Raw genomic sequence first — 108,219 nt, 5'->3', positions numbered from 1 at the left:
ATGCAATTTGAGTGATAGAGATAAGCTATCGAATAGGGGGATGATGATGAACAAAACAAAGAGTCTTTATGGTATGGAAAACCTCAAGCACTCAATAAAAATTTGGTTCATATATTCAGAGTGTTAAAAACTAAAGTAGTTCCCTGCTATTTCAAAAATATTTCCATAAACAAGTGTGTTAGCGTTAAATTTAACCTTGTTGACTATAAAAAATACTGCAGAAATACTAAAATAGATAAATAAAACATATAAATAGATTTTTAGGCCTTACCAATGACTACCGCATCAGCTTCTTTCGACAATGACCATGACTATCACTCTAGTGCGAATACAACCGAGTTTGTCGTTACACATTTTGAACTCAGTCTTAATGTCGACTTTGGCAGCCAAGTTTTGCAGGGTAGCGTGACACTTCATTTTAAGTGCTTACAGCAAGAAATAGCCTCTGAGCGACTTATCTTAGATTGTCGAGATTTAGCAATAAGCGCTATAAAAAACAGCAAAGGTGAAGTTTTAGACTTTAGCATTGAAGAGGTCAATGATGTATTGGGTCAAAAACTTATTGTTAACCTAAATGGTGAACATAGTTTAATTATTATTGACTACCAAACCTCTCCCACCGCTCAGGGGCTACAGTGGTTAACCCCGCAACAAACTTTAGGTAAAAAACAGCCTTGTTTATTTAGTCAGTCTCAGCCTATTAATGCTCGTAGCTGGATTCCTCTGCAAGATAGCCCCAAAGCGCGGGTGACTTTTGATGCTGAAATCAAAGTCACTAATGGTCTACGGGCGGTTATGAGCGCCTTAAATGACGCTAAAATGCCACAGGATGGAATATTTCATTTTGTTATGGATAAGCCTATCCCAACACATTTATTAGCATTGGCGGTGGGGGATTTAGCATTTGCCGCGACAGGCCCCAGAAGCGGCATTTATACTGAACCTGGATTGTTAGACCAAGCGGTAAAGGAGTTTGAAGATACCGAGCAGATGATACAAGTTGCTGAGTCATTATTAGGTGAATATGCTTGGGGGCGATATGACATGATAGTTTTGCCACCCAGTTTCCCTTTTGGGGGGATGGAAAATCCGCTGTTGGCTTTCATGACCCCAACGTTGATCACTGGCGATAAAAGTTTAGTTTCAACAGTGGCTCATGAGTTGGCTCATTCGTGGACAGGAAATTTAGTGAGCAATGCGACTTGGCGTGACTTATGGCTGAATGAAGGTTTTACCACCTATTTTACCAATAGGATTGTTGAGGCAGTTTATTCAAAAGAGCAAGCCGATTTAGAATGGGTCAATGAATACACACGTTTAAAAGAAGAGATGCAATCATTTGATTTATCTGATCAAACATTACCTGCAAATGTACAAACCCGTGATCCTAATTTAGCCTTTAACCGCTTCACTTATGACAAAGCCTCTATGTTTGTTCATGAATTAGAGCAACGTTTGGGGCGGCAAGATTTTGATAAGTTTCTTTTTGATTACATTCAACACTATGCATTTCAGGCAATTACCACTGAAACATTTATAGGTTATATGCAGCAATATGTGTTGCCGGTGTATGCTGACAAGCTGTCTGAAGATGAATTACTTGAATGGGTTTATGGTCAAGGGTTACCAGAATGGTTTTCCCCTCCAACGACCCATAGTTTAGATAAAGTACGTTATGCATTATTCGACTTTGAACACGGTCATTCGGCTACCACACTTAATGTTGAAAACTGGCAGGTGCATCATTGGCAATATTTTCTAAATCATTTACCACAAGTTATCTCTCAAGAGCAGTTAATGGATTTAGATGAGGTGTTTGGTTTTACCCAAAGTCAAAATGCTGAAATTGCTTGTGACTGGTTCAGAGTTGCGATTAGAAATCACTATGATCCCGTGCTCGATACAATGAGTCAGTTTTTAAACACCGTTGGCCGAGCGAAATTTGTTAAACCTTTATATATTGAATTGCTGGTGGCAGGGTATCAACAAGAGGCACTGCAAATTTATTCACAAGCTAAACTCAGTTACCATCCGTCATTGCAAGTTCAACTCGACAAAATACTGAGTTAAAGCTAGCTTCACACTTAACCGTACCACTACAACACCTCAACGTTTAATATCCTACAGAGGAGAAGTCGCCGTTGAGGTTAATGTTTTCAAAAGCGGCTATATCCAATAAATCTAAGTAAATTGATTTATAAGCCGTTATTGGTATAAGGAGTTAATGTATTCTTCTGTGGGGTCTTTTAATAAATCTTGCGGATGATCGCCTCCTAATGTCATCCATTTACTCTTGCCTGAAAAACGTGCATCTTTGATGATCTGATGTGTTTTGGCATCGTAAGTAATTATCTGAATTTCTACTTTATCTGACTTACCAGACCATTCAGTGTTTCTGTCTTCCCAATGTAATATCACCGGTTCGATGTAATAACCATATTGTTGGTTATCTATTGATTGTAGGCATTGCTTCCCTTTACAGTCTTGGGTGATATCAACATTTTTTGAATATTTTAAAAATTCACTTTTGATTGTTTGCACCGTAGCTTTTGCAGAGTTAGGGTATTTTTTTTGTCCATAAAAACCGTCATCTGGAGTGGATATCAATACGCCTAATTCAGGGTTTAATTTAGCATTTTGTTGCATACCTTCATGCTCAAATTGATAAGAAGAACTGCAACCGGTTAATGCAAAAGCAGCCGTGGCAAAAATAACAATTCTAGCTCGCATCGTGACCTCTATGACGTTAAACGTTTTTTTAAAATAGCGCCTAGATATTCAATAGGCAATACGATAATAGATTATTATTTATTCATCTTTGAAAAGATAAAAAAAAGCCTCAAGTTTAACTTGAGGCTTATTATCAGTATTAATAACGTTTAGCGTTTAATCGCTTCATGTTCAGCGGTTACTGCAATTTCTTCAGTTAATGCTGCTTCTTCGTCATCATGCTTACTTTCAGCACCGTGCATCCAGTCAACAAGCTTGTCTGACATGAAGTATAAAATAATGCCTGAAACAGCAGCGGTAATCGCAATACCTGCGAAAATAGACATCGCATTGGCTAATTGCTCAGAGGCGTCGCCACCATGACCGATGAGTGAGCCGACTAAGCCGCCTACTTTGTTTGCGATAGCAACAAATAAGAACCATGCACCCATCATTAATGATGCAATACGTAGTGGAGCAAGCTTAGTTACCATTGATAGACCAATAGGAGATAAACATAATTCGCCCATGGTGTGGAAGAAGTATGCACCGACCAACCACCACATGCTTGATTTAGCTGAAGCGTCACCGCCCATTTCTAAAACAGCACCAATCATGAATAAGAAACCAATGCCTAATAACACTAAACCTAATGCAAATTTAACCGGAGAGTTAGGCTCATTTTTACCAAGACGTACCCAAATAGAGGCAATGACCGGAGCAAAAATAACAATAAACATGGCATTTAATGATTGGAACCATGTCGTTGGTACTTCCCATCCACCAATCATGCGGTCTGTAAAGTCGTTAGTGAATAGGTTCATTAAACCGCCAGCTTGTTCAAAGCCAGCCCAGAAAATGATGGTAAATAAACCCATTACCATGATGACTTTAATACGGTCACGTTCAACTTTAGTTAATGGTTCTTTACGGACTTCACCTTTACCAGCATTTCTGTCTCTTTCAAGCTTTGCAGCAGGAACAGTACCAATATCACCCAGTAATTTCTGTGCGAATAAGAATTGGATGATTAACGAGAAAACCATACCGATACCTGCACAAATAAAGCCTGCTTGGTAGCTACCATCGTAAGCGGCTACAACTGAACCCACTACGATACCAGACAAGAATGCACCTACGTTAATCCCCATATAGAAGATGGTGAATGCACCGTCACGACGATGATCGCCTTCTTCATATAAGTCACCAACCATGGTTGAAATGTTAGGTTTGAATAAACCATTACCTAAAATTAAGGTACCTAAACCAAGGTAAAACATTTCAGTTTCCATACCAGGGATCCATGCATGAGGCGTACCTAGCATGAATTGGCCTGCTGCCATTAAGGCACCACCAATATAGATTGCTTTACGTTGACCTAAGTAGGCATCAGCTAACCAACCACCGATAAGTGGTGTTAAATAGACTAAACCGGTAAATGTTCCGTATAAAGATAAAGCGTCAGCTTGGCTCCAGCCTAAACCGTGCCCCCCTTGTGATGAAACTTGGTCTACCAAATATAAAACAAGGATGGCGCGCATTGCGTAGTAACTGAACCGTTCCCACAATTCTGTTGTAAACAGTAGGAACAATCCTTTTGGATGCCCAAGCATCGTTCCTGGTGCTTTTACTTCACTCATTAAGTTTTCCACCTTAAAGCTTGTGATTGCTGTAGTGCATGAAACACCACAGAAAAGTTTGTTTGCAAATTGAGGCTTTGTGTTGCGCATTAAGTTTTTCTTGGGACAAAAAAAACTAAAATCAATGCAATCAAGACCTACTTATTGTTTATTTTTTATAATGTATATTATCGATTCAATGCTAAATTCGTTTAAAACATCAAAAAGTCCACCTTATATACCTCCTATCGACCAGAAAAGTCAACGGTTGTGCGGGTGGTAGGCTAATTTTAACACTAATGAAAATGTAATATTTAGCCGTTATTATTTACATTTCACCACATCCGTTAAAAAATTATGCTTTAAAAGGCCTCGCCGATTTTGTTCCAATTGACAGCGGCAAACTTTGACAGACTTTTCTATACTGAAAGCGAACCTTGCCAACCCGTCTGAAAATAAACTGAAATTAAGCTTAATAAATTTAGGTGCTAAGGCTCACTTAGCATCGATAGATTATTTTAGAGTCACTTTTTCAACGCGGGTATGTTGAAGGTTTGGCAGATTTTATGGTCAATACAAAGAAGTCGTTGCTGTTTTTAGTCGTGCAGTTCTTGGCGCATTATCAAGCTAAATGTGTTGGTGCTGTTGCTTATTTGTTTTGCCTGATTGCAAAAGTGTAACTAAAGGTTAAAATGCGATTAGTTGGTGTGGTGTGAGAAAATTTTCAATTGGACTAAATTGCTCAATTGTTGGTTTAGGTAACCCATTCAGTATTTTTAAGGCTTTTATGCGTAAATCGTTAGTGATGTTTCTTTTAGCTATGATGCCTAGCATTCACATTAATGCATGGGTTGATACTGATTTGGACGGCGTTCCGGATAAAAAGGATGCCTGCAATGATACACCAAAACAAAGCGTGGTGATGGCGAATGGCTGCACAGACCCTGACACGATTAAGCCGCTCAGTAATAATGAAAAAAATATTGGCGTCAGCAATTCTGTCATTAATGATGGAATAGCAAGTGCTGAACTTGAGTCAATGTGTCGTGACGCTAGTGAAATATTAGAAAACGATCAACTTGCCTCAGCGTGTATCTTGCAAAGATTACAGCCGATATATTTTGAATTTGCTAAGGCAGATATTGTGTTATCTCAGTTACCTATGCTCGATGTCATTAATGAAATTAAGCAAACTGATCCAAATGTTTATGTGTCCTTAATCGGTCATGCAGATATTATCGGCAGTGATGATATTAATCAGGCGTTATCTTTAGCGCGGGCCGAAGAGGTTAAGTCACTGCTGATTAAGCGATTTAATTTTAAACCTGAAAACATTTCTGTAAAAGGAATGAGTAACGCACAACCTGCTGCAGATAACTCCACAATAGAAGGGCGTCAGCGGAATAGGCGGGTAGAATTTATCATTTCGGCAGAATAATCTGTCATTTAAGGGAGTAAAACAATGGAAAACCTCGAAGGTTTAGAAGGGCTGATGCAACAAGCCCCTGAGTTTTTAATGGCATATGGTCTTAAAGCATTAGCGGCTTTAGTCATATTTATCATTGGTAAATATTTTGCTGGCGTATCAAAACGCTTAACATCTAAAGTATTAACCAATCGTAACGTTGACCAAACCGTGGTGTCTTTTGTTGCCAATATGGCATGGGCAATTGTGTTTGTGTTCACTGTGATTGCAACATTAGGGCAAGTAGGTGTCCAAACCGCTTCATTAGTGGCTGTTATTGGTGCTGCTGGTTTAGCTGTTGGTTTAGCACTTCAAGGTTCATTATCTAATTTCGCGTCAGGGGTGCTAATGGTATTGTTCCGCCCTTGTCGTGTTGGTGACTTTGTTGAAGCTGCTGGTGTTGCAGGAGTTGTTGATGAAATTACTATTTTCTCAACTAAACTGCGTACCGGCGATAACAAATTAATTGTTGCCCCTAACTCAGCCATCATGAACGGCACAATTACTAACTATTCTGCGTTAGCCAAACGTCGTATCGATTTAGTGATCGGTGTGGGATATACCTCTGACATTGCAAAAACTAAAGCGGTATTAGCTGAGGTACTCGAAAATAACGGCTATGTATTAAAAGACCCCGCTTATACCATTGGTTTAGCGGAGCTTGCAGATTCATCAATTAACTTTGTGGTTCGTCCTTGGGTGAACACTAGTGATTACTGGCCTGCACGTTTTGAGATTATTGAGCAAATCAAAAATGCATTAGATGCAGCTGAAATTGAAATCCCATTCCCACAAATGGATTTACATGTCAAAGAGCTTGCAGCTAGCTAGGTTTGTTAGCTAACTCACAAAAAAGCCAGCATAATTGCTGGTTTTTTTTGTGAGCACAAAAAAATTCACACTCGCTTGAAGTGAATCCGTTACACTACGGAAAATTCAACTGATTGACTTGAAACTATGATTGATTTTAGAAGTGATACTGTGACTCAGCCTACCATGGCGATGAGAAAGGCAATGGCCGAAGCTGAAGTGGGTGATGATGTATATGGTGACGATCCAACGGTAAATAGCTTGCAAGATATGGCTGCAGAAATGTATGGTTTTGACGCCGCGTTGTTTGTTAGTTCAGGGACTCAAGCTAATTTACTCGCTTTGATGGCGCATTGTGACAGAGGGGATGAATACCTATGCGGTCAACAAGCGCATAACTATAAGTTCGAGGGTGGCGGCGCAGCGGTGTTAGGCAGTATTCAGCCTCAACCTCTTGCTAACCAAGCCGATGGTTCAATTTTGTTAGCTGATATTAAGCAAGCCATTAAGCCCGATGATATTCATTTTGCTCGAACTCGTTTACTTAGTTTAGAAAACACCATCGGTGGTAAAGTATTGCCGCAAGACTATTTGGCTCAAGCTCAGTCATTAGCGTTTAACAAAGGGCTAAAAATACATTTAGACGGTGCAAGAGTGGCCAATGCTGCAGTTGCCCAAAATGTTGCAATTGGTGATGTTACTCAATATTTTGATTCTGTGTCAGTGTGTTTATCTAAAGGGTTATGTGCTCCTGTTGGGTCCATTTTGTTAGGAGATGAGCGCTTAATTCATAAAGCTATTCGTTGGCGTAAAATGCTGGGTGGTGGAATGCGTCAAGCAGGGATACTTGCAGCTGCGGCAAAATTGGCTTTACTTGACCAAGTTGAACGGTTAGCTGAAGACCACTTTCATGCTCAATTATTAGCAGAAAAACTGCAACAAATAGATGAAATTGAAGTGGATGTAAGTGAGGTACAGACAAACATGGTGTTTGCTCAGTTAGCTGACCAAGTTGACCCTAACAAGCTGGTGCATTCTTTATTACATAAAGGTATTAAGGTGAGCCCATCAAAGCAACTTCGATTAGTGACCCATGCCGATATATCGCGCGCTGATATCGATATTTTTATTGAGCAACTGAAAATATCATTAGCACGTTAGTGGTTCATCGCATTCATGCAAGTTCCCTAATATGGTTAATTTGCGCGTTTTTAGTGCAAACATTTGAGCATATTAGGGTGCTTATGAGTGAATAATTTAACAAAACCCGCTAAATTGACAGAAAAATAGTTGGCCTAATGATTGCTACCTCTTTTGAGGTATTTATTGGTAGTCACCCATTGAGGTCAGTATGAAATATTATAGCCGTCATTTAATTCTTCCCGTTCATTTAAATAATAGCCAAACCTTGTGCTGTGGCCAATTGATGACTTGGTTAAATGAACAAGCGACCATTTACGCTAGTTGCCAGATGAAAAGCCAATGCCATGTTGCAAAGTTAATTTCTGAAATTAGTTTTATGACTCCTGCTGTGGTGGGGGATATTGTTGAGTTTGGCTTTGAGTGTGTCAGTTTAGGGCAAAGCTCGGTCACTATTCGATGTAAAATACGTAATAAAATCAATCATGCACCTATTGCGAGTATTGATAAAATGGTATTTGTAAATATCAATGCTAATGGCTTGCCTATTCCCCACGGTATGAAGGTTGATGCTGCGTAATGTGTCTCAGATTCAAAGGTATTTTGTTGATGGTTAATTTCATAACCCTGGGGCTAATATTGCTTGTAGTCTAAGGTTAAATAACCTGTTGGATGATAATTTTTACCAAATGAATTTTGTTACTAAAAACGGCACAATAATTTGGCCGTTTTTATCTGCTTTTTAATTCTTATTAAGCTGTTGTTAATTAATAGCTTATTTGTTCTTGTTACCCGCGTGAAATTTTCCATATATCGACGGTTATCGTTAAAGTATCTTTTACGATTAAAAGCATATATTTTATTAAAAATGCAGTGTATATTGCGCCAAATTTTGTTGATGCCAACTATGCTTTAGTTGGCAAAAATTTTTATGGTTACCGAGAAAACTTTTCTCGCAAAATGTAAGGGAAGACCATGACTGAACAAACTCTCGATATTGTAGGTTGGAGAGAATGGGGTACGTTACCTGAAATTGGCAATGAAAAGATTAAAATTAAAGTTGATACCGGCGCGAAAACTTCGTGCTTACATGCATTCAAAATAAAGCCATTTCAAAAAGAAAAACAGAAATGGATTCGAGTTTGGTTGCATCCAGAACAAGAGTCAGATCGTGAAGTGGTTGCAGAGTTTGCCGTGTTCGATAGAAGACAAGTACGTGATTCTGGTGGTCATGTCACTCAGCGATATGTAATAAAAACCCCAATTATTATTGGTGGAAAACAATTTGATATTGAATTGACGCTTACTAACAGAGATAACATGAAATTTCGTATGCTGTTAGGTCGTCGAGCCCTTGAAGGGCGGTTTCTAGTGGACTCTGCCGCATCCTATTTAGCAGGAGAATAAAATGCACATTGCAATTATGTCGCGTAATAAAAATCTATACTCAACCAGTAGATTAAAAGAAGCGGCAGAACTAAGAGGTCATAGCGTTAAGGTTATTGACCCGTTGAAGTGTTACATGAACATTAATATGAATGCACCCAGCATTCATGCCCGTGGTGAAGAGTTACCTAAGTTTGATGCAGTTATTCCGCGTATTGGTGCATCGGTAACCTTTTATGGCACAGCAGTTTTACGCCAATTTGAAATGATGGGTACCCATCCTCTAAACGAATCTGTCGCCATTACACGCTCACGTGATAAATTGCGTTCATTACAGCTATTATCACGTAAAAACATTGGCTTACCTGTAACAGGCTTTGCGAACAAACCCGCTGACGTGCCTGATTTATTAGACATGGTAGGTGGTGCACCCTGTGTGATCAAATTATTGGAAGGTACGCAAGGGATTGGGGTGGTTTTAGCTGAAACCCGTAAAGCCGCTGAATCAGTTATTGAAGCCTTTATGGGCTTAAAAGCTAACATCATGGTACAAGAGTATATTGCTGAAGCTGGTGGTGCGGATATTCGTTGTTTTGTGATTGGCGATAAAGTCATTGCTGCGATGAAACGTCAAGCGCTTGCGGGTGAGTTTCGTTCTAACTTACATCGTGGTGGCAGTGCCACAGTGGTTAAACTAACCCCAGAAGAACGGTCTACCGCAGTGCGTGCTGCCAAAACCATGGGGCTTAATGTTGCTGGTGTTGATATTTTACGTTCTAAACATGGCCCATTAGTGATGGAAGTAAACTCTTCTCCAGGTTTAGAAGGCATTGAAAAAGCCACCGGAATTGATGTTGCTGATAAAATTATCCAATTTATTGAAAAAAACAGCAAAAAAATTACCAGTAAAACCAAAGGAGTAGGTTAAATGGCAAAAAAGCGCGAAGCTTTCACCTTAGGTGAAGTGAGCGTTAAAGCCGGCACGCAGGAAAGCGTTAAGCTTCCTGCTGCAAGACTTTATAACGACACGCCAATGGAGTTGCATGTTGAAGTGTTTCACGGCAATAAGCCTGGCCCTATATTACTCGTTTGTGCCGCTATTCATGGCGACGAATTAAATGGCATTGAAATATGTCGCCGGTTACTCGGTAAACTGAATGCGAAAACCTTAGTGGGTACGGTTTTAATTGTGCCGATTATTAACGTGTTTGGTTTTATTCAACAATCACGTTATTTGCCTGATCGTCGAGATTTAAATCGTTGTTTTCCGGGGTCTGCAAAAGGCGCGTTAGCCAGCCGATTAGCTCATTTGGTATCACATCAATTAGTTGACTGTGCCACACATATTATTGACCTACACACCGGAGCTATTCATCGTGAAAATTTGCCGCAAATTCGTTGTGACACCGATGACGAAGTGATGTTAGCAATGGCGAATGCTTTTGGTGCCCCAGTGATCATGACCTCAAAAACACGTGATGGCTCTATGCGTGGTTATGCAAATAGTAAAGGCATTCCTTGTATTTTATACGAAGCGGGCGAAGCCTTACGATTTAGCGAAATGTCGATTAAATCGGGTTTAACTGGTGTGCTAAATGTTATGCGACATCTTGAAATGATTAAAGGTCGTATTCGATTAAAAGGCAGCAGTGTTAATGCCAGTCGTAGCTATTGGGTTAGAAGCGAGGCTGATGGCTTAATTAACATTAAGTTAAAACTGGGCGAGCGAGTTAATAAAGGCAATATTTTAGCCTACATTGTTAATCCACATGGTGGGGAGTCTATTCCATTAAGAGCCCCGACAGACGGGATTATTATTGGTAATAGTAATATTCCTGTTACCAATGAAGGCGAAGCGTTATTCCATATTGCTCAGTTTGCGGGTGATGAAATTGAAGTGGTTAATGACAGCTTAGATGACTTTATGGCTGAATACGCTTAATTGGTTTTGCTTTTATAATAAATAACTACACATAAAAAAGCCGCGTTGATAGCTTCTATTTTTGAATGCTAACAACGCGGCTTTGTTTATCTCAATCTAAGAACTAAAAGTCATTACTATCAAAACTGATAATATGCTCGCTACTTGCTTCAATTTGCTTGCGCAGGCTGCGAGTTTGCGTGACCCAATAACTCATATAAAACTGTGCGGTTTTTAATTTAGTTTGATAAAAATCAGCTTCTTCAGAGGGCTGTTCTAATGCTGCTAATGAAGTTGCCGCCATTCGTGCCCACATCCAAGCCAATGCACTGATTCCAAATAGCTGCATATAAGCAAAAGAGGCCGCGCCAATAATATCAGGGTTAGTGGCTGCATTTTTAGCAATAAATTGGGTGGCGCGCTCTAAGTCGCCAGCCGCTTCCATTAGGCCATTAATATAAGGCGTCATTTGTGAGTTGTTATGATGTTGAGCAATAAAACCTTTCACCATATCTGACCATGCCGTTAATGTTTCGCCTTTATCGCCAAGCAGTTTTCTGCCGACTAAATCAAGAGCTTGTACGCCATTAGTGCCTTCATAAATCATTGATATTCTAATGTCGCGAACATATTGCTCCATGCCCCATTCATTAATATATCCATGTCCGCCAAGAACCTGTTGTGCATCAACACAGGCTTTAAAACCTTGGTCAGTAACAAAGCCTTTAACAATAGGTGTAAACAGTGCGGCTAACGCCTTAGCTTGTTTAGCTTTGGTTGGGTCAGATTCTCGCTCAGCTTGATCTAACCATAATGCTTGCTGCGCCATTAATGCTCGAGTGCCTTCATTGAAAGACTTTTGCGACAGTAACATACGGCGAATATCGCCATGAACCCAAATTGAGTCGGCGGCTTTATCGGGTTCTTTTGCACCACTTAATGCTCGACCTTGAATGCGTTCTTTGGCGTATTCAAGGGCATTTTGATATGCAATTTCTGATACGGCTAACCCTTGAATACCTACACCTAGTCGTGCTTGATTCATCATTGTAAACATGGCTCTTAAGCCTTGGTGTGGCTCACCAATTAATTCACCTACAGCGTTGTCAAAAAGCATGACACAGGTTGAGTTACCATGAATCCCCATTTTGTGTTCTAAGCTGGTGGCTTGAAGTGTATTGGCTTCGCCAAGGCTTCCATCGTTATTCACTAAAAATTTTGGCACTGCAAACAATGAGATACCTTTAACGCCAGCCGGAGCATCCGGTAAGCGAGCAAGCACTAAATGAACAATGTTGTCTGCTAAATCATGATCACCTGATGAGATAAAAATTTTCTCACCGCTAATGGCAAAAGTATCATTATCTAGCGGTTGGGCTTTAGTGCGTAATAGGGCTAAGTCAGTACCAGCATGGGATTCAGTCAGGTTCATGGTGCCAGTCCATTCACCACTGACCAGTTTTTCAAGATATTTTTGTTTTAAGGCGTCACTACCGTGAGCATGAATTGCCGAATACGCGCCATGAGTTAATCCGGGGTACATGGCAAATGCCATATTGGTAGCGGCTTTCATCTCTGTGGCAAAGGTGCCAATCACTTCAGGTAAGCCTTGACCACCGTATTGTGGGTCACAGGTTAACGTCGCCCAGCCGTTGTCTACATACTGAGCGTAAGCCTGCTTAAATCCCTCAGGAGTAATGACTTTATTATCAACAATCTTACAGCCTTGTGTGTCCCCAATGGTATTTAGTGGCAACATAATATCGGTAGTGAAATCAGCTACACCTTGCAAAATGGCATCCACTAACTCAGGGTCAAATTCATCAAAACCGCTTAAGTCTTGTTGCTGATAAATATTGAGTAGTTCTGACAAAATAAACTGAAAGTCACGAATAGGAGCTTGATAAGTTGGCATAGTTTCGGTCCTTGTTATGCTAATAGCTCTGCATGCTCAAGTCGGTTTATTAAGCAGCAGAGCAGAGTTGTATTTATTATTTTTAACTACATTACCCGAGAACGAATAAAACCGCAGTATGTTTTTTATCCAAGAAGAACATATTCTTATTGCTTAAATATCAACTGTTTAAATGTGTGTCTTTACACCAGCTATATCTGCTTCTCGATACACTATGCTGTTTGAATGCTCTGTTGCTGTAAGGGTAAGTCTCTTGCTTGCTCTCTTAAGTAGTCCATTCCTGATAAGAAGCCTGAAAACATTTTTAAAGCAATAAATTGACCTGCAGTGGTGGTGTGGTAGTTATTGCCGTCCTTAGTTAATGCACCTACTGATAGTAAAAAGCTTAACTCAATAGGGAAGGCTTGCCATAAAGACTGGCCTGTATGTGTTTTGAATAGATCATTATCTAATATCCCATGACCCATCATCATCATTAAGTGATGCTGGATAAGAGACTTGCTGGTCAATTCTTTGGTATAACAAGTGCCAGATAACCCTGCTTGAATTCGTTTAATGTAGTGGTCAATGTCAAAGCTAGATACATTGAATTGATCGGCAAAGCGGCCAAATGCCCCAGAACCAACGCCAAAACAATCTTCATCATCTAATACATACTTGTTTTCGACTTTGTCGCCAAAACTACGGCTAAAGGTCCATGGAAACTCCATATTATAACTTTCAGCCATGGTGTTTTTAACGGCAAGATATTGTGGCCACAAGGCATTTGGGTTTCCGGCTAACTGTCCGGCTTTCTTTTTGTTTTTACCCATTCCTACTGTTAATGGGTATGTGGTTATTTGATCTGGTGTTAAACGAATCGCGTGTTGAAGATCTTGGGAAACAGATTCTGGAGTTTGAATGTCAAAACCGTACATCATATCAACATTGACAGTGGGAATAATTTCAATGGCTTGGTTTAAGTATTCTGCTTGCTGTAAACCACTGCCAAACTTTTCAAATCGTCCACTGGCTTTTAAAATTTTGTCATCGAAGCTTTGAACCCCAATAGACATGCGATCAACCAAACCTTTTAATAACTGCGGATTACCTTCTTTAAAATAAATCGGATCGCTTTCACAGGATATTTCGCGGATTGGGGTGATGGATTTAATTAACTCAATGGTTTTAATTAATTCATCTTCCAAAATAGTGGTGGTACCGCCGCCAATATACACTCGGTTGAATTGATAACCCTGAGCAATAACCGTGCGAATTTCTTGTCTAAGGGCGACAAAGTATTCTCTGGCGACTTGTTCATTAAATTTGATTTTGTGGAATGAGCAAAATCGACACAAAGTGTGACAGAAAGGAATATGAATATATAAGGTTTCAATAGGTTTTGACGATAGTGCAGGAGCTAATGATACTTTGTTAGCGGTTACCTTGTTTAAACTCAGGGATTGTTTTATAGAATGGCCCATTACCTAGTCAAGACTGTTGGTTGCTAAATTTAATCTAGTGCTATTGCTGACAGTATTCATATTGCCCCTTAATCTATTATTTTCGGCATTTCATGAAGAAATAAATGAGATTAATGGAATTTCTAGACTGAAAACGTTGCTAAAGGCCTAAATATACAAATATGTACAATTATTTAAGGGTTAGTATGCACTTTTTGATGCTTTCCTAAATTCAAATGATAACTATGTAATAAATGTCTCATCAGTTCAGGTAGTTATTGTGTATTCATCCTTGAATTTTGGTTCTAATCAGCAGAACTCTAATATCGTTTGTGGTAAACGACATAAAAAAGATAAGTTATTGAAATAAAAAGCCGAACCTGTATCAGGCTCGGCTTCATTAATCATTATGAGTTAATTAGAATCTAACATTAACTCCGCCAAATACTCGGCGACCAATCAAATCATATTGTGCATCAACGGTGTACCCAGGAGGAAGTGCGTCAAACATATTTCGAACCCCTGCATATACTTGTAATGAATCGTTGATTAGATAATTAAACGATAAATCATGTGTCGTAACTGACGGGACGTAACCTGGAGAAAGGTCTTCAGGTGAACCACCTCCCGGAGAAACATCATATGTTACAACGCGATCAATATATCTAAATCCATAACTAATGCTTAAATCATCGATGGTGTAAGTTGTAGCAAACCTTAACTGCCACTCTGGATCGCCTACCTCTCCAGTTTCGACATTGATTTCATCTGGTCTATCTTGGAATTCAAAGCGTTCTAATTCAAGTAATTTATTCACAAATACCATGAATTTAAAATCACCAGCAAGATCAAAGTCAGCAAGATCTAAATTGTATCTTACTTCTGCTTCTATACCTGAAGTATTAAGAGCGGCGGCATTTAGGAAGCCTGATCTAACTAAGTCAATATCAAATGTAGTTGGATCTCTATCAATAGCCCCACAATAAAGAGCATCTGGACCTCCAGTTGCATCAACACAGTTATCAGCGATATCTTGAGAAGAAACTTCAATGATGGCATCTGTGATTTCAATGTCATAATAATCAACAGTGATAGAGAAATCATCGATGAAGTTTGGACTCCAAACAATACCTGCTGTCGTCGATGTAGACTTTTCTGGTTCTAGCTCGTCATTGCCGCCCGAAAGAGTATCAATACTAACATTATCATTTGCTTCCCAACCTGCTGGAATGCCAAGTGCGGCACAGTTTGCAGCGCGATCTGGATCGTCAGAGATATTATCGGCATCACATGGATCCGATACTCTTGCAAAACCTGGAGATAATGGGCTGAATGCTTCATTTAGGTTTGGTGCTCTAACTGCCGAACCGTGTGTTGCACGAATTCTTACAGAATCAATTGGAGCGTACATTAAACCCACTTTCCATGCATCGACAGCATCATCTACATGTGAATAGTTAGCATAACGATACGCACCATCTAGAGTTAACTCTTCAGCAAAAGCAATTCCAGATAAAAGCGGTAAGCTGATCTCGGCATAAACCTCACTAACATCATACTCTGCATCTTCATCAGGTGTTGCTGCACCAGCAAGCGCACCTGATTTAGTTAATTCGTCAGTAATTGATTTTGATGACTCTTCACGATATTCAAAACCAGTCGCAAAGGCTATTGGTCCACCTTGTAGGTTTGCAAATTCAGCGGTATCAAACGTTAAGTTACCACCGATCACTTGCTGTGTAATAGTATCTTGACGGGTAGTATCTGCAGATACCCAATCTTTAGCTTCTTCAGAAGCCTGATTGAACCCAAATGGGTTATATGGTACACAACCTGCGGCATCAACTGAACCCGCGGTATAGTCACTACAAACAATTTCTCCAGTGTTAGGGTCAACTACAGCATCAATAGCTGCTGAAAGATTGTCTACAATAAGGTCATTTTCAGTTACGCGAACATTATTTGTTTCACCATACACATAATAAAGTTCATAATCTAAATCTGTCTCGCTTGCAGTCACAATACCATTGAAACCACCTACAAAGCGGAAAAGTTCACGTCTGTTGTTTGCTGAACGATTACCTAGTTCATCGAAAAACTTCGCCATAGATGCAGTACCTGTACCGCCTAAAGCAACTCGAGCCTCATCAGAAAGGAATGCGTTGTTTTCTACATCGATGCCTATATTACCAAAACGAAAACCTGGCTGAAATTGTTGTTTAATTTCAGATTTTGTATATTTTACATCACCAAATGCAGTAACGTTTTCACTTAAATCATAGTTAAAAGTACTACCAATATTGACACGATTAACTTCTGGGTAAATATTTTCATAGTCTTCAGTATAAAATGCAGTGTCACAACCATCTGCAAATTGACCGAAGGCAAAACTGTTGGTGCCATCCCTTACACATTGCTCTTTCATATTTCCTTTGTCATCAAAGGTGAATCTTGATCCAGCAAAAGGATTCATTACCCCCCATTTGTTGATCATTTCTGAACCAACATTGGGTACACGTAATCTATCTGGAATACCATCATCTTCACCAGTATCATCTGGATTGCTAATCGTTCCCCAGTTTTGAAGTTGTTGTAAATCACGCGACATTGTTTGCTTTGTTTTTTCAACACCCGCATATAAGGTCACATTACCATTGTCGTTGGAGGTACCTGTTACAATGTTAAAGCTGTGTGTACCAGATTCAACACCTTCAGTAGAAGTGTTTCCTGAAGCATTAAACTCGAAGCCTTCAAAGTTTTTCTTCATGATGACGTTAATTACACCAGAAACAGCGTCAGAACCATAAATTGCTGATGCCCCGCCTGTGATAATTTCAATACGCTCAATTAATGCTGATGGAATAGTAGAAAGATCCACTTGTGAAGAACCTGGAGAACCAGCAACATGTCGTTTCCCGTCAACAAGTACTAGAGTTCTTTTTGCCCCTAAGCGACGTAAATCAGCAGAGCTAATACCTGCGCTAGCATTACTATTGTTGTTGCCGACAATAGTGTTTGTTGAACCAATCGCAGGTAACTCAGCTAACATTGAACCTAAATCAGGTGTACCAAATTTTTGTATGTCACTTTGGTCTAAAACCATTATAGGTGTTGGATTTGATAGTTCTGTTCTCGCGATTCGAGAACCCGTTGTTACAATTCTTTCAATTTCACCATCAGTTTCGCTAACATCTTCTTCAGCTAAAGCGATAGCGGGTAAAGCTGTTACAGACACAGCACTATACACACAAGCTAACCTAACGGCTTTAGCTATTTTTGTTGTAATCATACAAACTCCCTGTTTGCTAAATATTTGTTTAATTGTTTTTTTAGTAATGTCGTTTGCTTATAAAGCAAATCTCATCGGTAAAATAACCTTATCAACCCCGAGTTGCAACATTGAGGTAACAAAACTTGCATTTTGTTGCGGCTCTTCACATTAAACTACGCGAAACCTCCTTTTTTTTGTCAATATATTGACATTTGGATGGTTAAGATTTTTAGAGAGATATAACTCAATATTTGGAGTAATAACGCATACATTGTGTTATTATAAAAACTCAGTTTTCTGTATTGCGAATTTTAACGGTTTAAATAAGCATTTAAAGTAGGCTTAGCTTTGGAGGTTACTATGGAACATCGTTGGCAAATTGCTTTTTCAGCAGGGTTATTAGCTGCAATTTGGGCTGGTGTAGCTGATGTTTATAATTTAGTAACTTGGGTTGGTTTTCTGGGCTGCAGTACTTTTTTTGCCCAAACACAAGCCGGCTTTAAAGGCATGATAATGGCCATGAGCACCAATATGTCGGGTGTATTTTGGGGCTGGTTAATTATTGCAGGTAGTGGTTTTTTGGGTTCTGCCATAGTGAGCTATGCTCTAACCGGAATTATTACTGCAGTGATGTGTTTACAGGCCAGTTATAAAGGCTTGGCCTTTATTCCTGGAACATTCATAGGTTGCTGTATTACTTTTGCATTGAATGCAGACATCGGTACCATCATTCCGCCTTTATTATTAGGGGCTGGACTCGGTTACACTATGAGCCTGTTAACTGGACAGTTGATTGCTATTAGCCAAAAATGGCAATCAAATTGTCAGTCAAATCAAAATATTGAGCCGGCAGAATAAGGTTAACCCTGACACGCAAGCTAACAATGTGATAACTAGCTGGCTTCATCTTGTTTACGTGTAGCGCGCCACTGACTAACATTGGAGGTTTGCGTTAACCTGTTGATTACATAGTGTATTTAAACTTGAGGTTTTGACGCGACACTGTATAAAATCCCTTTAACTTCCAAGAAAAGGAAGTACTTATACATAATAAAGGGGTTTACATGAAAGTGTTAAAAACAGCAGCAGCAATGGCTGTAAGTGTAGTGTTATTAGCGGGCTGTAACGACGAAACCAATAATTATTATCCTATTGATCCTGAACCAAGTACTACAGATGTGAGAATTGGGGTATATAACCTTTCTTTTGACAGATTCAACTATGAAGATCTAGTGGCTGAATTGAAGTTAACACCAGCAGAACAACAAGTGTTAATGGATAAATGGTTTGATGAAAGTTTAACCGAAGAAGAAAAATCGGTAGCTGAAAAAATTATTCAGATTAAGAACGTTGCAGCTATTATTCAAACTGAGCGCCCAGCAGTTTTGATGATGGCGGAATTTAATAATGATGGTACTGGTGAAGACTTAGCCGGTATTCAAGCCTTCCGTTTAAACTATCTTACTGTACCTCAAAATGCACTAGGTGCCACCTCTGATGAAGTGAAGCTACTTGAGCCGATTCAATTCGCTTACGTAGAAAACTTCTCAACTAACACTGGCTTATTAAGCGATCATGACTTAAATCGTGATGGTAAAATTGCCTTACCAGATGATGCATGGGGTTTTGGTTTTTACCATGGCCAATATGCTTTCAGCTTAATTTCTCAATACCCAATTGATACGGCAAATATTCGTACTTTCCAAAACTTCAAATGGAAAGATATGCCTGGTGAAACTAACCCGGTCATTACCAACTGTGATGATGATAAAAATCCTATACCTGAAGGAATGGCATGCGGTGATGAGTGGTATACAGAAGAAGCATGGGCTGAAAAACCGATGTCATCTAAAAACCACGTAGATGCACCTATTATTATCCCTACAGAAGGCGGGGATAAAGTGATCCACCTATTGCTGTCACATCCAACACCACCTATTTTCGACACATTGACAGAGAATAATAAGCTGTTAAACCGTGCTGAAATTAAATTCTGGGATGACTATATTTCAGGTAACGGTAGCTATATTTATGATGATGCTGGTAATAAAGGCGGCATTAAAGACGATGCTTCATTTGTCATTTTAGGTGATTTAAATGCTGATCCTGAAAGTGGTGACGGCTATTTAGATACCATTAAAGATTTAATGCACAGCACTCATGTAAACCAATTAGCGACTCATGGTGTTTATGCCCCAATGAGTTTAGGTGGCCCTGAGTGTCTATCTAATGGTGAGTGTCGTGAACAAAATTGGGGAACGAAATATCCTGATGTTATCACTAGCACTTCTGGTTTACGTTTAGATCATGTGATCCCATCAAGTGATTTGAATGTGACTGATTCTGGTGTATTTTGGCCTGCAAGCTTTGAGGACGGTCGTTTATTAATGAATGACGAGCGTGTTGGTCAATACGGTGGCGGTGGTAAGTCAGTATCGTCTGATCACCGTTTAGTTTGGATTAACGTCGAACTTTAATGATTCAATTTTATTATTGATTAATATTAATAAAGCCCATATTTTGATGTGGGCTTTATTGTTAACTATACAAGTTTTGCTAAATTAGTTGGATGTTTGTTATTTGCTTGCTGGCTGTTGCTGTTGTGTTTCCTGCATGTGGTAAAGCTTTCTAAAGTAGGCTGTAATGTTCAATCCAACCTTCAACACGTTTACAAACTATTCGCAAATCACTAGGATAACGCTTTTTAAAATTTAGAAAGGTTATTGATGAAAACCACGACTCTTATTACATCTTCAATTCTTTTCACTGCAGTTACCGTAAGCACAGCAGTAAAAGCCGCCCCTGAAGTTGGTGTTATGGTGGGTAGCGATTCAGGTTTAAACGTTAAAATTCACGATTATAAAATCGGTGTTGGTTTTGATGACTTATCATTCACTTTAGATAAAATGTTTAACTTTGAAGGTCATCCTCATTTTTATTGGGGTATTGGTGGCAAGATTGCCGATACCAAGCATGATGATACAAAACTTGGTGCACGTGCTGTGTTTGGCGCGCATACAAAAGTAGAGCGTTTTACTTTCTTTATTGAAGCTCAACCGACGTTGTATTTAATTGATGATGTCAAAGTAAAATTAGAAGCTATTGGCGGTGTGAGATATCACTTCTAAAAAGTAGTTCAAGACAGGGTTATATGACCTAAAAAGTACAAGGCACACCATAATTGAGTTAATGGTGTGCCTTAATTTCTTATCGCCAGTTCGATTTAAAACTTCATTTCTTCAACATGCTCTGGCACAACTAATTTACCCGCAGTTTTAGCAATAATTTCTTCAACACTGACACCCGGCGCGCGTTCTAATAAATGGAAAGCACCGTCTTTAATTTCTAAAAAGGCTAGGTCGGTTATTACCCGTTTTATGCAACCATAACCTGTTAAGGGCAGCTCACAAACCGGTAATAGCTTTGAATTACCGTGTTTATCAGCGTGCATCATGGTAACAATTATGTTGTCTGCGCCAGCCACTAAGTCCATGGCGCCTCCCATTCCTTTAATGAGTTTTCCTGGGATCATCCACGATGCAATTGAGCCATTCACATCCACTTCAAATGCCCCAAGCACGGTTAAATCAACATGACCTCCACGGATCATGGCAAAGCTTTCTGCCGATGAAAAAAACGATGCGCCATCAACCGCTGTGACGGTTTGTTTGCCCGCATTAATTAAGTCAGCGTCTAGGGTTTCTTCAGTTGGAAACTCGCCCATACCTAATAAACCGTTTTCAGACTGCAACATCACTTGCATGCCCTGTGGAATATAGTTGGCCACTAAGGTAGGAATACCAATACCTAGGTTGACGTAAAAGCCGTCTTGCAGCTCTTTTGCCACACGTTGAGCAAGTTGTTCTCTTGATAATGCCATGTCCTTGCTCTCCTTATTTGGCTGACTTAACAGTACGTTGTTCGATGCGTTTTTCAAATGTTGCTTGAATGACGCGATCAACATAAATGCCGGGGGTATGAATATGATTCGGGTCAAGCTCGCCGGGTTGAACTATTTCTTCGACTTCAACAACGGTTATCTTGCCTGCGGTGGCCATCATAGGGTTAAAGTTGGCCGCCGTTTTACGAAACACTAAATTTCCCATAGTGTCGGCTTTCCATGCTCTAATTAATGCAAAATCAGCGGTTAAAGACTCTTCTAACACATAGTGTCGGCCTTTAATTTCGCGGGTTTCTTTTCCTTCTGCTATAGGGGTGCCATAACCTGTTGCGGTGAAAAATGCAGGAATACCCGCTCCACCGGCACGTATTTTTTCTGCAAGTGTGCCTTGAGGCGTAAGAATAACATTTAATTCACCTGATAACATTTGCTGTTCAAAGGTGGCATTTTCACCCACATAAGAGGCAATCATGGTGGAAATTTGGCGCTGTTTTAGTAATAAGCCTAATCCGAAGTCATCCACCCCGGCATTGTTTGAAATTGCCGTTAGACCTGTGACGCCCAAAGTCACCATATGATTGATAAGGCCTTCTGGTATACCGCATAAACCAAAACCGCCAACCATAAGGGTCATATTGTCTGTGAGTCCGGCTAGGGCTTGGTCATAGCTTTGGACTACTTTGTTAAATCCTGCCATTGTGCTGTCCTTTTGTGATTATTATTTCTCAGGTGTTAGGCTGACGAATGCAGCAATGTAACCCAACACATCAACTCAATGCATTGGCAACTTTTGAGTTATTTTGTCTACCAATAATCTGGCTTATTTGGTTGCCAGCAGCAATAAGCTTGGTAAGGTCGATGCCTGTATCAATGCCCATGCCGTGTAACATATAAACTAAATCTTCAGTGGCTAGGTTGCCTGATGCCCCTTTTGCATAGGGGCAACCGCCCAGGCCTGCAACCGATGAGTCAAATGTATTCACCCCCAGTGCTAAACAAGCTTGAATGTTTGCAAGTGCTTGGCCGTAGGTGTCATGAAAATGCAGTGCTATCTGATCAATAGGGACAACATTTGCCACTTGTTCAACCATTTTACGAGCATCTAAAGGCGTGCCAACACCTATGGTGTCGCCAAGCGAGATTTGGTAGCAGCCCATTTTGTAAAGAATTTCAGACACTCTAGCTACTTCACTGGCATTTATGTGGCCTTCATAAGGACAACCCAGCACACATGAAACATAGCCTCTAACTGGAATGTTTTGTTGTTTTGCCTTTTGCATCAATGGGGTAAAGCGCTCTATAGACTCTTCAATTGAACAGTTAATATTTTTTTGGCTAAAGCTTTCAGAAGCGGAGCCAAATATTGCCACCTCATCAACGCCAACGGACTGAGCAATTTCAAACCCTTTTAAATTAGGGGTTAAAGCACTGTAAGTGACCCCTTGTTGGCGGGGTAATTGGCGAAATAGCTCAGCAGAATCGGCCATTTGAGGCACCCATTTAGGTGACACAAAACTGCCTGCTTCAATCTTTTTAATTCCAGCTTCTGCCAAGTTTGCAATGAGGGTTAATTTAGCATCAGTAGTGACGGCTACTTCATTTTGTAAGCCGTCTCTAGCCCCCATTTCAACAATGTTAGCTTGTGATGGCATCATGATGCTTCATCCTCGGTTAACGGCTCGACTTGTAATAGTTGTACGCCATCACTTACAAGCTCGCCACTTTGGAAATAAAACTCGCTGACAATACCGTCAAATGGGGCTTCTATGGTGTATTCCATTTTCATCGCTTCCATTACTAATAGGCCTTGTCCTGCTGTGACTTTATCGCCTACTTCCACAAGGTGAGTCACGACTGTGCCATTCATTGGTGCTTTAAGTTTGTCAGCACTGTCGACGGTGTCTTCTGCTATTTGTGCCGCTATTGCTTTAAATGGATAACTGCCGCTAGGTAAAAATAACGTAAAATCATCTTCGTTTCGGCTTACTGGCACCTTGCTTTTATGGCCATTAATTTCTGCAAAAATCACATCATCTTTAATGTGGCCGGCTAATTTAAGTGCTTGACCATTTAAGCCGAGGTGAAATGCATTACCTAAATCTGTTAACAATAAATTTTGCAGTTCAGATTTATCATCAATTAATGCCACATGATGAATACTGGCGCTGTTTAATCTAAAGCCGCTAACTTGTCCCCAAGGGGAATAAGGGTCATGGCTGTTAGTTGCGTTCACTTTAGCTTGTTGTTGACGCAGCAATACTTGATACAAGCTGGCCAGTGCTAAAGCAGTATCTGATTCACTGCTTGCATCACCAATTAAGCTGTTGCCATAACGTTCAATGAAGTCGGTACAAAAATCGGCTTTGGCAAACATTGGATGCTCTGCAATATTGGCTAAAAACTCAATATTGTGTTTTAAACCACTGATTTGATATGACTCTAAAGCATGAACTAAACGTTGTAATGCTCTGGGGCGAGTTTCGTCCCAAACGATAAGCTTAGCGATCATTGGGTCGTAAAAGTTACTAATTACGTCATTTTCACGAATACCTGAATCAATGCGCACATGGCGATTTTGCTCTGGCTCACGTAAAAAGTTTAGTTTACCGCTAGCGGGTAAAAACTCATTTTGAGGATCTTCAGCGTAAATTCTCACTTCAAAAGCATGGCCATAAATACGCACTTCATCTTGTTGGAGAGGTAACTCGCCGCCACTGGCAACAATTAACTGCCATTTAACTAAGTCTTGGCCGGTGACCATTTCAGTTACAGGGTGCTCAACCTGTAGACGGGTGTTCATTTCCATGAAATAAAAGCTGTTGTCGGTATCAAGTAAAAACTCAACCGTACCAGCACCAACGTAATCAATCGCTTTAGCGGCAGCTACCGCAGCTTTACCCATTTGGGCACGTAAATCATCACTTAAACCTGGGGCAGGGGCTTCTTCAACCACTTTTTGATGACGTCGTTGAATGGAGCAGTCACGGTCAGATAAATAGATGGTATTGCCTTGGCTATCTGCAAAAACCTGTACCTCTACGTGTCTAGGTTGGCGAAGGTAGCGCTCCATTAACAGTTTATCGTTACCAAAAGATGAAGTGGCTTCACGACGGGCAGAGCGAATCGCTTCAAGCGTCTCAGCGGCACTTTCAACAATGCGCATACCTTTACCGCCGCCACCATAGGCGGCTTTTATTAATAGCGGAAAACCGATTTGTTTAGCTTGTTCAACAAGAAAGTCATCATCTTGCTCATCACCATGGTAGCCCGGCACTAAAGGCACATTGGCTTTAGCCATAATGGCTTTGGCGGCACTTTTACTGCCCATTGCATCAATGGCTTCGCTGCCCGGGCCCACAAAGGCAATACCGTTTAATTCACATTGACGTGAAAACTCGGCATTTTCAGATAAAAAGCCGTATCCAGGGTGGATAGCTTCGGCACCAGCACGTTTGGCTATATCAATAATTAATTCGGTTTTTAAATAAGAATCCGCAGGGGCGCTGCCGCCTAAATGAAATGATTCATCTGCCATAGCAACATGCATGGCGTCTTTGTCTGCGTCTGAATAAAGTGCAACCGTGCGCACTCCCATGGCTTTTGCTGTTTTAATAATTCTGCAGGCAATTTCACCACGGTTGGCAATGAGTAGTTTAGTTATCATTTTTGGCTCCTTGAGCAACGGTGGCATTATGCCAAGCCGGAGAGCGTTTTTCGAAAAAGGCATTTAAGCCTTCTTGTCCTTCACTGGTTACACGAATTTGAGCAATTTGTTCGCTGGTATAGGCGAGTGTTTGTTCGTCAATCACGCCGCTTTCTAAATGGCTGACCAGTGTTTTTACCCAAGATAAAGCTTGAGGACTATTAGCGATAAAGGCGTCAATAAATGGTTGTGCTGCGGCCTCTAAATCATCAGCAATTTGATGAATAACTTGCTGTTGCAACGCCACATCTGCGCTAAATTTTTCTGCCGTTAGCATGTAGCGACGTGCTTGGCGATTTCCCATGGCTCGTACAACATAGGGGCTGATTACCGCAGGAATTAACCCTAGTTTCACTTCACTTAAACAGAAACTCGCTTTAGGATTGGCGATGGCAATGTCACAGCAGCAAATTAATCCTAACGCCCCGCCAAATGCTGCACCATTTACTAGCGCAATAGTAGGTTTGGGGAAGGTGTCTAATACCTGCATTAGTTTAGCTAGCTCGTGGGCATCCGCTAAATTTTGTGCAAAGTCCATTTTGGCCTGTTTGCGCATCCAGTTAAGGTCAGCCCCTGCACTAAAATGTTTGCCGTTAGCTCGCAAAATAAGCATTTTACAAGCGCTAGACTTCGCCATAGTTTCGATGGCTGTGATCATTTCAAAAATCATCACTTCATCAAAGGCGTTGTGTTTATCTACACGATTAAGAATTAACTCACCAACCCCATTGGGGTTAATCTGGCATTGAATATATTGATAATGGTTGTTCATTGTTGTTATCACTCCTATTGGTTTGCCAAATTTACATGCGGAACACACCAAATTTGGTGTCTTCAATAGGGGCATTTAATGCCGCTGATAACGCTAAGCCAACAACATCGCGGGTTTGAGCAGGGTCAATAATACCGTCATCCCACAAACGTGCGCTGGCATGGTATGGGTGTCCTTCTTTATCGTACTGCTCAACAATTGGCTTTTTGAATGCTTGCTCATCTTCGGTTGACCATTGTTGGCCTTTACGCGCAAGCCCATCACGGCGCACTGTTGCTAATACACCTGCAGCTTGTTCGCCGCCCATTACTGAAATACGCGCGTTTGGCCACATCCACATCATAGTGGGCTCAAAGGCTCGGCCACACATGCCGTAGTTGCCTGCGCCATAACTCCCACCAATAATAACGGTGAATTTAGGTACTGTGGCACAAGATACGGCAGTAACCATTTTGGCACCGTGTTTAGCGATACCTTCATGTTCATATTTTTTACCCACCATAAAGCCGGTAATATTTTGTAAGAACAGCAGTGGAATTTTTCGTTGGCAACATAGCTCAATAAAGTGAGCGCCTTTTTGGGCTGATTCTGAGAATAAAATGCCATTATTGGCTACAATTCCCACAGGGTAACCATGAATACGTGCGAATCCACATACTAAGGTTGCACCATAATTAGCTTTAAACTCGTCAAAGTCAGAATCATCAACAATACGTGCAATAACCTCTTTAACATCAAAAGGCTTTTTCAAATCAGTACCTACAATGCCGTACAGTTCATGAATGTCATACTTAGGCGGCTTCACCGCTTGTAACACACTGGTAATATGCTTTTGGTGATTGAGGCGCAATACAGCACGTTTTGCCAGCTCCAATGCGTGTTCATCATTTTGAGCTAAGTGGTCAGCCACACCGGATATTTTAGTGTGCACCTCTGCGCCGCCTAGTTCTTCAGCCGAAACTTCTTCACCGGTTGCGGCTTTAACTAATGGTGGCCCAGCAAGAAAAATAGTGCCTTGTTCTTTAACGATAATAGATTCATCAGCCATAGCCGGAACATAAGCACCGCCAGCGGTACATAAACCCATAACTACTGCAATTTGCGGAATACCTAATGCAGACATTTGGGCTTGGTTGTAAAAAATACGTCCAAAATGATCGCGGTCTGGAAATACTTCATCTTGGCGGGGTAAGTTAGCGCCGCCTGAATCCACTAGGTAGATACAAGGTAAGTGGCAACGTTTAGCAATATCTTGTGCGCGTATATGTTTTTTTACCGTCAGTGGATAATATGTGCCGCCTTTTACCGTGGCATCATTGGCAATAATCATGCACTCGACACCACTCACGCGGCCAATACCGGCAATCACGCCCGCAGCAGGTACGTCTTCGTCATAGACTTTAAATGCGGCAAATTGGGAAATTTCTAAAAATGGCGAACCGGGATCTAGAAGTTTTTCAACCCGTTGACGGGGAAGCAACTTACCTCTTGATAAGTGACGTTCGCAGGCTACAGCACCACCGCCTTGTTCAATTTTAGCTAATTGGGTTTGTAGGTCATTGACCAAAGCAGCCATGTCTTGATATTTGGCTTTAAACTCATCACTTCGGGCATTTATCTTGCTGCTCAGTTGTGTCATATCGATATCCTTGATTGAGCAAAAATAGATTCAGTTTTACGGTGATAGGGTGATTATATTTATCAGTTTTGTACCACCACACTCAGCGTTAAGGACACAGTTATCACTTAACGCTGCAGTAACCACTTACTTAGACTCATTAAATAATTCGCGACCGATTAGCATGCGGCGAATTTCTGACGTGCCTGCGCCAATTTCATAAAGTTTGGCATCGCGTAATAAACGGCCTGTCGCGTATTCGTTGACATAGCCATTACCACCAAGAAGTTGAATGGCATCTAACGCCATTTTGGTCGCTAACTCTGCACTATAAAGAATGGCACCGGCAGCATCTTTACGGGTTGTTTCTCCACGGTCACACGAGCGGGCAACATTGTAGACATAAGATTTTGCCGCATTCATACCCGTGTACATGTCGGCAATTTTGCCTTGAACTAGTTGAAACTCACCAATCGATTTACCAAACTGCACTCGCTCATGGACGTAAGGAACAACGATGTCCATACAGGCTTGCATAATGCCCAGAGGGCCACCTGACAATACGACTCGTTCATAATCTAGGCCACTCATTAACACTTTTACGCCGTTGTTCAGGCCGCCAAGAATGTTTTCTTCTGGCACTTCACAGTCTTCAAACACTAATTCACAAGTGTTAGAGCCACGCATACCTAACTTGTCGAGCTTTTGAGCTTGGGTAAAACCTTTAAATCCACGTTCTACAATAAAGGCGGTAATGCCGTGAGGGCCTTTGTCTAAATCTGTTTTGGCATAAATGACGTAAGTGTGGGCATCTGGACCATTGGTGATCCACATTTTATTGCCATTTAGGATATATCTGTCGCCTTGCTTTTTAGCATGAAGCTTCATTGAAACTACGTCAGAGCCTGCATTTGGCTCACTCATTGCTAATGCACCGATGTGCTCACCACTAACCAGTTTTGGAAGGTACTTGGCTTTTTGCTGCGCATTTCCATTGCGATTAATTTGATTTACACACAAGTTGGAGTGAGCGCCATAACTTAGGCCAATAGAGGCCGATGCACGAGAAACTTCTTCCATGGCAATAACGTGAGCCAGATATCCCATGTTCGCACCGCCAAACTCTTCTGGCACAGTGACACCTAATAACCCCATTTCGCCCAGCTGTGGCCACATATGATTTGGAAACTCATTGTCATGGTCTACTTGGGCGGCTATGGGGGCAATTTCGTTGCTGGCAAAGCTACGAACTGCGTCGCGTAACATATCGATGTCTTCACCTAAGCCGAAGTTAAGGCTGCTATATAGATCGCTCATGGTTTGTGTCCTGTTGAATTGTTGTTTTAAACTCCACGCTATTTTGCGTTTTGGAGCCATTGGCATGTCTTTAAAATAGTTTTAATTATTATTGTGTTAACGTTTTTATTAGCGGCTAAGGCTAGTTAACTTTATTATTTTTTGTATTGTTATTATCAGGCTTAAGATTGAGCTTAAGCCCTATTGTTTAAACAGGTTATTTATCTAATTCTAATGCGGCCTTACATTGCTGTTCGGCAGAGTTAAGCTCCATTAATACAACTTTTATGTCGTCCATTTGTTGTTGCAAAGCGGCTTTTTTGTCGCTGACTAATTGCAACATAGTGTTGAGCTGAGAAGTGCTTGATTTGTCTGCATCGTATAATTCGAATAAACGACGCGTTTCGGCTAATGAAAACCCTAGGCGTTTACCGCGAAGAATCAGCTTTAATCTGACACGGTCTTTAATACTGTATATACGCGTTTGACCACGACGTTTTGGCTTAATTAGCCCTTGATCTTCATAGAAGCGAATACTGCGAGTTGTAATATCAAATTCTTTTGATAAATCGCTGATTGAATATGTATTTTGAGTGCTGACAGTCGTGTTCATCATCTCACCGTTGTAGTTTCTTTTGGTGAAAGATATATGAAGTTTACGTAAAGGTAAAGTTTGAGGTGAATAAACTATTTCTCAACTGTTAATCTGTATTGCCACCTTTGTTAACTTTGTTGGTTATATTGATGAATTTTAAAGTTTATTTTTTATAGGATATCCTGAGGAATTCAAAGAAAGAATTTTTAAAACCCAGTCTATTATAAGGACTTAGCCCTTGGTCTAATAGTTGATTTGCTTGAATTCTGTTCATAATCAGACTGAGAAAGCAAAAGGAGAACCATTATGACTGATGTAGGAAAGTCATTGCATGAACAGTCGATTGCCGATCCACGTTCATTTTGGCAACAAGCTGCAAGATTGATTTCGTGGGACACTGAACCGAACTGCATTTTAGATGAATCTAAGCCACCTTTTTATCGTTGGTTCGTCGATGGCAAAATGAATACCTGTTTTAATGCGGTAGACCGACATGTTCACGCTGGGCGAGGGGAACAGGTTGCTATCAATTACATCAGTCCTGTCACTCAAAACCAGTACACTATTACTTATAATGAATTGTTAGCTCAGGTCAGTCGTTTGGCAGGCTACATGCTAAGTAAGGGGATTCAAAAAGGCGACAGGGTGGTGATATATATGCCGATGATCCCTGAGACGGCTTTCGCTATGTTAGCTTGTGCGCGAATTGGGGCTATTCATTCTGTGGTGTTTGGTGGGTTTGCCGCCAATGAGCTTGCCACGCGGATTAATGATGCTAAGCCAAAATTGGTCTTGTCAGCATCTTGCGGTATCGAGCCCTCTGGTGTTGTTCCGTATAAACCCTTATTGGATGAAGCCCTTGAACAGGCTACTCATCAGGTTGAGCATTGTTTGATTTTAGGGCGACCACAATATCAAGCAACATTGCACTCACCTCGAGATGCTGATTGGCAGTTTAGTTTGAAAGATGCCGCTAATGCTGACTGCCTACCACTTAATGCCACAGATCCTTTGTATGTACTTTATACCTCTGGTACAACTGGCCAACCTAAAGGGGTGGTGCGAGATAATGGCGGTCATGCCGTGGCACTTTGTTGGTCAATGAAAAATATTTACGATGTTGGCGAAGGCGAAGTATTTTGGGCAGCTTCTGATGTGGGCTGGGTTGTGGGTCACTCTTATATAGTTTATGGCCCCTTATTAGTGGGGGCGACAACCATTATGTATGAAGGCAAGCCCATTGGTACACCTGATGCAGGTGCGTTTTGGCGTATCATTCAACAACAAAGTGTAAAAAGTTTTTTTACTGCACCTACTGCGATTAGAGCTATTAAACGTGAAGACCCCGAAGGGGCACTATTGAAATCATTCGATTTATCTTGTTTAAAGCAAATGTTTTTAGCCGGAGAAAGGTGTGACCCTGACACCTTGAACTGGAGTCAGTCAATGTTAGGTAAGCCGGTAATTGATCATTGGTGGCAAACCGAGACGGGGTGGCCAGTTGCCGCTAATTTAATGGGAGTTGACCCTATTGAGGTGAAACCTGGATCACCGGCTCGTGCAGTACCGGGTTATCAAGTGGAAGTACTTGATGCTATGGGAGAGAAAGTCGGCGCCAACGAAAGTGGTAACGTGGTGATCAAACAACCATTGCCGCCAGGAACATTAACCACGCTTTGGCAAAATGATCAGCGTTATGTTGATAGTTATTTATCCATGTATCCAGGCTACTATCTCACTGGAGATGCAGGCTATTTAGACGAAGATGGTTACCTTTATATTATGAGCCGCATTGACGATATTATTAATGTGGCCGGTCATCGATTATCTACAGGGCGATTTGAAGAAGTGTTATGTCAACACTCCGCTGTGGCTGAAGCCGCGGTTATTGGAGTGCAAGATAAACTAAAAGGGCAGGTGCCACTGGGTATGGTGGTGTTGAAAAACGGGGTGAATTTATCTGACGATGAGTTACACAATCAGTTACTCTCCTTAGTTAGACAAGAAATTGGCCCCGTAGCCTCATTTAGATTAGTGAGTGCAGTACCTAAGTTACCTAAAACTCGCTCAGGTAAAATATTACGGGCAACCATGCGTAAAATTGCTGATAATCAAGAGTTTACTGTTCCTGCTACTATCGAAGATCCTCAGACCCTGGATATTGTAAGAAATACCTTAACTCGAATGGGTTATGCAGATTCGTTAGCTAAACAAATTAGTGATTAATTAAATCGTCGGGTTATTAATTGAGCAAGCTGCTTGTAGATAGCAGCTTTTTATTACCTCTAAAACAGTAAATTAGGCTTTTAAATTCATCATTAGGTTATGTATATAGCAATGAATTAACAATGTGACTGGTAATTTAGTTACAAAAATCGCTATAATATCTGTCCATATGGGTTCGCGAAACGCGATAAATCTCTGTGACCTTGTGGAAAATAAATCTAATGACTCACCACACTAAATTGTCTGACGTCGGCGTTATCGGTCTTGGCGTTATGGGCAAAAATCTAGCTTTAAACATTGCCGATAATGGCTATCATGTCGCCGCATTTGATGTCGACACTGCAAAAATCAATGCGGCTCTTGAGCAAGAACATCATGAAAGAAAAGAAGGCTTAGCTCCCCGAATGGTAGCCTGTAATAATCTTTCAGAAATGCTTGATAAGTTGGTTTCGCCAAAAGTGATTGTGCTTTCAGTTCCTGCTGGCAAAATTGTTGACGGGATTTGCAATACCTTAATTGAAAGTGGCATTTCTAGCGAAGATATTGTGATTGATACCGGCAACAGTTTATGGACTGATACGGTTAAACGCGAAGCGCATTATAAAGGTAAATTCAAATTCTTTAGCTCAGCTGTTTCTGGTGGTGAAGTGGGGGCCCGTTTTGGCCCTTCATTAATGCCAAGTGGTGATGAATCTGCGTGGAAATATGTTGCGCCAATTTGGAAAGCTATTGCAGCTAAAGTTGATAGCGCAACAGGATTACCCATTGAGCGTTTTGAACCGGGTAACCCTGTCACCGAAGGTGAACCTTGTACGACTTATATTGGCCCTGCGGGCTCAGGCCATTATGTAAAAATGGTGCATAACGGCATTGAATATGCTGATATGCAGTTAATTTGTGAAGCTTATCAATTGCTTCATGAAGGTTTAGGCTTATCTACATATGATATCGGCGAAATATTTAAGCGTTGGAATCAAGGCAGCTTAAACAGTTACTTAATGGGCATTAGTGCTGAAGTTTTACAGCAACAAGACCCTGAAACAGGCAAGCCATTAGTTGAACTTATTCTTGATAAAGCAGGCCAAAAAGGTACTGGTTTATGGACAGCGGTGAGTAGTTTGCAAATTGGTTGTCCAGCCCCGACCATTGCTGAAGCGGTTTATGCTCGTGCCATTAGCACCCAAAAGCCATTACGTGTGACACTCAGTAAAACCTTAGTGGGGCCAGAAAAACAGTGTTTGAGCCAAACAGAACAAAATGAGTTTATTGACGCATTAGAAGATGCCTTATATTGCGCCAAAGTATGTTGTTATGCCCAAGGTTTCCAATTAATGGCGATGGAAGCTAAAGAGCAAAACTGGTCATTAAACTTTGCTGAAATTGCAAAAATTTGGCGTGCAGGCTGTATTATTCGTGCGACGTTCTTGCAATCAATTACTCAGGCCTATGAGCAAAATGCTAGTCTTGAAAATTTACTATTAGCTGAGAGTTTTAGTGAGTCTTTGGCGGCGAAGCAACAAAACTGGCGTAAAACAGTGGCGGCCTCAGTTATGCAAGGCATTCCTGCACCTTGTATTGGTTCAGCTATTGCTTATTACGACAGCTATCGTTGTGAAACCCTACCGGCTAATTTATTACAAGGTCAACGAGACTTTTTTGGTGCACATACTTTTGAACGTACCGATAAGCCAGCAGGTGAGAAGTATCATTTAGATTGGAGCGCTAAGCAGCGTACTTTGATTAAAATGTAACCTGTTGCTTGCATGCTTTAATGAAGCACTAAGTCATAGAACACTAAAAGTATTGATATGAAATCGGCCTGAATTATCAGGCCGATTTTTTATGTGGTCATTTTTTATAGCAGTCTTTTTATAAAGGACTTTTTATAATGGGCTTTTAAAAAAGACTTGAGCCAATTAATAACATTAGATTGCTTTACCTTTTAAGAGTTTGCGCATCCACATTCTATTAGGGCTCAATAATGTTTGGGTGAGTAAGCTTATGGGTAATATTTCACCGCACATTTGCGCTGCTAAGCTTTCGGCCACTATTGGCGCTGAACTTAGCCCGCGGGAACCAAACCCCCCTAATACAAATAACCCTTGGTGAATGGGTGCAGGAGTCTGTTGCCAGTAGCTTTGCCATAAACTAGGTTTGTCTTTACTTTCAAGCTGTTGCTGGTAGCGATGATTTATTTCTGCCATATCTGGGCAAATGCCCATAACAGGAAAATGATCTCGACTGACCATTCTAATACCGACTCTTGCCTCGTTATGACTGGTGTCGATATCGTCTGGCCATTGACTATTAGGGAAGCTTTGGCGCATTTTTAGACTGTTTTGATGTTGTTCTTCAAGGCTAAAATCGAGGTTTTGCGGATTTTTAATATAACTTGCCCCAACACAATGTTGTCCATTATTAGCAGGGGTTAAGTAACCATTAGCACAAATTACCGTTTTTAATTGGCTGAGTTCACCTTGAGAGGGTACATGACTCACTTGACCTCTAAAACCACTGAGTGGAATGCTGGTGGTTTGTTCGAATTCCGTTAGCTGGGCTCCGTTTGCGACGACTAATTTTGCATGTTGGCCAACTAATTTAGCTTGATTATCGTTAGATAAACTCGCTGAATATAGCTGCCACTGGTCGGCGTTAGATTGAATAGCATCAATTTTACAATTCATTCTAATTTCAATGTTACCCGATGCTTTTGCCTGTGCTAAGCAAGCATTGGCAAACTCATAAGGGCAAATCCAACCTCCTGCAGGATAGTAAAAAGCAGCAGTATTAATCTCAACTCCAGCAAGTTTACTTGCCGCTTTTGCATCAACAGCATAAGCAATATTTCTAGGCCACTGTTGGCCATTAATAATTTTATTAAGCCTAGTAGTGGTTTTGTCATCAAAGCCTGTTTGGAGTACGCCACAAAAATCATGGCTAATATTATGTCCGAGGTTAATTAAATGATTAACACGTTGACGACTATATAAAAAAGCATGTTGAAAAAACTGGCTTAACGGGCCATTTTCAGGAGTGAGTAAAGGATATATAGCCCCTTGTTTGTTTCCCGATGCACCGTCAGCAATTGCATTGTCTTTACAATACAAAACAACATGTTGACCACGCTCAATTAACGATAACGCCAAACAAGCGCTAGCGATACCTCCACCAATAATGCCAATTGATTTAGGGTGCTGAGCTTGTTGTTTAACATCGATGCTTAACGGACCTTGGTAGGCGAATTCGTGTTGTAATTGCTGCCTTAAGGCATTGCGTTCATCTAAGGCAATGGCGTCATTTAAAGATTCACTGCAAAAATCTGCAACCAAAAAACCGGTATATTCAAGCTGCTTTATAGCCTTGGTCAGCTGGTTATTTTTGGTATCTAAAGGCTTATCGTAAAAACTGAATTGAGCATTATTGCTGCTTAGTCGGCCGAGTTGCCAAAGTAAATCCTGCTGATAAATGTGATCTGATTGGCTTGGCGTTAACGTATTTGAGCATGCAAACCAATGTCGAATCATTTGGCTTATATTGCTAGCACTTTTTAATAGCGAGTGCATATTACCCAAATAAAAGTCGATAACAATGTCCTGTTGAATATGAACCCGTTGGCAGCCGATTATAGGTGCGATAATAATCTCGTTGTTAAACTGACTTAAGATTTTTATCAACGCAGAAGCGTAGTCTTCTAACTCAACGGCTGTGGTTGTTGGATTGAATAAGCTGAGATGTAACCGCAATGATTCTGATTTATCTGAAAGTTGTTTTGCTTGAGTAAAAGCGTCAACGACCACTAGAACATCATTCACAGAAGTTAAGCCAATTTGACCTATGTGGATGACGATTTCGGTTAGTGACGTTGTTTCAGTTAAGGTCACTAAATGTTGTTTATAGTGATTTAAGCTAAATAAATTGGTGCTTTTACTCAAAATATTTTACTCATACAGGAATAATTGGCATTATTTTACCTGTGTTTATGGAAAGCTGACCACTTAAAAGCGCTAAAACAGATATTATTGGCCGCAATTAAGTGCCGACATCTACCAAATGGATATCAATATAATGAAAAGAGTCGTGATCACCGGTCTAGGTGTAGTTTCAAGTATCGGTAATAACAAGCAAGAAGTAACTGATTCTCTAAAAGCGGGTCGTAGTGGTATTACCCATTCAGATCAGTTTGAAGAAATGCAACTGCGCAGTCATGTTTGGGGGGATATTAAAATTAACCCAGCTGACCACATTGATCGTAAAGCATTACGTTTTATGGGCGATGCAGCCGCTTATGCTTATATAGCAATGAACGAAGCTATTGCTGATGCAAATTTAACAGAAGAGCAGTATTCAGATCACCGTGTGGGTATTGTTGTTGGCACTGGTGGTGCATCGTCATCAAACCAAGTTCAAGCCGCTGATACATTACGTGCAAAAGGCGTGAAACGTGTTGGTCCTTATATTGTCCCTCGTATTATGTCTAGTACAGCTAGTGCTTGTTTAGCAACGCCGTTCAAAATCAAAGGTGTTAACTATTCAATCAGCTCAGCTTGTGCAACCTCGGCTCATTGTATTGGCCATGCTGTTGAGCTTATTCAAATGGGTAAGCAAGATATGGTATTTGCTGGTGGTTCAGAAGAGGTTGATTGGACACTTACCATGGGCTTTGATGCGATGGGTGCGTTATCTACTAAATATAATGATAACCCAACTAAAGCGTCACGTACTTATGATGCAGACCGTGATGGTTTTGTGATTTCAGGCGGCGGCGGTATCGTTGTTGTTGAAGAGCTAGAGCATGCTTTGGCTCGTGGCGCTAAAATTTATGCAGAAGTGATAGGCTACGGTGCTTCATCTGACGGGTATGATATGGTTGCGCCATCTGGTGAAGGTGCTGTGCGTTGTATGCAAATGGCACTTGCCGATGTTGATACTCCAATTGATTATGTTAACTCACACGGTACATCTACTCCGGTTGGTGATGTGCGTGAACTTGAAGCATTACGCACCGTGTTTACTGATAATATTCCACCTGTTGCGTCAACTAAGTCATTAACGGGTCATGCTTTAGGTGCTGCAGGTGTTCATGAAGCGATTTATAGCTTGTTAATGATGGAAAACAGCTTTATTGCACCAAGCATCAACATTGAAAATATTGATGAGCAAGCTAAAGATATTCCGGTTGTACGCGAGCTTCGTGAAACCGAACTGAATACCATTATGAGTAACAGTTTTGGGTTTGGTGGTACTAACGCAACTTTAGTAATGCGTAAGTATAAGTAACCCTATAGACTTAATATGAACCTAAAAAAACCAGTCGTGAGACTGGTTTTTTAATGGGAATTTGATGACTCAATTTGCCGTTATTGCATCGTTACTGCATCATAGGACCAAAGCCTAAACTCCATAAAATGACACTTGATGCCATAAGGGCGACTAATAAAACTAACCCTGCGGTGACCACTGAGCTAGCATAAATAAAGCCTTTTTCTTCAGGAATGTTCATAATAATTGGTACACCCGCATAGAGCAGATATACAGAGTAGGCTAAACCAACCAAGCCGACCATCATAATAAACCACAAAACCGGATAAAGAGCCGCAAAACCTACCATAAATAAAGGTGTTGCAGTATATGCAGCAAGTTCAAGTGCTTGAGTGTAAGTTGGGTTCGCATCGAAAGTCTTACCCATCCAAAATGCGAGATATGCTAAGGCAAGTACACCACCAATTAAACCAAAATACATGCCAATAGACATAAACATAGCACTTTGACTTGTTAGGAATAGAGGCTCACCAGCACCGGGATTCCATCCAATGTGTGCGGTGGCGAAATAGGAGCAAATTGCCGGAATTAAGGCGATTAGTAACACATGACTTAAACTGCTTTTTAGCGCTTCGTGATTTTTTTCAATTGTTTCCCACTCTTGTTTTGGGTGAGTGTATAGACCCATTAAGTGATTTAGAATCATTATTGTTATCCTTGTTTAGCACATAACTACAAGCTCGCCAAACTACAGACGAACTGACTTCAGCTCTTTTCAATCGCCTTAATCAGCCCAACACATACTTAGCACTATCAAAATTGACTAGTAAATTGCTAAGTAATGACTTCATTCCCAATTTGAAGTCTATCCACTTAAGGTGATTGCTTTAGCGCAAAAATTAAACCGCGCTTAGTCTATTTATTAAACATAAAATGCGTTTCGTCAAGTTGTAATACGCAATTGGCTTCAGAAAAGGTTGCTTGAAAGGTATCATAGCGATATTGAATTCGGATGAATGAGTAATTAATGCAACAACTTTTAGCCCCAATTTATGACTTTTTAGGATGTGAAACACCCGATGCTTGGATTGAACGAGCTAAAAAGCCAGAGCAATTAACTGAATTATTAATTGATCATTGTAACTGTGAGCTAAAAGCTGCTCAAACGGCAATGTTTATGATTCGCAAGTATGCGATTGATAAGCAAAGTTCACATATCTTGTTAGCTTGGGCAAAGCCCTATGAGGATTTTGTTTATAACAAAGATCGTAATATTAACCAGTTTTTACAGCGTGATGTTAAGAAAAATGACATTACCGCGGACCTTGTACCAAGCGAAAAGCTAGCCATTAGTGAAGACTTAATGATTAAAATGGTGCGCTTAATTAAAGAAGAGTTTCATCATTTTGAGCAAGTACTGCAAATTATGTCTGCTAGAAATATCGAATATCGCAATATGCGTGCAGGACGATATGCCAAGGGGTTAATGAGCCATGTAAGAACCTTTGAACCCGCCACTATGGTAGACAAATTGATTATTGGCGCATTTATTGAGGCGCGTTCCTGTGAGCGCTTTGCCAAGTTAGCGCCCCATTTAGATGATGAATTAAATCGATTTTATGTTTCGTTGCTTCGTTCTGAGGCTAGGCATTATCAAGATTATTTATCATTGGCACGAGATGTTGCTGGTGAAGATATTAGCGAACGCATTGCCTATTTTAAAGTGCAAGAAGCTGAGTTGATTTTATCGGATGATGAAGCTTTTTGTTTTCACAGTGGTTCGCCAGTGGCTTGATCCTTTATTTAAACCGTGGCTTTTAAAGAGTGGTTTGATTAACTACAGGTTCCGGCTCACAAGCATTGCCGGAATGACGTGTTATATAGGCATTATTGGAACAACTTAAATATGTGTCTCATCAGAACAACGTAGTTATGGAGATTCTTGGAGTGAGTTTTTAAAGCTCATGCCTATGGGGAATGGATTGAACTTAAATGCGTCATCCCCGAGTTCTTTTATCGGGGATCTGTTTGTTGATCTTTAAAAGGCAGTTGAATCAGTTCACAACCCTGACTATTTACATATAGCACACTGCCATGAGTATACCAGTCACCAACTACAACACGCTGTTTATTATTGCTTAACTCATGAATAGCAGGTCGATGAGTGTGACCGTGAATCATACGCTGGCAGCCTGTTTGTTGTAACAGCTTGTCTACTGCGCTAAGTTCGACGTCCATGATTTGATAGTGCTTTTGTTGATTACTTTGCTGGCTTTTCTTACGAATTTTAGCTGCAATATTTAACCGTGTTTGTCGAGGTAAGTGCGCATATATCCATCGTACTATGCCAATGCTTCTAAAGCGTCTGAATCGTTGGTAGCTAACGTCTAAAGTACACAGGCTGTCACCATGTAAAATAACGGTTTGAGTACCATATAAATTGGATTGATAGGTATCAGGAAGCAAGACCATTCCAGCTTGCTGACAATAGGCTTTACCTACTAAAAAATCTCGATTACCTTGGATAAAATAAACAGGAATGGTTAATGATACTTGCTTAATGGCAGAGGCAATTTCTTTTGAGAAAGGTTCGGCAATATCATCACCCATCCACACCTCAAACAAATCTCCAATAATGTATAGGCACTCAACATTATCTAATCCGTGCTTGAGAAAGTGTAAAAATGCTTGGGTGATATCGGGGCGATCTGCACTTAAGTGCAAATCCCCCACAAAGGCGGTACGCATTAATTATTTAACTGTAACGCTTTGAATAACGACTGCTTCTAAAGGTACGTCTTGATGCATACCATGGTTACCAGTAGCGACGCCTTTAATTTTTTCAACGATATCCATGCCTTCAACAACTTCACCGAATACACAGTAACCCCAGCCTTGGCTTGTTTCTGACTTAAAGTCTAAGAAGGTGTTGTCATTAATATTGATAAAGAACTGAGCTGTTGCTGAATGTGGGTCAGATGTGCGCGCCATAGCGATAGTGCCTTTACGGTTTGATAATCCGTTGCTGGCTTCATTTTGAATCGCGGCGTTACCACGTTTTTGATCCATGCTTTCAGTAAAACCACCACCTTGGATCATGAATCCATCAATAACACGGTGAAAAATGGTACCGTCGTAGAATCCTTCTTCAACATACTTCATAAAGTTTGCTGCAGTAATAGGTGCTTTTTCTGCATCGAGTTGCAAAGAAATATCGCCAAAATTGGTATGTAAAGTAATCATAAGATCTCACTTATATGAAATTAGTGGCGCGATTCTAACTTATCTTGCATGACTCATAAAGTGCGGTGTTCAAAACTATGTACATCATGGTAGACTCAGCAGCAATATTATTTCTACTAAACGTGTATACAAGAGAACCTCGATGTTAAAGATCTACAACAGTATTAGCCGTGAAAAACAAGAATTTAAACCCATCAATCCAGGTAAAATTGGAATGTATGTTTGTGGCGTTACTATTTATGACTTATGTCACATCGGTCATGGTCGTACTTTTGTTTCTTTTGACATGATAGTCCGCTATTTACGTTACATCGGTTATGACGTTAATTTTCAACGTAATATTACCGATGTTGACGATAAAATTATCAAACGCGCTAATGAAAATAATGAGTCGTGTGAAGCATTAACAGAGCGTTTAACGGCTGAAATGCATAAAGACTTTGACGCGCTAAATATGGTTCGTCCTGACTTTGAGCCTAAAGCAACGTTACATATGCCAGAAATCATTGATATGGTGCAACGTTTATTAGACCGTGGTCATGCTTATGTTGCCCCTGACGGTGATGTATTGTTTAGTGTGGCTTCTTACAAAGAGTATGGGCGTTTATCTGGACAAAATTTAGATCAACTACAGGCGGGTGCCCGTGTTGAAGTTGACCATAACAAGCAAAACCCAATGGATTTTGTGTTATGGAAAATGTCTAAACCAGGTGAGCCTACGTGGGAATCTCCTTGGGGGCCAGGTCGCCCAGGATGGCATATTGAATGCTCTGCAATGAACAGCAAACATTTGGGTGTGCATTTTGACATTCATGGGGGTGGTTCAGATTTACAGTTCCCACACCATGAAAATGAAATTGCTCAATCATGCTGTGCCCATGATACGCCTTATGTAAACTACTGGATGCATTCTGGTATGGTGATGGTTGATCGTGAAAAGATGTCTAAGTCATTAGGTAACTTCTTCACTATTCGTGATGTGCTTGAGCATTATGATCCTGAAACTGTGCGCTATTTCTTGTTATCTGGTCATTACCGCAGTCAGTTAAATTATTCTGAAGATAACTTAAAGCAAGCTCGTGCAGCACTTGAACGTTTATATACTGCGTTTAAAGATCTTGATTTAACGGTTGCGCCTGCCAATGCTGACGAATACGTCGCTAAATTTAAGCTGGCAATGGATGATGACTTTAATACTCCAGAAGCTTATTCAGTATTGTTTGATATGGTACGTGAGATTAACCGTCTTAAGTTAACAGATATGACTGCAGCTTCGGCGTTAGGCGTAAGCTTAAAACAATTAACTGACGTCTTAGGTTTAGCATGTCAAACGCCAGAAGCTTTCTTTAAAGGGCAGGGGAGTGACGACGAAGTTGCTGAAATTGAAGCGCTAATTGTTGAGCGTAACCGCGCTAGAGTTGAAAAAGATTGGCCTGCTGCTGACGTTGCACGTGATAGATTAAACGAGTTAGGTGTAATTTTAGAAGATGGCCCTAGCGGTACAACTTGGCGTAAAAAATAATTACCCTCTGTACAAAAAAGCCTGCATAAATGCAGGCTTTTTTGGGCTCGTAAATCATGGTGAAGTAATTAACTATGGTACTCTTCGCATGCATACAAGGTATTTTCTAGAAGACTAGCAATTGTCATCGGGCCTACACCACCAGGTACTGGGGTAATAAAGGCGGCATTTTGCTCTGCCACTTCATATTGTACATCACCCACTAATTTACCGTCATCTAAACGATTAATGCCCACATCAATTACTATTGCACCAGGTTTAATCCAATCTCCAGGAATAAAACCGGGTTTACCTACTGCAACAACGACTAAATCCGCTTGGCGCACTTTTTGCTCAAGGTTTTTTGTGAAGCGATGACAAGTGGTCGTTGTGCAGCCCGCGAGTAATAACTCTAATGTCATCGGGCGACCAACAATATTTGACGCACCAACAACCGTCGCATCTAAACCATAGGTATCAATGCCGGTTGATTTGATCAGGGTCATAACCCCCATAGGCGTACAAGAACGTAATACTGGAATACGTTGAGCTAGACGTCCTACATTATAAGGGTGGAAACCATCGACATCTTTATCTGGACGTATGCGCTCAATCACTTTTGAGTCATCAATATGAGCCGGTAATGGTAATTGAACCAAAATGCCATCAATGGCTGTATCAGCATTACATTTATCAATTAATGCTAATAAGTCAGCTTCAGAGGTAGATGCATCTAGATCAAAAGATTGCGATTCAAAGCCAACTTCTTCACACGCTTTTCTTTTACTGCCGACATAAACTTGTGATGCGGCATCACAGCCTACGAGGATCACTGCAAGCCCTGGAACACGAAGACCGGCTTCTTTCCTAGCGGCGACTTTTTGTTTCAAGGTACTGCGAATAGATTGTGCGATTGCTTTACCGTCAATGATTTGAGCAGACATGGCTGTTGAGGTTCCTTTAAATTTCGCGGGGATCATAAATCGGACGCTATTCTAACAGGCGTATAGAAATGTGTCATTTGCTAGACTATTAAAATAGTGTGAATAAACTATTCGCACTATGATGCTAATCACCTTTTTTGCTGCTTAAACCAGCATATAAACAAATTGCTAAAAAAAATCGTTGACGATAGCAAAGTGACTCGCTAAGATGCGCTCCGTTCTCGAGTGAGTCGTTCAGCAATGATTGTAGACAAGCTTAATAGAACATTCGGTGATTAGCGCAGCCCGGTAGCGCATCACGGCTCTTTGAAAGAGTGGAACAGAGGGTTTACCCTCTTTTAAGTTAAGCTCAAAATACTAGGCAAGATTTTCGGTGATTAGCGCAGCCCGGTAGCGCATCTGCTTTGGGAGCAGAGGGTCAGAGGTTCGAATCCTCTATCACCGACCAATTTCATTATTTGCTTGTTAGTATGATGAGCAGATAATAGAATAAGTTTCTGACTTATTCAGCCAGACAGGATACAGTAGAAGCTGTACTATGCGCCCGTAGCTCAGTTGGATAGAGCATCCGCCTTCTAAGCGGATGGTCGCAGGTTCGAATCCTGCCGGGCGTACCATATTATGGTGATTGTAGCTCAGTTGGTAGAGTCCCGGATTGTGATTCCGGTTGTCGTGGGTTCGAGCCCCATCAGTCACCCCATTATTCCAGGTACAACTAAAATACATAGTTGCTATCCTGAGGAAATATTGAACACTTATCGTTCAATTGTAAAAAAAGCGACCATTGGTCGCTTTTTTTATGCCCTAAAAGCGGCTATTGATGCTCGACTAAGCAAAAAACGGTGGCTATAATGTCGCGTCTTGATAAATATCAATTATGTGCTATCTGTGCCATCAGCGTCTTCAGTATCATTAAACTCGCTGTGTTCGGGCAAGTAGTCAAACCCATATTCAAGAATCGAATATTTATTCTCAACTGAATGGGTATTCAAGAAACGAATGTTTAATAGTTGAGCTTTCGACTATTACAAAGGAAGTTAGACATATTTCGAGGTAAAACAATGCAAGTTTCTGTTGAAACAACTCAAGGCTTAGAACGTCGCCTGACCATTTCTGTTCCTGCTGAACAGATTGAAAAAGTGGTAAAAGACAACTTATTACGTGAAGCCAAGCGTGCTCGTATTCCTGGCTTCCGTCCTGGTAAAGTACCGACTTCAGTGATTGAAAAACGCTACGGTGCGGCAATTCGTCAAGATGTGACTGGCGAAATCATGCAACGTAACTTCATTGAAGCAATCGTGGCTGAAAAACTAAACCCAGCAGGTGCGCCAGTATTTGCTCCAGGTGCAGTTGAAGGTGACACTTTTGAATTCGTAGCAACTTTTGAAGTTTATCCTGAAGTTGAGCTTCAAGGTTTAGACGCTATTGAAGTTGAAAAGCCAACTGCTGAAGTCAATGATTCAGATGTTGACGCGATGATCGAAACTTTACGCAAACAGCATGCTACTTTTGAAGCAGTTGAGCGTGAAGCAGCTGATGGCGATAAAGTTAAAATGAACTTTATTGGTAGCGTAGATGGCGAAGAGTTTGAAGGTGGCAAAGCTGACGATTTCGAACTTCAACTTGGTAGTAACCGTATGATCCCTGGTTTTGAAACCGGTGTTATCGGTCATAAAGCCGGTGAAGAATTTGAAATTGAAGTGTCTTTCCCTGAAGACTACCACGCTGAGAACTTAAAAGGTAAAGCGGCTAAGTTCGTTATCACCTTAACTGAAGTTCAAGCAGCTAACCTACCAGAAGTTAACGATGAGTTTGCTTCTTTATTCGGCATTGCTGAAGGTGGTTTAGACGCGCTTAAAGCTGAAATCCGTAAAAACATGACTCGTGAACTTGAACAAGCGCTTAAAGCGAATGTTAAAGAGCAAGTGATTACTGGTTTATTAGCTGCTAACGAAATCACTATTCCTGCGGCATTAGTTGACGGTGAAGTAAATGTACTTCGTCAACAAGCTATGCAACGTTTTGGTGGCGACGCTAAAAACATGCCTGAGCTTCCAGCTGACTTATTCACTGAACAAGCTGAACGTCGTGTGAAAATTGGTTTACTTCTAGGTGAAGTAATCAAAACTAACGAATTAAAAGCTGAAGATGATCGCGTGAATGCGTTAATCGAATCTATGGCTTCTGCTTATGAAGATCCAGCTGAAGTTGTTGCTTACTACAACGGCAACAAAGAACTTATGCAAAACATGCGTAACGTTGCTTTAGAAGAACAAGCCGTTGAAGAACTACTAAAATCTGCAAAAGTGACTGAGAAAGCAGTCGAATTTGAAGAATTTATGAACAAGGCTACCGGTCGCGCGTAACCATCGCTTGACTTAATAAGCCGTTCGCCATTTATAATGGCTCGTATGAGATTTCATACGAGCCATTTTTATTTTAGGGAAGTGAATAATGCATAAAGCGCCAGAATCTGTACTCAATGCTCTTGTACCTATGGTTGTTGAACAAACAGCTAAAGGTGAACGTTCTTATGACATCTACTCTCGTCTATTAAAAGAGCGTGTCATCTTTTTAGTTGGACAAGTAGAAGAACACATGGCTAATTTAATTGTGGCTCAATTGTTGTTCTTAGAATCAGAAAGTCCAGACAAAGATATTTACTTATACATAAATTCGCCAGGGGGGTCTGTTACAGCCGGTATGGCAATTTATGACACCATGCAATTTATCAAGCCAAACGTCAGTACCGTATGTATGGGCCAAGCTTGTAGTATGGGGGCGTTTTTATTGGCTGGTGGAGCAAAAGGTAAGCGTCATTGTTTACCTAACGCCCGCGTGATGATTCATCAACCATTAGGTGGTTTCCAAGGTCAGGCATCAGATATTGCTATTCATGCTCAAGAAATCTTAGGTATTAAGAATAAATTAAACGAAATTCTAGCTGAGCATACTGGTCAGCCATTAGAAGTCATTGAGCGTGATACCGATCGTGATAACTTTATGAGCGCGAAACAAGCTGAAGAATACGGTTTAGTGGATTCAGTAATTACAACTCGTAGCTAATACAAGCTGATTTTTTGCTGTGACTGAGTTATTCTTAATGTAATTGACAGAATAACTCAGGTATACAGCGTTCAAAAGTATATCGACAAGCAGAGCTCAGACACAGGTCTAGGCTGCAACCAGAGGTAAAATAATGGGCGATAACAAAAATAACGGTGACAGCACAAAATTGCTGTACTGCTCTTTTTGCGGAAAAAGTCAACATGAAGTCAGAAAGCTGATTGCTGGCCCATCGGTATATGTATGTGATGAGTGTGTAGAATTATGTAATGACATTATTCGTGAAGAAATCAAAGAGATTTCGCCGAAGCGTGATGATGAAAAATTACCAACACCTCATGAATTACGTACTCACTTAGATGATTATGTTATTGGGCAAGACAAAGCGAAAAAAGTGTTAGCTGTAGCGGTATATAACCACTATAAGCGCTTACGTAACGGCACACCAAAAGATGGTGTAGAGTTAGGTAAAAGTAATATTTTGCTGATTGGCCCAACTGGTAGTGGTAAAACATTATTAGCTGAAACTCTGGCTCGTTCATTAAATGTTCCATTTACCATGGCTGATGCGACTACGTTAACCGAAGCGGGTTACGTTGGCGAAGACGTAGAAAATATCATTCAAAAGTTACTTCAAAAGTGTGACTATGATGTTGAAAAAGCGCAGCGCGGTATTGTCTACATTGACGAAATTGACAAAATTAGCCGTAAGTCTGATAACCCATCGATTACGCGTGATGTGTCAGGTGAGGGAGTTCAGCAAGCTCTGTTAAAACTTATTGAAGGGACTATTGCTTCAGTACCTCCTCAAGGTGGTCGTAAACATCCTCAGCAAGAGTTTTTACAGGTAGATACGTCTAAGATTCTCTTTATCTGTGGTGGTGCGTTTGCTGGGCTTGAAAAAGTGATTGAGCAACGTGCGCATACGGGTACCGGTATTGGTTTTGGTGCTGAAGTGAAAGGCGAAGCTGATAAAGCAACAATTTCACAAACACTAGGCCAAGTTGAACCAGGTGACTTAGTTAAATTTGGATTAATTCCTGAATTTATTGGCCGTTTACCGGTTGTTGCAACGCTAACAGAATTAGATGAAGCAGCATTGATTCAAATTTTATCTCAACCTAAAAATGCATTAACCAAGCAATATTCTGCATTATTTGAGATGGAAGACGTTGAACTTGAATTCCGTGACGATGCTCTTAAAGCTATTGCCCACAAGGCGATGACCCGCAAAACAGGTGCTCGTGGTTTACGTTCAATTGTTGAAAGTATTTTGCTTGATACTATGTACGATATCCCATCACAAGAAGGTGTTGTGAAAGCCGTTGTTGATGAATCAGTGGTTAAAGGTGAATCTGCACCTATTCTGATTTATGAAAATAATGACTCTCAAGCTGCTTCGGGTGAACAATAATTGTTCATATAGACAATTAGTTGAAAAATAAGGAGTCCATTGGGCTCCTTTTTTCGTATTTAGCATTGAAACTCTTAGCATCACCCCAATATACTGAGTATTAGTCTTTTTCATCAAACGGAATCGAGCCATGACCCAAGAGCGTGAAGCGCATATCGAACTCCCCGTGTTACCACTGCGAGATGTTGTGGTATATCCCCATATGGTTATTCCGCTATTTGTCGGACGGGAAAAATCAATCCGTTGCTTAGAATCGGCAATGGAGCAAGACAAACAAATTTTATTAGTTGCACAAAGAGATGCAGATTTAGACGAACCTACTAAAGATGATATTTATGAAATAGGTACCGTCGCATCGATTTTACAGCTGCTTAAACTCCCCGATGGAACCGTTAAAGTATTGGTAGAAGGTGGGCAGCGAGCCAAAGTTGAGCGTTACACTCAAGAAGAAGAGTTCTTTGTCGCAACCGCACAGTATTTAGAGTCTGAAACCTTAGCTGAGAAAGAAGAAGAGGTGCTAGTGCGTAGCGCCATTGGTCAGTTTGAAGGTTACATTAAACTGAACAAGAAAATTCCTCCAGAAGTCCTGACCTCTCTTACTGGCATTGAAGAAGCCGCACGTCTTGCTGACACGATGGCTGCGCATATGCCATTGAAGCTTGAAGACAAACAGTCAGTACTTGAGATGATCAACATTGGCGAGCGTCTTGAATACTTAATGGCGATGATGGAAGCTGAAATTGACTTATTACAAGTTGAAAAACGCATCCGAACACGTGTTAAGAAACAAATGGAAAAAAGTCAGCGCGAGTATTATTTGAATGAGCAAATGAAAGCCATTCAAAAAGAGCTTGGCGATATTGACGAAAGCCATGATGAATTTGAAGTCTTAGGTAAAAAGATTGAAGAATCTGGCATGCCTAAGGATGCAAAAGAAAAAGCCAGTGCTGAACTCAATAAACTTAAAATGATGTCACCTATGTCAGCAGAAGCGACCGTTGTACGCAGCTATGTTGATTGGATGACTTCAGTACCTTGGAAAAAACGCTCTAAAATTAAGCGCGATTTAGCCAAGGCACAAGATGTACTTGATACTGATCACCACGGTTTAGAAAAAGTTAAAGAACGCATATTAGAATACCTTGCGGTTCAAAGCCGAGTGAAACAGTTAAAAGGCCCTATTTTATGTTTAGTAGGACCTCCAGGTGTGGGTAAAACCTCATTAGGCCAATCTATCGCTAAAGCAACAGGTCGCGAATATGTGCGAGTGGCTTTAGGTGGGGTAAGAGATGAAGCGGAAATACGCGGTCATCGTCGTACCTATATTGGTTCTATGCCGGGCAAAATTATTCAAAAAATGTCTAAAGTGGGTGTCAAGAACCCACTGTTCTTGTTAGATGAAATCGATAAGATGAGCTCTGATATGCGCGGTGACCCTTCATCAGCATTATTAGAGGTGTTAGACCCAGAGCAAAACGCGACGTTTAACGATCATTACTTAGAAGTTGATTACGACTTATCTGATGTGATGTTTGTGGCAACATCTAACTCGATGGATATTCCAGGGCCATTATTAGACCGTATGGAAGTGATTCGTTTGTCGGGATATACCGAAGATGAAAAGCTTAATATTGCTAAACAGCATTTATTACCAAAACAAATTGAACGCAACGGCTTAAAAGCCAAAGAGATCAATGTAGATGATAGTGCTATTTTAGGGGTTATTCGTTATTACACCCGTGAAGCTGGCGTGCGTTCATTAGAGCGTGAATTATCAAAAATTTGCCGTAAAGTCGTTAAGCAAATTTTGCTTGATAAGTCGGTGGCATCTGTTGACGTTAATCAAGACAACTTGAAGTCATTCCTAGGAGTGCAACGTTTTGACTACGGTAAAGCCGAGTCAAGCAACCAAATTGGTCAAGTGACTGGCCTCGCTTGGACACAAGTGGGTGGCGACTTACTGACTATTGAAGCCACTTCAGTAGCAGGTAAAGGCAAGCTTGCGTATACCGGGTCGCTTGGTGATGTAATGCAAGAATCTATTCAAGCTGCAATGACAGTAGTACGAGCTCGTGCTGAACAACTAGGTATCAACGCAGACTTTTATGAGAAACGTGATATCCATGTTCACGTACCTGAAGGAGCAACACCAAAAGATGGTCCATCAGCTGGTGCTGCAATGTGTACCGCATTAGTATCAAGTTTGACTGGTAACCCCGTTAAAAGTGATGTGGCAATGACAGGTGAAATTACTTTACGTGGTGAAGTATTACCTATCGGCGGATTAAAAGAAAAGCTTTTAGCAGCGCATCGAGGCGGTATAAAACACGTACTGATCCCTAAAGAAAATGAACGTGATTTAGAAGAAATCCCTCAAAACGTGATTGCAGATTTACAAATACATCCAGTACGTTGGGTGGATGAAGTGTTAAAACTAGCCCTTGAAAAGCCCGTCGAAGGCTTTGAAGTGGTTAAAAAATAGCTATTTAGGTGAAAAAAGTGCTTTATAGCATAAAAAAAGTGAAAAAAGGGGCTTAACAAAAGGCTGAGCTGTGGTAGCCTAGGTTTGTGGAGAGTCAGACACACCAAGCCCTTGGCGCATCTGACTTTGAGCTGTATCCAATTTTTTATTTTTTTGGTTTTCTATAGAACTTTACATAGTGTTGAGTTTTTAACAAAAAGCCTCCGCAGACCGCTCTAAACATGGATTTGGTTGCGGCGCGACAATAACATTCAAGGGGATGACATGAACAAATCTGAACTAATCGAGAAAATTGCTTCTGGTGCTGATATTTCTAAAGCTGCTGCTGGTCGTGCACTAGACTCTTTTATTGCTGCTGTGACAGAAGGTCTTAAAGAAGGTGATAAAATTTCTCTAGTTGGTTTTGGTACTTTTGAAGTACGTCAACGCGCAGAGCGCACTGGCCGTAACCCACAAACGGGTAAAGAAATCAAAATTGCTGCTGCGAACATTCCTGCGTTCAAAGCGGGTAAAGCACTAAAAGACGCTGTTAACTAAAATTAGTTAATAACGTTGCCTGTTTCAGGTATTCGTAAAGTAAGCACTGCTTTTGCAGTGCTTTTTACGACTTAAATATCAGTTGCTAAGTCATTGATATCGGAGTATTGGGTTATACCCTAGGTAGCGTCTGATAACTCCAAGTAAACAAGGCGCATCGGCAAGTGATGCGCCTTTTTAATTTAATCGCAACAAGCGAGAACTCAGATGTTAGAAAAAATTCGCGAAGGGTCACAAGGTGTTGTTGCAAAAACAATTCTTATATTAGTGATACTTTCATTTGCTTTTGCTGGTGTGAGTAGCTATTTAGGCTCTGACACTGGTGTTCCTGCCGCAGTTGTTAATGGTACTGAAATTTCTGAAGCTGAACTAGAACAAGCGTTTCAAAATGAGCGTGCCAGTTTAGAACAACAATACGGTGAAATGTTTGAAGCCTTAGCTGCCGATGACTCATATATGCAAAGCATTAAAGCTGGTGTATTAGACCGTTTAATTGCTAATACCTTGGTTGATCAGGCTGCGATAGACTTAGGCTTACGTGTTTCAGACGAACAAATCAAACAAGCCATTTTTAATGAACAAGCTTTCCAAACTGATGGCAAGTTTGATAATGAACGTTATCAAGCAGTGTTACGTCAGTTGAATTACCAACCAGTGACTTTCCGTAACATGATGCGTGTCGATATGACTCGTCGTCAGTTACTTAATGCCATTGTAGGTAGTGAATTTGTATTAGACGGTGAAGCAACTCAACTAGCTGCTTTACAAAGTCAAACTCGTGATATCAGTTATATTGCTGTAGATTCAACGCCATTTTTAGATTCAGTTGAAGTCACAGATGAAGAAGCTAAAACCTATTACGACAACAATCTGTCTCGCTTTAACAGCCCTGAGTTAGTTAACTTAGAATATGTTGAATTAAATGTTGATGATATTGCTGAAACCATCACGGTAGATGACGCAGAAGTCGAGAAAGACTACCAAGACAATGAATCACAATACCTAACACCAGAAAAACGCCTTGCGGCTCATATCTACGCAGCAAGTGGTGATGACGATGCTGACAAAGCTAAGTTAGCTGAAGTTTATGCTCGTTTACAAGCGGGTGAAGATTTTGCTGAGTTAGCCAAAACGGAATCTGATGATCAGTTCAGTGCTGAGCAAGGTGGTCAAATCGACTGGTTTGAACAAGGTGTGATGGATGCTGCTTTCGATCAAGAGCTATTTAGCTTACAGAAAGGCGCTTATTCAAACGTTGTTAAAGGTGAGTTTGGTTACCATATTATCAAATTGCTGGATGTTCAGCCTGGTGCAATTGCTTCGCTAGATGAAGTGAAAGATAAAATTGTGGCTCAAATCAAAGCGAAAAAAGCGCTGGATATTTTCTATGGCTTACAAACTCAGCTTTCAGATACCAGCTATGAAATTCCAGATACGTTAGTTGATACAGCTGAAGCGGTTAATAAGACTGTTCAAACTACAGGCTTGTTTACCCGTGATAACCCGCCAGCGGGCTTAGATTCTCCAAATTTAGTTAAAGCGGCTTTCTCTGACCAAGTCTTAAATGACGGCATGAACAGTGATGTTATTGAGCTGGCTCCAAATCATGTTGTTGTGGTTCGCATGAAAGAGCATCAGCAAGCTGGTACGTTAGGTTTTGATAAAGTAAAAACCAATATCATCAGCCGTCTGAAGCAAGACAAAGCTAATGAAAAAGCACGCGATAAAGCGGCAGGATACATGGCTGACCTAGAATCAGGTACTTCTGACTTAAGTGCTGAGTTAACTTCGGTTGCCAATCTTGAACGTAATAATCAATCAGTTGATGCTGCGATTACCACTAAAGCGTTCCAAATGCCTGAGCCTGCAGAAGGTAGCCAGTCTATCGACACCGTTGCTCTAGGTGCGGGTTACGCGGTTGTTGTTCTTAATCGAGTGAATAATGTGACTGAACCAGAGTCAGCTGTGGTTCAATCAGTTAAAGATGCATTAGGTCGTCAATATGCTAACTCTGACTACCGTGCAATGATTGACTTACTAAAAGCTCAAGCAACAATTGAGTATCCAGTTGCAGAATAAATCATGTTGATTTAAGTTTTATAATCAAATGACAAAAGCCAAGGTTGATAATGCCTTGGCTTTTTTATATGGGTATATTTAAGCATTATCCCAATCACTTATTTATCGTGATTGGTACTAGGCGAACACTAATAGCCTTGGTGCATTTTGATAAAGGAAGCTGGAATGGAATTGTTGAGTGAAAAGTTTGAGCGAGTACTTGCATATATTGATACACATTTAAATACCTCATTATCGCTTGATACTTTAGCCGATATAGCCCAAGTACCTCAGTGTCATTTTGACAATATCTTTATGAGTTTGTTTCATTCGACAAGCTCGCAATATATTCAGTTATTGCGCAACCTAGAAGCGGCACATCAGCTGGGGTTCGATAAAAATATCTCGATAATGCAAGTGGCTCAATCTGTGGGTTATGTTGATGAGGCGACTTTTACTACTGAATTTACTGCCAGTATCGGTCAATCTCCAAGTGATTTTCAGTTACACCCTGATTGGGGCAACTTTTTTGTTAAACAGCAGCCTTTAAAAACGTTATCAGAAGGACATGAAACCTTATCTGCAGATGATGTAAACGTTGAGGTTATCCGTTTAGAAACCATTCCATGTATTGCGATAAAACATCAAGCAAGTGAGCAATACTTGCCCCAAACAATTCAATCAATGAGAGCGTTCAGACAAGCTCATAAACTATCTCCTCAATTCAGTCGCACATTTAACCTTATCCATCAGTTTCAACAAAATGCGAGCGGGCAAATCAACATGGATATAGCTGTAAGTGTTACTGCTGAACAAAAAGCGCAGTTAACCGCAGTGATTAATGATTCAGAGCACTTTTATTTTTCAGAGATACCTCAAGGACAATATGCGACATTTTTGCATACAGGCACTGATGAGGAACTTAAAAAGAAGTTGAACTACTTATTTGCGAGTTGGTTGTCATTGCAACACAAAACATTAGCGAATTATCCATTGTTTTTTGAACGTTTAAATATTTTACAGCAAGATAATGCTCAAACTAGAGTGTTTTTAGGTGTTGTGTAATAAGATTTTTTCATAAAGGTTGTTGTAAATAGACGTAAAAAAATCAGCCACAAGGGCTGATTTTTAGTGAGTTATTTTGATTTAAAGATTAATTACATCAAACTCTACATTAGGATTAACGTCTGCTTCGTAGTCGATACCTTCAATACCAAAACCGAATAACTTCAGGAATTCATCTTTATATTCGCGATAGTCTGTTAACTCACTTAAATTTTCAGTGGTTACCTGTGGCCATAAATCGCGACAGTGTTGTTGAATTTCTTCTTTTAATTCCCAATCATCTAGGCGAAGACGGTTTGACTCATCTACTGCGGGCGCTTGGCCATCAGCACGATATAAACGTTCACTGAACATACGGTAGATTTGTTCCATACATCCTTCATGTAAGCCTTCTTCGCGCATTTTCTTGAATACCATAGCAATATATAAAGGCATAACAGGAATGGCTGAGCTAGCTTGTGTGACAACACTTTTTAATACTGCAACATTGGCGCTGCCACCCTTAGCCGATAACTTATCATTTAAGGTGTGTGCTGCTCGGTCTAAATCCATTTTGGCTTTACCTAATGCACCATGCCAGTAAATTGGCCAAGTGATTTCGGTGCCAATGTAGCTATAGGCTACAGTTTTACAGTTGTCTGCTATTACATCAGCCTCAGCTAATGCCTGCATCCATAATTCCCAGTCTTGTCCACCCATTACGGTAACGGTATCTGCAATTTCTTGCTCAGATGCTGGCTCAACAGAGGTTTCAATAATGAGGTCTTTGTTGGTGTCAACGGCAGTTGCTGTGTAGGTTTCACCAATGGGTTTGAGTGATGAACGGATCACTTCGCCTGTGTCCGGTAATTTACGTACTGGAGAGGCTAATGAATACACAACCATATCAACTTGACCTAAGTCTTGTTTGATCAGCTCAATCACTTTTTGTTTAGCTTCATGACTAAATGCATCACAGTTAATGCTTTTAGAATATAAGCCTTCTGCTTTGGCAAATTTGTCAAAAGCTGCTGAGTTATACCAACCGGCAGTACCTGGTTTAGTTTCTGTACTTGGCTTTTCAAAAAATACACCAATGGTGGCGGCATCGCTGCCAAATGCAGAAGCGATACGTGAAGATAAGCCATAACCACTTGATGAACCAACCACTAATACCTTTTTAGGGCCATTAGCAATTTTGCCTTTAGCTTTAGTGAGCTCGATTTGTTCTTTAACATTAGCTTCACAGCCAACAGGGTGAGTGGTGGTACAAATAAATCCACGAATTTTTGGTTTAATAATCATAAGTCAGTTTCTTCCTTTTACGTTGGCACTAGGATAATTAGTTCACGGCTCAAATGGCACTAATTTTTATGAAAAGTGCCATAAATACTCAGTGGTTGGAGCAGTTTAACGCTTTTGAAGCATTTGCGTTTGTTCTTGAATGAGCCTTTGGGTGTATTCATTTTGTGGAGAGTTAAATAAGTCTTCAGTTTTGGCTTTCTCGACCATGCAACCATTTTGCAGCACCATCACTTTGTCACTAATATGGCGCACAATATTAAGGTTGTGAGAAACAAAAATATAAGACAGTCCTAACTCTTTTTGAAGTTTGAGTAGTAGATTTACAATCTGCGAACGTACCGATAAATCAAGTGCGGTTAACGCCTCATCTGCGATAATAATTTTAGGGTTTAGCATTAACGCTCTAGCTACTGCAACCCGTTGTTTTTGGCCTTCTGACACCATATGTGGATAAAAATGGGCATGCTCAGGAAGCAAGCCAACTTTGCGTAACGTGTCTATCACTAATGCATTTCGTTCATCGCTAGCTAAATCACTATTAAATTTGAGTGGTTCATTTAATAAGTCCCCAATGGTTAATCTTGGGTTTAAAGAGGTATTGGGGTCTTGAAATATCATCCTAATCAGTCGACAGCGCTGTTTTAAATTATGCGATTCAAGTGATTCACCTTCAAAAATAATCTCACCACCAGTACGTTGTTCTGCGCCTACAAGTAACCTTGCTAAGGTAGATTTACCCGAGCCGACTTCACCTACAATAGCCAGCGTTTCTCCGCGCTCTAACTCAAAAGACACAGGCATTAATGCGTCATAGTATTGCGGCTGAAAGCGTTTGTAGCCGGTTAAATACTGTTTTGATAATTTAGTGACTTTAAGCAAAGGTGTCGTCATCAGATTCTTGCTCGTCTTGATAAGGGAAATGGCATGCAAAAGCACGATCTTTATAAATTTCAACACTGGGTTGCTTAACACATTGTCGTTTAGCTTCAGGACACCTTGGGCCAAGTCTGCATCCCGCGGGTAAGTTTTGTATTGATGGTGCAGAACCCTGTAGCGTCGGTAAATCGGCTTTATGTTTAATTTTACCGGTATAGTCTGGTAAGTTTTTCAATAACGAGCGGGTATAGGGGTGAAAAGGGGCTGCCACAAGATCGGTGGTTAAACCTGACTCCATCATCTGTCCGCCGTATAGCACTGTGAGGTTTTTACAATATTTAACCAGGGTTTCTAATTCGTGACTGACTAATAATATCGACACATTTTGTAGCTGGTTTAATTGTGATAACAACCTAAAAATTTGTGCCTGAGTATTAAGTTCCATTGAGTTGGTAGGCTCGTCGGCAATTAATAACTTAGGGTGGTTAGCTACTGCCATAGCTATCATCACTTTTTGGCATTCTCCATCAGATAACTCCCAAGGGTAGCATTTCATTAACGCTTTAGGGCTTTTAATGCCGACTTTATGCAGCCACTTTTGAGCATTTAAATAGGTATCTTTGGAGCGACGCCAGAAAGGAATATTTTTGTTGGGAACCATTGCTTCAATTAATTGGCTACCCACAGTTTTTACAGGGTCAAGGCTGCCAGATGGATCTTGAAAAATCATAGCCATGTCGCATCCCATTAAATAGCGACGCTCTTTAGCGGTGAGTTCAAGTAAGTTTTTACCATCAAACATCATCCGATCTGCAATAACATGCCAATTAGAGCCTAAAATCCCCAGAATAGCCTTAGTTAATACACTGCGCCCTGAGCCTGACTCACCGACTAAACCATGAATTTCTCCTGGATTCATGGTTAAGCTAACTTTTTCTAACACGGCAATTCTGCCAGCATCAGTATCTAGTTCAATGGTCAAGTTTTTAATATCAAGTAATGGCATAATTATTTTCTTATCGGTGCAATTGCAGAGCGTAAGCCATCACCTACAAGGTTTACGGCAAGTACACTAAATAAAATGGCTACACCGGGAATGGTTACTGTCCATGGTGCTAGAAGCAAGTTATCTAAGCCTTGGGCAACCATTGCCCCCCATTCAGGGCTTGGAGCTTGAGCGCCCAAATTTAAAAAGCCAAGAGCGGCAATATCCAAAATAGCAGCAGAAATAGCCATCGTAACCTGGATAATCAGCACTTCCCATACATTGGGCATAATCACGTACAGCAAAATTTGCAGATCATTCGCGCCATCTAATCTTGCTGCGGTCACATATTCTTTTTGCAACTCATCATGGACCGCTTGATGAATGGTGCGGATAAATTGGGGCACCATCGCAATACCAACCGCCCAAAACACATTACTTAATCCCGGACCGATAACTGCAACCACCAAAATAGCCATTAGCAATGAGGGAATAGAAAGTAAGGCGTCGAGTAAGTGGCCTAAAATACTCGATTTTAGCCCTCGCATCATTCCTGAAATAGCACCAATAATGAAACCAAAGAAGAGGGCGCAGCTAACAATCACTAGTGACATTCCAAAGGTCATTTGTACGCCATGTAATATTCTGCTGAAAATATCACGGCCTAAATCGTCAGTACCCAGAAAATACTCAACATGTCCGGCAGGGTCCCAAGAGGGAGGTAATAGCAAGACTTGTTGATTTTGCTCATTGGCACCATAAGGGGCTATAAAAGGTGCCAGCAGTGCTAACACTAATAAGAAACCCACCCCCCATAATCCAACAAGTGCAAACGGATTATGGGAAAATGCTTTCCACACTCTGCCTGCAGGAGTTGAAATATAGTCCTGCTTGTAGATTTTAATTTGTGGCATACAGTTCCTTTTTACTCATAGGGTTAATGGCTGTATGAATAAACTCAATTAAAATACTTAAAAAGATAATCAATAATGACACGGATAAAATTCCGGCTTGGATAACCGTATAGTCTCGTTGATAAATCCCTGATACTAACCAGCTTCCCACCCCAGGCCATGAGAAAATGACTTCGACAATAATGCCATAACAAGCGAATGTACCCAGCATGATACCAATACTTTTCAATACTGGAATCATAGCATTTGGCAGCGCATGTTTAATGATAATGGTGAATGTGTGTAGGCCTCTTGCTTCAGCCGCACGGATATATGTTTGGTTCATGACTTGTAACATGGCTTGGCGGGTAATGCGCACAATTAAGGTAAAAGGCAACACCGCTAATGTAATGGCGGGTAAAATTAAATGCATTAATGCATCAACAAATGCAGGAATGCGATAGCTTGAGTCAGACAATAAAGTATCAATCAGCATAAAACCGGTAATCGGTTTGATTTGATAAAGTAAATTAATTTGTCCTGATATAGGCAACCAGCCCAGATTGACACCAAACCATAAAGATAGCGTTAACCCCAGCCAAAAAACCGGAATTGAATATCCTGTCAGCGTTAACCCTAAGATACTCCATTGAACAAATTTATTGCTACTTAGCGCGGCTATAACTCCGATAGGGACTCCCAAAAACAGGGCAATTAATCCGGCAACTAAAGACAGCTCAAATGAGGCTGGCAAGACGGTTTTGAGTTCTTCAAAGACCGGTTGTTGTGAATTAATTGACATTCCCATATTGCCTGAGAACCGCTGTTCCACATAAGCTAGAAACTGAACAACGCTATTGCTATTGAGTTTAAACTCATCTGAAATGTGTTCGAGTTGTTCTGCCGACGGATTAGAGATACCACTTAACGCATAGCTTTCATCAACCGGAAATTGGTGAGTGGCATAAAATAATACTGCCATCATCACTAATGTGGTTGCGAAAAATAAATTAACTCTTCTGAAGAAGTATCGCCACATTATTGATTTCCTTGTTGAGCATTGTGTTTGATTTTTGCAAACGCAATTCCGCCATAAGGCCTCACTTGCATAGAGGTAATATTATTGCGTTTTAATAAAACTTTTTCGGCATGGGCTATTGGGATCAAGGGCACTTGATCACTTAAAATGGCTTCAGCGGCTTGATAGTATGATTTTCGGTCGGCTCTATTGGTGGTGTTTTGTGCTAGCGTTAACAGGTGGTCAAAGTCTTTCTGGCACCACTTAGAGCGATTATTATTCGACTCTAGCGCAGAGCAACTGAGTAGAGGGGTAAAAAAGTTATCTGGGTCGCTATTATCAGCATTCCAACCAATTAGAACCGAATCGTAATCTTCACTGACGAGCTTTTGAGTGAAGATGCTCCAATCATAGGTAATAATATTCACTTTCACGCCCACATTGGCAAGATCAGCTTGAATTAGCTCTGCTGTTTTCAATGCATTCGGGTTATAGATTCGAGCAACTGGCATCGCCCATAAGTTGATAACTAAATCTTTTACTCCCGCTTTATCTAATAAGTTTTTTGCTTTAGCTGGATCATAATTATTGGCAGGTAAATTATTTGAATAAGCCCAAGATGTTGGGGGTAATATACCTGTGGCCTCAACCGCAATATCATTATAAACAACATCAAGGATATTTTGTTTATCAATGGCATGAGCTAGCGCTCTTCTTACTGAAATATTATTTAAGGGAGGTTTTTGGGTGTTAAGAGCCCAAAAGGCCACGTTTAATCCTGGCTTTGCGTCTACTTTTATGTGGCTATGTTGATCAATAATCGCCAACTCTCCCGCTTTAGGAAGTGCCGATACACTACAATCTCCGGTAATTAACTTAGCTAAACGTGAGGTGCTTTTAGGCGTAATATCAAATACTAAATGCTCTATATCAATATCACCTAGCCAATACTGTGGGTTTTTAGTGTAGCGAATAAATTCATTTTTCACATATTGATTTAATTGAAATGGCCCTGTGCCGATCGGTTGCAGGTCAATTTTTTCCGGTTCACCCTCAATCAAAAGTTGATCAGCATATTCACGGGATAATATGATGGCAAAATCAGTAGCTAAGTTTGATAAAAACGACGCGTCCTTTCTATTGAGTTTAAAAACGATTTGATATTCATTCACTTTTTCAATGGAGGAAATTAATGATTCAAAACCAATACTCTGAAAGAAAGGGTAGCCGGTTCTGCTGACAAAGTGATAAGGGTGTTGTTTGTTAATGATCCGTTCAAAAGAGAACAACACATCGTCAGCATTGAATGCTCTTTGAGGTTTAAAAAAGTCAGTATGATGAAACTGCACATTATGTCTTAAATTGAATGTGTAATTCAGGCCATCATTGCTGATATACCAATCAGTTGCGAGCCCTGGGGTGATATCACCTTTTTCAACATCATAATTGACTAAGCGACTATACAATTGATGTGAGGTGGCATCTATTGTCGTGCCAGAGGTGACAACTTGAGGGTTAAAGCTTTCTGGATTTCCTTCACTACAATACACCAATCCAGGGGGAAGGGTGGCTTGGCCGCAAGCGCTCACTAACATGCCTACTGCGGCACAAAGTAAAGTCTTGGGTGTTAATTTCCAGAACAATGTCATGGCAGTTTCATTTTTGATGGATCAGATTAGTTATTTTAGCAGTGTAAATATCTAGGTAGCAAACAAGTTATTAATTTGTTTTAGCAGATAATTTCACTGTTGTTGATATTGTAACGCCACAAGATGTGGTTATTTTTGGGTGTAGGAAAATAAAACCACAATCGCCGCCTTAGAGTAAATTATATTTTTTGAGAATGCCGCGTAATTGATGGTAACTCAAACCAAGGTTTTCAGCAGTTTTCTTTTGGTTAAATTGGCTTTCAGCCAATGCGAGTTGAAGTAATTCCACTTCTTGTTTTTCAGTATACTCTTTAAAGTTGATAGGAAACGTAATAGTGGGCTTGATGTTTTTTGGCGCTTGGGGCTCGTCAATCACTGGCTCTGTTGTTTCAATGGACGTGGAATCAATGACAGGGACACTACTACTGGCTTGCCTTTCTATAGTTTTGACTCGTTTTTGTGGACGATAGGGCGAAGCGAATGGGTCCAAAATAATATGGTCAATCTCTTGTCCATCGGCACCTTCACGATAAACACTACGTTCAACAACATTTTTGAGTTCGCGAATATTTCCTGGCCAGCTATAACTAAGAAGTTGTTCTGTTGCTAATGGGCTGAACCCACCAAAGTAATCAAGTTTTAATTGGCGAGCCATACTCACCGCAAAGTACTCTGCCAAATCCATTATATCTTCTGTTCGGCAACGAAGTGGGGGCAAAGTAATAACATCAAAAGCCAACCTGTCAAGTAAGTCGGCCCTAAACTCACCTGCCTCTGCGAGCGCTGGAAGATCTTCATTTGCAGCACAAATTAGCCTAACATCGGTTTGTACTGTTTTGCTGCCACCCACACGTTCGAATTCACCATATTCGATAACGCGTAATAATTTCTCTTGAATCAACCCTGATGTGTTAGCCAGCTCATCTAAAAATAAGGTTCCGCCATCGGCACGTTCAAACCGCCCCTCATGCTTACCTTTTGCGCCAGTAAATGCACCAGACTCGTGACCAAATAACTCACTCTCTAATAAGTTTTCGCTTAAAGAAGAACAGTTTAGCTTAATGAAGTTTTGATCCCAGCGGCTTGATAAATAGTGTAATCTTTCTGCAATTAACTCTTTACCCGTACCGCGCTCACCAATAATTAATACTGGTTTTGATAAAGGTGCAGCCTTAGATACATGTTCTAAAACTTCGAGTAATGCGTTAGATTGACCAATTAGATTGTCTTGCTCAAATTGTTTATTCACAGTATTTGTTAGTCTTTTACACTAATTATTGGTTAAAAATATAATAGTAGGCTAGTCATAATAAATAAAGAAAAACATACCGTACGCATTAAGTTATTGATAATGTAGAATTAGTTAAAGTTGGCATGGTTAGTGTATTAATTCATCTGACATCCACATTACACTTTGAGGAACATATTATGGGAATATTCTCTCGCTTTGCTGACATAGTAAATTCTAATATCAGCGCTATTCTTGATAAGGCTGAAGATCCAGAAAAAATGGTTCGCCTGATTATTCAAGAAATGGAAGACACATTAGTCGAAGTTCGTTCAACCTCAGCTAAAGTATTAGCCGAAAAGAAAGAGTTACTTCGTCGAATCAGTCGAGTACAAACACAAGTACAAGATTGGCAAGATAAAGCGGAGCTGGCGCTATCTAAAGATCGTGAAGACTTAGCTAAAGCAGCTTTAGTTGAAAAGCAAAAAACGGCCACCTTACTAGACAGTTTGGAAGCTGAATTGCAAGTTGTTGAAGAGCATATTGCGCGTCTTAAAGATGAAGTCGCCCAATTACAAGAAAAGCTTAATGATGCCAGAGCTCGTCAGAAAACCATTATTATGCGTAATCAAACAGCCACTTCGCGTTTAGAAGTAAAAAAGCAGCTTGATTCAAGCAAAATTGATGATGCAATGATGAAGTTTGAGCAATATGAGCGTCGTGTAGAAGGACTTGAAGCGCAAGTTGATGCTTATGACTTGGGTAAAAAGTCAACTTTAGCGGATGAGTTTGCAGCACTAGAAGCTGAAGATTCAATTAATGATGAATTAGCCGCATTAAAAGCTAAAGTTAACGCTAAAAAACAACCTAAATCTAAAGCATAAATTTTTTCAGAGGTGAGTTATGGACATGGATCTTCTTATTGCCCCCATTATTATATTTATGGTCGTGGTGGCGCCAATTTGGTTGGTTCTTCACTACCGCAGTAAGCGACAAGTGAGCCAAGGACTCACGGAAGAAGAATTTACCCAGCTAAATGAGCTAATACATAAAGCCGACAAAATGCATCATAGAATAGAGACCTTGGAAGCTATTTTAGATACTGAGTCACCAGAGTGGAGAACTAAGCATGAGCGAGTCTGATAGACGTACCTTATACCGGGTACCACAAAAAGGTAAAATAGCAGGGGTATGTGCTGGAGTCGCTGACTTTTTTAACTTTGAAGTGTGGTTAGTTCGCGTTGTTGCATTATCAATCTTTTTATTGGGAGGCTCAGGGGTAATTTTTGTAATTTACATCGCTATGTGGATGATTCTAGATGTAAAACCTAAAAGCCATCAATTTGAAGATAACCACAAAGAAATTGAGATTAAAAAGAAAGTTTGGCAATCTGGTCTGGGGGCGAAGCAAGCATTGCACGATGTGAACAGTCAATTTTCAAGTTTAGAGTTACGTTTACGCAAGCTTGAAACCCATGTCACATCAGATACATTTGATTTGAAACGCCAAATCAATAATCTATAAGCATTAAAGGGCGGTCTTCCGCCCTTGTGTCATTTGGAAGGGCCAATGAATCTACTGGACAAATCGTTCTCCAAGCTCACTCAATCTGCACAATCTTTAATTCATAGAAGCACAGATCGCCATGTTCGCCTTGCTGTTACAGGCTTATCTGGAGCAGGTAAAACGGCCTTTATTACTGGGTTAGTGAATCAATTACTTCATGCTGGGCTTAATTTCAAGAGCAATCCTTTACCTTTATGGCAAGTGGCTCGAGATAGACGTTTAATTGCCGTAAAACGGACTCTGCAACCCGACTTGAATATTGCTAGTTTTGACTATGTTGGCAGTATGCTGTCATTTGTTCAGCAACCACCACAATGGCCTGCATCTACCCGTAATATTACTGAATTACGTTTAGCGATAAAATATCAACCAGAGGTTGGCGTACTGGCAAAGCTTACTGACTCAGCCACATTGTACCTCGATATTGTTGATTATCCGGGTGAGTGGCTGCTTGATTTACCCATGTTAAAACAAAACTTTACAGCATGGTGTTTAAGTCAGCAGCAAGCTATTGTTAGGCTCAAAAGTGCAGATCAATACACTGAATTTGTTGAGAAAGTTGCCAAAATTGATTTATCGGCTCCAGCGGATGAACAAGTGCTTAAAAACGTAGCAGGAATTTATCAGCAAATTCTACAAGATGTCGTTAACAATAAAGGATTTTATTTTGCTCAACCGGGACGAATGTTATTGCCAGGTGAGTTTGAAAATACCCCTCTATTGACGTTTTTCCCTTTGTTAGCCGTTAGCCCAATGGAGCATGTTGAATTACAAAACTCTGCTAGCGGCAGCTACTATCAGGTGCTTAAAAAACGTTATCAAGAATACGTTGGTAAGGTTGTTAAACCTTTTTACAAAGATCATTTTGCAAAATTTGACCGTCAAATAGTGCTAGTGGATTGCTTAAACGCACTTAATCATGGTTCAAAGCAGTTTCATGATATGGGACTGGCATTAAATAGTATTATGGAAAGTTTTCAGTTTGGTCAGTCAAGTCTACTTAAGCGGTTATTTTCACCCAAAATTGACAAAGTGTTATTTGCTGCAAGTCAGGTCGATAGAGTGACTCGAAACCAGCAAAGTCATATATTAAGTCTACTCACCGATATGGTTAAGCAAAGCCAGAATTATGCCCGTTTTGAAGGCTGTGATGTTGAAACTATGGCCATTAGTGCGATTAAAGCGACTGAACATGGAATGATTAACACCCCTAATGGTCAACAAGAGGTGATTAAGGGAGTGGGTAAATCAGGGCAAGTGTTAACCTTATATCCGGGAGATGTCCCTAGCCACTTACCTGATGAAAGCTTTTGGACCAAGCAAGGGTTTAATTTTGCGGCCTTTGCACCGCCTGTATACGCTGCAGCGGATGCAGTACATAAAACCGCAGAAGATCAACTCTTCAATCATATTCGCTTAGATCATTTATTAGAGTATTTATTAGGCGATAAATTAACCTAGTTAGCATGTCGGTAACGGATGCTTATTGAGAAAATATAATGGTTAACAATATTAAACCTGCTCAAGTGTTTGACCAACAATCGAACTCTGATGGTCAATCAAATGAAAAATCTGCGACAATGAATAACGATGTTATTCAACCCGTGCAAACTTTCGACGCTGCTGAGTTTATATCTGAGTCAGCGAATACGTCATTTGAAGATAGCGATTTAGATTCACAGTTTCCTGATACTGCTTTAGATGAAGTTATTAAAGAGCAATCAAAGCCGCAACGTTGGTCACTTCTGGCTAAGCTTTCGTGCCTCGGTGTAACTTTACTGATTATTGTGCAAACCTTGTTAGGGCTGAGAGATGCATTTGAGCAAAGTCCTATTTTATTTGGCTTTTACTCGACCGTGCTTGTGGTGATTACCACTTGGGTTGTCGGCATGAGCCTAAAAGAGTGGCGAAAATTAGTGAAGTTAAAGCAGGTTGGTCACCACCAAGATACCGCTAGCCGCTTGGCTGAGAGTATGCAAATCGGTGAAGCTGAGCCTTTTTTAGCCACATTACTAACCAACTATCCCAACACTGAAGCAAAAAAGACCTATTTAGCACAGGTGAGTGTCGAGCATAACGATGCTGAAAGAGTGTTGTTGTTTGATGAGCTAGTGCTGTCAGAGCGAGATCAATTAGCTAAAAAATACGTTGCCAAATACTCAGCTGAGTCAGCTTTATTATTGGCAGCAAGCCCTTTAGCAGTACTAGATATGGCATTAATTTTATGGCGCAATCAAACCATGATTTCAAAAATCGCCAAGGTATACGGCATTGAGCTGGGTTATTGGAGCCGAATCAGGCTAATAAAATCGATTATTTTTAATATAATTTATGCTGGAACCACTGAAGTCGCAATGGATATAGGCACCCAATTATTGTCTGTAGAGATGACGGGTAAGTTATCTGCTAGGGTGGCTCAAGGGCTGGGTGGTGGCTTGTTAACAGCAAGGCTGGGTTATCAGGCGATGAGTTTATGTCGTCCGATACCGTTTAATCAAAATACTAAGCCTAAGTTGAGTAAAATACACCGACATCTTTTAAGTGAATTAAAAGGCCTAACGACAGCTGCACTGAGGAAATCTTCAACGCAAAAAGAGCCAGCAGAAAAACTTCGATAATTCGATAAATTGTATATTTATCTCACTACTTACATTAGACAATTGTAGTGTACAATTTTTAACCGCACTCAGTATTGAATGCGGTTAATTAGCTACAGCCATGGAATAAGGAATTCGGCATAGTAGCGTCAATGATGGAATATGGAGAATATACAATGAGAGTATTACATTTATGTCTAATAGGTTGTTTTGCATTAGGTTTTGTAACGAGTAACCTGAGCGCTGCCGAAACAAAAAGTAACCAATCTAACTCTGCTGAAATGGCAAAAAGTGTTAAAAACAACGTGAGTCATGCCAGTTCAATCAAATCCAATATGGCTAAATCAAACGCCACCAAAGTTAACATTAACAACGCCAATGCCCAACAATTACAAAAGTTATTTGGTGTTGGAGAGGCCAAAGCCCAATCGATTATCAATTATAGAAACAAGAATGGTAAATTTAAAAATATAAATCAGTTGAAAGCCGTTAAAGGGATTGGCGATAAATTATTAGCCGAGAATGCTGATAGAATTGCTCTTTAACCTCCCATATTTTACCTCGATAACAACTCAAATAAGCCAGCGAAGGACTGACTTATTTGAGACTTATCATTTATTGTGCGTTTAATGCTTGACCATTAACCTCAAGTGAATCTTCACCCATTAAATATAAATAACTAGCCATAATTTGCTCAGGAGTTTTCAAGGTTGTTGGATCTTCCGCTGGGTAAGCTTTAGCTCGCATTTCAGTGCGTGTTGCCCCTGGGTTGATACTATTCACTCTTACCGAAGTTTGGTCACATTCATCTGCAAGTACTTGCATCATGCCTTCAGTCGCAAATTTTGAAAAAGCATAAGGCCCCCAATAAGCGCGACCTTTACGCCCAACTCCACTTGAAGTGAAAATAATCGACGCATTGTCAGCTTTACGCATTATGGGAAGTAATGCTTTAGTCATCACCGCTTGTGCAGTGACATTAATTTTTAGGATATCTTCTAAAGATTTAACGTCAATATGTTCAAATGGGCCTAATGCACCTAATAAAGAGGCATTGTGTAATAATCCATCTAATGCGCCAAATTGCTCTGCAATTGTTTCTGCCATATCGATGTAGTTTTGCTCTGTAGCACCTTTTAAATCTAATGGCACAATGGCTGGAGTAGGGCCATTTTGTGCCACAATTTCATCGTAAACACTCTCTAGTTTTTTAACCGTTTTACCGAGCAGAATAACCGTTGCGCCATGCTGAGCAAAGGTTAGCGCGGCAACTCGACCAATGCCATCACCTGCGCCGGTTACTAATATCGTTTTATTTTTGAGTAAATCTTTTCTAGCTTGATATTCCAACATGATTAAATACTTCCTTTAGGCGGAAATGCCCGTCAAATCTACAATCGAACAAAAGTTGAACACCCGTTTTAAACAAATGACTGATATTTGTATATTGAACTGTGGTGTTCATGCAATAAACTTGTAGCTAACTCTATAATTTTACGTTAACTTGAGACTAATTAAGGGCTAAAATAAGCCCTTATGGTCATAGGATTGCACTATTGTGACCAATTTTTTGGGGAAAACAAAATTATTAAAACAAGATTTGGGGAAAAAAGATGAAAAGACTCATTTTGGGTGTTGCCATTACATCTGCTCTTGGACTAACGGGCTGTTCTGAAGATAGCTTCAATGAAGCAAAAGAAAATGCCACGCCTTTAGTGCCTGTTTCACATATGCAGTTTGATCCTGCAAACGGTGTCGTTCCATTACCAAACGATTTACTTTTCAGCGGCACCACAGACGGGACGCTAAATATTCCTGGTGAAGACGGCATTGACTATGTTAATCCTCAATTAGCGTTAGGTGCGCTTGACGGATGGTCAACTTCTTCACCAATCAGCATTAATGTTGATTTAGCCTCTGACTTAGACGGCACTCCATTAACGTTAGATGAAGCTTCTGTATTCCAGGCAGGTGCAGTGCGTTTATTTGAAGCAACGGTAGGCGGGGCACTTTCGTCTGATCCAGAATGTAGCTCAGCCCCTTCAGTTTCTGCTTGTAAAGTGGGAGAAGAATTAACATTTGGTGTTGACTTTGTTTCTAAAGCATCTGGAAACACTATCGCCATTGTGCCGCTTAAACCGCTTAAAGCAGGCCAATCGTATATTTACGCTACCACCAGTCTTATTCAAGACTCATTAGGTCGTGGCATTGCACCATCAACCACTTATGGCCTACTTAAATTAGATTTTGAAACTAAACCATTAGAAACTGAAGCTCAGTTACAACTTCAGTATCTGGTTAATAGTTATGAAAAAGGTATCGCTGCAGCCCATGGTGTTGACCCTGAAACCATTAGTTATTCAGGTTTATTTACCACTCAGTCTGTTACCGATGTTTATGAAACAACCAAGTTATTGATGGCGTCTAGAGAAAGCTATATGCCATCATTTGAACAACCGCCAATGCCGATGCCAAATGGTTTTGGTGGCATTGTAACAGCAGCTGATGCCGCAGGATTAACCCCAGCAGACGGTGTGGCTTATGTACTGTCAGACTTAGCTGATATGTATACAGCAACGGTTAAATTACCTATTTACGGTAGTTGTTCTTCTGCAGGCTGTTTAAGCCCAGAAATGGAACCGCTTATCAATGAGCGTTGGTATGCACAAGGCGACAGCCCTGTGTCGGTGCTATTAGCTATGCAAGCTGGAACCTTAAGCCAAGAAAACTTTGTTGCTCAAGCAAGCGCTTATGGTATTGACCCAAGTGCTGCATTAGCTAATCCGGCATTATTAGCCGGATACCCGTGGAAATTAAATGATGGTACTGATGCTGACCCAACTAAGCATTTAACTAAGTTCAACCCTATTCCTAAAGTGATGGGGTATGAATCTGTACCGGTTTTAATCGCAATACCAAATGCACAAAAAGTGGCAGCGTTTCAAGCTTCTCAAGGACTTAACTTTGTTGCCCCAACTAATGGTTGGCCAACAAATATCGCACTACATGGTTTAGGCGGTGGTAAAGAAATGGCATTAGCTTATGCCGGTTCTTATGCTGCTATGGGGATTGCAACAGTGGCGATTGATATGCCATTGCATGGTGCGCGTTCATTTGATGCCAATGGCGATGGTGTGTATGAGGTGTCGGCAAGTGACCCTGCATACGGCAGTTTGATAAACAAACCGGATGCATTCCAAAATGGGTCACCATTAGTTTTTGTTAATATTGGCAGCACATTAACTGTTCGTGATAATTTCCGCCAAGCAACGATGGATCATTTAGCGCTACGTTTATTATTAACCGGGTTATATAGCCAAATTGCCCAAGCAGGCGGCCAGCAAGTTTTCGATATTACTAAGATTAGTGCTCAGGGATTAAGCTTAGGGGGTATTGTTGGAACAACCTTCTCAACCTACGCCAGTACGGGGTTAGTTGATCCAACTTCTGGAGCTCAGTTGCCAAATGCTTATGCGTTGAATGCATCATCATTAGTTGCTCCAGCAGGTGGTTTAGCAGGTGCCTTTGCAGGTTCGCCAACCTTTGGACCCGTTCTATTTGACACTGTAACCGCATCAGATACTTTCTTAGCGCTGGTAAAAGAAGCCAATACTGGTGAGTTTGAGCCGGGCACTCCTGAATATGCCGCTTTAGTACAAGCCGTTTACGCAGAGTTTATTCCAACCTTTGCATTTGCGGTGCAAACTGCATTTGATAGTGCTGACCCGATTAACCATGGTAGCCAGTTAGCTGACACGGGTTTACCGGTTCATTTAATTGAAGTGGTAGGTGATGGTGCGAATAACTTACCTGACCAAGTATTACCTAATACGGTTGAGTCTTTCCCTCTATCAGGTACTGAGCCATTAATTGCCAGTATTGGACTTAAGTGTATTGATACCACTACAGTAGGTTCTGGTGTAGTTAGGTTCTCTAAAGGCCACCATAGCTCAATTGTAAGCCCAGATGAAACGGATGCTACTGACGGAATGGCTGCTGAGGCAACCGCTGAAATGCAGTCTCAAGTGTCGATGTTTGCACGTACAGCAGCACTGGGCTCAGCAACAGTATTAGTGTCAGATTCAGATGTGATTCAATCTTGTAATTAACCGTTACAACTTCGAGTCTTAACTGTTCAAAAACCCAGCGATAGCTGGGTTTTTTGTTGTATGTTTCAGCCTAGATATTGGTAAACTAGCTTATTATTTTTTTATGGAGTTTATTTTGGATTTTTTAATAGAATACGGCATGTTTCTCGCTAAGGCGGTAACAATCGTGGTGGCGGTTGTTGCGGTGATAATTGTTATTGTTGCCAGTGGTATGAAAAATAAAACCGACAAAGGTGAGTTAAAGCTCACTGACTTAACTGATGAGTTAAAACAGTTAAAGCATGATCTAAAGCAAGAGCTGCTATCTAAAAAACAATGGAAAGCTTACGAAAAACAGTTAAAAGCGGATGAGAAAGCGCAAGAGAAACAAGAAAGCACTCTAAGTAAAGTGTATGTTTTAGATTTCAAAGGCAGTATTGATGCTAATGAAGTCGCTTCATTAAGAGAAGAAATTACCGCAATTTTAACCATCGCCGAAGAGGGCGACCAAGTATTAGTGAATGTTGAAAGTGGTGGCGGCATGGTTCACGGTTATGGCTTAGCTTCCAGCCAGTTAGACCGTTTACGTCAGGCTAATATTCCATTTACTGTTTGCATTGATAAAGTGGCTGCCAGCGGTGGTTATATGATGGCTTGTGTGGCGAATAAAATTGTTGCTGCACCTTTTGCTATTGTTGGTTCAATTGGGGTTGTAGCTCAGTTGCCTAACTTTAGTAAATTACTTAAAAAACATGATATTGAATATGAACAACATACTGCTGGTGATTTCAAACGTACCTTAACTGTATTTGGTGAGAACACTGATGAAGGACGTAAAAAGTTTCAAGAGGAACTTGAAGAAACTCACGTGCTTTTCAAACAATTTGTTAGCCAATATCGCCCAGAGTTAGAAATTGCCAAAGTCGCAACCGGTGAGCATTGGTATGGTCAGCAAGCGAAAGAATTAGGCTTAGTAGATGAAATATCTACCAGTGACGATGTTGTTTTAAATTTAGTCAAAGATCATCAAGTGTTTAAGTTGAAATATCAAACTAAAAAGAAACTTGCAGATAAAATCGCTCATGGAGCCTCTTTGTCAGTGACCAGTATGTTAAATAAGCTGGCAGAACGCCGCGCAGTTTAATTTTACGGAACATACACTTATATGCTGAAGCAGGGTGGTTATAATGCAAACTTAATGGTAGGTGACCAATGTTATCCTGCCTTTGAGTTGCGTAATCTATTACTTTTTATCCAACAGGAGTTGGGTAATGAGCTTGCGCAAACCATTTGTGAGCAAATAGGCGTAGGAATGACAGAGCTTGCAGCAACTCAGTTTGTGTATGTTTGGCAGGTTGACTTTGCGTTAGAAGCGCTAAGGCAAAATAGCTCTCAAGAAATGGGGGCAAAGTTAGGCGCTAGCTATCAAGTTGACAGTTTAGACGTACTGTTACCCTATCTAAACCAATTTGATTCGCTGGGTGATTGTCTTCAATTTGTGATTAAAAACCCTGAATTAGTGGGCAGTTTTACTGACAGCTTAGTCAGGGTTGAAGATGACATTTTATGGGTAAGATGGCTGAATACCGGCAAATCGTCTACAGATAAATATTCATTCCAGTTCCAACATAGTATTAGCTCGCTGGTTGGGTTAGCGAGGCAACTAGTTGATGAACATCTTGTTATTGACGAAATTCGTTTTGCTGAGCCTGCTGCTGAAAACACCGATAACCAAAATACCTTTTTAGCCGAATTTACCGGTGCGAAGGTAATGTATGGCAAGCCTTATTTTGAGTGGGGAATAAAGCGTCAATGGTTGTCATTGCCCATAACTTACCAATTTACAGCAGTTGATACTCAATTAAATACCGCCCGAACACCTTCGTTAATTGAAACAGTATTACTGAAAATTCGTCAACACTCACCTAACGTTCCCACGCTACAAGCGATGGCCGCTCAGTTGCATATGAGTGATAGAAGTTTAAGACGCAAACTTGCAGCAGCAGGAAGTAGCTATCAAAAGCTGGTTGACCAAGTGCGTTGTCAAATGGCAATTAAAATGATTCTTGCCGATAATATGCATGTTGAAGACATTGCAGATATATTGGGTTACAGCGATGTCAGTCACTTTAGACAAAGTTTTAAACATTGGTTAGGCCACCCTCCAGGACACTTCTTACGTCTTAATCAAGGTGAATAGTATTAAGCCATATTTGTGGCGCCGGTATTTATCACTTTTATAAGTATCGGAGTACATTAAAGTTCGAAACTCACTTTTGGACATTTTTGAGTTAAATTATCGAATCGATTACCAGTAGCTTAGATGAAAAAAGTATCTCAACTGGTTAAATTAACTCTGACCCCATATCCCACGGGTACTCACTTTATTAATTCATTTATCTTTGCTCAGGCACAGGAGACCATAGCTTCAATTTAACCAATTGCCTGCCGCAGGCTATCGTGCAGATAATCCAGCGAGACGCCGCAAGCACTTCCCTGTGGGCTTAGCCAAAACATCCATGTTTTGGATACTCGCTGGCTCATCTGCACCTTGATTATTGTCTCTTCGATTTGACCTTGTTTTTGACTACCAATCTAAAAATCAAAAGCATGAAGTTTATATATTGATGACTTAATTTGAATTGAGGGCATCGAGAAAAGGTCGTGAGCTTGGCTTGGATGCCAAGCTAGCTTCCGTTAGGCTAGGGTCACTCCTTGGCATCCCTGCCAGCGTGACATTTGTAAATCCATATACTTCAGACGCCTATCGGAAGCGTTAGAGCTTTCGACAATGGCCGAATACGGATAAAGATGAGGTTAAAAGCTGGATCAATCCCCATCGAAAATTATGCGCTTTCCAGCATTTTTCGTCTGGGGCGGCAGGGCCCATTTCTTTAATAAAGAGTATAGAGGGTATTGCTGTTGATACCCTTTTGGCCGGTGCAGGATGGAATCCTGCGATGTAAATCCAAACGGAGTTTGGAAAACTTGTATTCTATTTAGTACGAGTGAAGCGCCACGACGTTAGTAGCCATAGGCCATATTCCAAACTCATTTTGCGGCAAAAGCTTCTCAGAGCAAAAGCAAACTACGGCTAAGAGTATCGAAAAGTTTTCAACGTTAATGTTCAACTACAGTAAGCTTGTTAGCGGTGGGTTGCATGCCCACCGCATCTTACTGGCAGTTTCCAATGCTTGGCGCTAAAGAGTCTATCCATCGTTTAACTAAATCCGTACCTTCATGATGAACAATTTCGCGGCCTATGGGTGGCATTCTATCTTTCGCGGCAGATAATATTTGCCGGTTATGAACAATCGACTTCTCGCCATTACCAGGCACAATATCGTAGGCTAATCCATCAGGGCCACCATCCCAACCCGGTGGCTGTTTGCAAATTCCATATTCAAATGTGGTATGGGATACATCAAAACCTAACCTTAAACCAGAAATACTCGCAAACCCATGCGGGTTATGGCAGTGGGCGCAATTAATGTCTAAGTATCCTTTGGCTCGGCTGGTTAAGTCTGCTGACTCATCGTCGATTGGAAATGATTGTGGTGCTTGGGTTAAATCTACATTGTTAAGCCAGCCATTATTTTGCCACAGCGTTAACTGATTAATGCTTGAATGCTGTGTGGTGCTAACTTGCCGATTTAGCACATGTGCCTTTAAGCCAATTGGCTTGATGACGCTAGTGTGTTCAGTTGTGACTTGATGACAGACCTTACACTCCGCTTTGCTAGGAATATGGTAATCAAAAGTAAGTTGTTCACCCTGATTATTAAGGGTATGGCTAATATTTGCACCTGCTATAACCAAGTTCGCTTGTTGGTCTTGCCATTGATAAGTTAATGCTGTCCAGCCTGTTTCACGATGAATTAATAACCGTGTTTCTATCAATACCTCGTTGCCTTTACCGCTGACTTGAGTGTCATAAGGTAACGCAAAGGTTTTTACTAAAACACTACCAACAGGTGGCTCCATACGTTCGGTAGCAGAGAAGTTAAATGTGCTATTTTCTGGAATGAAAATAAAACGATACTTGCTGGCATAGTTTGAGAAAAGTTCAGTTGATAATTGATATAACTGTCCCGGAGCTCTGGGGTCACTTGTAGGGTTAGATGGCTCAATAAATAAACTGTAATCGTGTAAATTTTGACAATCTTTACTCATCAATGCTTGCCAATTAACCGTTGTTGACTGTGCTTGGCATACATCTGTTGTTTCAGCAGGTGGGGTTTCAGGTAAGGGTTCTGCAAGTTTAGGTGGTTCAGCATCCTCAGAGCCTCCGCAACCTGTTACAGATAATGTAATACATAGCAATGCTAAATAGCTGTTTATTTTAAAGGGGTTGATGATCATACTTGGCTCCACATAAAAAGCCGGGTTGCCCCGGCTTATAACGTTGTCATTAGACTGAAACTACTCGACTAAGAACAGCTAGCTGCGGGGAGTCGCTTAATCCATTCGCTGATTAAGGCAACGCCTTCAGCATGAGATAAGCTGCGGCCAATTTCAGGCATACGATCACCAGGGTTGTTGCTTTCCATACGGAAGTGAAGAATAGACTCTGCTGGTTTACCCGGCACGATGTCATAACCTAAACTTCCGCCACCATAGGCAACTGGTGATTTACAGGTACCGTGTGAGAACCCAGCATCTTCAGAATAGGCACGCCAGTACTCAAGTTTTAACCCAGTATTAGAAGCATTTCCTTCAGGGCGATGACAATGCGCACAGTTGATATCTAAATAACCTTTTGCTGCGTTCATTAACTCAGTGTCTGACATTTGAGCTATCGTGGCCTCATCACCGTCTTGGTACTCAGGTACTTGGTCAACCTCTGTTAAAGCAGGAGTGCCTTGTAAAATCCCTGCAGCTTGCCATTTAGTTAGCTGGTTCATCGTGCCATCAGCATAGGTATAATCACGGTTCAGATTACGTGCTTTAGGACCAATAGGGACAAACACGGCATTACTGTCTTCGTCAGCTTTAAACTGATGACACTGTTTACATTGATTCATACTTGGCACAACGTAGTCAAAGTCGAGTTCTTCTCCTTTATGAATAACTTGCTTGCCCTGAATCGCACCTGCTTTGGCAATAACTGCATCAGATTTATCCGCTTTCCATACATAAGGAAGCGCAGTCCAGCCTGTTTCGCGATGAATTAATAGCCTTGTTTCAATTAAGTCTTCGTTTTCAAAACCCCGATTATTGGTATTTGCAGGTAAAGCAAAAGACTTGGTGATAACACTGCCCACAGGGAAGTCGAATGATTCATTAGCTGAATACTGGGCTGCAGTGCCTTCAGGAACATGAACAAAACGATACTTACTGGCGTGATCAGTAAATAATGGCGTATTTAAATCATAAGGTATGCCATCATCGTTAGCATTTTGGGTAGGGTTGGTTTTATCTGCAAATAGATTATAGTCAGATAAATTTGGACAATTAGCTTTTAATAAGGCATCCCAATTAACCTTATTGCCTTCAGCGGTACATAAGCTTAGGTCGCCATCGCCAACAAGCCCACCTTCGCCTTCACCAATTGAACCGCCACCACCTATTAAGGTGCCGCCGTCACAACCTTCGGTTTCATCATCAACACCACAGCCAAAAATTTCATCACCAAATGTTACCGTGTGAACGGGTAAACTCACTTGCGAACAAGCCAGTAAGTCGGTTTGCGGTTGTTGATATAATGCATCAGGAATACTCATATCAGTATTATTATTAGCAAATAAACGACCAATACTGACATCGCCATTATTTTGCATACACACATTATCGCTGCCATCATCAGCAAAAGGCAGTTCTTGCAATCCTAGGTAAGCTGCGGTGCCGTTATTAGATAACATTTCACCTAAACCATCGTATAAAATGCCGGGCATTTTGCCGTGGGTTAATGCATAGGCTTTAATAATATCTTGAATTAAGTAACCTTTTGGCTGCATACCATAATCACTGATCACATTATCGTGAACGTGAATATTACGTGGAGTAGGGCGCCAGCCGTCACTGATAGCTTGACCTGGTTGGCCATAGTTGCCAACAAAAGTACTGATATCAGGTTCAGCGATAAAGAAACTTGAAATCGTTAAGCCCACAGTGTCGTGGTTGGTGATTTCATTGTTGAAAATTTCAACGTCATCCGTTGATAACACAATAACACCTGTACCCGGTGGCACAATATGAACCCCAGCAGGGTTAGAAGAGGCATTAGCAAAGTTTTCAGTATTATTATCATATACTTTGTTATTGAAAATTCTAACGCTAGAACCGTATCTATGGTTATTAATCGGTAAGTCGAATACTAAAATACCGCCGGTATTGCCTACGGCTTCGTTATCATAAACATCGGCATATTTTGAGTTTTCAATCTCAATACCAGCAACGTTTTCTTTAGCGATATTACGACGAACAACAATGTATTCAGATTGACCGACATAAATACCTGCATCGGCACTGCCTCGAACGTAAGTATCTTCAATAAGAATGTTTTCACATTCAACAGGGTATAAACCGTAAGCGCCATTATCTTTATCTAGCTCACCTTCCCAAATTGTCGCTAAGCGACGCAAAATAATGCCGTTAGTATTTTTAAGCTTAATACCGTTATTTTTTGCTTCATTGACCGACAAGTCTTGAATAATAATATTGACGGCATTTTGAACAAAAATACCATCGCCAGAATTCGCTTCAGAAAAATCTAAAACTGTCTCATCTTGGCCATAGCCCATAATGGTGACATTTTTTGCAAAGCTGCCGTCGCCATCTACATCGCCATCAAACAGTAAGGTAGACTCAATTTTAAAGTTACCTTTAGGCAGCACAATAACATCACCAGATTGAGCATTAATCAGTGCTTCTTGAATACTAATAGTGAGGTTGTCGCCTGCTTCGACCATAATAGCCCCTTCAGGGAACGTTGGACCGGTTTCGGCGGGGGGTTGAACGGTAGGGGGAACTTCTGTAACGGTATTGTCATCGTCTGAGCCACATGCTGTCAGCCCCAAACTGACGGCAGTTGCCACTAACGTTGGCATAAGCCAAGGCATTTTCTTGTTGAACATAGCATCTCCTGCTTTTTATTATAAATTGGTTCTATGACCACTACGGTTATCCGTACGCTATTCAAGATGCCTTGTTTTGAGATTGTTAATCAATGTGAAATCTGGCCACATTTATTTAACATTGTGATTGGGGGATACAAAATAAAAAACGGCAGCGAGTGCTACCGTTTTTAAGGTGATTAAACTGTTAGTATTACACTTTGTAACTTAAGTGCTGGTGGAAGCGAACAATTAAGTCAATGTGCTCTTTATCAATATCAAATTGGCTAGTAAAGCTTTTTATTGCTTCTTCAATTTGATTCATAAAGCGGCCAAACCCTTCATCGTTTGCATCATTTTTACCTGCAACAATAACAAATCTGATGGCTTCGGCTAATTTATCATCCTGCCAATGTAAAATAGGCTCTGGTGCATCAACATTAGGATCAAAGCCCACCATTTGAAATTCAGCCGTACTATTTAATTGCTCAAATTTACTGTTGCGCACAAGCGGAACCTTGCCGTTGGCAACCATGGCTACCCTAAATAATTGACGCTCTTTAGTGGCTGCAATAAATTTATCGGCGACGTGCTGATAGCTGGGAGCAAAATTGGTGGTATTTTCAGCCAGCAGTTGTTTTTTGATTCTGCGACCAATAGGTAAGCTCACGGTGACATAGTTTAGTGCGCTAACGTCTTCGGGTAAGTTACATTCACGGCGCTTATAACGATTGTCTACCGCACGTAACTTATAACCATAGGTTTCTTTAATCCCTTTGTGCTTAGCAAAAAAGTCGTAAGAAATATGTTGATGATCGCGAACTTTAACCGCTAAATCATTTAACGGTAGTAATGTTTTAATTTCAGCAATAAATTTTTGCACGTTTGCATGGAAAGTTGCCGAATTACTGCGAAGCTCAGTCCCCGTTGCTAAGAAAACAATTTTAATTTTCTTCGCTCTGTAGCCTGCAATAGAATGTAAGCGGTTTGCTTCATGATGTGCTGGGTTATAGAAAAACCTCAATTGCTCTTCAGTAGATAAACAGTAGGCTTCACTGTGGTATCTCACCATCGGCAGCTTATCTGTTGCGATAACATGAACATTAAACAATTCATATTTTTCAGCAACTTGATAGATAACCTTGCTTGATTCAAGGTAGCAAGATTCAAGATCTGCATAGTTAGCTAAATAAGCATCCGTTAATGGAAATCCCACACTGATGTATTGGTTTTTTCGGGTTGCGGTAGGTAAGTACACTTTCTTTTGACGACTGACGGACATAATTTTTCCTTTTAGTCTTGCTTAAAGTCTAGGTTTTATTTTTTATCGCTATAGCTTATGTTTCGTAAAGGTATTGAACAAATCCATTTGTTCACATTCTAACGGCTAAACCTTAAAATTAAATGACTTTTTTACGTCGTTTAGATGAATAAAATTAACCTAAATCACTTTTTTACAGCATTAATGATCCATGGCTTCATCCACTGCGTAATTTTAGCTTGAGCGTCAACATTCGGGTGTATGCCATCTCGTTGCATTAAATCGGCATTTGGAGCAATTTCTTGCATAAAAAATGGAATTAAAGGGACGTCAAAATCATCAGCCAATTGATGATAAACCTCGGTAAACATTTTGGCATAACGTGGACCATAATTAGGCGGCACCATAATTTCAGTGAGCAGTACTTTCGCGCCAGCTTGTTGAGATAGCTCAATGATTTTTGTAAGATTTGATTTCAATTGATTAGGTGGAAAACCTCGTAGTCCGTCGTTGCCGCCCAGCTCAACGACTACTAAGTCAAATTGGCTAGACTCCAGTAAACTAGGGAGTCTACGTAATCCGCCTGCGGTGGTTTCACCACTGACAGAGCCATTAATAATATTATGCTCAGGAAGCTCATTGCGAAGCAATTGTACCCAACCTTGTTGTTCTTCCATGCCATAACCCGCACTTAAGCTATCACCTAATATCAAAATCGTGGCAGCATAGGCGGAAGAATTAATTGAAAACAAAATAATTAGCATGGTCAAACAACGTTTTATCGCTAATGTTAAGAAGGATCCTATGTCGAATAATTTTGCCCAAGAATCTAGTGCTATCAAAGTAACTAACCTCATAAAAAAAGTGGTAACCCAAGAAGGTGAACTCACTATCCTCAAGGGCATTAACATGGATGTCAAGCAAGGAGACAGTGTTGCCATATTAGGACCTTCAGGTTCAGGAAAGTCAACTCTACTTGGTTTATTGGCTGCGTTAGATACCCCGACATCTGGCGAAATATTATTAGATGGCGCCTCGCTTTCTGGTTTAAATGAAGAGCAAAAAGCCGCCTTAAGAAAACAAAAAGTCAGCTTTATTTTTCAATCGTTTATGTTGGTCGATACTTTAACGGCACTTGAAAACGTTATGTTACCCGCAGAGTTAGCAGGTGTTAATGGTGCTAAAGAAAAAGCGGAAAGTATGCTTAAAAGAGTTGGCTTAGGGCACAGGCTGACTCATTTACCTAAACAACTCTCTGGCGGTGAACAACAACGTGTGGCCATTGCTAGAGCCTTTATATGTGAGCCCAAAGTGTTATTTGCTGATGAGCCAACGGGTAACCTAGACAGTGTTAACGGTGACAAAATTGCCGATATGCTGTTCGAATTAAATCAAGAGAGTGACACCACCCTGGTATTAGTAACCCACGATTTGCAATTGGCAAAACGGTGTAAGCGCCAATTTATTATGGACAGCGGTGTATTAACTGAAGCAAATAAGGCTAACACTGAAACTGAAGCTAACGCTGAAAACTCTGACAACACCGCAGCAACTGTGGAGGTATGTTAATGGAGTGGCAATTAGCTTGGCGGCTTTTTAAACGAGAGTTAGCTCAGGGACAGTTAATGCTGATTGTATTGGCCATTACCTTAGCGGTGTTGTCAGTCAGTGGTCTTGCTCGAGTAAGTGAACGCTTACAAGTGGCCATTAATGGTGAGGCCGCTAATTTTATTGCCGCAGATCGAATTATTAATTCTCCTGAGAAGCTCAACCCAGAAGTATTAGCAATTGCTGATCAGCTATCACTTAAACATGTGACTAACATGGAATTTAATTCCATGGTGTATGCCGGTGATAAATTTCAATTAGTGACCATTAAAGCTGTGGGTGACGGTTATCCACTTAAAGGCCAAGTTGAATTGGCTAATGCCGATAAAGTAAGTACTCAATTACCTGTTAGCGGCCATGCATGGTACGAAAACCGTTTAGGTGGCTTGCTAGGGTTTCCTGACAGCATTGAGCTTGGCAATATTGAGTTAAGCCTAAGTGCTGAAATTAGCCGTTTACCCGACGGTGGTTTTAATCCTTTTGCATCGGCACCGGTATTATTAATGCGCCTAGATGATGTGGCAGCCACTGGCATTATTCAACCGGGTAGCCGTGTTAGTTATGTTTATCAATTTGTGGGTGAAGCCGATGCACTGAAACAATTTGAGCAACAAGCTAAACCATTATTGAATAACAGTCAGCGTTGGATAGATGTGCAAACTGGCGACTCGCCAATTGCCTCAGCGGTAAAACGGGCTGAGCGTTTCTTACTGTTGGCCAGCTTATTAGGCATTGCCTTGGCTTGTGCTGCAATTGGTATTGCGGCTCAACGTTATTGTCAACGTCATTATGATGTTGTGGCTATGTTGAAAACCTTTGGTGCTTCAGCAAAACAAATTCGGTTATTATTTGGCTTACATCTTTTATTGGTGACTTTTTTAGGTATAGGCCTAGGTTTGTTGGGTGGGGTGCTGTTAGATTTAGCCATTACTCAATACTTGCCAGCTGAAATTGCCGCTTATTCACCACCTTATTTACGACCTATTTTACTGGGGTTAAGTACGGGTTTAATCAGTGCATTTATGTTTTCAGCCTATCCGTTAATGCGTCTGTTGGCTATTCCGCCATTAAGAGTTTTGCAGCGTCAACTAGAAGGCTTGCAACTGGGCATGTGGTTACACTTGTTATTAAGCTTAGGTGCTATGGCCTTGTTAGGCTATTTATACTCTCGAAGTATAGAGCTAACCATGACCGTGGTGTTAACAGTTCTGTTGCTAGGCCTTTTATTAAGTATTTTAGGTTTTGTGATGATTCGAATGGGTCATAGTGTGGGCATGAAAACCACCAACCCATTTCAATTAGCATTAGCAGGACTGCGTAGAAGAGCCAGACAAAATGCCGTGCAATTGGTCGGCTTTAGTAGTGCCTTGGTATTGTTATTAACGATTTTAGCTTTACGACAAGATCTTTTAAATGAATGGCAAAAGCAATTGCCTGAAAATGCCCCAAATTACTTTTTAGTCAACATTGCCCCTGAAGACACTCAACCTTTACAAGCATTTTTAGATGAACATCACATTCAAGCTACTGATATTTACCCGGTTATCCGTGGACGACTTACTCACATTAACGATGAAGAGTTAATTTCAGGAAGAGAAAAACGTGACGGTGTAGAAGGACGAGTGGGAATATCTAGAGAGTTGAACTTAACTTATCGAGACTCATTACCCCCTCATAATCCAATTGTTGAAGGCACATTTAATCAGGCCGATGATGAAGTTTCTGTTGAGTCTGGCGTGGCTGAAAGGTTAGATCTTAAATTAAACGACACCATGACGTTTAATATCGATAACCAATCATTTACGGTGAAAGTTACCAGTTTTAGAAAGGTGCAATGGGAAACACTGCAGCCTAATTTCTTTATGATATTCAGGCCCGCAGCGTTAGCGCCATTTTCTTATACCTCAATGGCGAGTTTTCATTTAAATGATGAAGACATGAAAGCCAGAGGCAGTGACTTAACCGCTAATGCTGCCGTATTACAGCTTATTCAGCAATTTCCCACTATTTCGGTAATTGATGTTGGCGCAATGGTGGCACAGCTTAGGCAGATTATCGACCAAGTATCTTTGTCATTAACACTGGTTTTAGCGCTAGTTTTATTAGCTAGTGCACTCGTATTAATTGCGCAAACAGAGGCGGGCATGGCAACACGCCAACGTGAATTAGCGGTATTACGCACTTTTGGGGCATCGGGCTGGTTATTGCGTGCAGCAACTGGGCTAGAGTTTGCGTTATTAGGCGCAATAGCCGGTTTGCTGGCGGTTATCGTGGCAGAGTTTGCTTTGTATATGCTTAAAACCCAAGTGTTTGAGCTGGTGGTTTACATGCATTGGCCTTGGTGGGCTATAGCGCCATTTTCAGGTGCTGTGGTGGTGTCAATACTGGGTATGTGGCGTTGTCGACAACTACTGAATCAGTCATGCAGTGATTTGCTAAAAGCAGGTTAATAACTGATTTAGCATACGAATAAGGCAAGTTAACACTTGCCTTATTTTGGTCAATATTTGTCGGAGTTTTTATATGGATAATGTGGCTGTGTCTGTTAGTACCTTTAATAAAATGGCAAAGCAATATCAAGATAAATACATGCAGTATCCGCCATATGAACAAACCTATGATGTATTTTGTCAGTTACTACACAAGCCACAAGCTGAGGTATTAGAGCTTGGATGTGGCCCGGGAAATATCACTCGCTATTTACTCAATAAATTACCTGAGCTAGTGATTACCGCTACCGATCTTGCTCCCAATATGGTTACCTTGGCTAAAGCAAACAATCCACAAGCCCGTGTATTACAACTGGATTGTCGTGATGTGATAAACGTTGCCGGTAGGTTTGATGCGGTAATATGCGGATTTTGCATTCCTTATATTAGCCAATATGAGGTGGTGCAGTTACTGGATAATATCACTAAAAAACTGCATCTAGGGGGCCTGCTTTATTTAAGTTTTATGGACGATGACGAAGCAGAGTCGGGATTTCAAACTTCTAAAAATGGGGATCAAGTGTATATCTACTATCACCCGTTGGTCTTTATTGAAGAACAACTTGTTAAACACGGTTTCAGTTTGTTACACACTATCACTAAAAACTATATGGCTGTCGAACATAAGACGACAACTGATGCGTTTATTATTGCTAAGCTATCAAGCCGTTAATTCAGTTTGGCTTAATTGATGGGGCAGGTTGTGATAAACATTATGAAAACTGCTTTATGAGTACAAAACGGTATAACATGCCGGAAGTTTAAATTACTACTTGCCAAACTCAGCCGCAATGATTAATTCTCCACCTTCATATTCTTCAAAATCACTTAAAAATACCGTCATTGGCACATCATTGCATAATACACCTTGGCTCAACCATACTCGTTGAATTGAACGACGCTTTATGAAGTGCATTGCAATAAAAAAAGCCACCGATAAGGTGGCTGTTTACAATGAGAATATTAGATCTCTACATGCTGTTTCACTTTATTAAAATCAGCCAAAATGGCGTAAGCACAGGGGATAATAAACAGCACCAGCAAGGTAGAGGCAAAAATACCAAATACAATCGACACCACTAAAGGTTGTACAACCTGTGCCTGCAAACTGGTTTCTAGTAATAGAGGTAATAAGCCTGCCGCGGTGGTTAAAGAGGTTAGGAATACCGCTCTAAATCGCTCTTTACATGCGCTAACAACCGCTTGGTAAACGTCTTGACCTTGGTCAACATGGTGCCTGATATATTGCACCAGCAAAATAGAGTCATTGACTACAATACCTGCCAGTGAAATAAAGCCCATTATTGAAGGCATAGATAAGCTGTGTCCCAGTAGGAAGTGTCCCCACAATACGCCGATTAATGACAATGGAATGGCAATCATCACAATAACGGGCTCTAGGTAACTTCTAAATTGAAAGCTTAAAATGGCAAATAAGCCAAATAAACCCACAATAAACCCTTTCATTAATGACGATGAGGTTTTAGAGGTTTCTTTTGCTGAACCTTCAAAATCCACTCTAATGTGCGGATACTGTTGTTTAATTTGTGGTATCCATTCGTTTAATACTTTGGCATTGGTTTCTGCGCTGTTGGCATGACGATTATCAACATCAGCCATTACGGTAATAGTACGTAAACTATTTATGCGCTGAATGCGTACATAAGACCGTTGGTATTCTAAAATTGCCACTGAAGAGAGCGGTAATTGGCTTCCATCGGCAAGCATAATGCTAAAATTGGATAAGGCTTGTAAGTCACCGGCTTGTTGCTTATTGAGCCTGACTTCAATTTCAATATTTTCCGGCCCCACCTGAATTTCGTCGGCCGTTTGGCCAAAATAAGCACTTCTGAGTTGTGTTGCCACCATTTGGCCGTCGATACCATAGGCTTCTGCCCCCGGTCTTAGGCTGACTTTAATTTCCTCTTTGCCCGGACGCATGTCGTCCATAATGCCATTTACGCCATTAAACTGGCTCAAGTAACGTTGTAAAGACACTGAGGCTGCTTTTAGCTCAGTTAAATCTTCTCCTTGAATCCGTAATTCAATATCACGCCCAGCAGGCCCCATTGTGGGTTGTTTAAATACCACGGCAATGGGTTGAGCCATTTCTCCAGAGGCCAGTCGCCAAGCATGTAGAAAATCATCTATTAAGGTATTACGAACTTCTGCTGACAATAAATCTAGCCTGACTGTAGCCACATGTGGGCCACTTTCTCCTGCGTCGGCATTGAAGTTATATTGGGCGGTAATATCTTCAATTAATGGGCTAGGCTCGTCATTATTTTGTGTAAATTGATCACTTGTTTGCTGCGCTGCGGCAATAATTTGTTCAACTACTGCTTGAGTTTGCGCTAAGGTTGAGCCGGGTGGCAGTAACACTCTGGCTTCGGCGATATCGCCGTCAAGCTCAGGGAAGGGCACAAATTTTAATGCGCCGCTGCTCACTAAAGAAAATGATAAAAATAACACCCCAATGGTAATTCCCACACTGGCGTAGCGCCATTTCACCACTGTGGTAACGGCTTGTACTAGTTGTTTGTCTCTAAAGCGTTCAAAAGCAGATAAAAATCTAAGCTTAAATCGCATAAAAGGATTGGTTTTGGCATCATCTTTAGCTGGCTTTTGGTGCTTCAAAGAATGGTTTAAATGATTGGGTAAAATAATAAATGCTTCAATTAAGCTAATAGACAGCACCATAATCAACACCATGGGAATTTGCGATAACACTTGACCCATTTGTCCATCTAGCCCCAGCAGTGCGCTAAATATAAGTACTGTGGTGATAAAAGATGAAATAACCCCAGGTGCAACTTTTTTGACTCCTTGAATTACCGCATCTTCAATATCGACGCCTTTATCAACATGTGCAGCAATGGATTCAGATATCACAATGGCATCATCCATCATGATCCCAATTGCCATCAACAAGCCAACTAGGCTCATAATGTTAATTGAAACACCGAATAGACTCATAAGATATAGGCCGCCTAAAAAGGCCACAGGAAGCCCAGCGGCAACCCAAAATGAATATCGTAATGAGAAAAATAGCCACATGCTGAAAAACACCAAAATGATCCCTTGCCAACCATTGGAAAGCATCATGTCTAAGCGGTCTTTTAATAGTGATGAGATATCATTAGTTAAGGTTAGGGTGACTCCGTCAGGGGCGGTTAAGCGTTCTTTGTCAATAAACTCATTAACTTGCTGTTTGATTTGTAAGGCGTCATCTGCTTTGTTTTTTTGAATTTTAATAATTGCCGCAGGCTTGCCGTTGAACATCACGTGTTCTTCGTCTAATTCAAAGCGGTCAGTTATGGTGGCTATATCGTTTAAACGTACAATACTGCCGTCAATGTCTGAGGTAACAATGATTTGCCCTAAGCTGTGAGGGGTAATTTTTCGTTCATCAAAGCGAATGAGCAGGTTTTTATCTTTTAACTCAATATTACCCGCGGGCATTTTAACATTCTGACGGCCCACTTTATCAGCAATATCGGCAGCCGAAAGCCCTAGTCGACGCATATCGACTTCGTTTAACTCAACTCTGATTTGATGATCTGAAAAGCCCGAAATTGATACTAAGTTGATACCGCCATCAACTTTGAGACGTTTTTTTAAATCTTCAGCATAGTGTTTTAACTCTGGCCAAGTTGTATCGGCAACTACGGCAATATCAACCACAGGTTCAGCCCAATCAAGCTCTTTAACAATGGGAGATTCTATTTCAGTGGGGAAGTTCTTAATGGCGCTGATTTGTGTTTGTACATCAATCAACATGCGGCCAATATCAGCATTATCTTGCAGTTTGAGGGTGAGATTAGCCATTCCTTCTTGGGCATCACATCGGGTTTCTTCAATGTTTGCCAGACCGTCAACGGCATCTTCCATACTTAAACAAATGCTTTCTTCAACCTCTACAGGCGAGGCGCCGGGGTATACAACCGATGCGGTAATGAATGGCGGCGAAAACTCAGGAAAGGTTTCTCGTTTAATAGAACCCACATTTAACAAGCCTACCAATAAAAAGCTCAGCATAATTAAGTTGGCAAGCGTGGGATGTTTAGTTACGTATCCTATCACTTGTTCGCTCCCGCTAAATTATCGGTTGTGGTTGAGCGAATCTTCAGTGCCATGCCCTCAATAGCGGGGATTAAATCGTTTGTGATCACCTTATCACCTACGTTTATTGCGCCTGAAATTGCCACGCCTTCATCATGGCGAAATAATATCGTAACCGGAATAATGGCTAAGGTATTGTCTGGTTTTAATATGTATAACTGCTGATTGCGTAGGGCTTTTTCAGGGACTGAAAAATAATTAGCACTGCCACCTTCAATACTGGCGCTGATAAACATGCCGTTGGTAAGGGGCGGACGCTGTAAAATATTTAACTGGTTAAGGTGTTGTTCTACTTCTAAAAATACCCCAATAGTGCCTTGGTTAGGGTTAACGGTTTCAGACACTCTGGTGACTTTAGCTGGCCATGAAAAAGCATTGTCTCCTGCTTGAAAAGTAATGGCCGCGCGTAAGTTAACGTTTTCGATTGACGGCATCGCGTTTGGCTGTGAAGCACTGTGTAATGCAAGCGGGTCTTTAAGACTTTGTACCAAAGTGCGCATGTCTTGTAATGAAAATTCTGCTTTAACTTCAACCGTATCCAGTTGATAAGCAACTAACATGGTTTCACCCATGGTGACCACTTGGTTTTCTTCAATGTTGATGTCAGATAAACGCGAGTCATAGGGTAAGGTGACTTGGGTTTGTGCTAGACGACGGTTAGCATCTTCAACTTGGGCAAGGTTGACTTGTTTTTGTGCTAAAGACACATTCTTATCATCAGCCATCACCTTGATATTGCTTTGTAAATCTTGCACCACATTGGTTTGTGCCAATAAAGTTTGTTTTTGGCTTTCCACTTCTGAACTAGACACTAAGTTTTTAGTTAACAGGCTTTGCTTACGTTGGTATTCCTGCTCCACTAATGCCAGTTTTTGAGTTTCTAGTTTCAAACTGCGTTTTAAGTTTTGTTCTTGCTGTTCTAGTTTAACCAGCTGTGCCTCGGTTGAGCTCAAATTAGCTTGCGTTTGCGCTAAGGTTAACTGGTATTCAAGGGGATCAATTTGTAGTAACAAGGTGCCCGCCGGTAATATTCGGCCGGTTTCCAATTGCGGGTGACGATAAATCACCTTACCACTGACCTCGGCAACCGCTTGCCAGACATGTTTAGGGGATACTCGACCAAAGCCTTTCACTTTTGGGGCGACCACTTGCTGTTTAAGCTCGATAACCTCAACCAATTTAGCATTATCAAAGTTTATCACTTGTTCTGGAGCGGGTTTGAGTGCGGCGGCGAGAATCAGTATTAACAAGCCAGTGATAACGCCTGGAATAACAAGTCGCTTACTAGGAGTCATGTATACCGTGTCCTTTTTAATATTACTTTTTGTTGAGTATTATTATGTTTTAGATGTGAAATAGCCTGTGTCACTTGATTAGCGCTAGGCATTTGATTCAATTATATGGTGATGAAGTATAGATTTTAGTGCATCGTCTGTAGAAAATGCAGCGGAATAATGCTTCTAAGGTCACATAAACAGTAAAAAATGCAGTAAAAGCAATGATTATGAGTCATTAGTTTAGGCGATATCCCATAAACAAATAAAAAGCATTCAGTTGAACATTCTCTTTGCATTCATATCTTAGTCAGGGAATAATCAGGCTTTTATTTATTCCTGCAAAAAATACCGCAGTAAAAGGTTTTACCCAATATGATGAAATTCAGCCCGCTTGTAGATGAGCTTATTCAATCTTTACGCGTATTGCCGGGCGTTGGCCCTAAGTCTGCCCAGCGTATGGCGTTTCAATTACTTGAGCGTGAAAGAAAAGCGGGGCTGAAATTAGCTGACTCGTTACAAAAAGCCATGTCTGATGTGGGCCATTGCCAAGGGTGTCGAACCTTTACCGAAGAAACCTTATGCCCAATTTGTGCCAGTAATAAACGCGGCAATGCTGAAGTAATCTGTGTAGTTGAAACGCCTGCCGATGTATTAGCTATTGAGGCGGGTGGTCATTTTACCGGACGTTACTTTGTTTTATTAGGCCATTTATCGCCGCTTGATGGAGTCGGGCCTGAACAATTAGGCTTGGCGCTATTAGAGCAACAATTAAGTTCAAACGATGTTACTGAGCTAATTTTGGCAACTAACCCAACGGTTGAAGGTGATGCTACGGCGCATTTCATTGCAGATATGGCAAGACGTCATAACGTGGTTATTAGCCGAATTGCTCATGGTGTCCCTGTGGGTGGCGAACTCGAATATGTTGACAGCACCACGCTTGCATTGTCTTTTAATGGTCGCATTAAGCTGTAATAACTTAAGCCACCTTTAGATAAGGTGGCTTAAAAAGCAACAAAAAGATTTTTCCCCCTTGAAATGCATTTCACAAGCCCCATCTCTTGTATATCGAAGCTTTTAAGAGTGATTACTGGCCCATACTTCACCATAGAATGAAGGTTTAATGTGTCCGGTTATCGTTTTTGTAATATCTCAAAGTTATAGCAAGGGAATTATTCATGTCACAGCAAGAAACCCATGGTTTTCAAACCGAAGTCAAACAACTACTGCATTTGATGATCCACTCTTTATATTCAAATAAAGAGATTTTCTTACGTGAATTAGTTTCAAATGCTGCCGATGCAGCAGACAAGTTACGTTACTTAGCGCTTTCAGACGATAACCTTTATGAAGGTGACGGCGAGCTTCGTGTTCGCGTAAGTGCTGATAAAGAAAAGGGCACTGTTACTATTGAAGACAATGGTATTGGTATGACCCGCGACGGTGTTATTGAACATTTAGGCACAATTGCTAAGTCAGGTACTAAAGAGTTTTTCAGTAACTTGTCGGGCGAAGCATCAAAAGATTCACAGTTAATTGGTCAATTTGGTGTTGGTTTCTACTCAGCCTTTATTGTGGCTAAAAAAGTGACCGTTCGTACTCGTGCAGCGGGTCAGCCTGCTAGTGAAGGTGTGTTGTGGGAATCTGAAGGCGAAGGATCTTTCAGCGTCGACAACATTACTAAAAACACTCGCGGTACTGAAATTACCTTACACCTTCGCGATGAAGAAACTGAGTTTGCTGACGATTTCCGTTTACGCTCTATCATCACTAAATATTCTGATCATATTTCTGTTCCTGTTGAAATGTTTGAAGAGGGGACTCCTGAATCAGAAGGCCCAGATGGCGAGAAAATTGCTGCCACTGAAGGTAGCTGGAAGCCAATGAACAAGGCTACTGCATTATGGACTCGTAGCAAATCAGATATTTCAGATGAAGAGTATCAAGAGTTTTATAAGCATATTTCACACGATTACAGTGACGCACTAAAGTGGGCTCATAATCGCGTTGAAGGTAAGCAAGAATACACCAGCTTACTGTATATTCCAGCTAAAGCGCCGTGGGACTTACATAACCGCGACCATAAGCACGGCTTAAAGTTATTTGTACAACGCGTATTCATTATGGATGACGCTGAGCAATTTATGCCAAGCTACTTACGTTTTGTAAAAGGCTTAATTGACTCAAATGATTTGCCGTTAAACGTGTCTCGTGAAATTTTACAAGACAACAAGGTGACGCAGTCTTTACGTCAAGCACTCACTAAGCGTGTACTAGGTATGCTTGAAAAATTAGCTAAAGATGACGCTGAAAAGTACCAAACTTTCTGGGCTGAATTTGGCCAAGTATTGAAAGAAGGTCCAGCAGAAGATTTTGCTAACCGTGAGCGTATTGCCGGTTTATTACGCTTTGCGTCTACCCATGACAACAGCGCAGCCACAACGGTTTCTTTAGACGACTACATTAGCCGTATGAAAGAAGGCCAAGACAAGATTTATTACATTGTTGCTGACAGCCATGACGCTGCTGTTAACAGTCCTCACCTTGAATTATTACGCAAAAAAGGCATTGAAGTATTATTAATGTCAGAGCGTATTGATGAATGGTTAATTAACCACTTAACTGAGTTTAAAGACAAAAAACTTCATTCAGTCACCAAAGGCGACTTAGAATTAGGTTCATTAGAAGATGAAGCTGATAAAGAAGCCCAAGAGAAAGTAGCTGAAGAAGCGAAAGGCTTAGTTGAGCGTGTTAAAACCGCATTAGGTGATAGCGTTTCTGACGTTAAAGTGACCACTCGTTTAACCGATACCCCAGCGTGTGTGGTGACTGGTGAAGGCGAAATGTCGACACAAATGATCAAATTGATGCAAGCTGCTGGTCAGCCTGTACCTGAGTCAAAGCCGACATTTGAAATTAACCCAACTCACCCATTAGTTGAGCGTTTGAATGACGAGCAAGATGAGCAATTATTTGCTGATTGGTCAAAACTGTTATTACAACAAGCGTTACTTTCAGAAAAAGGTAGCTTAGCTGACCCATCTGCGTTCATTAAATTGATGAACCAAATGTTGATGGCAAGCCTTAAGTAAAACATGTTAGCACTAAAAGCGGACACTATGTCCGCTTTTTACATTTAAGGGAACGTATGGAAAATATCATTTCTCTGACAAAAGAAAACATCCAGCAAGTTGTTGATGCTTCGATGGAAAAAATGGTTGTGCTAACGTTTTTTGCACAACAGCAACCCGAAAGCATGCAAATGCTGCAAACCTTGCAACAACTGGCAAATGCCCAAGCTGGACGGTTTATTTTAGCCAGTGTTGATTGTGAAGTTGAAGCTGAAATTGCCCAATATTTCCAAATTCAAAGCTTGCCGACAACGTTGATTTTAGACAAAGGTCGCCCTATTGATGGGTTTGCGGGTTTACAAGACAGCCAAAGCGTCACCGCCATGCTAGATAAGCATTTACCACCAATGTGGGTGCAATCGTTTGATGCTGTTAAAGCCCAATTAGCGGCAACAGAAGCATTATCAATTGATGATTTAGCACAATTGGCTGCGCAGTTAAAAGAGGTTATTACTCAATCAGACAATGCAGCAGAAGTACGCTTGGTACTGATTGATGTGTATCTACAATTAGGCTCGGTTTCTGAAGCAAAAACATTGCTAGAGACCATTGGCTTAGCTGACCAAGACAGCTACTACCAAAACCTTAAAGCCAAGTTAGCGTTAGCAGAAGAAGCAGCTGATACCCCTGAAATTCGTGATTTACAACAACAGCTTGAAACTGACCCAGCCAATGTTGAGTTATCAATCAAACTGGCAATGGCATTCAATAACGCCCAGCGTAATGAAGAAGCCTTAGACTTGTTGTTTGGTATTTTACAAAAAGATCTAGCTGCTGCTGACGGAAAAGTTAAACAGGTATTTCTTGAGATTATGACGGCAATGGGCCAAGGCAACCCGTTGGCGAATCAGTATCGACGTAAATTATATACCTTACTGTATTAAACAAAAATGATGGTTTAAATCGCCATTGTTATTAGATATAGGTCTAATGTATCGCCTTAGCTACTATGAATAGTGAGGCAGATATGCGAGAATCGCCGACCTAAAAATAAATATATTTTAAAGAGGACTTTAGAGATGCGCATTATTTTATTAGGTGCCCCTGGTGCCGGTAAAGGTACTCAAGCTCAGTTCATTATGGAGCAATATGGTATCCCACAAATCTCTACTGGTGATATGTTACGTGCTGCAGTTAAAGCTGGCACACCACTTGGCCTAGAAGCTAAGAAGGTGATGGACGCTGGTCAACTAGTATCAGATGACTTAATCATTGGTTTAGTGAAAGAACGTATCGCGCAGGACGATTGTGCTAAAGGCTTCTTGCTTGACGGTTTTCCACGTACTATTCCACAAGCTGATGCAATGGCTGCAAATGGCATTGAAATTGATCATGTTATTGAGATTGATGTGCCAGACGAAGAAATTGTAAAGCGTATGAGTGGTCGTCGTGTACACCCAGGTTCTGGTCGTGTTTACCATGTTGTGTTTAATCCACCTAAAGTTGAAGGCAAGGATGACGTAACAGGCGAAGACTTAGCTATTCGTCCAGATGATGAAGAGTCTACAGTACGTAAGCGTCTTGGTATTTACCACGAGCAAACTAAGCCATTAGTTGATTACTATGGCAAAGTGGCAGCAGAAGGTAAAACACAGTACAACAAATTTGATGGTACTCAATCAGTTGCTGCTGTAAGTGAACAATTAGCGGCAACGTTAAAATAATTGTTTACTCAAAATGTGCTGCAAAGCACACTTTAATTAAAGCCTGCATTTTGCAGGCTTTTTTGTAACTCATTTCAACTATTTTATTTACTAAACAGTTGCTGTGCTTTTCCGTTAAAAAATGGTGTTGCTCCACTGTATTTGGCGTTGTATTTTACGTGATAAAGAACAGCTAGAATTGATGGTTAAACTGCAAGATAAAGTCATTTAATCTCATAAAGTGAATATGCTATGATTCGCCGCCTTTTATTAAGCTGCAGAATAAATGTTCACTTTGAACTATTATTTCTGAGTCAGAAATGAGTGCCATTACTGACTTAATGAGGTTTTAATCGCCCTGTTTTATTTCGCTGCATGGATGCAAACTCATGAGAATCTATTATGAAGTTTCCTGGTCAACGTAAGTCGAAGCATTATTTTCCTGTTAGTAATCGTGATCCATTATTGGTTCAACTTACCCAGCAGGAGCAGCCTTTTTCCAGTTATATTTGTGGTATTGACCAAACCTTAGTTGATATAGAAGCCAAGGTCGCCGAAGACTTACTTGAACGTTATGGCTTGCCTAAAGGAAACTCCACTCTTATAAACGATGACCAAGCCCATGCTTTGTACAATGAGCTGAAGTCAAATGACATGATCAGCGACGAATTTGCTGGTGGTACCATTGGTAATACGGTTCATAATTATTCTATTTTAGCTGATGACCGTTCAGTACTTTTTGGAGTAATGAGCCAAAATATTATGGTGGGTAGCTATGCCTATCGCTACTTATGTAATACCTCTTCTAAAGTTGACTTAAATTACTTACAGCCTGTAGATGGCCCAATAGGTCGTTGTTTTACGCTGATTTCAGCTGACGGCGAACGTACCTTTGCAATTAGCAAGGGGTCAATGGATAAGTTAACGCCACATTATATTAATAAAGATGTTGTGCAGGGCAGTTCAGCATTGGTGATTACCGCGTATTTAATGCGAGCCAGTGAGGGTGACGGTATGACCTCGGCGGCCATGCAAGCAATTCAATACGCAAAAGATGCAGATGTGCCCGTAGTGCTGACATTAGGTACCCGTTTTTTGATTCAAGAAGACCCTGTTTGGTGGCAAGAGTTTATTAAAGAGCATGTCACTATTTTGGCAATGAACGAAGATGAGGGAGAAGCACTAACCGGCTTTAAAGACCCTTTATTGGCCTCTGAAGCCGCACTTGAATGGTGTGACATGGTATTGACCACCGCAGGCCCTATTGGGTTATATACTGCAGGTTATGCAGAAGACAGTGCCAAGCGTGAAACTAGCCATCCATTATTGCCAGGCGCTATTCCTGAATTTAACCGTTATGAATTTTCAAGACCGATGTTAAAAGCAGATTGTGACTCGCCAATTAAGGTTTATGCGCATATTGCCCCTTATATGGGTGGGCCTGATTATATTCGCAATACGAATGGTGCTGGTGACGGTGCGTTATCTGCGCTATTACACGACCTTTCAGCTAATCGTTTCCATAAAACTAATGTTCCGGGGTCAAGTAAACATAAGCGTGATGGACTATGTTATTCGTCATTTTCACAAGTGTGTAAGTATGCCAACCGTGTAGCTTATGAAGTATTAGCACAGCACAGCCCAAGATTATCCAGAGGTTTACCCGAAAAAGAAGACAGTTTAGAAGAGTCGTACTGGGAAAGATAAACCCAAAATGCACTCATAGAGGCTTTGAGCCAAAATAAAACGATAATGTTGAGTCATTATCGTTTTTTTTTACGATTTTTTTTATAGAATAGCCGCAGTGATTTAAATTGAGGAGCTTGAAATGAAAGGACAAATTTTACGAGAGATGCATGTGCTTAAGGCCATTGAGCCTGAATATGAAGTACAACGACGTGTCGCCTTTATTAAAGCTAAACTCAGAGAGGCGCATTGTCGCTCATTAGTATTAGGTATTAGTGGTGGCGTTGACTCATCATTAACAGGCCGTTTATGTCAATTAGCGGTTGATAGCTTAAATGATGAAAGCGAACAAAAAGATTATCAATTTATTGCCGTTCGTTTACCTTACCAAGTTCAAAAAGACGAAGACGAAGCGCAATTAGCGTGTCAGTTCATTCAACCTACGAAACAAGTAACCGTCAATATTGCTGAAGGTGTTGTAGGTGTTCATCAAGCCACTCTAGCGGGATTAGAGCAAGCTGGTATTGGTCTACCTTCAACAGATAAAGTTGATTTTGTAAAAGGTAATGTTAAAGCGCGTATGCGTATGGTTGCACAATATGAAATAGCCGGAATGGTAGGTGGTTTAGTGGTTGGTACTGACCACAGCGCAGAGAATATTACCGGTTTTTACACTAAATTTGGCGACGGAGCATGTGATTTAGCCCCTTTATTTGGCTTGAACAAGCGCCAAGTACGTCAATTAGCCGCTTATTTAGGCGCTCCTGAAATTCTTGTTAAAAAGGCGCCGACCGCTGATTTAGAAGATGATAAGCCTCAGCTTGAAGATGAAGTGGCTTTAGGGCTAACTTATGATCAAATTGACGACTTTCTTGAAGGTAAAGCCGTTGAAGAAAGTGTAGAGCGAAAACTTATTGCTATTTACCAACGCACTCAGCATAAAAGACAAGCTATTCCAACTATTTATGATTAAATAGTTATCGAAGATCTGGCTTTATTGTCACACAGGCAGATTCCGGCTCAAAAGCGTTGCCGGAATGACGAAGTAGGGGGGATTTCTTGTCATCTGGAATACTTGTTTTTTCGTCATCTGGAATGCTTGGTTTTCACGTCATCCTCGAATGCCTGTTGTCGAGAATCTGACTCTGTTGTTATACAGGCAGATTCCGGCTCAAAAGCGTTGCCGGAATGACGAAGTAGGGGGTATTTCTCGTCATCTGGAATATTTATTTTTCACGTCATCCTCGAATGCTTGTTGTCGAGGATCTGACTCTGTTGTTATACAGGCAGATTCCGGCTCAAAAGCGTTGCCGGAATGACGAAGTAGCGGGTATTTTTCGTCATCTGGAATGCTTGTTTTTTCGCCATCCTCGAATGCTTGTTGTCGAGGATCTGACTTTGTTGTTATACAAGTAGATTCCGGCTCAAAAGCGTTGCCGGAATGACGAAGTAGGGGGTTATTTCTCGTCATCTGGAATGCTTGTTTTTTCATCATCCTCGAATGCTTATTTTTCACGTCATCCTCGAATGCTTGTTGTCGAGGATCTGACTTTGTTGTTATACAAGTAGATTCCGGCTCAAAAGCGTTGCCGGAATGACGAAGTAGGGGCATTTCTCGTCATCTGGAATACTTATTTTTCACGTCATCCTCGAATGCTTGTTGTCGAGGATCTGACTGTGTTGTTATACAAGTAGATTCCGGCTCAAAAGCGTTGCCGGAATGACGAAGTAGGGGTTATTTCTCGTCATCTGGAATACTTGTTTTTTCGTCATCTGTAAGGCTTATTTTTCACGTCATCCCGAGTGCCTGTTGTCGAGGATCTGACTTTGCTACATCAGGATGTAGTTGCTTTCGCAATAAGTCGATTAAACCATTGGGGAACTGCCGATAATCTAAATAAGGAGTGAAATACACTGGTGGATGCAGTTGTATTTTATGTCTTTGATTAAACACTAACTCTTCTATTGAGTATTTCTCTATTGAGTCAATTTTATCTGTTAGATTAGTAAGCAATTCATGCAGTTTTTTTGAACACACAATATGCTGTGTTTGCGGTGTAAAAGACACCTTGGTCAAATTCTCAGCATCTACCACCACAATTGCCACAGATTTATGAGTATTTGGGCTTTGTTGCAATAAAACCGGTTTAATCTCTCGCCAACTATTGGGATTATGGCACACGATTTTACAAATAATATTAATAATTTTACGCCAATGGTTTCCGTTTAGATGGATCAATTGTTCTAAAGCATCTGGGGCTTGTGGTCGCCATTGGTGTGGTATAAGTGCTGGCGTTGGAAGATAAAACAGAACTTCAGGCGTTGAACTTCCAAAATATTGAATATACTCGACTTGTTCAAAATGAAAATTCCTCTGTGGTTTCATTTTTCCTCCGAAAAAAACCTATTAGATTTATGACTGTTAACCACATAGAATATAGTTAAGCTACTTTGCGTATAACAACTTGCTTTATAAAGACTAATTTTACAGTCAAAGCTAAATTAAATTATTAGCTAACTTTTTCGTAGTGCAGATAATGTAGTATTTATTAATAAGGATATCCATGCGTACTATTGTTCTAGGTTCGACAAAACATCTATTGTTTGCTTTATTTTATGGCATTGTAGGCGTAGCCATTGCAATGGTGATGTTAGCTGTATGGTTATTGAACTCTCGGCCTGAATTGTCAATTTGGCATACTACGCATTTAAAGAATGAATATCATCAACAATCAGGTTTAACTGATTTTAAGCAATATCTTGAGCTAGAAGATGGCTTGTTTAAGCAAATGGACGCGCTAATTTATGATCAATATCAGCCGCTGGTGACATCGCCGATTAATCGCTACGAACGGGGAAGTTCATCTGATCCAAGTTTATGGCAGCAAAATTGGAACCGATCATTTGAATGGAAGAATCCTGAAGCTGAGTTTGGCTTATTATTGATTCATGGAATGTCAGACTCTCCTTATTCACTTTCGCATATTGCGCAACATTATCAACATCAAGCACACATTGTAGGTCTCAGATTACCGGGACACGGGACTATTCCTTCTGGCTTAACTGAAATTACTTGGCCAGATTTAGCCGGTGCGGTGTCTTTGGCGACAGATCATCTGCTAGAGCAACTTAATGGTAAGCCGCTTTATGTGGTGGGCTTTTCGACTGGAGCTGCTTTAGCTTTAAACCATGAGCTTGAAGCGATTAATGAAAATAAGCCAACTAGGTATGAAAAAATGATTTTTATGTCGCCAGCTATTGGTTTAGCACCAATAGCTCAAGGCGCGTACTGGCAAGCGAAATTAGGAACGGTATTAGATCAGCAAAAGTTGTTATGGAATACAATTGAAACAGAATATGATCCATTTAAATATATGTCGTTTGCAGTTAATGCTGGGGATGTGGTTTATCAACTTACATTAAGAAATAAACAGTTGTTACGAAGCTTTTCTACTGAGCAAAAGCGCAATATTCCATCCACATTAACGTTTCAATCTATTGTTGACCATACGGTGTCATCTATTGCTGTTGTAGATGATTTTTATCAGCATTTACCTAAAAAACAACATGAGCTTGTGATGTTTGATATTCGCCGCGATGCCAATATCAGCCTATTGCTAAATAATGATCCATTGGAGTTTTTTGAGCTCAACTGGGCGTCAACAGAATTGGACTATCGTGTAACCTTAGTTGAAAGTGCCCACCAAGATACAACACTTGTTCAAGTGAGAGATATCGGTAGCGCTGAACATCATGCGACGTCAGAATTAGTTTTAAAATGGCCGCAAGGGGTTTTTTCATTGTCGCATGTTGCGTTACCTTTCCCGCTTGAAGATCCACTCTATGGGCCTATTTATGAAGAAAACTCTGACACGGTTCAAATTGGCTTAGCCATTTTTCAATCAGAAAGTGGTTTGTTCTCAATCAGTGGAAACAGTATGCTGCGTCAAAAATGGAACCCTTTTTATCCCTATATGGTCAGTCGCTTAGATAATTTTATTCAGCCGACAAGTCAGAATTAATAATAGTGAGCCTAACTTGATTACGCCCCTGAGCTTTGGCTTGGTATAAGTTGTCATCCGCTACTTTTATCCAATGGTCTATATCTTTGTTAAAATCAGCGTTAGCAGTAATGGCTCCTATGCTAGTGGTTAATGAAAATTCTTTTTTGGTTTTAGGAGCAACGATGGTCATTTGGGCTAGTGCTAGGCGAAATTGATTTAAGTGTTGCTCAATACTTAATGCGTTTGACAAAGGTAAAATAAGAATAAACTCCTCTCCGCCATAACGGGCAACAACATCAACGTCTCGCTTGTAGAATTGACGTAGTAGATCTGCGACTTGTCTTAAACATTCGTCTCCAGCTAAGTGGCCATAGGTATCATTAACTTGTTTGAAAAAATCTAAGTCCAGAATCGCAACCGTTAATGCTTGTTCACTGCGCTTACAATAGTCTCTTATTTCTGCAAATTTTTGTTCGGCGTAGCGTCGGTTATACAGTTGAGTTAATGGGTCTTTATCGACTAAGGCTTTAAGTTTTTTATTCGCTGACTCTAGCTCGTGAGTTCGTATCGCTACGGTTTCTTCTAACTCTAATTGATGGGCAATTAATTGCTGCTTACTTTTAAGTAGTCGGTTATATAAACTGTAAACCTCTTTAGGTGAGTTTTCGTCCAAGACTTGAGTTGAGATTTGTTTTTCACTGAATTGCCCGAACTGGTTTGCCACCATTTCTAGCGGCACGGTGAGCAACTTACTTATTTTATGTGAAATAAAGAAGCTTAGTAATAATGCGAATAGTAATAACACGAAGCTAGTAAACATTTGTTTTTCAGCAAGCTTTAATAAAGGTAAAAAAGGCTCAACTAAATAGATAATCCAGCCATTGTTCATCTTGTGACTAGCATAGATAAACTCTGGAATGAGTGAATCAGTATCATGAATGTTCAATAAATTGAGTTTTGTTTTATACGCTCCCGCGTGAATACTGTAATCAAAAGGTGACATAACCTCTAAATTAAGCCTGTCTGAGGCGTAAATGATGCTACCTTTTTCATCGGTTAGTACAATGGATTGTGTATTGGTTTGTTTAAAGTCGTAATCGATAGTTGTGAAGTGCTGAAGATTTAGTGATCCCTCGATAATGCCTTGCGGCTCCATTGGGTTATTACTATTAAAATAGGGGGCACTAATGGCGATGATGGCATCATTACCAAAACCTCTCCCTAAAAACACCGATGAGATGAATACTTTTTGGTTATAAAACGCCTCGATAAAGTAATCTCTATCATTCACTTTCATATCATCAGTTAACTGAAACTTGGTTAGCGGGCTACCGGCAATTACTTTCGAATTGTTATCCGTTAATAACATCGTGATAAAGCCAGGATAATTTTGATGCAAACTATTTAGTGCATGCTGCTGTTTTTGCTTATTTGGGTCAGATAAAGAAAACGTCTGTGCCGCATTTTCAATTGCTTTAATGTGATGATTTACATATTGATCACCTGAATTACTTAAATGGAACACGGTTTCATTTTGATTCTGTTTAATCAGATTTTGCTGCGTAATTAAAGACGTATAGTTAAAGTACAAAGTAGAGAATAGTGACGTTAAGGTGATCATTAAGGTAATGAAATACGTCATTTGCTTGCTTAAAGTACGGCGTTTTTTGTCCTTTATTTTAGTTTCAAACAACCATAGTTTAGGGATCATTAAGATCAAGAGCGATGCGATACTGGTATAAATTAAGCTATTAATGGCTTGTTTAATGGTAACAAAAGGCAGGTGGTCAGCGGGCAAATTAAACAGGATATTACCAACAAAATAAAATAATGGCATTCCAATAAACAACCAAAACATCACGCTACTATACAATGCGTATATGTCTCGTCTGCGACAAAACCCGATAAAAATGGCTTCTAGACCAAAAAACAAATAGACGTGGTAGCTTTCCCAAATCATCATCAAGCCGCTAGATGCAAGTATTGATGTTAGTAATGCGTACCAAGGGCCGCATAAAATAGCGACAATGACGGTAAAAGTATTGCCTAATACAAATTGAACGTTAGCAAAAAAGGGTAGGGGGTATAAGTTGATTATTAACCCTAACATGCCAAGAAAAGTGGCAAAGAAAAGATTTTTGTAATTCGTTAATTTGTTAATCAATCTTTACCTCTATGTTTTATTTGTGTAGACGTGAATTTTAACCCTCAATTAGGACTTTAACAAGGTCAGTCAAGTTATTTTAAGCTAGTTCAAATGGTTAGTGCATAATATTGATATTAAGAGAATAATATTTATCCACTGTATCCACTGACTGTTAATACATGTTCTTTTTTCCATTTTTTAAACTACACCAACATACTTGTTTAGTGTTAATCGATCTTATTGTGGCGATTAAACGGCCTTATAACCCATTATTTTAGACTAATAATATGCGACTTTGGTCTAAATTTTGTGTGCGTTACGCTGCATGCCTTATTAGTTTTCTCTGTTCAAGATGTTGATTTTGTTTGGCTTTTCTTCTTGTTGTTCTGGGGCCGCATTTTAACTATAGACTAAGGTCTTGATTGTCGAACGTCTGTGACTTGCTAGATTAAATGTTGAATTTACAACTCGACTTTATAAAAACTAGCACAGGGGAGTCGCAATGGCTTTTGAGAATAACGATAAAGCAGCAGGGTACTGGAGTGAAAATTTACGCTTAGTACTTGGACTGCTAGCAATATGGGCTGCAGTGTCATTTGGCTGCGGAATTTTATTAGTAGACGTGCTTAACGAAATTACCTTTATGGGATTTAAGTTAGGTTTTTGGTTTGCGCAGCAGGGTGCAATGTATGTATTCGTGGCGCTGATTTTTGTTTATGTGGTGAAAGCAAACGCCCTAGACAAAAAATACAATGTTCATGAAGATTAAGGGGCACTGAAATGGATGTTCAAACGTTAACGTATATTATTGTAGGTGCAACCTTTGCACTTTATATTGGCATTGCAATCTGGTCTAGAGCTGGGTCGACTAAAGAGTTTTATGTTGCTGGTGGTGGTGTTCCTCCCGTCATGAACGGTATGGCCACCGCGGCTGACTGGATGTCTGCGGCTTCATTTATCTCATTAGCAGGTATTGTCTCATTTGTTGGTTATGATGGTTCAGTCTACTTAATGGGTTGGACGGGGGGATATGTTCTGCTAGCGCTTTGTATGGCCCCTTATTTACGTAAATTCGGTAAATTTACCGTACCTGACTTTATTGGTGACCGTTATTATTCTCAAACAGCAAGAACCGTTGCAGTAATCTGTGCAATTTTCATCTGCTTTACGTATATTGCCGGTCAAATGCGTGGTGTAGGTGTGGTGTTCTCTCGCTTCTTAGAAGTTGAAGTGGACACGGGTGTTTACATTGGTATGTGTGTGGTGTTCTTCTATGCCGTATTAGGCGGTATGAAAGGGATTACCTATACTCAGGTTGCACAATATTGTGTATTAATCTTTGCTTTCATGGTTCCAGCCATCTTCATTTCAGTCATGATGACAGGTCATATTTTCCCTCAAATTGGTTTTGGTGCAGAACTCATTGATGCGGCAGGCAACGGTACAGGCGTTTACTTGCTAGATAAACTTGACGGACTGTCAGCCGAGCTCGGGTTCTCCCAATATACTGAAGGCTCTAAATCAATGATTGATGTGTTCTTTATTACGGGTGCGTTAATGTTCGGTACTGCGGGTCTGCCCCATGTGATCGTACGTTTCTTCACTGTACCTAAAGTAAAAGATGCACGTTTATCAGCGGGTTGGGCATTAGTGTTTATCGCTATTATGTATACAACGGTTCCAGCATTAGCAGCGTTCTCGCGAGTTAATATGATTGAAACTATTAATGGACCAGAGTCTACCGGTGTGGCATATGAAACAGCGCCACAATGGATTAAAAACTGGGAAAAAACTGGCTTAATTACTTGGGACGATAAAAACAACGACGGCAATATCTACTACGCTAAAGGCGAAGAAAATGAAATGAAGATTGACCGCGACATCATGGTGCTTGCTACCCCAGAAATTGCTGATTTACCTGCTTGGGTTATCGCACTGGTTGCAGCAGGTGGTTTAGCGGCGGCGTTATCAACCTCTGCAGGATTGTTGTTGGTGATTTCAACCTCGGTGTCCCATGACTTATTAAAGAAAAACCTGATGCCCGATATTTCCGATAAAGAAGAGCTAAAATACGCCCGAATAGCCGCTGCTTTAGGGGTTGTGATGGCAGGCTACTTTGGTATTAATCCTCCTGGCTTTGTGGCCGCTGTTGTGGCCATTGCATTCGGATTAGCCGCTGCATCATTGTTCCCGGCAATTATTATGGGTATTTTCTCTAAAACAGTGAATAAAGAAGGCGCAATTGCAGGCATGCTAACTGGCTTAACATTCACTGCGGCATATATCATTTACTTCAAGTTTGTGAATCCAAGCGCCAATGTCAGTGATAACTGGTTCTTAGGTATTTCTCCTGAAGGTTTTGGTATGGTTGGTATGTTCATCAACTTTGCCGTGGCATTTGCAGTAAGTAAAGTGACTGCTGCAGTACCTCAAGATGTTGTAGATATGGTGGAGTCAATTCGTTTCCCTCAAGGAGCTGGCGAAGCACAAGACCATTAAGATTTATTTCTTACCTTCGAGAGCGCTTCGGCGCTCTTTTTTTTTGATTCATTAAAATGTGCCTGATTTAGTAGGGCTTTGGTCTTATGCTAATTATCAAATATAGTGTGTATATTGTTTATTATGGATCGTGGAATGGAGTCTTTACATGAATGCCAGTGAGTTACAGCCGATTGAGCAATTTCTACAAACTCATGCGCCCTTTGATGCATTACCTGATGATGTTATTTCACGTTGTGCTCGAGAAATTACGATTGGTTACTACGCTAAAGCCAGTGCATTTGTTGAGTTTGATCCAATTAATCCTAAGCTGTATTTGGTGCGAAGCGGGGCGTTTGAAGTAAGAGATCCGCAAGGAGTATTAGTTGATCGGGTCGCTGAAGGCGAGTGTTTTGGCTTTTCTACTTTACTATCCGGAGAGAAAGTGGTTAATAAAGTCGCTATTTTAGAAGATGGCCTCATTTATCATTTACCACACACATTATTCAGTGAGCTTAGAAGTCATCATCGCCAATTTGATACCTTCTTTACCCGCGCTTTTGCTCAACGTTTGCGTAACGAGCATAAATTTAAGGCAAAAGATCATACTACCACCAGTCGTATCACCAATATGATGGCACACCAGCCTGTATCCATCGAAAAACATGCCAATGTTTGTGAAGCCGCTAAATTAATGCGTGATAATCGAGTGTCGTCGGTACTGGTATTAGATAACAACCAATTAGTGGGCATTGTTACTGACAGAGATTTACGTAATCGTGTTTTAGCAGAGGGTATAGGTGGTGAAGCTGTTGTCGAATCGGTAATGACAAAACATCCTCAATCTATCGCGCCTAATGCCTTAGTGTTTGAAGCCATGTTATTAATGAGCGAACATAATATTCACCATTTACCAGTGGTAGAAAATAATCAAGCCAGAGGTATGGTGACCAGTACCGATATTTTGCGCTCACAAAGTTCACAGCCACTCTTGTTGATTGGCGAAATTGACCGACAAGATTCGATTGAAAAACTGATTCATGTGAGCAAACAAATTCCTGTGCTATTACAAAATTTGATCAGTGCTGATGCAAGGGCTGAAGAAATTGGCCGGATTCTCACCTCAGTAACTGACGCACTGACTCGACGGCTCATTGTGCTAAATCAACAGTTATTGGGTAAAGCTCCTATGGCATTCTGTTGGTTAGCGTTTGGCTCCCAAGGCAGGCAAGATCAAGTGGCGTGTTCTGATCAAGATAATGGCTTACTTTTAGCCGAAGAGCCTGATGAGTTCGCGGCAGCTTATTTTGACAAATTGTCCCATGCGGTCTGTAAAGGGTTAGATTTGTGCGGCTATATTTATTGTCCTGGCGAGATTATGGCTCAAAATCCTAAATGGCGTATGCCTTTAAAAAAATGGCAAAATAAATTTAGTCAATGGGTGAGTGCGCCAGACCCTAAGGCGTTAATGCATGCGAGTATATTTTTTGATATGCGTGCGGTTTATGGCCCACATAGTTTATTTGATGAACTGCAATCTACCGTATTAGATCAAACTAAAGACAATGATATATTTTTAGCTGGCATGACGGCTAATGCGCTGCAACAAACTCCACCCTTAGGCTTTTTTAGAAAATTTGTGTTAGAGCGCGATGGGAGTGAAGTTAAAGGAATGGACTTAAAACATAAAGGCAGTGCACTGATTAATGATATTGGTCGAATCTATGCGCTTAGTGCAGGCATAAAAGAGGTGAACACCGCCAAACGAATTCGCTTGTTGATGGACGCAAACATTATTAATAGAAAGGATGCGCTAAATCTTGCCGATGCCCATGAGTTTATTGCTCATATGCGTTTAGCTAATCAAGGCTATCAAGCCAATAATAATTTAACCGTAAGTAATTATTTAATGCCTCAACATTTATCATCTTTACTACGGCACCAATTACGAGATGCTTTTAAGGTAGTACATGATGCGCAATCTGGATTGAAACTTAAATTCATGCGGAGTTTTTAAGTGATTAGTGATAGCTGGTTAAAGGCGAGATTTCGGCTTGATGCATTGATTTTGAAGTACAAATTAAAGTCTATACCGCGTTCAGTGATAAACCCTGAACGGTTGATTGAGTATCAACAATCATTATTAAGTCAATTTTCAAAGTCTATAAATGAAGCGCAACTCATGGCAATTGATTTAGAAATGACCGGCCTTAATCCTACTGAAGATCAAATTATCAGTATGGGTATTGTGCCTATCACTCAAGCAGGAATCCCGCTGCAACAAGCACAACATTTAATGATCTCCATAGATGGTAGTGTTGGTAGCAGTGCCACAATACATGGCATTGTTGATAATCAACTTGAAAATGCATTATCGCTTGAACAAGCAGTGTTGTGGTTTTTAGAGCACACTAAGGGTCATATTTTGGTGGCTCATCATGCCCCGATGGATGTCTCATTTTTACTTAATTACATTGAAAAAGTATTTGGATTCAGAATGCTAATGCCATTTATTGATACCTTAGGGATTGAAAAAAAACGCTATTTAAGACAACACGGTCAATTAATTAAAGGTTGTGTTCGATTAGGAGAGTCAAGAGAGCGTTACCATTTACCGGTTTATGCAGGGCATAATGCATTACTTGATGCCATAGCTTGTGCGGAACTATTGTTAGCCCAAGTTGCAGCCATGGGAGGAGGGCATCAAATGAAGTGTTATGAATTGATTGAGACAATAAAATAAGCCCGCTAATTTAGCGGGCTGACTAATTAAACTGCTACATACAACAAATTATCTTATCTGTCTTGTTGTTTGGCTTTGTTAAAGAAAAAATCAACCGCAGGCTTAATCAATTCTAACGCAGTTTGCTCACAATCAGGCACTTTGGCATCACATGAATTGATTGGCGTAACGCGCTCCCCCCACTTCATGACTAACGCCGCAGACGTTAAACCAGCGCCGAATGCACACGATAATAATGTTTGACCAGGCTTAATTTTACCTTGCTCCAATGCATCACAAATAGCAATGGGAATAGTAGCTGCTGAGGTATTACCGTAATTAGCAATATTCACAATGGCTTTTTCTTTGGGTATTTTCATCCGGTTAATTAACGTATCAATAATCCGCTCGTTAGCCTGGTGAGGAATAACCCAATCAATATCGGCTTTATCTAATTGACACTTTTCAAGCACTTTGGTGCTTAGACTGCCCATACCGTGAATAGCACGTTTAAAAACTTCTTGGCCATTCAAATGAATATAAAAGTCTAATGAATTCACATCAAAGCGATCCATTTTTGTACCAAAGCCAGCTTTTAAAATTTCACGGGCCTCCGGGTCGTTATTTAGTTCATATCCTAAAACACCGCCTTCTTCAGTACTGGCTTCAAGTACTACAGCACCTGCACCATCACCAAATAAAACTGCGGTTTCACGGCGAGACCAATCTAAATAAAATGATAAACGTTCCGCACCGACCACTAATACCTTTTTATTTTGACCACTTTTGATCATTGAGCTGGCCAAACCCATGCCATATAAGAAACCACTACAGGCCGCATTAATATCAAATGCACCACAAGTCGCGCCAATTTCAGCTTGGACCGATGCGGCAATATTTGGAATTAATGTGTCAGGGCTGGCACTGGCTAAAATAATTAAATCTAATTCGCTGCCATCAATACCCGCAGCGGCTAATGCTTGTTTAGCCGCGACAGTGGCTAATACCGATGTATCAACATGACTAATATGACGCTTGCTAATTCCTGTACGTGTTTTAATCCATTCGTCAGACGTTTCCATGAATGTCGCAAGATCATCATTGGTTAACGATGCAGGAGGAACGGCTTTGCCCCATCCGGTTATATGTGCATATTGCATAATACTTCTCTCAATATTTAATAAACTGGTCTATATCGACTTATGCTACAACAGCCTATTTCAATTGCTTAATGACTAGCTTCTTGATGGCTTCAGCGGCGTTCAAGATATGTTGTTGCAATAATAAAGTCGCTTTATCGATATTTTTTGCTTTGCAAAGTTCGAGCAGCTCTCGATGTTCTCGCTCTGCTGTAGGGATTCCACCCGTCAGTAATAACTGCAAGCGGATGTATCTATCACAATTGGTATTTAAACCGTCAACCACTTCAAGGGTATGAGGACGGTTAGCTGCTTTATATAAACAAGTATGAAACTGAGTGTTCAATTCACTCCAACTGGCAACGGATTCTTCCATTTTTAATGCATGTTCTAAAGCATCTAGTACTTGTTCAGCGGCTTGAAGATCTGAATCTTGTAGATTTGGAATTGCTCTGGCTAATAAGTCTGTTTCAATAATGGCACGTAATTCAAAAAGTTCAGTGACTTGCTCAACTGAAAGCTTAGTCGCGGTTGCCCCTTTATGGGGTTCAAAATCAACTAAGCCTTCAGCTTCTAATTGTACAAGGGCTTCACGAACAGGAATGCGACTTACATTCAATTGCTGGGCAATCGCAGATTGACGAAGCGGCTCCCCCCCTTTGATTTCACCAGAAAGGATTTGCTCTCGCAATACTTCAACAACTAATTGAGTACGAGTCTTATGAATAATCGGGGGTATATTGCTCATCTAGCTCTACAAATTTCTAAAATAACCGAGCAAGGTTACCCCGTCATGGAGCGATAATAAAGTGAAAGATGTTTATTAATGAGAATTATCCACATGACACTGGCTCATATAAGCAGACAATGAGATAATTCGGCCAGAATAGAAATGAGGATACCTTGCGTGAATAAAGCAGTTTTTCTAGATAGAGATGGCGTTATTAATAAAGATCATGGCTATGTCTATAAAACAGACGACTTTGAATATATTGAAGGCGTGTTTGAAGCTTGCCTAGAACTTAAAAAGATGGGATATAAACTCGTAGTCGTGACAAACCAGTCTGGAATCGCCAGAGGAATGTATTCAGAAGACGATTTTCATTTCTTGACAGAATGGATGGATTGGAACTTTGCAGATAAAGGTGTCGACTTAGATGGCATTTATTACTGCCCACATCATCCTGATAAAGGCCTAGGCGAATATAAGCAAGACTGTGACTGTCGCAAACCAAAACCGGGCATGATGTTAGATGCCGCCAAATTTTTGAAAATAGACATGGCTAACTCATTTATGGTTGGTGATAAAGCCGATGACATTCGAGCTGCAAAAGCTGCCGGTATTGGTCAGGCTATATTAGTAAGAAGCGGTAAAAAAGTAGATGAAGCCGGAATAAGCATTGCAACAGCCGTGGTTGATAGTATCGCTAACGTCCCTGATTACGTTAAAAACCATCAATAATCTGATTTAATTACGGCAATATCATCGTTTTTGGTCTTAAATTGCTGGTTAACTGAACTAGTAGTTTAAAAACTGTTCGGTTGATTGCGTTTTTGAAAGTTTTTTATAAAAAGGGCTTGCGGTAAAATCTGACATCCCTATAATGCGCACCACTGACACGGAACACGGCAATTAAAAGCCAGTTACCAAGTCCGCTCTTTAACAATTTATCAAGTAATCTGTGTGGACATTCACGGGTATTGAGTTATTCGAAATGACTTCTTTGAAGTCATCAAAAATTTAAATCTCAATGCTGAATCTTCGGATTTAGAATGTTCATACTTGACAAGTTAACTCTTTAATTAGAGTTAGCGCATGACAGTAGAATTCATTGAGTCGAACATTGTTCGAAAAAACTTTTAATTGAAGAGTTTGATCATGGCTCAGATTGAACGCTGGCGGCAGGCCTAACAC

General features: G+C 40.6%; 84 protein-coding genes, 3 tRNA genes and 1 pseudogene. 50 read left to right on the top strand and 38 right to left on the bottom strand.

Going from position 1 to position 108,219, the window contains the following annotated elements:
• Window positions 1-273: 273 nt before the first annotated feature.
• On the top strand, window positions 274-2,070 hold the full coding sequence (locus L2672_RS14905; RefSeq protein ID WP_248996634.1) for a M1 family metallopeptidase: 1,797 nt from the start codon (window positions 274-276) through the stop codon (window positions 2,068-2,070).
• Window positions 2,071-2,205: 135 nt separating this feature from the next.
• Here L2672_RS14905 and L2672_RS14900 read toward each other — a convergent pair whose 3' ends face one another.
• Both L2672_RS14900 and L2672_RS14895 read right to left on the bottom strand, forming a co-directional pair.
• The gene (locus L2672_RS14900; RefSeq protein ID WP_248996633.1) at window positions 2,206-2,730 is read right to left on the bottom strand and encodes a DUF4823 domain-containing protein; all 525 of its coding nucleotides are present in this window, start codon (window positions 2,728-2,730) and stop codon (window positions 2,206-2,208) included.
• A gap of 149 nt (window positions 2,731-2,879) precedes the next feature.
• On the bottom strand, window positions 2,880-4,349 hold the full coding sequence (locus L2672_RS14895) for a peptide MFS transporter (RefSeq protein WP_248996632.1): 1,470 nt from the start codon (window positions 4,347-4,349) through the stop codon (window positions 2,880-2,882).
• A gap of 766 nt (window positions 4,350-5,115) precedes the next feature.
• On the opposite strand from L2672_RS14895, the gene L2672_RS14890 reads away from it, so the two are divergent.
• The 7 genes from L2672_RS14890 (at window position 5,116) to L2672_RS14860 (ending at window position 11,071) form a co-directional block, all read left to right on the top strand.
• Window positions 5,116-5,766: an OmpA family protein gene (locus L2672_RS14890; RefSeq protein WP_248996631.1), complete on the top strand. Its 651-nt coding sequence runs from the start codon at window positions 5,116-5,118 to the stop codon at window positions 5,764-5,766.
• Between the two features lie 24 nt (window positions 5,767-5,790).
• Window positions 5,791-6,624, top strand: coding sequence for a mechanosensitive ion channel family protein (locus L2672_RS14885; protein ID WP_248996630.1), 834 nt, complete (start codon window positions 5,791-5,793; stop codon window positions 6,622-6,624).
• A gap of 126 nt (window positions 6,625-6,750) precedes the next feature.
• Window positions 6,751-7,764, top strand: a complete 1,014-nt coding sequence (gene ltaE / locus L2672_RS14880; protein ID WP_248996629.1) for a low-specificity L-threonine aldolase — start codon at window positions 6,751-6,753, stop codon at window positions 7,762-7,764.
• A gap of 190 nt (window positions 7,765-7,954) precedes the next feature.
• Window positions 7,955-8,323 carry an acyl-CoA thioesterase gene (locus L2672_RS14875; RefSeq protein ID WP_248996628.1) on the top strand — a complete coding sequence of 123 codons (369 nt, stop codon included), beginning with the start codon at window positions 7,955-7,957 and terminating at the stop codon, window positions 8,321-8,323.
• A 395-nt stretch (window positions 8,324-8,718) separates the two neighbouring features.
• Window positions 8,719-9,150 (top strand): ATP-dependent zinc protease family protein, encoded by a 432-nt coding sequence (locus L2672_RS14870; protein ID WP_248996627.1) that lies wholly within the window; start codon window positions 8,719-8,721, stop codon window positions 9,148-9,150.
• A 1-nt stretch (window position 9,151) separates the two neighbouring features.
• Entirely contained in the window at window positions 9,152-10,057 is a 906-nt protein-coding gene (gene rimK, locus L2672_RS14865; protein ID WP_248996626.1) for a 30S ribosomal protein S6--L-glutamate ligase, read from the top strand.
• Complete coding sequence (locus L2672_RS14860; RefSeq protein ID WP_248996625.1) at window positions 10,058-11,071, top strand: succinylglutamate desuccinylase/aspartoacylase family protein; 1,014 nt, start codon at window positions 10,058-10,060, stop codon at window positions 11,069-11,071.
• Between the two features lie 103 nt (window positions 11,072-11,174).
• On the opposite strand, the gene L2672_RS14855 is transcribed toward L2672_RS14860, so the two are convergent.
• From L2672_RS14855 to L2672_RS14845, 3 genes are all read right to left on the bottom strand, one after another.
• On the bottom strand, window positions 11,175-12,965 hold the full coding sequence (locus L2672_RS14855; protein WP_248996624.1) for an acyl-CoA dehydrogenase C-terminal domain-containing protein: 1,791 nt from the start codon (window positions 12,963-12,965) through the stop codon (window positions 11,175-11,177).
• Window positions 12,966-13,177: 212 nt separating this feature from the next.
• Window positions 13,178-14,428 carry a coproporphyrinogen III oxidase family protein gene (locus tag L2672_RS14850; RefSeq protein WP_248996623.1) on the bottom strand — a complete coding sequence of 417 codons (1,251 nt, stop codon included), beginning with the start codon at window positions 14,426-14,428 and terminating at the stop codon, window positions 13,178-13,180.
• A 397-nt stretch (window positions 14,429-14,825) separates the two neighbouring features.
• The gene (locus tag L2672_RS14845) at window positions 14,826-17,696 is read right to left on the bottom strand and encodes a TonB-dependent receptor plug domain-containing protein (protein ID WP_248996622.1); all 2,871 of its coding nucleotides are present in this window, start codon (window positions 17,694-17,696) and stop codon (window positions 14,826-14,828) included.
• A 342-nt stretch (window positions 17,697-18,038) separates the two neighbouring features.
• On the opposite strand from L2672_RS14845, the gene L2672_RS14840 reads away from it, so the two are divergent.
• The 3 genes from L2672_RS14840 to L2672_RS14830 all read left to right on the top strand — a co-directional run bounded on the left by L2672_RS14840 (window position 18,039) and on the right by L2672_RS14830 (window position 20,806).
• Window positions 18,039-18,536, top strand: coding sequence for a DUF1097 domain-containing protein (locus L2672_RS14840; RefSeq protein WP_248996621.1), 498 nt, complete (start codon window positions 18,039-18,041; stop codon window positions 18,534-18,536).
• A gap of 206 nt (window positions 18,537-18,742) precedes the next feature.
• A complete protein-coding gene (locus L2672_RS14835) occupies window positions 18,743-20,155 on the top strand; it encodes an endonuclease/exonuclease/phosphatase family protein (RefSeq protein ID WP_248996620.1) in 1,413 nt (470 codons plus the stop codon).
• Between the two features lie 249 nt (window positions 20,156-20,404).
• Window positions 20,405-20,806, top strand: a complete 402-nt coding sequence (locus L2672_RS14830; RefSeq protein ID WP_248996619.1) for a hypothetical protein — start codon at window positions 20,405-20,407, stop codon at window positions 20,804-20,806.
• Window positions 20,807-20,901: 95 nt separating this feature from the next.
• Here L2672_RS14830 and L2672_RS14825 read toward each other — a convergent pair whose 3' ends face one another.
• The 8 genes from L2672_RS14825 to L2672_RS14790 form a co-directional block, all read right to left on the bottom strand.
• Window positions 20,902-21,558, bottom strand: a complete 657-nt coding sequence (locus L2672_RS14825; protein WP_248996618.1) for a 3-oxoacid CoA-transferase subunit B — start codon at window positions 21,556-21,558, stop codon at window positions 20,902-20,904.
• Between the two features lie 13 nt (window positions 21,559-21,571).
• Window positions 21,572-22,276, bottom strand: coding sequence for a CoA transferase subunit A (locus L2672_RS14820; RefSeq protein ID WP_248996617.1), 705 nt, complete (start codon window positions 22,274-22,276; stop codon window positions 21,572-21,574).
• Between the two features lie 70 nt (window positions 22,277-22,346).
• Window positions 22,347-23,234 (bottom strand): hydroxymethylglutaryl-CoA lyase, encoded by an 888-nt coding sequence (locus L2672_RS14815; protein WP_275975059.1) that lies wholly within the window; start codon window positions 23,232-23,234, stop codon window positions 22,347-22,349.
• Entirely contained in the window at window positions 23,231-25,243 is a 2,013-nt protein-coding gene (locus tag L2672_RS14810) for an acetyl/propionyl/methylcrotonyl-CoA carboxylase subunit alpha (protein WP_248996616.1), read from the bottom strand. The genes L2672_RS14815 and L2672_RS14810 overlap by 4 nt, the downstream gene beginning before the upstream one ends.
• Window positions 25,233-26,054, bottom strand: a complete 822-nt coding sequence (locus tag L2672_RS14805; protein ID WP_248996615.1) for an enoyl-CoA hydratase-related protein — start codon at window positions 26,052-26,054, stop codon at window positions 25,233-25,235. Before L2672_RS14805 ends, L2672_RS14810 begins: the two co-directional genes overlap by 11 nt.
• A gap of 31 nt (window positions 26,055-26,085) precedes the next feature.
• Window positions 26,086-27,693 (bottom strand): carboxyl transferase domain-containing protein, encoded by a 1,608-nt coding sequence (locus L2672_RS14800; protein ID WP_248996614.1) that lies wholly within the window; start codon window positions 27,691-27,693, stop codon window positions 26,086-26,088.
• Between the two features lie 126 nt (window positions 27,694-27,819).
• Complete coding sequence (locus L2672_RS14795; RefSeq protein WP_248996613.1) at window positions 27,820-28,989, bottom strand: isovaleryl-CoA dehydrogenase; 1,170 nt, start codon at window positions 28,987-28,989, stop codon at window positions 27,820-27,822.
• Window positions 28,990-29,185: 196 nt separating this feature from the next.
• A complete protein-coding gene (locus L2672_RS14790) occupies window positions 29,186-29,581 on the bottom strand; it encodes a MerR family transcriptional regulator (RefSeq protein WP_248996612.1) in 396 nt (131 codons plus the stop codon).
• A 288-nt stretch (window positions 29,582-29,869) separates the two neighbouring features.
• On the opposite strand from L2672_RS14790, the gene L2672_RS14785 reads away from it, so the two are divergent.
• Window positions 29,870-31,789 (top strand): propionyl-CoA synthetase, encoded by a 1,920-nt coding sequence (locus L2672_RS14785; RefSeq protein WP_248996611.1) that lies wholly within the window; start codon window positions 29,870-29,872, stop codon window positions 31,787-31,789.
• Window positions 31,790-32,010: 221 nt separating this feature from the next.
• A complete protein-coding gene (gene gndA / locus L2672_RS14780; RefSeq protein ID WP_248996610.1) occupies window positions 32,011-33,540 on the top strand; it encodes an NADP-dependent phosphogluconate dehydrogenase in 1,530 nt (509 codons plus the stop codon).
• 174 nt (window positions 33,541-33,714) lie between these two features.
• Here the strand turns inward: gndA and mnmC1 are convergent.
• A pseudogene (gene mnmC1, locus L2672_RS17395) lies at window positions 33,715-34,959 on the bottom strand (FAD-dependent 5-carboxymethylaminomethyl-2-thiouridine(34) oxidoreductase MnmC1); the annotation flags it as partial.
• Window positions 34,960-35,854: 895 nt separating this feature from the next.
• On the opposite strand from mnmC1, the gene fabB reads away from it, so the two are divergent.
• Complete coding sequence (gene fabB, locus L2672_RS14770) at window positions 35,855-37,066, top strand: beta-ketoacyl-ACP synthase I (RefSeq protein ID WP_248996608.1); 1,212 nt, start codon at window positions 35,855-35,857, stop codon at window positions 37,064-37,066.
• Between the two features lie 91 nt (window positions 37,067-37,157).
• On the opposite strand, the gene L2672_RS14765 is transcribed toward fabB, so the two are convergent.
• Window positions 37,158-37,754: a Yip1 family protein gene (locus L2672_RS14765; protein ID WP_248996607.1), complete on the bottom strand. Its 597-nt coding sequence runs from the start codon at window positions 37,752-37,754 to the stop codon at window positions 37,158-37,160.
• Window positions 37,755-38,075: 321 nt separating this feature from the next.
• On the opposite strand from L2672_RS14765, the gene miaE reads away from it, so the two are divergent.
• Window positions 38,076-38,843 carry a tRNA isopentenyl-2-thiomethyl-A-37 hydroxylase MiaE gene (gene miaE, locus L2672_RS14760; protein WP_248996606.1) on the top strand — a complete coding sequence of 256 codons (768 nt, stop codon included), beginning with the start codon at window positions 38,076-38,078 and terminating at the stop codon, window positions 38,841-38,843.
• 218 nt (window positions 38,844-39,061) lie between these two features.
• Here miaE and L2672_RS14755 read toward each other — a convergent pair whose 3' ends face one another.
• Window positions 39,062-39,796 carry a UDP-2,3-diacylglucosamine diphosphatase gene (locus tag L2672_RS14755; RefSeq protein ID WP_248996605.1) on the bottom strand — a complete coding sequence of 245 codons (735 nt, stop codon included), beginning with the start codon at window positions 39,794-39,796 and terminating at the stop codon, window positions 39,062-39,064.
• A gap of 3 nt (window positions 39,797-39,799) precedes the next feature.
• Window positions 39,800-40,291: a peptidylprolyl isomerase gene (locus tag L2672_RS14750; protein WP_248996604.1), complete on the bottom strand. Its 492-nt coding sequence runs from the start codon at window positions 40,289-40,291 to the stop codon at window positions 39,800-39,802.
• Between the two features lie 142 nt (window positions 40,292-40,433).
• Here L2672_RS14750 and cysS point away from each other — a divergent pair, with 142 nt between their 5' ends.
• Window positions 40,434-41,813, top strand: coding sequence for a cysteine--tRNA ligase (cysS, locus tag L2672_RS14745; protein WP_248996603.1), 1,380 nt, complete (start codon window positions 40,434-40,436; stop codon window positions 41,811-41,813).
• Between the two features lie 68 nt (window positions 41,814-41,881).
• Here cysS and folD read toward each other — a convergent pair whose 3' ends face one another.
• Window positions 41,882-42,736 (bottom strand): bifunctional methylenetetrahydrofolate dehydrogenase/methenyltetrahydrofolate cyclohydrolase FolD, encoded by an 855-nt coding sequence (gene folD, locus L2672_RS14740; RefSeq protein ID WP_248996602.1) that lies wholly within the window; start codon window positions 42,734-42,736, stop codon window positions 41,882-41,884.
• A gap of 371 nt (window positions 42,737-43,107) precedes the next feature.
• Between folD and L2672_RS14735 the strand changes: the two genes are divergently transcribed.
• The 10 genes from L2672_RS14735 (at window position 43,108) to L2672_RS14690 (ending at window position 53,358) form a co-directional block, all read left to right on the top strand.
• Window positions 43,108-43,184, top strand: a tRNA-Pro gene (locus tag L2672_RS14735).
• Window positions 43,185-43,276: 92 nt separating this feature from the next.
• Window positions 43,277-43,353 (top strand) — tRNA-Arg (locus tag L2672_RS14730).
• A 7-nt stretch (window positions 43,354-43,360) separates the two neighbouring features.
• Window positions 43,361-43,436, top strand: a tRNA-His gene (locus L2672_RS14725).
• 361 nt (window positions 43,437-43,797) lie between these two features.
• Complete coding sequence (gene tig, locus L2672_RS14720; RefSeq protein WP_248996601.1) at window positions 43,798-45,102, top strand: trigger factor; 1,305 nt, start codon at window positions 43,798-43,800, stop codon at window positions 45,100-45,102.
• Window positions 45,103-45,190: 88 nt separating this feature from the next.
• Window positions 45,191-45,802, top strand: a complete 612-nt coding sequence (gene clpP, locus L2672_RS14715; protein WP_248996600.1) for an ATP-dependent Clp endopeptidase proteolytic subunit ClpP — start codon at window positions 45,191-45,193, stop codon at window positions 45,800-45,802.
• Window positions 45,803-45,935: 133 nt separating this feature from the next.
• A complete protein-coding gene (gene clpX, locus L2672_RS14710; protein WP_248996599.1) occupies window positions 45,936-47,216 on the top strand; it encodes an ATP-dependent protease ATP-binding subunit ClpX in 1,281 nt (426 codons plus the stop codon).
• 130 nt (window positions 47,217-47,346) lie between these two features.
• Window positions 47,347-49,698 carry an endopeptidase La gene (lon, locus tag L2672_RS14705; protein WP_248996598.1) on the top strand — a complete coding sequence of 784 codons (2,352 nt, stop codon included), beginning with the start codon at window positions 47,347-47,349 and terminating at the stop codon, window positions 49,696-49,698.
• A gap of 264 nt (window positions 49,699-49,962) precedes the next feature.
• A complete protein-coding gene (hupB, locus tag L2672_RS14700) occupies window positions 49,963-50,235 on the top strand; it encodes a nucleoid-associated protein HU-beta (protein ID WP_160053351.1) in 273 nt (90 codons plus the stop codon).
• Between the two features lie 207 nt (window positions 50,236-50,442).
• Window positions 50,443-52,314 carry a SurA N-terminal domain-containing protein gene (locus tag L2672_RS14695; RefSeq protein ID WP_248996597.1) on the top strand — a complete coding sequence of 624 codons (1,872 nt, stop codon included), beginning with the start codon at window positions 50,443-50,445 and terminating at the stop codon, window positions 52,312-52,314.
• A 165-nt stretch (window positions 52,315-52,479) separates the two neighbouring features.
• Complete coding sequence (locus L2672_RS14690) at window positions 52,480-53,358, top strand: AraC family transcriptional regulator (protein WP_248996596.1); 879 nt, start codon at window positions 52,480-52,482, stop codon at window positions 53,356-53,358.
• An 81-nt stretch (window positions 53,359-53,439) separates the two neighbouring features.
• Here the strand turns inward: L2672_RS14690 and fabV are convergent, their stop codons facing one another.
• The 7 genes from fabV to pspF all read right to left on the bottom strand — a co-directional run bounded on the left by fabV (window position 53,440) and on the right by pspF (window position 61,312).
• Window positions 53,440-54,642 (bottom strand): enoyl-ACP reductase FabV, encoded by a 1,203-nt coding sequence (gene fabV / locus L2672_RS14685; protein WP_248996595.1) that lies wholly within the window; start codon window positions 54,640-54,642, stop codon window positions 53,440-53,442.
• A gap of 105 nt (window positions 54,643-54,747) precedes the next feature.
• The gene (locus L2672_RS14680; protein ID WP_248996594.1) at window positions 54,748-55,533 is read right to left on the bottom strand and encodes a peptide ABC transporter ATP-binding protein; all 786 of its coding nucleotides are present in this window, start codon (window positions 55,531-55,533) and stop codon (window positions 54,748-54,750) included.
• On the bottom strand, window positions 55,514-56,524 hold the full coding sequence (locus L2672_RS14675; protein WP_248996593.1) for an oligopeptide/dipeptide ABC transporter ATP-binding protein: 1,011 nt from the start codon (window positions 56,522-56,524) through the stop codon (window positions 55,514-55,516). Before L2672_RS14675 ends, L2672_RS14680 begins: the two co-directional genes overlap by 20 nt.
• A gap of 2 nt (window positions 56,525-56,526) precedes the next feature.
• Window positions 56,527-57,417 carry an ABC transporter permease subunit gene (locus L2672_RS14670; RefSeq protein WP_248996592.1) on the bottom strand — a complete coding sequence of 297 codons (891 nt, stop codon included), beginning with the start codon at window positions 57,415-57,417 and terminating at the stop codon, window positions 56,527-56,529.
• On the bottom strand, window positions 57,404-58,435 hold the full coding sequence (locus tag L2672_RS14665; protein WP_248996591.1) for an ABC transporter permease subunit: 1,032 nt from the start codon (window positions 58,433-58,435) through the stop codon (window positions 57,404-57,406). The genes L2672_RS14670 and L2672_RS14665 overlap by 14 nt, the downstream gene beginning before the upstream one ends.
• Complete coding sequence (locus L2672_RS14660; RefSeq protein WP_248996590.1) at window positions 58,435-60,063, bottom strand: ABC transporter substrate-binding protein; 1,629 nt, start codon at window positions 60,061-60,063, stop codon at window positions 58,435-58,437. Before L2672_RS14660 ends, L2672_RS14665 begins: the two co-directional genes overlap by 1 nt.
• Window positions 60,064-60,232: 169 nt before the next feature.
• Entirely contained in the window at window positions 60,233-61,312 is a 1,080-nt protein-coding gene (pspF, locus tag L2672_RS14655; RefSeq protein WP_248996589.1) for a phage shock protein operon transcriptional activator, read from the bottom strand.
• Between the two features lie 179 nt (window positions 61,313-61,491).
• Between pspF and pspA the strand changes: the two genes are divergently transcribed.
• The 6 genes from pspA to L2672_RS14625 all read left to right on the top strand — a co-directional run bounded on the left by pspA (window position 61,492) and on the right by L2672_RS14625 (window position 66,000).
• Window positions 61,492-62,175 (top strand): phage shock protein PspA, encoded by a 684-nt coding sequence (gene pspA, locus L2672_RS14650; protein WP_248996588.1) that lies wholly within the window; start codon window positions 61,492-61,494, stop codon window positions 62,173-62,175.
• 19 nt (window positions 62,176-62,194) lie between these two features.
• Window positions 62,195-62,434: an envelope stress response membrane protein PspB gene (gene pspB / locus L2672_RS14645; protein ID WP_248996587.1), complete on the top strand. Its 240-nt coding sequence runs from the start codon at window positions 62,195-62,197 to the stop codon at window positions 62,432-62,434.
• A complete protein-coding gene (pspC, locus tag L2672_RS14640) occupies window positions 62,421-62,816 on the top strand; it encodes an envelope stress response membrane protein PspC (RefSeq protein WP_248996586.1) in 396 nt (131 codons plus the stop codon). The genes pspB and pspC overlap by 14 nt, the downstream gene beginning before the upstream one ends.
• Before the next feature lie 45 nt (window positions 62,817-62,861).
• Entirely contained in the window at window positions 62,862-64,319 is a 1,458-nt protein-coding gene (locus tag L2672_RS14635; RefSeq protein ID WP_248996585.1) for a YcjX family GTP-binding protein, read from the top strand.
• Between the two features lie 38 nt (window positions 64,320-64,357).
• Window positions 64,358-65,476 (top strand): TIGR01620 family protein, encoded by a 1,119-nt coding sequence (locus L2672_RS14630; protein ID WP_248996584.1) that lies wholly within the window; start codon window positions 64,358-64,360, stop codon window positions 65,474-65,476.
• 134 nt (window positions 65,477-65,610) lie between these two features.
• Window positions 65,611-66,000: a ComEA family DNA-binding protein gene (locus L2672_RS14625; RefSeq protein ID WP_248996583.1), complete on the top strand. Its 390-nt coding sequence runs from the start codon at window positions 65,611-65,613 to the stop codon at window positions 65,998-66,000.
• 70 nt (window positions 66,001-66,070) lie between these two features.
• On the opposite strand, the gene L2672_RS14620 is transcribed toward L2672_RS14625, so the two are convergent.
• Window positions 66,071-66,808 (bottom strand): YciK family oxidoreductase, encoded by a 738-nt coding sequence (locus L2672_RS14620; RefSeq protein ID WP_248996582.1) that lies wholly within the window; start codon window positions 66,806-66,808, stop codon window positions 66,071-66,073.
• Window positions 66,809-67,068: 260 nt separating this feature from the next.
• On the opposite strand from L2672_RS14620, the gene L2672_RS14615 reads away from it, so the two are divergent.
• The 3 genes from L2672_RS14615 to L2672_RS14605 all read left to right on the top strand — a co-directional run bounded on the left by L2672_RS14615 (window position 67,069) and on the right by L2672_RS14605 (window position 71,743).
• Complete coding sequence (locus tag L2672_RS14615; RefSeq protein WP_248996581.1) at window positions 67,069-69,564, top strand: VolA/Pla-1 family phospholipase; 2,496 nt, start codon at window positions 67,069-67,071, stop codon at window positions 69,562-69,564.
• Between the two features lie 115 nt (window positions 69,565-69,679).
• Complete coding sequence (gene sohB, locus L2672_RS14610) at window positions 69,680-70,687, top strand: protease SohB (protein ID WP_248996580.1); 1,008 nt, start codon at window positions 69,680-69,682, stop codon at window positions 70,685-70,687.
• Between the two features lie 21 nt (window positions 70,688-70,708).
• Window positions 70,709-71,743, top strand: a complete 1,035-nt coding sequence (locus L2672_RS14605; RefSeq protein ID WP_248996579.1) for a helix-turn-helix domain-containing protein — start codon at window positions 70,709-70,711, stop codon at window positions 71,741-71,743.
• A gap of 974 nt (window positions 71,744-72,717) precedes the next feature.
• Here the strand turns inward: L2672_RS14605 and L2672_RS14600 are convergent.
• From L2672_RS14600 to L2672_RS14585, 4 genes are all read right to left on the bottom strand, one after another.
• Window positions 72,718-73,905, bottom strand: coding sequence for an SO2930 family diheme c-type cytochrome (locus L2672_RS14600; RefSeq protein ID WP_248996578.1), 1,188 nt, complete (start codon window positions 73,903-73,905; stop codon window positions 72,718-72,720).
• A gap of 68 nt (window positions 73,906-73,973) precedes the next feature.
• The gene (locus tag L2672_RS14595) at window positions 73,974-76,619 is read right to left on the bottom strand and encodes a parallel beta-helix domain-containing protein (protein ID WP_248996577.1); all 2,646 of its coding nucleotides are present in this window, start codon (window positions 76,617-76,619) and stop codon (window positions 73,974-73,976) included.
• A 193-nt stretch (window positions 76,620-76,812) separates the two neighbouring features.
• Window positions 76,813-77,880 carry a DUF3083 family protein gene (locus L2672_RS14590; protein ID WP_248996576.1) on the bottom strand — a complete coding sequence of 356 codons (1,068 nt, stop codon included), beginning with the start codon at window positions 77,878-77,880 and terminating at the stop codon, window positions 76,813-76,815.
• Between the two features lie 164 nt (window positions 77,881-78,044).
• Window positions 78,045-78,623: an arylesterase gene (locus tag L2672_RS14585; protein ID WP_248996575.1), complete on the bottom strand. Its 579-nt coding sequence runs from the start codon at window positions 78,621-78,623 to the stop codon at window positions 78,045-78,047.
• Window positions 78,624-78,663: 40 nt separating this feature from the next.
• Between L2672_RS14585 and L2672_RS14580 the strand changes: the two genes are divergently transcribed.
• From L2672_RS14580 to L2672_RS14570, 3 genes are all read left to right on the top strand, one after another.
• A complete protein-coding gene (locus L2672_RS14580; protein ID WP_248996574.1) occupies window positions 78,664-79,428 on the top strand; it encodes an ABC transporter ATP-binding protein in 765 nt (254 codons plus the stop codon).
• Window positions 79,428-81,917: an ABC transporter permease gene (locus L2672_RS14575; RefSeq protein WP_248996573.1), complete on the top strand. Its 2,490-nt coding sequence runs from the start codon at window positions 79,428-79,430 to the stop codon at window positions 81,915-81,917. The genes L2672_RS14580 and L2672_RS14575 overlap by 1 nt, the downstream gene beginning before the upstream one ends.
• A gap of 73 nt (window positions 81,918-81,990) precedes the next feature.
• Window positions 81,991-82,629 (top strand): class I SAM-dependent methyltransferase, encoded by a 639-nt coding sequence (locus L2672_RS14570; RefSeq protein ID WP_248996572.1) that lies wholly within the window; start codon window positions 81,991-81,993, stop codon window positions 82,627-82,629.
• Window positions 82,630-82,725: 96 nt separating this feature from the next.
• Here L2672_RS14570 and L2672_RS14565 read toward each other — a convergent pair whose 3' ends face one another.
• Genes L2672_RS14565 through L2672_RS14555 form a run of 3 tightly spaced genes read right to left on the bottom strand, consistent with a single transcriptional unit; the run spans window position 82,726 to window position 87,373 of the window.
• Window positions 82,726-82,872: a hypothetical protein gene (locus L2672_RS14565; protein WP_248996571.1), complete on the bottom strand. Its 147-nt coding sequence runs from the start codon at window positions 82,870-82,872 to the stop codon at window positions 82,726-82,728.
• Window positions 82,873-82,919: 47 nt separating this feature from the next.
• Window positions 82,920-86,039, bottom strand: coding sequence for an efflux RND transporter permease subunit (locus L2672_RS14560; RefSeq protein ID WP_248996570.1), 3,120 nt, complete (start codon window positions 86,037-86,039; stop codon window positions 82,920-82,922).
• Window positions 86,036-87,373 carry an efflux RND transporter periplasmic adaptor subunit gene (locus tag L2672_RS14555; protein WP_248996569.1) on the bottom strand — a complete coding sequence of 446 codons (1,338 nt, stop codon included), beginning with the start codon at window positions 87,371-87,373 and terminating at the stop codon, window positions 86,036-86,038. Before L2672_RS14555 ends, L2672_RS14560 begins: the two co-directional genes overlap by 4 nt.
• Before the next feature lie 357 nt (window positions 87,374-87,730).
• Between L2672_RS14555 and recR the strand changes: the two genes are divergently transcribed.
• The 6 genes from recR to nadE all read left to right on the top strand — a co-directional run bounded on the left by recR (window position 87,731) and on the right by nadE (window position 94,788).
• Window positions 87,731-88,330, top strand: coding sequence for a recombination mediator RecR (gene recR, locus L2672_RS14550; RefSeq protein ID WP_248996636.1), 600 nt, complete (start codon window positions 87,731-87,733; stop codon window positions 88,328-88,330).
• A gap of 203 nt (window positions 88,331-88,533) precedes the next feature.
• A complete protein-coding gene (gene htpG / locus L2672_RS14545; protein ID WP_248996568.1) occupies window positions 88,534-90,447 on the top strand; it encodes a molecular chaperone HtpG in 1,914 nt (637 codons plus the stop codon).
• A 56-nt stretch (window positions 90,448-90,503) separates the two neighbouring features.
• Window positions 90,504-91,370, top strand: coding sequence for a co-chaperone YbbN (locus L2672_RS14540; protein ID WP_248996567.1), 867 nt, complete (start codon window positions 90,504-90,506; stop codon window positions 91,368-91,370).
• Between the two features lie 135 nt (window positions 91,371-91,505).
• A complete protein-coding gene (gene adk / locus L2672_RS14535) occupies window positions 91,506-92,150 on the top strand; it encodes an adenylate kinase (protein ID WP_248996566.1) in 645 nt (214 codons plus the stop codon).
• A 381-nt stretch (window positions 92,151-92,531) separates the two neighbouring features.
• Window positions 92,532-93,836, top strand: coding sequence for an inosine/guanosine kinase (locus tag L2672_RS14530; protein WP_248996565.1), 1,305 nt, complete (start codon window positions 92,532-92,534; stop codon window positions 93,834-93,836).
• Between the two features lie 121 nt (window positions 93,837-93,957).
• Window positions 93,958-94,788, top strand: a complete 831-nt coding sequence (gene nadE, locus L2672_RS14525) for an ammonia-dependent NAD(+) synthetase (protein WP_248996564.1) — start codon at window positions 93,958-93,960, stop codon at window positions 94,786-94,788.
• 240 nt (window positions 94,789-95,028) lie between these two features.
• Here nadE and L2672_RS14520 read toward each other — a convergent pair whose 3' ends face one another.
• Window positions 95,029-95,310 (bottom strand): hypothetical protein, encoded by a 282-nt coding sequence (locus tag L2672_RS14520; protein WP_248996563.1) that lies wholly within the window; start codon window positions 95,308-95,310, stop codon window positions 95,029-95,031.
• Between the two features lie 294 nt (window positions 95,311-95,604).
• Window positions 95,605-96,201 (bottom strand): DUF6942 family protein, encoded by a 597-nt coding sequence (locus L2672_RS14515; protein ID WP_248996562.1) that lies wholly within the window; start codon window positions 96,199-96,201, stop codon window positions 95,605-95,607.
• 178 nt (window positions 96,202-96,379) lie between these two features.
• Here L2672_RS14515 and L2672_RS14510 point away from each other — a divergent pair, with 178 nt between their 5' ends.
• Window positions 96,380-97,837, top strand: a complete 1,458-nt coding sequence (locus tag L2672_RS14510; protein ID WP_248996561.1) for an alpha/beta hydrolase — start codon at window positions 96,380-96,382, stop codon at window positions 97,835-97,837.
• Here the strand turns inward: L2672_RS14510 and L2672_RS14505 are convergent.
• Window positions 97,812-99,983, bottom strand: coding sequence for a diguanylate cyclase (locus L2672_RS14505; RefSeq protein WP_248996560.1), 2,172 nt, complete (start codon window positions 99,981-99,983; stop codon window positions 97,812-97,814). The two genes, L2672_RS14510 and L2672_RS14505, sit on opposite strands and share 26 nt — an antisense overlap.
• A gap of 484 nt (window positions 99,984-100,467) precedes the next feature.
• Here L2672_RS14505 and L2672_RS14500 point away from each other — a divergent pair, with 484 nt between their 5' ends.
• The 4 genes from L2672_RS14500 to L2672_RS14485 all read left to right on the top strand — a co-directional run bounded on the left by L2672_RS14500 (window position 100,468) and on the right by L2672_RS14485 (window position 105,186).
• Window positions 100,468-100,734 (top strand): DUF4212 domain-containing protein, encoded by a 267-nt coding sequence (locus L2672_RS14500; protein WP_248996559.1) that lies wholly within the window; start codon window positions 100,468-100,470, stop codon window positions 100,732-100,734.
• A gap of 11 nt (window positions 100,735-100,745) precedes the next feature.
• Window positions 100,746-102,464, top strand: coding sequence for a sodium:solute symporter family protein (locus L2672_RS14495; RefSeq protein ID WP_248996558.1), 1,719 nt, complete (start codon window positions 100,746-100,748; stop codon window positions 102,462-102,464).
• Between the two features lie 148 nt (window positions 102,465-102,612).
• Window positions 102,613-104,460: a DUF294 nucleotidyltransferase-like domain-containing protein gene (locus tag L2672_RS14490; RefSeq protein WP_248996557.1), complete on the top strand. Its 1,848-nt coding sequence runs from the start codon at window positions 102,613-102,615 to the stop codon at window positions 104,458-104,460.
• Entirely contained in the window at window positions 104,461-105,186 is a 726-nt protein-coding gene (locus L2672_RS14485) for an exonuclease domain-containing protein (RefSeq protein ID WP_248996556.1), read from the top strand.
• A 53-nt stretch (window positions 105,187-105,239) separates the two neighbouring features.
• Here L2672_RS14485 and L2672_RS14480 read toward each other — a convergent pair whose 3' ends face one another.
• Together L2672_RS14480 and L2672_RS14475 are read right to left on the bottom strand one after the other, a co-directional pair.
• Window positions 105,240-106,325 carry a ketoacyl-ACP synthase III gene (locus L2672_RS14480; RefSeq protein ID WP_248996555.1) on the bottom strand — a complete coding sequence of 362 codons (1,086 nt, stop codon included), beginning with the start codon at window positions 106,323-106,325 and terminating at the stop codon, window positions 105,240-105,242.
• Between the two features lie 55 nt (window positions 106,326-106,380).
• Entirely contained in the window at window positions 106,381-107,052 is a 672-nt protein-coding gene (locus tag L2672_RS14475; protein WP_248996554.1) for a GntR family transcriptional regulator, read from the bottom strand.
• Between the two features lie 150 nt (window positions 107,053-107,202).
• Here L2672_RS14475 and gmhB point away from each other — a divergent pair, with 150 nt between their 5' ends.
• Window positions 107,203-107,766 carry a D-glycero-beta-D-manno-heptose 1,7-bisphosphate 7-phosphatase gene (gmhB, locus tag L2672_RS14470; RefSeq protein ID WP_248996635.1) on the top strand — a complete coding sequence of 188 codons (564 nt, stop codon included), beginning with the start codon at window positions 107,203-107,205 and terminating at the stop codon, window positions 107,764-107,766.
• Window positions 107,767-108,219: the final 453 nt, after the last annotated feature.

The organism is Shewanella gaetbuli (genome assembly GCF_023284065.1).
Taxonomy (GTDB): domain Bacteria; phylum Pseudomonadota; class Gammaproteobacteria; order Enterobacterales; family Shewanellaceae; genus Shewanella; species Shewanella gaetbuli.
The sequence above is the reverse complement of the archived record's forward strand: the minus strand, read 5'-3'. Positions and strand labels throughout refer to the sequence as shown.

Excerpts from the sequence above, each read along its gene's own strand:
- L2672_RS14905 (WP_248996634.1), top strand. The coding sequence starts at position 274 with ATGACTACCGCATCAGCTTCTTTCGACAATGACCATGACTATCACTCT.
- L2672_RS14900 (WP_248996633.1), bottom strand. The coding sequence starts at position 2,730 with ATGCGAGCTAGAATTGTTATTTTTGCCACGGCTGCTTTTGCATTAACC.
- L2672_RS14895 (WP_248996632.1), bottom strand. The coding sequence starts at position 4,349 with ATGAGTGAAGTAAAAGCACCAGGAACGATGCTTGGGCATCCAAAAGGA.
- L2672_RS14890 (WP_248996631.1), top strand. The coding sequence starts at position 5,116 with ATGCGTAAATCGTTAGTGATGTTTCTTTTAGCTATGATGCCTAGCATT.
- L2672_RS14885 (WP_248996630.1), top strand. The coding sequence starts at position 5,791 with ATGGAAAACCTCGAAGGTTTAGAAGGGCTGATGCAACAAGCCCCTGAG.
- ltaE (WP_248996629.1), top strand. The coding sequence starts at position 6,751 with ATGATTGATTTTAGAAGTGATACTGTGACTCAGCCTACCATGGCGATG.
- L2672_RS14875 (WP_248996628.1), top strand. The coding sequence starts at position 7,955 with ATGAAATATTATAGCCGTCATTTAATTCTTCCCGTTCATTTAAATAAT.
- L2672_RS14870 (WP_248996627.1), top strand. The coding sequence starts at position 8,719 with ATGACTGAACAAACTCTCGATATTGTAGGTTGGAGAGAATGGGGTACG.
- rimK (WP_248996626.1), top strand. The coding sequence starts at position 9,152 with ATGCACATTGCAATTATGTCGCGTAATAAAAATCTATACTCAACCAGT.
- L2672_RS14860 (WP_248996625.1), top strand. The coding sequence starts at position 10,058 with ATGGCAAAAAAGCGCGAAGCTTTCACCTTAGGTGAAGTGAGCGTTAAA.
- L2672_RS14855 (WP_248996624.1), bottom strand. The coding sequence starts at position 12,965 with ATGCCAACTTATCAAGCTCCTATTCGTGACTTTCAGTTTATTTTGTCA.
- L2672_RS14850 (WP_248996623.1), bottom strand. The coding sequence starts at position 14,428 with ATGGGCCATTCTATAAAACAATCCCTGAGTTTAAACAAGGTAACCGCT.
- L2672_RS14845 (WP_248996622.1), bottom strand. The coding sequence starts at position 17,696 with ATGATTACAACAAAAATAGCTAAAGCCGTTAGGTTAGCTTGTGTGTAT.
- L2672_RS14840 (WP_248996621.1), top strand. The coding sequence starts at position 18,039 with ATGGAACATCGTTGGCAAATTGCTTTTTCAGCAGGGTTATTAGCTGCA.
- L2672_RS14835 (WP_248996620.1), top strand. The coding sequence starts at position 18,743 with ATGAAAGTGTTAAAAACAGCAGCAGCAATGGCTGTAAGTGTAGTGTTA.
- L2672_RS14830 (WP_248996619.1), top strand. The coding sequence starts at position 20,405 with ATGAAAACCACGACTCTTATTACATCTTCAATTCTTTTCACTGCAGTT.
- L2672_RS14825 (WP_248996618.1), bottom strand. The coding sequence starts at position 21,558 with ATGGCATTATCAAGAGAACAACTTGCTCAACGTGTGGCAAAAGAGCTG.
- L2672_RS14820 (WP_248996617.1), bottom strand. The coding sequence starts at position 22,276 with ATGGCAGGATTTAACAAAGTAGTCCAAAGCTATGACCAAGCCCTAGCC.
- L2672_RS14815 (WP_275975059.1), bottom strand. The coding sequence starts at position 23,234 with ATGATGCCATCACAAGCTAACATTGTTGAAATGGGGGCTAGAGACGGC.
- L2672_RS14810 (WP_248996616.1), bottom strand. The coding sequence starts at position 25,243 with ATGATAACTAAACTACTCATTGCCAACCGTGGTGAAATTGCCTGCAGA.
- L2672_RS14805 (WP_248996615.1), bottom strand. The coding sequence starts at position 26,054 with ATGAACAACCATTATCAATATATTCAATGCCAGATTAACCCCAATGGG.
- L2672_RS14800 (WP_248996614.1), bottom strand. The coding sequence starts at position 27,693 with ATGACACAACTGAGCAGCAAGATAAATGCCCGAAGTGATGAGTTTAAA.
- L2672_RS14795 (WP_248996613.1), bottom strand. The coding sequence starts at position 28,989 with ATGAGCGATCTATATAGCAGCCTTAACTTCGGCTTAGGTGAAGACATC.
- L2672_RS14790 (WP_248996612.1), bottom strand. The coding sequence starts at position 29,581 with ATGAACACGACTGTCAGCACTCAAAATACATATTCAATCAGCGATTTA.
- L2672_RS14785 (WP_248996611.1), top strand. The coding sequence starts at position 29,870 with ATGACTGATGTAGGAAAGTCATTGCATGAACAGTCGATTGCCGATCCA.
- gndA (WP_248996610.1), top strand. The coding sequence starts at position 32,011 with ATGACTCACCACACTAAATTGTCTGACGTCGGCGTTATCGGTCTTGGC.
- fabB (WP_248996608.1), top strand. The coding sequence starts at position 35,855 with ATGAAAAGAGTCGTGATCACCGGTCTAGGTGTAGTTTCAAGTATCGGT.
- L2672_RS14765 (WP_248996607.1), bottom strand. The coding sequence starts at position 37,754 with ATGATTCTAAATCACTTAATGGGTCTATACACTCACCCAAAACAAGAG.
- miaE (WP_248996606.1), top strand. The coding sequence starts at position 38,076 with ATGCAACAACTTTTAGCCCCAATTTATGACTTTTTAGGATGTGAAACA.
- L2672_RS14755 (WP_248996605.1), bottom strand. The coding sequence starts at position 39,796 with ATGCGTACCGCCTTTGTGGGGGATTTGCACTTAAGTGCAGATCGCCCC.
- L2672_RS14750 (WP_248996604.1), bottom strand. The coding sequence starts at position 40,291 with ATGATTACTTTACATACCAATTTTGGCGATATTTCTTTGCAACTCGAT.
- cysS (WP_248996603.1), top strand. The coding sequence starts at position 40,434 with ATGTTAAAGATCTACAACAGTATTAGCCGTGAAAAACAAGAATTTAAA.
- folD (WP_248996602.1), bottom strand. The coding sequence starts at position 42,736 with ATGTCTGCTCAAATCATTGACGGTAAAGCAATCGCACAATCTATTCGC.
- tig (WP_248996601.1), top strand. The coding sequence starts at position 43,798 with ATGCAAGTTTCTGTTGAAACAACTCAAGGCTTAGAACGTCGCCTGACC.
- clpP (WP_248996600.1), top strand. The coding sequence starts at position 45,191 with ATGCATAAAGCGCCAGAATCTGTACTCAATGCTCTTGTACCTATGGTT.
- clpX (WP_248996599.1), top strand. The coding sequence starts at position 45,936 with ATGGGCGATAACAAAAATAACGGTGACAGCACAAAATTGCTGTACTGC.
- lon (WP_248996598.1), top strand. The coding sequence starts at position 47,347 with ATGACCCAAGAGCGTGAAGCGCATATCGAACTCCCCGTGTTACCACTG.
- hupB (WP_160053351.1), top strand. The coding sequence starts at position 49,963 with ATGAACAAATCTGAACTAATCGAGAAAATTGCTTCTGGTGCTGATATT.
- L2672_RS14695 (WP_248996597.1), top strand. The coding sequence starts at position 50,443 with ATGTTAGAAAAAATTCGCGAAGGGTCACAAGGTGTTGTTGCAAAAACA.
- L2672_RS14690 (WP_248996596.1), top strand. The coding sequence starts at position 52,480 with ATGGAATTGTTGAGTGAAAAGTTTGAGCGAGTACTTGCATATATTGAT.
- fabV (WP_248996595.1), bottom strand. The coding sequence starts at position 54,642 with ATGATTATTAAACCAAAAATTCGTGGATTTATTTGTACCACCACTCAC.
- L2672_RS14680 (WP_248996594.1), bottom strand. The coding sequence starts at position 55,533 with ATGACGACACCTTTGCTTAAAGTCACTAAATTATCAAAACAGTATTTA.
- L2672_RS14675 (WP_248996593.1), bottom strand. The coding sequence starts at position 56,524 with ATGCCATTACTTGATATTAAAAACTTGACCATTGAACTAGATACTGAT.
- L2672_RS14670 (WP_248996592.1), bottom strand. The coding sequence starts at position 57,417 with ATGCCACAAATTAAAATCTACAAGCAGGACTATATTTCAACTCCTGCA.
- L2672_RS14665 (WP_248996591.1), bottom strand. The coding sequence starts at position 58,435 with ATGTGGCGATACTTCTTCAGAAGAGTTAATTTATTTTTCGCAACCACA.
- L2672_RS14660 (WP_248996590.1), bottom strand. The coding sequence starts at position 60,063 with ATGACATTGTTCTGGAAATTAACACCCAAGACTTTACTTTGTGCCGCA.
- pspA (WP_248996588.1), top strand. The coding sequence starts at position 61,492 with ATGGGAATATTCTCTCGCTTTGCTGACATAGTAAATTCTAATATCAGC.
- pspB (WP_248996587.1), top strand. The coding sequence starts at position 62,195 with ATGGACATGGATCTTCTTATTGCCCCCATTATTATATTTATGGTCGTG.
- pspC (WP_248996586.1), top strand. The coding sequence starts at position 62,421 with ATGAGCGAGTCTGATAGACGTACCTTATACCGGGTACCACAAAAAGGT.
- L2672_RS14635 (WP_248996585.1), top strand. The coding sequence starts at position 62,862 with ATGAATCTACTGGACAAATCGTTCTCCAAGCTCACTCAATCTGCACAA.
- L2672_RS14630 (WP_248996584.1), top strand. The coding sequence starts at position 64,358 with ATGGTTAACAATATTAAACCTGCTCAAGTGTTTGACCAACAATCGAAC.
- L2672_RS14625 (WP_248996583.1), top strand. The coding sequence starts at position 65,611 with ATGGAATATGGAGAATATACAATGAGAGTATTACATTTATGTCTAATA.
- L2672_RS14620 (WP_248996582.1), bottom strand. The coding sequence starts at position 66,808 with ATGTTGGAATATCAAGCTAGAAAAGATTTACTCAAAAATAAAACGATA.
- L2672_RS14615 (WP_248996581.1), top strand. The coding sequence starts at position 67,069 with ATGAAAAGACTCATTTTGGGTGTTGCCATTACATCTGCTCTTGGACTA.
- L2672_RS14605 (WP_248996579.1), top strand. The coding sequence starts at position 70,709 with ATGCTGAAGCAGGGTGGTTATAATGCAAACTTAATGGTAGGTGACCAA.
- L2672_RS14600 (WP_248996578.1), bottom strand. The coding sequence starts at position 73,905 with ATGATCATCAACCCCTTTAAAATAAACAGCTATTTAGCATTGCTATGT.
- L2672_RS14595 (WP_248996577.1), bottom strand. The coding sequence starts at position 76,619 with ATGTTCAACAAGAAAATGCCTTGGCTTATGCCAACGTTAGTGGCAACT.
- L2672_RS14590 (WP_248996576.1), bottom strand. The coding sequence starts at position 77,880 with ATGTCCGTCAGTCGTCAAAAGAAAGTGTACTTACCTACCGCAACCCGA.
- L2672_RS14585 (WP_248996575.1), bottom strand. The coding sequence starts at position 78,623 with ATGCTAATTATTTTGTTTTCAATTAATTCTTCCGCCTATGCTGCCACG.
- L2672_RS14580 (WP_248996574.1), top strand. The coding sequence starts at position 78,664 with ATGTCGAATAATTTTGCCCAAGAATCTAGTGCTATCAAAGTAACTAAC.
- L2672_RS14575 (WP_248996573.1), top strand. The coding sequence starts at position 79,428 with ATGGAGTGGCAATTAGCTTGGCGGCTTTTTAAACGAGAGTTAGCTCAG.
- L2672_RS14570 (WP_248996572.1), top strand. The coding sequence starts at position 81,991 with ATGGATAATGTGGCTGTGTCTGTTAGTACCTTTAATAAAATGGCAAAG.
- L2672_RS14565 (WP_248996571.1), bottom strand. The coding sequence starts at position 82,872 with ATGCACTTCATAAAGCGTCGTTCAATTCAACGAGTATGGTTGAGCCAA.
- L2672_RS14555 (WP_248996569.1), bottom strand. The coding sequence starts at position 87,373 with ATGACTCCTAGTAAGCGACTTGTTATTCCAGGCGTTATCACTGGCTTG.
- recR (WP_248996636.1), top strand. The coding sequence starts at position 87,731 with ATGAAATTCAGCCCGCTTGTAGATGAGCTTATTCAATCTTTACGCGTA.
- htpG (WP_248996568.1), top strand. The coding sequence starts at position 88,534 with ATGTCACAGCAAGAAACCCATGGTTTTCAAACCGAAGTCAAACAACTA.
- L2672_RS14540 (WP_248996567.1), top strand. The coding sequence starts at position 90,504 with ATGGAAAATATCATTTCTCTGACAAAAGAAAACATCCAGCAAGTTGTT.
- adk (WP_248996566.1), top strand. The coding sequence starts at position 91,506 with ATGCGCATTATTTTATTAGGTGCCCCTGGTGCCGGTAAAGGTACTCAA.
- L2672_RS14530 (WP_248996565.1), top strand. The coding sequence starts at position 92,532 with ATGAAGTTTCCTGGTCAACGTAAGTCGAAGCATTATTTTCCTGTTAGT.
- nadE (WP_248996564.1), top strand. The coding sequence starts at position 93,958 with ATGAAAGGACAAATTTTACGAGAGATGCATGTGCTTAAGGCCATTGAG.
- L2672_RS14520 (WP_248996563.1), bottom strand. The coding sequence starts at position 95,310 with ATGATGAAAAAACAAGCATTCCAGATGACGAGAAATAACCCCCTACTT.
- L2672_RS14515 (WP_248996562.1), bottom strand. The coding sequence starts at position 96,201 with ATGAAACCACAGAGGAATTTTCATTTTGAACAAGTCGAGTATATTCAA.
- L2672_RS14510 (WP_248996561.1), top strand. The coding sequence starts at position 96,380 with ATGCGTACTATTGTTCTAGGTTCGACAAAACATCTATTGTTTGCTTTA.
- L2672_RS14500 (WP_248996559.1), top strand. The coding sequence starts at position 100,468 with ATGGCTTTTGAGAATAACGATAAAGCAGCAGGGTACTGGAGTGAAAAT.
- L2672_RS14495 (WP_248996558.1), top strand. The coding sequence starts at position 100,746 with ATGGATGTTCAAACGTTAACGTATATTATTGTAGGTGCAACCTTTGCA.
- L2672_RS14490 (WP_248996557.1), top strand. The coding sequence starts at position 102,613 with ATGAATGCCAGTGAGTTACAGCCGATTGAGCAATTTCTACAAACTCAT.
- L2672_RS14480 (WP_248996555.1), bottom strand. The coding sequence starts at position 106,325 with ATGCAATATGCACATATAACCGGATGGGGCAAAGCCGTTCCTCCTGCA.
- L2672_RS14475 (WP_248996554.1), bottom strand. The coding sequence starts at position 107,052 with ATGAGCAATATACCCCCGATTATTCATAAGACTCGTACTCAATTAGTT.